Origin of the sequence: Chryseobacterium takakiae, assembly GCF_900129385.1 — a bacterium.
Classification (GTDB): domain Bacteria; phylum Bacteroidota; class Bacteroidia; order Flavobacteriales; family Weeksellaceae; genus Chryseobacterium; species Chryseobacterium takakiae.
In genome coordinates this window covers 1-80,953 of record NZ_FQVO01000017.1, presented here as the reverse complement: position 1 = coordinate 80,953, position 80,953 = coordinate 1, and the positions used below count along the sequence as shown (strand labels likewise).

Here is an 80,953-nt window from a genome sequence, read left to right as displayed (position 1 = left end):
AAAAGTAGAAATTGAGTTCGGATTGCATGCTTTAGCCCACAATTTAAGAAAGAGAGTCGCCTAATAAGCCATTTTCAATGATCGCAAAGAAAATTCCAAAATAATTTGAATAACAATAATATCAAAAAATGAAGCCGAATCGTGAAATGAGACGGCTTCTTTGTGTTTTATAAAGCAACAACGTTTTTATTAAAGAAATATTTATTTTTTTTTAGTAAGCATTTTACCATAAGAATAGAATATCATCTATGGCATAATTACTTAAATTTACCAAAGAAGATCACTCAGAATGCTCAGATAACGGATTATTTGTATCGGGCAGACGGAGTGAAAGTGAAGAGCTCTTTGGAGGGTTGCAGACAGATTATCTGGATGGTTTCCAGTATAAATTTACCTATGCCTGGGAAGATGAAACGGGAGCCACCACCAATGATGGAATCAAGCTGAGGATCATCCCGACCTCGGAAGGGTATTATGACACATTGTTGCGGTTGTATGTTTACAATTATGTAGATCATCTGGGGAATGTACGAATCGGCTATGCAGATTCAGACCATGACGGAACGATAAGAGGAAGGGATACAAGGGTCTCGAATTGTTATCCTACGGGAGACGGAGGCATGGCCTGCACCGATTCTTTCATTCCTGGAGAGATTGTTTCGAACAATACATACTATCCTTTTGGGACGCTGATTGATCACAATGCTCAGGCATTGAGTGAAAATACTTATTGATGAATCTCAACGTACCAGCAGAAAACTACCGCTCTGGCGCATTTGTCGTCCGTAAGCAGATAACAAAAACAACCGCTTTTGCGGTGAATTATTATAAAGCAACATTTTCTATCAGATAAACCTCACCGAAAATTCTGTAAATTGCCATAATTCCAAGCCGCTACAAAAATTCCCGCTGTTTCAGTTCTTAGCCGCTGATTGCCTAAAGAAACAGCTTTCACATCATGATCAGCTAATAATTTGATCTCCTTTTCAGAAAAATCACCTTCAGGGCCGATGAGGAAAGTCATCTGGTCAAGTTTAGGGATCTCGTTTAAGGCAATCCGGTGAAGATTTTCGTGGCAGTGAGCCACAAATGTATGCTCGGAACTGATCGTCTTTAAAAAATCCTGGAGTTTAATGCTGTCATTAATAACCGGAAAATGAAACCTCAGGCTTTGCTTGGATGCGGCAATTGCCTGTTTTCTCAGTTTGTCGATATTCAGGTTTTTACGTTCCGTTTTTTCAGTTTGTAAAATAGTAATTTCAGAAATTCCCATTTCTACGGCTTTTTCTGTAAAAAACTCAATACGGTCGATATTTTTCGTAGGAGCAATGGCGATGTGCAGTTGAGGATGAAAATCCGGCAGTCCGGTTTTAATTTCATCAACCGAGATCATTGCTTTTTTACCTTCAATCATCAGTTTTCCGAAAGCAAGATTTCCTTTTCCGTCGGTTATATAAATTTCTTCATCTTCCTTCATCCGAAGCACCTTTACAATGTGCTGCTGTTCTTCGTCATTGATCGTTACTCGGTTTCCTTCAATTTTTCCGTAGAATAGTTTCATACATCTTGCGTTAAAAAAGCAACTCCTGTTTTTATGGTCGTGTAAATATCCGTATCACAATTTCGGTAAGAACAAATGTATATTTCTTCGATCCAATGGTTATTAAGATAAATCAGATTTAAATATTCCTGTTTTCTTAAATTGTTTTTAATGGATAAATAATCTCCTTCTTTGGGTTCGTAGGGAAAGCTGAAAATATTTTCAGCATTTATTTTTTGTATAATTTCATCTTTTACGTCCTGGATATATCCCGTTTCGGAGCTGGACGGAAAATAATCTACGTAAAGCTCCGTAGCATCATTTTTTCCCGTAACCGTTTCTAAGATCCAATAATATTTTGAATTTTTCTTAGATTGTGTCCCTAATATTTTTTCTTCTAAAAGAATTTTCATAAATCGTATTTCGCCGTTGCACTGGTTCTCAAATCCGTAAACTCTCCTCGTTCAAACTTCAGCTGAGCTACCATCGCAATCATCGCGGCATTGTCGGTGGTGTACTCAAATTTCGGGATATAAATATTCCAGCCCAGTTTTTCATGGTTGTCCTGCATCGCTTTTCTCAAAGCTGAATTTGCAGAAACTCCGCCTGCAATGGCAACCTCATTAATATGTAAATCTTTCGCAGCCTTTTCAAGCTTGTTCATCAGGATTTCGATGATGGATTTCTGCACCGAAGCACAAAGATCATTAATATTATTTTTAATAAAATCCGGATCTTTTTTTACTTCTTTCTGAATAAAATACAATACCGAAGTTTTGATTCCGCTGAAAGAATAATCATATTGCTCCAGTTTGGGTTTATTAAATTTAAAGCTGTCCGGATTACCCTCTCTGGCAAGCTTGTCGATAATAGGCCCGGCAGGATAGTCAAGGTCGAAAGTTTTTCCGATTTTATCGAAAGCTTCACCTGCTGCGTCATCAGTTGTTTTCCCGATAATTTCCATATCAAAATAGTCTTTCACCAAAACGATCATCGTGTGTCCGCCGCTTACGGTAAGGCATAAAAAAGGAAATTTGGGCGGCATAGGATTTGCATCCTCAATGAAATGCGCTAAAATATGTGCCTGAAGGTGATTTACTTCGATCAGCGGAACGTCTAAGCTCATTGCCAAAGACTTAGCAAAGGAAGTTCCCACAAGAAGAGATCCCAAAAGGCCGGGGCCTCTGGTAAATCCTATCGCGGAAATTGCATTTTGTTGTATATTTGCTTTAGTTAGAGATTTTTCAACAACCGGAATGATATTCTGCTGGTGAGCACGTGATGCAAGCTCAGGAACAACACCACCATATTCTTTATGGATGGCCTGGTTTGCAGCAATGTTCGACAGAATAGAATTTCCCTTGATGATAGCTGCTGATGTATCGTCGCAGGACGATTCAATACCTAAAATTATAGAGTCGCTCATAATAATGGCAAAGTTAGAGAATAATAACGAGAATGAGAACAAAAAATCAGTAGCTGAAAACTTAGGTAATCAGGTACAAAAGGCCGTGGAAAACGCCGGAGAAAAAGTGAAGGGGACCGTAAAAGAAGCTTCTGAACTGGCTTCCGACGCCATTAAGCATCCGGTGGAAACGGCTGAAGAGTTCGGAAAACAGGCGGTGAAAGATGTTACCAGTTATTCATGGTGGGCGCGTTTGCTTTTGATTCTTTTCTGGCTGGGCCTCGGCCTTGTTGCTGCCATTTTTATTGCAATAAACCTACCCGTTACCAAACAATGGGCTGCCGATCAGGCGCTGCAGGTCGTAAACAGGGACTTCAAAGCCCAGATGTCAACAGAAAGCGTTGAGGTTAATTTTTTCGGAAACGTTAAGGTTAAAGGCTTAAAAATCAAAGATTACAAAGGCTACGATTTTATCCAGTCCAAAGAATTTATTGCCAATTCAAACTGGCTTTCTTTATTTAGCAACATTACCAAAAACAATTCGCTAAGTTTTAATTCCCTTACGCTAAAAAATGCCGATGTAAAAGTTATTACTTATAAAGGCGACAGCATTTCAAATTTTATCCGTTTCACGCAGTTGTTCGACAGCGGTAAAAAAAGAGATCCCAACAAACCTCCTTTTCAGCTGGATTCAAGACTGCAGATCCTTGATTCTAAAGTTTCCATTGTGAATTTAAATTCTCCGGGAGAAAAAGGAAAATGGTTAACGGCAACCCACTTTAATCTCAAAGCACCGAATGTAAAAGTTAACGGTAGAAATATTTCGGCACTGATCAACAATATGTCCTTTACGACCAAACGATGGGGCAAATCTCATTTTGTGGATACATTCTCTACAGAGCTTTCCATGACACCGGATTATCTTTCGTTAAAAGATCTGACGTTAAATACAGATCATTCGCTTTTACAGGGTGATATAAAATTTAATCTTCATGATGACGGTTCCTGGGCAGATTTTGCCGACAAAGTAAAATGGGAAATGAACCTCATCCAGGGAAGTCAGCTGAGTGGTTACGATATCAGCTATTTCGTGACCAACTGGGATAATTTCAAGCCGTTTAATATTTCCGGAAAAATGGCCGGTCCGCTGAATAATTTCAGATTGGATCATTTCCTGATCAGAAATCCGGATGTGAATATCGCAACTAAAACTATGAAAGTTGACAGATTGTTAAAAGGCAACTTTTTAATCGAAACCCCGGATCTTTCAGCAGATTTTACCTATAAAGATCTTAAAGCCATGATGCCCTCATTCATTGCTGTAAAAATGAAAAACTTCGCGGATGATTTCGGCAAACTAAAATACAATGGAACGGCAAGTGTTAATCCGAATAAGGTATATGTTGCCAACGGGAACCTCATTACCGGAATCGGGCAGGCTAAAATTACTCAGTTTTCATTAACAGAGTACAGCTCATCAATGCCAAAATACGTCGGAATTGCTGAAGTGAAAGACTTAAACACTTCTGTGATCACAAAAAATAAATCAGTAGGTTTAATTTCCGGAAGATTTGATATTAATGGGCAGAGTTTCGATGTTAACACCATGAAACTGACAACAAAGTCAAGGATTACCAGCGTTGAAATCATGAATAAAGAAATCAACAACGTCTATCTGGAAGGTCTTCTTGATCATAAAAAATACAACGGACTCATCACCGTGAATGATGAACAGGCAAAAGCCAATATCAAAGGATTAATTGATTTCAGCACGTCAAGAATTTCAATGAATGTAAATGCTGATGTGAATTACCTGAACATGAATTATTTTACCAATACTCCCGGAACCCAGATCGTAAGCGGACAGGTGAATGGTAAAATGTCAATGTCTTCCATTAACGACCTTACGTTAGATGTAGAAGCCAACAGAATTGGTTTTGCGACAGCCACACAGAAATATTATATTCCGACAGCCAAACTGAAAACATTCATGGAAAACGGAGGCCGGGTAATTGATGTGGATGCGCCGGGAGCTGTAAACGGAAAAGTATCAGGTAGATACAATCTTGGAGATCTTGCAGGAATGGTAGAAAACGGCTTAAACAAAATTCTCGTAGGTCCAGCTCCAAGAAAGATGTACAGAGGCCAGAGCTTTGCCATGGATTTTGATGTGCAGCAGGGTTTGGTAAGCTACTTCCTTCCGGATCTTAAATTACCGCAAGGTGCAAAAGTGGAAGGGCAGTACGACGGAAATTCCAATAATCTGATTTTGAATCTTGATGCGGCTTCTTTAAAATATATCATGACCAAAACCCGTGAAATTACTGATGCAGACCGGGCTATTGCAGCTGCCAATCCTGCCTATACCATTAATGAAAGAGATAATGTGACCAGGGACAGCGCAATGGTAGACAGTGTGATGGTGAGAATCAATACGGCCAATCTTGATGAACAGATTTTTGCCAGAATCAACAGACTGCAGTACAATAAAAATATCCTCAAAGATGTTACCTTAAGCGGAAGAAACGAAAACAATACCCTTCTCCATTTAGCGGCAAAATTCAAACACGGAAGTCCTGAAGATGAGCTTGATGATACAATGAAGGAATACGCCATTAATGTCAATCAGTCTACCAATGCGGGAGGAGATTTTATATTCAGATTTGAGCCTACTGAAGTTAAATTTAATGAAGTAACATGGGCTATTGATACAAGTCCTGAACTTAATCATTCCATTACCTACCGTAAAAAGGAGAAAGATTTTGACATCAGGAATCTGAGAATTTATTCTGATAATAGTTCATTACTTGTTAAGGAAGCGCAATTCAAATCAGCAAAAGATTTTTATCTGGATGCGGAGGTCAACGATTTCTCCATAGAAAAGCTTCTGGAAATGCAGCCGGGAGGAAATGCAATGAATATTAAAGGCCTCGCCAACGGTAGTGTGCAGATTCGTATGGATAAAAGCACGCTTCAGCCTTTAGTGGATATGACGATTGATGATATCATGATGAACGGAAATGATATGGGAGACATTACAATTTCTGCTACCAACGGATTTTCCCTGAATGTTTATGATGTGGATATCAGGGTGAACTCTGCGGGAGTGATAGGGAATAACAGTCTTCATGTAACCGGAACCGTCAATAACAATACCTCTTCGCCTACAATAGACCTTACAGCAGAAATGCGGGATTTTGATATTGCTTTTGCGCAGCAGTTTGTAACCACTGTTTTTGGAAATTTACGGGGAAAAGCTACCGGAGATCTTAAAATCAGCGGTAAATTCAGTAACCTGGATTACAGCGGTGATATTGCTTTAAAAGGCTTCGGGCTTAAACTTTTATTTACCGGAGTTGATTATTCTTTTGACGATACGGTAATTCCGCTTAGTAAAGGTCTGGCCATCCTGAATAATATTGGGGTTCGCGACGGAAGAACAAATTCCAGCGGAAATATTTCGGGGGCAATTCAGTTTGAAACGCTTTCTTCAATGGGAGTCAACCTGGTAATGAGAGCAGACAATCTATTGGTTCTCAATACCACTCAAAAGGATTATGATCTTTTCTGGGGAAGGGTTTACGGACAGGGAGATCTCTATGTGGATGGGCCGGTTTCGGGTCTCAGCCTTTCGACGCCGAACATGAAAGCACTGAGCGGAAGTACTTTTACTTTCAATTCAGGATCTACTTCCAATGTTGAAGAGTTTAAAATGCTGAGGTTCCTTAAAGAAGGGAAAGATGGCCTGGTAACATTAGAAGATAAGAAAAAATCCGGAGCCAATATGAATATCGATTTTGCGCTCGATGTTGATAAAGGAACTACGGTAAATGTTCTGATTGGTGATGAGGTAGGAAATATCACGGTAAAAGGTGCTGCAGAGAAACTACGCTTCCAGATGAGCAGACAGGGAAATATTGCCATGAACGGAATGTATAAAGTGGAGAACGGAACTTTTGTTTCGAAAGCCATCCTTAATAAGACCTTCCAGATTGAAAAAGGAAGCAGTATCCGCTGGGACGGTGATGCCATGAAACCCGCGCTGGATATTACAGCCAATTATGTAAGAATGGTTTCAAATGCCGGGGATTATCTCAACATGGGAAGTCTTCAGCCTATCAGTATTTTGCTGCAGGCCAATATTACACAGTCTCTTGTTGATCCTCAGGTTGAGCTTGATGTTACCGCTCTGGATGTTTCAAGCCAGGTTAAAGAAACATTAGCCGCAAAAATGAGCCAGGAAGGAGAGAAGGTATTGCAGTTCGGATCAGTATTGCTTTTAAACAGTTTTAATGTTTCCAGAACCGGCGGTGTAGATGTTGATGTGGCAGGTGTTGCTGAATCTTCGGGATATAATATTCTTTTAAAACAGTTAGGTTCTGTGCTGAATACAATGAGTAATGAATTCCAGATTGACCTTAATTATGTGAAAGGAGACCAGTATTCCAACACAGGAGACCGTGCCAATGCGGGGGTGAGTTTTGCCCTTTCTCCAAGGATAAAAGTGAAAACCGGTTTGGGAATTCCTCTTACCAAAACTGAAAATACAGAAGCCAATTATCTTTCGGGAGAAGGAACCATTGAATATGACATTTCAAAAAAGAATGACGGAAGCCTGGTGTTAAGAGGATATTCCAAACCTTCCAATATCGGTGTCATTAATGGTGCAGGCTCAAACGGTACTGCCAATCAGGCTTATGGGGGAGGTATCGTGTGGAGTAAGAGCTTTAATTCTTTATTCAAAAAGAAGAAAAAAGTAAAAAATGCACCTGATGATAAAACAGTAATAAAAACAGATTCTGTAAAATCAACTACGAAATAATTCTAAATTTATAATGATTTTTCTCATATGTGTTAATTATTGTTAATATTTGATATAATTTTTTTAGTTAAATTATTTTTTATAAATTTGTAAAAAATACATTGTTTTTTTAAGAAAATTGTAATTTAACTAATATGAACTATCAACTGGACGAAATAGACAAGAAAATTCTTGATTTCTTAGTAGAAAACACAAGAATGCCTTTTACAGAAATTGCAAAACAGATGGATGTTTCCGCTGGTACAATTCACGTAAGAGTGAAAAAGATGGAGGATGCAGGTATTATTTTGGGATCATCTCTTAACATCGATTATGGAAAATTAGACTATCATTTTACAGCTTTCATAGGAATTCTTCTTACGAAATCAAACAGAACACAGGAGGTTTTGAAAGAGTTGTCAACTATTCCTAATGTAATCGAAGCAAGCGTTATTTCCGGAAAATATAATATTTTCTGTAAAGTAAGAGCTAAAAATACGGACGATGCAAAAAGAATTATCTATCAGATCGATGATATTCAGGATGTAATGAGAACGGAGAGTATGATTTCCATGGAAGAATATTTAAGTGACAAAAACAGACTGATCAACGCGATTTCCGTATAATTGTTTTTCAAAACAAATTATATAAAAGAACTTATGAAATCTCTCATAAGTTCTTTATTTTTGTACCTATGGAAGAATACAGCTACTTTGACGAAGATCCTAAAAAAGGATGGGGCTTTATCCTCGCATTTGCAGCCCTGATGTTATTTACCCTCATGGGGTTCGGGATTGATCTTGACGAATATTTGCAGCATGAATACCTTAATATCCCAAGATGGTATTTCTTTGTAATTTTTGCCGTTGACGCTCTAATGGCGATCAGCCTGGTGCTGATGTTCTTTTACAGAAAAATAGGGATTTTTGCCTTCCCCGTACTGCTTGTTTTACACTTCTTTATGCATAATTATTACCTGTCTACGTTCCTGTATACGGATGTCACCAATCTTTTTCTCTTCACGGGTTTCGGAATGCTGGCCATTATTCCGAAATGGAAGTTTTTCAGGTAATTCTTATAAAAGATAAAGAGATTAATAATATTAGTATCCTGAGCTTATCGAAGGAAGCCCGCTTTTTCATTTATATGATCAAATGGCTTAGCCAAAACTTAAATGAAATCCGAACGGATATTCAATAAAAAAGTCCTCAGCAATGAGGACTTTTTCAATATGATCTTTATATTTAAGCTAAAATTCTTTTTACCGCTTCTTTTACCGCAGCTGAATCAATCTTATATTTTTTCATCAGCTCAGCGGGTGTCGCAGACTCTCCGAAGGTATCATTCACCGCTACGAACTCCTGTTTGGTTGGTCTTCTTCTGGCAAGCATCCCGGCAATAGATTCTCCCATTCCTCCAAGATAATTATGTTCCTCAGCTGTTACGATTTTTCCTGTTTTTTCAACTGATTTTAAGATGATTTCTTCATCAAGAGGCTTGATCGTGTGGATGTTGATTACTTCACAAGAGATGCCTTCTTTTTCAAGCTCATCTGCAGCAACTAAAGATTCCCAAACCAGGTGGCCTGTTGCAACAATGGTCACATCAGTTCCTTCCTGAAGCAAAATTCCTTTTCCGATCTCAAAAGGCATATCTTCAGGGATAAAAACCGGAACAGTTGGTCTTCCGAATCTTAAATAAACAGGACCTTCATGTTCAGCAATAGCAATGGTAGCGGCTTTGGTCTGGTTGTAATCGCAAGGGTTGATTACCGTCATTCCGGGAAGCATCTTCATCATTCCGATGTCTTCCAAAACCTGATGCGTTGCACCATCTTCCCCTAAAGTAAGACCCGCGTGAGAAGCACATATTTTAACGTTTTTATTGGAATAAGCGATAGACTGACGAATCTGGTCATACACTCTGGAAGTGGAAAAGTTTGCGAAAGTTCCCGTAAAAGGAATTTTTCCCGTAATGCTTAATCCTGCGGCAAGTCCCATCATATTCGCTTCAGCGATACCTACCTGGAAGAATCTTTCAGGAGCTTTTTCAATGAATTTCTCCATTTTCAGAGATCCGATAAGGTCTGCACAAAGTGCAACAACATTTGGGTTTTTATCTGCAAGCTCAGCCAATCCGGCTCCGAATCCTGAACGTGTATCTTTTTTTTCTGTATATGTAAATTTCATTTTTTCTAATTATTAATTAAGATTACTTATTATCAATTACTCATTACTTATAATTAATAATCAGCCGGAGCTTCTAAATAGAGTTGTTTGAAAGCCGTATCCAATTGCTCGTCATTCGGTGCTTTTCCGTGCCATGCGTGGGTTCCCATCATGTAATCTACTCCGTTGCCCATAATAGTGTGAAGGATAATAGCAACAGGTTTTCCTTTTCCTGTTTCGGTTTTTGCTTTTTCAAGAATGGCAATTACCGCTTCAAGATCGTTGCCGTTTTTCTCTTCAAGAACCGTCCAACCGAAAGCTTCAAGTTTAGCATGAAGATTTCCTAATGAAAGCACGTTGTCTGTACTTCCGTCAATTTGCTGTCCGTTATAATCAATAGTAGAAATGATATTGTCAACTTTTTTAGAAGCCGCATACATAAAAGCTTCCCAGTTTTGTCCCTCCTGCAATTCTCCGTCTCCCTGTAAAGTGTATACCAAAGAATGATCTCCGTCTAATTTCTTACCCTGAGCTGCACCTAGAGCAACGGAAAGTCCCTGTCCCAAAGAACCTGAAGCCACTCTGATCCCCGGTAGGCCTTCGTGAGTAGTAGGGTGCCCCTGCAATCTGGAATCTAATTTTCTGAAAGTTCTTAATTCATCCGCCGGAAAAAATCCGAACCTTGCCAAAGTAGAATAGAATACCGGAGAAATGTGTCCGTTCGAAAGATAGAAATGGTCTTCGTTTTTACCTTCCATCGTGAAAGGAAGTTTATAGTTCATTACCTTTCCGTAAAGGGCTGTAAAAAATTCGGTACAACCTAAGCTTCCACCTGGATGACCGGAATTCACAGCGTGAACCATTCTTAAAATGTCTCTTCTGATTTGCGTAGTAAGAGATTTCAACTCTTCGATGCTTTTACTCATTGCTTAGAATTTATATGCACACAAATCTACAATTTTTTAGTGGCTTACGGAAATGTAAAAACCCGGATTTGTGTCCGGATTTTAATCTTTTAACGTATTTTTGATGATAAGTATTTTTTAATAAAGGTCAGCCAGTTTTATATGTGGTGATCTGATAAGGTATAATTTAAAATTTTTATCGTTGCCTTGATTTTCATTTCAAAATGATAAGTAAATGCTAATAAATATGAATAAAATTAAATTATTTTCTCCTGATCAGCCAAAGTCCTATGAAAGTAAGCAGGCCATTAATGATTAACAGTTCCAGCCCGATTTTAAATTCCCCGAAAAGTTTTTCCTGATACTTGTCAATCAAGAAAGAAATCACCGGTGCAGCAATACAAACAAAAGGAACCAGTTTGTCCTGTACTTTATACTTGGTGAAAATCCCGAAAGCAAATAACCCTAAAAGGGGACCGTACGTAAATCCGGCAAGCTTAAGGATTAATCCTATCATTGAATTATCATTGATTACTTTAAAGATAATAACCATTACTAAAAATGACAAAGCAACCAAAAGGTGGATGTTTTTTCTGAATTTCTCTTTTTTACCGTCGTCCCAGTGTGTCCTCTCCCTCATCCCGAAAATATCAATGCAAAGCGATGAGGTAAGTGCCGTCATTGCACCGTCCGCACTTGGAAATAAAGCTGAAATCAAAGCAATAATAAAGATGATTGATATGAAGGGAGGCATATGATTCAGAGCGATATCAGGAAACAGCTGGTCACCCGCGCTGCTCACGCTTTCCTGCGCCCCGTAAAGATGAAGAAGCCCTCCCATATAAAGGAATAATGAAATAACGCCCAGTAAAATAAATCCTAAAGTCACCATATTTTTCTGAGAATCTTTCAGCCGGGTTACAGAAAGGCTTTTCTGCATCATTTCCTGATCAATTCCTGTCATGGTAATCGTAATAAAAGCTCCGGCCAGAATTTGTTTAATAAAGAAACTTTTCTGGTTCGGATCAAAATCGAAAATTTTTGTGTAGCCTTTTTCATTCATTGCCGTAAAGCTGTCGCCAATGCTCAATCCAAGATGGTTCAGCATATAAACCGTGCAGATGATCAACCCTAAAAGCATACAGGAAGTCTGCAGCGTATCTGTCCACACAATGGTTTTTACACCCCCTTCATACGTGTATAAAATAATCATTCCTAAGATAATAAGAGTAGTAACGATAAAAGGAACGCCCAGGCTGTCAAGAATAGAAACCTGCAGAATATTCACAACAAGGTATAATCTCGCTGTTGCACCCACCAGCCTTGAAACAATAAAAATCCACGCCCCGGATTTATAGGAAAGCTGTCCCATTCTCTGCTGAAGATAACCATAAATGGAGGTGAGTTTCAGCCTGTAATACAATGGCAGAAGGACATATGCAACAACAATGTAACCAATGAGATAGCCTAAGGTAATCTGTAAATAAGAGAACTTGTCATTTCCTACTGCTCCTGGAACACTCACAAAGGTAACTCCTGATAGAGATGTACCGATCATTCCAAAGGCAACAAGCATCCAATTACTTTTGCGGTTTCCTATGAAGAAACTTTCATTATCACTTCCTTTTCCGGTTCTGTAGGCTACCCAGAGCAGCAATGCAAAGTATATGATGATAATGGACAATAAAATGATCGGAGACATGTTCTGTTTAAATTAAAAATTTTAGCAAATATAGTTTTTTTATATTCCGCTCAAAAAAAATAAAAAACCTTCCGGATTGTCCCGAAAGGTAGTTTTTTAGAATTAAGGTTGAATTAATCTTAGCCTCGGCCTCAATCTCATTCTACGCCTGTGCCTGATTTACCAGCACATCCTGAATTTCCTCGTGTTTCTGGAAAGTAGCTTTTGCAAAAGGACACAGCGGAATAATGGTTTTCCCGTTTTTTCTTGCAAAATCTACCGCCGCCAGCAGCATTTCTTTGCCAACCCCTTTTCCGTTATAAGCTTCCTCAACTTCAGTGTGATCAATGATGAATCTTTCTTCTCCTGCCCAGGTATAGGTCATTAAACCAGCACGTTTACCGTCTATAAAGGCTTCAAAATTTCCGTTTTTTTCGTTGTTGCTATGTTTTACTTCAATCATATTATGAGAATTTGGTTAATATTTCAATATCGTTAGTCAGTATTTTATGGATGGGGCATGCATCTGCAATAGCTCTTAGTCTTTTGATCTGTTCTTCATCAAGAATAGTGCCTTCAAAAGTAATATCTCTTTTAAAAATTGCTCTTTTGGTTAAGGGAAAATTTTCAAGCTCAACTTCTACGCTGATGGTATCAATATTCCATTCTTTTCTGTCGATGTACATTCTGAGAGTAGCTGCAGTACAGCTGGCGAGCGATGTGGCAAGGATTTCAAAAGGATTGAAACCTTTGTTCCCGCCGCCTTTATCGACAGGCTCATCGGTGATGAGGGTATTTTCACCGGCGACAACTTCGGTGTAGTATTTTTCTTTGCCTAAGCTTGCTTTTACGGTTATAGCCATTATATTGTTTTATTGAATTTATAACTTAATGCTCCGGAAGGGCAGAGGTCAATTTGGTTTTTAAGTTCTTCTGCTGCCGCATTTTCAGGTTTCAGCCAGGGTCTTTCTTTAGGATTGTATACTTTAGGAAGTGTTTTTACGCAAACTCCTGCGTGAATACATTTTTTAGGCTGCCAGATAACTGTTATTTCTCCTGCTGCATATTCGTGTGTTTCCATTTCAATTCTAGTTTAAAGTTTTTTTATATTCTTCCGTCGGGAATCAATTATAATGGTTACTGAAAGCTTTTAATCTTCCTTTCGAAATCAGTTTCCGATCTGATTTTTAAAATTGAATATTTTATCTTTCAGGTCTTTCAGCATTCCAGGATCAATGACACCGGTTTCCATATCGAAATTCTCATAAAATTTCGGCAGTGAAAAAGTTTCTTTAACATCGGCCCCGAACTGCGGAAAAAATGTTTTTGCCGTATTCATTACATTTCCTCCGCCGTATCCTCCGGGAGAGGTAGACATCAGAAGCATCGGCTTGTTCTGAAAGACTTTTACGTTTATTCTTGATGCCCAGTCGAAGACATTTTTAAAAGCGGCACTGTATGATCTGTTGTGCTCCGCCAGCGAACAGATGATGGCATCACACTCTTCAATAACTTTTAAAAAATGATGAGCTTCATCCGGAAAGCCTTTCTTTTCGCGGTCTACAGAAAATACAGGCATGTCGAAGTCATTTAAATCAATCAGATTAATTTCATCACCCTGAAAATCCTTTAAGACAAATTTTACCAATTCCCTGTTAATGGATGTGGAAGAAGTGCTTCCTGCAAATGCTAATATTTTCATAGTTTATTTTTCTTCCTAAGGTTTTCTGTTTAAAATGGCTTTCGGCAACGGAACATAATCGTCTTCGTCTCCCGGAACTAATGGAAAAGCTTCGTGATTCTGGTCATTCCAGTTTACTTTTGCCTGCTCGATCCGTTCTCTGTCGGAATTTACAAAATTCCAGAATATAAAACGTTCTTCTTCGAAAGGTTCACCTCCGAAAAGATACACTGTTCCGTTTTCACTCATATCGAACTCGCAAAGCTTGGTATCTTTGGCGATCATGAGCTGTTTTGAACCGTAAGAATTTCCGTCTGTAGAAACTGTTCCGTCCAGTACATACATAGCTGCTTCACCATAAAGGTCTTTCCCGATGCTGATCTTTTGAGCCTCTTTTGTTTTAATTTCAATAAAAAACAATTTGCTGTGTACCGGAACCGGAGATTTTCTTCCGAAAGCTTCTCCTGCGATCAGTTTGTATTGTATCCCGTTTTCCTCCCAAACCGGGATTTCATCCGCTTCAGTATGGTGGAAACTAGGTTCGGATTGTTCGAGATGTTTTGGTAAGCCAACCCAGATCTGGAATCCGTGAAGTCTCTTGTCAGAATGCCGCAGATATTCCGGTGTTCTTTCCGAATGCACAACGCCTTTTCCGGCAGTCATCCAGTTAACGGCTCCGGGCTGAATTTCAATGGCACTTCCTACACTGTCTCTGTGAAAGATGGAGCCTTCCAGAAGATAGGTTAACGTGGAAAGACCAATATGCGGATGCGGTGGGACATCCAAATTTTGATAATCTTTCAATTCGGAAGGTCCCATGTGATCGATGAAAACGAAAGGTCCAACTGCTCTTTTTTCGCGGAAAGGTAAAAGTCTTCCCACCAGGAAGTTTCCTATATCAGCCGATTTTTCTTCTATAATAAGTCCGATATTTGACATGATAATTAATTTTTAAGAAGCTAAATGTATTTAAATTTTAATATGTTTTGAGTATTCACGAAATTAAATCTGATCGTATCCGTGGAATCTTTCGTCCACTACACGTTTCCATTCGGGATTTTTTCTGATGAATGACTGTATATAAGGACAAAAAGGAAGAGCCTTTTTATGATGGTCTTCGATATAGTGGAGAGTTTTTTCCACAACGGCCTCTGCAGCACCGGTTCCGGCAATAAGGAGATCGGCTTCCGTATGATTAAGAGCAATCTGGCTTCCCATCTGCCGATAATCGATGAATGCATAATTGCCATTCCATTCGATTTCAAATCGTTCTCCGGTATCTTGTAATGGAATATGTTGGAATGCTGGTTTCATAGTTTTGTTGTTAAATAAGAATAAGGCCATTGGGAAACTTATATTCTGAGTTCAGTCTATTTAAATGATAAAACAATGACGGAATTCTGTAAACAATTTCCATAAAAATAAGGAAAAATAATAAATTGATTTTGGTTTCAGGTTAAATTAATCCTCCAGATATCCAAATCTTCCGAGATTATAATCTTCAAAAGCCTGCATAATTTCATCCCTTGAATTCATCACAAAAGGACCGTGGGCATAAATCGGTTCGTTCAAAGCCATTCCGCTGATAATAAGGATGATGCTGTCCTCTTTGGCTTCAATTGTAAATGATTCACCTTCATTTTTAAACAAAATAAAATGATTCACCGGAATTTTTCCTTCATCATTGATATTGATGTTTCCTTCGATTACCAATGCTGCCGTATTAAAATCGGCCGGAAAACTAAAATCAGCTTTTCCGTCTTTTTTCAGTTTCGCATTCATCACATGAACCGAACTGAATGTTGAAGCCGGACCTTTCTGATCCTGATAGGTTCCTGCAATGATTTCGACAAACCCATTTTCACCAAGGTCAACTTTCTTCATATCACTGTTTCGTATGGCCTGGTATTTCGGGCAGCTCATTTTGTATACAGACGGAAGATTGACCCAAAGCTGCACCATCTGGAAAATTCCGCCGGTTTTGGCCCATTCTTTTTCATGATATTCTTTGTGAAGAACACCTTTAGCTGCGGTCATCCACTGTACATCACCTTCACCTATGATTCCGCCTCCGCCTGCACTGTCGTGGTGCTGTACTTGTCCCTGATAAGCTATGGTAACGGTTTCAAAGCCCCGGTGAGGATGCACGCCGACACCTCGCGGTTGATCTGTACCGTTAAAATGAAATTTTGCATTATAATCCAGCATAATGAAGGGATCCATTCTTTTCATATCTATGCCTTGTGTTCCCGGGATAAAATTATGTACTCTGAAGCCGTCACCCACAAAATGAGCGGGTTTCGGAGATATAATTTTTTCTACTTGTTTGGTTGTCATAATTGCTGGTGTTTAAAGCAAAGGTAAAACAAGTGAAAACGAGGTGCATTGATCTGTGGTAATATCAGGTTTAGTCGGTTTATCGAAAAATTTTAACTGCAAATCATTTTTGACACATAAGAGAATTTACTTTATCAGCTTTAAATAAAAAAGGAGAAAAATAAGTTTTGAAGATCAAGATTTTCATTTTATATAATATTATGTGCAAATTGGTGGTGTTTTATTCACAACGCTTTATTAATCTGCAAAATCTGTGTGATCTGAGCGAGATACTCTACAATTCATATCAAAATTATTCTTCCTTGGATTTCATATTTTTTCCATCCGAAATATGAAGCCTCCTGAAAACAAAACCTGAAATAATCGTAAGAATACCAATGGTAAGAAATGTATAGCGAAACGCATTATGAGGTTCACCATGAATAAGATCAGTATTTTCGAAAATCTTTAAAACAATCAGTCCGAAAGCAATTCCGAATCCGATGGCCAGCTGCTGATTGACGGATAAAAGTGAGTTTCCGCTGCTGGTCTGAAAATTACGAAGATCAGCAATGGAAATGGTATTCATTGAAGTAAACTGGATGGAGTTGAAAAATCCCAGTATGGCAATAATAGGTACAAACCAGTATAAAGAAGTATTAATGTCCGGAATGGCCAATAAGCAGATGAGGGTTCCTATGATAAAGGTATTGGTCATGAGCGTCTGCCGGTATCCGAATTTATCTAAGATTTTAATGACATATGATTTTCCGAAAATAGCCGTAAGAGCCATCGGTGCAATGATCCATCCGGAAGTAACGGCCGATTGCTTGTAGGCGATCTGAATCATAAGCGGTAACAACAATGGAACGGAACTGATTCCCAGTCTTGTCGCGAGGTTCCCTACGATTCCCACACGGAACGTTCTTACCTGAAATAGATTTAAAGGAAAAATAGGACTTTCGTCTCTTTTTGCATGACGGTAATAGTAATACATAAAAAGGAATCCCAAGATGAAAACGATAAGAACAGGAGTTGTATTCTGAAGGTCTCCGAAGAGCTCAAGAGAAACAGAAAGGAGGAGAGAGGCTGCTGCAAAGATCAGGAAGCCTTTCAAATCGAAATCAACACCTGCAGACTTGTAATTGGGCATAAATTTTAATCCCAAGATGATTCCCAGAATACCAATCGGGATGTTAATGAGAAAAATCCAGTGCCAGGAAAGGTAATCTACCATATAGCCTCCCACAAGCGGGCCGAGAACCGGACCGATCAATGCGGGGATAATAGCAAAGTTCATGGCTTTAAGCAATTCATTTTTGTCGAATGTTTTAATAAGCGCCAGTTTTCCAACGGGCGTCATTAGACTTCCGCCAATTCCCTGCAATACTCTTGAAATAACCAGGTGGGTAAGGTTTTGTGAAAGGGCACAGAAAAGTGAACCCAGACTGAATAATATGATGGAGGTAATAAAAACTTTTTTCGTTCCGAACCGGTCTGCCAGAAATCCGCTGGCCGGCATGAATACTGCCAACGTTAAAACATAGCTGATAATGGCATTCTGCATATTGAGAGGTGATTCCTTCAGGTCCCTTGCAATAGCCGGAAGTGAAGTGTTGAGTATAGTGGAGTCCAGCATCTGCATAAAAATTGCAGTTGCTAAGATCAGCGGTAATATTTTCTTTATCGAATTAGGTTGCGAAACGGCTTCTGACATGTTGCTGATTATTGGAATTATTCCAAATTTTATTTGGTTCAAAGAATTAAAATGGTAGTGTTTACAGCAATATTTATTCCTTTGGATTTATTTATATTAAGAAATCAGAATTACAAAGCTTTTATAACTTTAAAATCAATAAAAAAAGTCCTGCATTTTCGCAGGACTTTTGATTTTATTTTCTTGGTTTTTCAACCCCTTTCCACTCTTCACCGGCTTTTCTATACTGGCTCAGCTCAAAGGTTTTGAAATCTTTTGTTTTGTACTCAATGTTGTCTGTATTTTGCTCAAACGGCATGATGTAATAATATTCCGCATCTGTTCTGTCTGTTTTTGTTCCTTTTTTTACGGAAGGAACATATTTTGAGAATTTATAGCTCGGGAGATACTGCTTTAATCTTGCATAGAAAGCTTTATTCTCTTTTTCATCCGGAATGATGCTTACGATGTTGAAATCGTCTTTCTTTTTATCGATCCATAGATAATACGTTGTGTCTTCTCCCGTATTTCTGTTATTGGAATTGAAAGCAAAGAGTTCTTTCGGTACCAGCTCCTTGATTTTTTCAGCATCAACTTTGGTATAATATTGTCCTTTGGAAGGATCTACATACGTTTCAAGGTTGTACATCAAAACGGAATTGTTTTCAAGATTTTTATTTTTGAAATATTGATTCAAAGATAATTCTGCAGTTTCTCTCAGCTCTTTTCCTCTGTCGTCAAGCTTTTTAGTGAAATTCTGAGGGTTTACCTTCTTTACAAATTCATACAAAACCTTTGGCTTTATTTCTTTCAGGTGAGGATACGTTTTCAGCTGCTCTGCTTTTACCAGCCAATAATATTGTTGATAAAAGTCTTCTTTATCAGCATCCTTCACACTTTTATACACCATTGCAAGTTTTTTGGAGCTAAGATATTTGCCGTATTTTCCCTGTCCGAAAGCCAAAGTCATGGTTAACAAAGCAAATAAGATAGTAATGTTTCTTCTCATTTTTTTATAATTGATATTTTCGTTTTCCAAATATAATTATTTATTAGATAATATTTTTGATTAACGGTTAAATTCTGACATTATTATTAAGGTTAATTCAAAAGAAAATCCTGTATTGCTACAGGATTGATAAATTTTACAATTTTGGGCCAAAGAAAATGAATATAATTCATGATTGATCAGATCACCATTCGTATGATGTGAATGGTCAATTCCTGCGGGGTAATGGTCAATCTTAATTATTAAATTCATCTGCAAAGCAAATCCACTATTCACCTTTCACGGTCAATGGTCAATTTGGTTGAGTCAATAGTAAATTTAATTTACCAAAAAATCATTTGCGAAGCAAAATTCACTATTGACCATTCACTTCTAAGCTTCGCCGTATGACGTTTCATGCACTTTTACGGCTCTTCCGCTTGGATCGTTCATGTTTTTAAAAGCTTCATCCCATTCCAGGGCAATAGGAGTGGAGCAGGCTACGGAAGGGACTGAAGGTACGGTTGCGGCGGCTGTTTCACTTGGGAAATGTTCTTCAAAAATTGACCGGTAACGGTATTCTTCTTTATTCTGAGGAGTATTCACGGGAAATCTGAATCGTGCATGTGCCATCATTTCATCCGTTATTTCTTTTTCAGCAACAGCCTTTAATGTATCGATCCATGAATAGCCCACCCCATCCGAAAACTGCTCTTTTTGCCTCCAGGCAATGGATTCCGGAAGAATGTCTTCAAAAGCTTTTCTCAATACCCATTTTTCAATCTTTCCTTCGGCAGCATTTACCATTTTGTCTTTTGGATTAATGGTCATGGCAATATCCATAAATTCTTTATCTAAAAAAGGAACACGCCCTTCAATACCCCAGCTCATCAACGCCTTGTTGGCGCGGAGGCAGTCGTAAAGATGCAGTTTTCCTAATTTCCTTACAGTTTCATCGTGGAATTCTTTTGCATTAGGAGCTTTATGAAAATATAAATATCCACCGAATAATTCATCAGAACCTTCTCCCGAAAGAACCATTTTGATTCCCATTGATTTGATGACTCTTGCCAGTAAATACATCGGTGTAGATGCTCTTACCGTGGTAACATCATAGGTTTCCAGGTGATAAATTACATCACGGATCGCATCAAGACCTTCCTGAACGGTAAAGTTAACTTCATGGTGAACAGACCCGATGTGTTCTGCTGCTTTTTGGGCGGCCGCCAGATCAGGGGAGCCAACAAGTCCTACTGCAAAGCTATGCAGTCTTGGATACCAGGCTTCCTGCGTGTCTCCGCTTTCTACTCTCTGTCTTGCGTATTTTGCAGTAACCGCAGAAATTACGGAAGAGTCTAAACCGCCGGAAAGAAGAACTCCGTAAGGAACATCACTCATGAGTTGTCGGTGTACCGCATCTTCCAGTCCTTTTCTTAATGCATCGATGTCAGTATCATTATCTTTAACAGCATCATAATTTTCCCAGTCTCTTTTGTACCATTGCTGGAGTTCGTTTCCGTCTTTGCTGTATACCAAATGGCCCGGTAAAAAGGTTTCAATTTTTTTGCAGATGCCTTCGAGTGCTTTCAGTTCGGAAGCTACATAATAGTTTCCGTTTTTGTCCCATCCCTGGTATAGCGGGCAGATTCCCATATGGTCGCGGGCGATGAGGTAAATATCGTTTTCGGTATCGTACAGGGAAAAAGCAAAGATACCGTTTAGTTTTTCTATAAAATCTTTTCCGTACTTTTTGTACAGTGCTAAAATCACTTCACAGTCAGACTGTGTCTGAAATTCATAATCCGGAAACTCTTCTTTTAATTCTCTATGGTTATAAATTTCCCCGTTTACGGCAAGAACAACTTTTCCGTCTTTGGTAAAAAGTGGCTGCTTTCCGGAAGTAGGATCTACAATAGCGAGCCTCTCATGAGAGAAAATTGCTTTTTCATCCTGAAAGACCCCGCTCCAGTCCGGACCGCGATGACGGATTTTCTTAGACATTTCAAGAACCTGAGGTCTTAATATTTCAGTTTTTTGTTTAGCGTCAAAAAGACATACAATTCCACACATTGTTTTATCATTTAATTTTAAACAAAAGTATTGGTGTGGTTTATAATAAACAACAAAAAAAATCATTAAGTGTATATTTTTAACTTAATGATTTATTATTTAGTAAAATTTTAATTATATATAAAATTTTATATGATTTTAGTTAAATTTTTTCGTTGGTAATATCTGATAAAACATATACAAAATTAAAATTGAATATTTATTAATGTATGATAATTAATTCCAAAAATTTTTCCCATTACTTTGTGGCTCGAAATAATTTTTTTTCATCATTTGTGTTTTTACCTTCTTGCAGATCCAATTTGCGAGAAGGTTTTTTTTATTCATTCCCCAGCAGAACGCCTGAAACATTCCAGGAACTGAAGCTGTTTCCTTCGGTTGGCCCCTGAGGAATTTTAACCTGAATCGTATGTTTTCCGGCTTTAAGATCTCCGAGAGAAATAAAGTTAGGGTTTGTAACGGTTCCGGGACACCAGTTGGAACGGCTCAGGTCTGATGAAGAAAGTCCGTCTCCAAAATTTCCGGATGCCGGATTGTAAAGGCGGTAAGAACCGCAGTCTGATCTCCAGGGGATAAAAGAAAATACCATTTTTTCGTCTAATAAGATCATATTGGTTTTCGGGACAAATTCATCACCGTTTTCCCAGCCTCCGTGACCAGTGGTAATGTATCTCAACTGTGTGTTTTTCAGATCCTTTTTCAATGTAAATTCTACCTGCAAACCTTTATCCTGATTGAACATGGTAGAATAGTCCTGTCCTGCCATTTCCATAATATTAAGGGTGTTGAATAAAGGAATCACCGTATTGTTTTTATGAATATTCTGGTCGCTTTTATGAATGGTGATTTCCAGGCTTACTTTATGGCCGCCTTTATCATAGTTTCCTATAAAAGTTCCGATCCACAATTCTTTTTCACTTAAATCAGGTTTCAGTTCCGTAATGTCCTGCCGGTATGGACTGGTTGTCTGCCATGTTTTATCTTTCAGCTGAAGATTATTGAATTTGTTAATTCCGAAAGCGGTAAAGAAACGCATCATTTCTACAGCCGGATTATAATTTTCTGTTGCCGTAACGCCGAAATACTGCTTCCCGTTTCCATTTTCATAAGCAGGAAGTTTTTTTACACCATTTTCCAGTCCGTCCAGAAAAGAGTCTTTTTTATCCTGCGGAATAAAGAATACCGTTCCGGTTCTGTCGTAGGCATCGCCATTAGACTGTTGCTTCAGCTCAACGAAGATATTATCGCCTTCCATTATTTTTGGAAATTTGATTTTTTTAAGGATAATGGTTCCGTTGGCAAACCTTTTTATCTCATTGTCTGATTTTGAATCTCCGGAAAAGCTGATGGTTTCGTTTTCAAAAACTTTTAATGTGGTGAATCTGCTTTTCCAGAGCATATCTTTGTAGCCCAGCTGATCCGTGGAAGCAGCCTGGCTGCTGAGAATTTTATCTATATCTGTTTTCTTAACTTTTTTAATTGAACTGGCGGATAAAAGGGAATTTTTATTTCTTTCAATTTCCAGTACAAAACCTAAATTTTGTCCCAGCACAGAAGGTCCGCCGTTAATTTTAAGATCATGGGTATACCAGATTTCAATGGTGTTGGAGTTGATTTTGGTGATTGCTTTTTTACAGGTATAGCCCAGAATCTTTTTTGTTTCATTGGTGAATTCAAAGGTTTGTTTTGCGACCGATTCTGCATCGGAAGTAGAAATAATTTCGTCCGGTTTTAAAAAGGCATAGGAAATTATTGTATTGGAAGGCTTTTCAATTTTAGTAATCTCAAATGGAAATTCTGCTTTTTGTTCCCTGATTTTAGTATTCAGAATGAAATTTTCCTTTTCATTAGCCCAGACTAAAACTGGATTCTGATCCGGGATTACTTTTCCGTTGTAAGAACTTGTATACTGAACTTCATAGGTTTGTGAAAAAGACAGTAATGATAATACAATAAAAAAACTGAGTAAAATTCTTTGATGCATGTGGATTGATCGTTTTCACAAAGATAGATTTTAAATCTATTTCAAGAATGCTCAAATAAAAAACTACCCTGATTTCAGGGTAGTTGTATTTGTTCGTATGTCAAAAGTTTTATGAAATTCTTTCAATCAAAGCCATGTAAAATCCGTCGTAGCCTTCGCTGGGCATTACCTTTTCATCCTTGATCATTTTGAAATTCGGATTATTTTTCAGGAACTCTTCTACCTGTTCATTATTTTCGGAAGGTAAGATAGAACACGTTGCATACACCATTTTCCCTCCTTTTTTCAGCATTTTAGAATAATCCTGAATAATCTGCTGCTGTTCTTTTTTGATGCGGTCTATAAAATCCTGATCAATTTTCCATTTGCTGTCCGGATTTCTTTTTAGAACACCAAGTCCTGAACAAGGAGCATCAATCAATAAACGGTCCGCTTTATCGTGAAGCCTTTTAATTACTTTGTTATCTGTAATCAGACGGGTTTCAATATTATGGGCCCCAGCTCTTTTGGCGCGGCGTTTCAGTTCCGCCAATTTCCAGTCGAAAATATCTAAGGCGATGATTTGTCCTTTATTACCCATTAATGCTGCAAGATGCAGTGTTTTTCCGCCGGCTCCGGCACACGCGTCAACCACGCGCTGACCTTCTTTTACATCAAGGAAATACCCGATTTTTTGTGAAGAAGCGTCCTGTACTTCAAACAAACCTTCTTTAAAAGCAGTAGTAAGAAAAACATTTTTTTTCTCTTCCAGCTGAACGGCGTCCGGATAATTTCTTACCGGATAAGAGGTGATATTTTCGTCTGCAAGATCAGAAATAAGTTCTTTAGTTGTGGTTCTTAAAGAGTTGGCTCTCAATACTGTCGGTGCCTGTTCATTTAGGGCATACATCTCCTTTTCCCATTTTTCGCCCAGTTCTTTTTCAAGAGTTTCGGCAAGCCATTCCGGAATAGAATGCTCAATGGCTTTTGTCGGAACGGTCCCTTTTTTAAGTTTGGTAAGAATATCGGCAATTTTTATTCCGTCAAATTCTTCAAATTTTTTATAATTGGTTTTGCTCCACAAAAGATAGGCAATCATCAGTTTATAGACGTTGCTGGGCTTAACGCCTTCTCCCATGTAGTATTCAAGGCGCTTTTTCCAACGGATGATATTGTAGAAAATCTCAGAAACAACGGCTCTGTCCTGGCTTCCCCATTTTTTGTTTGCTTTTAGAAGTCTTTCAATTACTTTATCGGCATATTTATTTTTCTCAAAAAATGTTTCCTGTAAAGCATCGTGGATACCGATGGCTAAGTTTCTGTGAATAAGTTCCATAATGGGTGCTGCTATTTTGAATCTGCAAAAATACGAATTAAAGTTGAGAATGTCAGGCTGAAAGTTTTAAGGCCTATAAATAAGAATTAAAACAAAATTTATTATTGGTATTTGCAGTCCGGATTCTATATGTTCAGGATATATCTCATGCTTTTAGATTTTAATTAAAAACATTAAAAAATTACCTTTGCAAAAAATTAATACAATGAGTGATTCTGTACTTTGCCCGAAATGCGGCTCCGAATTTACCTATCCTAGCGATAATCTAATGGTGTGTTCCCAATGTTTTTATGAATGGAATCCAGAAGAAGTAGCTGCAGGTACACCGGATTCAGGAAAAATTTTAGATTCTAACGGCAACGAACTGCAAGACGGAGACTCGGTGGTGGTGATTAAAGATCTTCCGGTGAAAGGAGCGCCAAAGCCCGTGAAGGCAGGGACGAAAGTTAAAAACATCCGCCTCAGACCGGACAGCGATCATAATATTGACTGTAAAATTGATGGATTCGGTGCGATGGCCCTGAAATCTGAATTTGTAAAAAAGGCATAAAAAAAGGAAAGAATTGGACAGTGTAATCTTTCAAAAAACTAGATTGCAGAACTGCTAATTTTCGTTTTAGGAGGCAGAAAGAGAATTAACCAAAAATTTCCTTATGCTGTGGAAGTACAAATGTAAGAAAAAGTTTTAAACGGCCTTCTTACATTTGTACTTTTTTTATACACAATGTCACAATAAGTATTGGGAAATGTGCGCATTATAAAATAACAATGAAGTCATAAGAAGCAATGTATTTTAATTGTTAAGGAGCTTTTCCGGCTCTCGCTACTCGCTTTTTCCTTTTTAGGGCTGCGGCGGCGAAGCCGCCGCAACCCTAAAAAGGAAAAGAGCTCAAACATGCCGCTTGATCCGGGCTAAATGGAAGTCTGCCTGATCCACCAAATCAATAAAAAGAAATATGAACGGGATCTTCAATTTTTTGATCGGTGTAGATTATAATTTCTTTATTTTTCGCTTTCACTTTATTCCAGTAGTGATTTCCTGCAAAACGGCTTTCCAGGACTTCAGCTTTAATGCCGCTTTCAGAGATTTGTATTTCTTTGGGATAAAAAGAAAATTTCGGAAGCTGAAAATCGGCAATTTCATCTGTGTTAAAAATATTCACTTCACCGAAAAGTTTTGCCACATAAGGATTATAAGGACTTTTAAAGATCTCTTCAGGATTTCCTTCCTGAATGACCGCTCCGTTTTGCAGGACGATAATCCCATCTAGCCAAGGAATAATATCCTGGAGCTCATGCGTTGAAATAATCAGTGAAATATTTTGCTGCTTTACATACCGGAATAATTTTTCCCGGAGTTCAATTTTTCTCGGAAAATCAAGATTACTGAAAGGCTCATCAAGGATCAGCAGTTTCGGAAGAACGGAAAGTGCCCGTGCTATAGCCACCCGCTGCTGTTGTCCGCCGCTCAGGTATTTCGGAAGAACATTGGCGAATTCTCCAAGTCCAACTACTTCAAGAAGTTCTGTAACCGTTTCTCGCTTTTTTGCCAGATTAATATTTGAAATAAATTTTCCTACATTTTCAGCCACCGTGGCGTAAGGCATGAGATCAAAATTCTGGGCAACAAATTTCATTTTAGCTTCACCGGGAACGAGGTTTCCTTTAGGCCCAAGCAATTGTTCACCATCAAAAACAATAGTACCACTCTGCCAGTCGAGAAGTCCGTAAATCAGGCTTAGCAAAGTCGACTTTCCGCAGCCGCTTTCCCCTGCAAGCGCAATGATTTTCCCTTCGTCAAAACGCAGGTTAAAGTTCTGAAACAAAGGTTTTTCTATAGAATATGAAAAGAATAGATTATTTATTTCTAATAGCATAATACAAATGTAATGAATTGAAATCTTTCTAGGAAAGAACAATTTTTTTTATTATTTTAGCGGGAGTAACAAAATTTAAAAAATTATGAAAAGAAAACTATTTTCAGTAGTTTTTTCTGCCTTTCTGGCTTCATTTATTATTGTTTCCTGTAAAAAGGAAAAACCTGTAACAGGTGAAAGTAATGATGTGGTAACTGCTAAGGATGGTGCCCAGTTTACAGTGGATACTTTAAACAGCAAAGTAGAGTGGAAGGGATATAAAATATTTAAATCTGAAAGTACAAGCCATTTCGGGATCATTAAATTCGAAAGCGGAGATGTAACTGCAAAAGACGGTAAGCTGCAAAGCGGAAAATTTGTAGCGGATATGACTTCTCTCACTTCTGAAGATCTTAAAAAAGATGCCGCCCAAATGGAAAAACTTAACGGCCATCTCAAAAGCGGAGACTTTTTTGAAGTAGAAAAATTTCCTACAGCATCTTATGAAATAACAAAAGTTTCTCCTCTGGCAGAGGGTGATTACAATACCGTACTGGACGGGAATTTAACCATAAAAGGCATTACCAAACCAATGCAGTTCAAGGCGAACGTATCCGTTAAGGATGGTGTGGTAAGTATTGCTACGGAGCCTAAAGATATCAGCAGGAAAGAATTTGGAGTTGAGTTTCAGAGTCCTGTAGAAAACGGAGTGATTAAAGATGAGATCACACTTCAGATCAACGTGAAAGCATTGGAGAAAAAATAAGAATAATGCGATCTGTTTAGAAAAATAATGTATTTGCGTGAAAAAGTCATTGAAATCTGCTCTTAACAGGAGCGGATTTTTTTAACAATTAAGGAAAAATATTTCGCCGAAAAACCGTATTTTTGCAAAACATTCTGAAAGGGTAAAACAATGATAGAAAAGATAGAAGAGTTACTGGTTGAAGTAAACAGCTTCAATGCTACATCAAAAGAGGAGATTGAAAACTTCCGTATCAAATACAATGGAAAGAAAGGAATTCTGAATGATTTTTTTGAAAAATTCAAAGAAGTTCCTAACGACCAGAAGAAAGATTTCGGACAAAAGATCAATACTCTGAAACAGGCAGTTAATGTGAAACTGGAGGATTTGAAAAATGCTTCAGTATCTTCTGTTGTATCTGAAAAAGAAGATCTTACGAGACCTGCTTTTCCGCTGGAACTGGGATCGAGGCATCCTATTAATCTCGTGAAAAACAGAATCATCGAGATTTTTAAATCTATTGGTTTTGCTGTGGCAGACGGGCCCGAAATCGAGGACGACTGGCATAATTTTACTGCCCTGAATCTTCCGGAATACCATCCTGCCAGAGATATGCAGGACACCTTTTTTATTGAGCAGAATCCTGATATTCTTTTAAGAACACATACTTCTTCGGTACAGATCCGTTATATGGAAGAAAATCAGCCGCCTATCAGGATCCTTTCTCCGGGAAGGGTTTTCAGGAATGAGGCAGTATCCTCAAGGTCACACTGTATTTTTCATCAAATCGAAGGTTTATATATTGATGAAAATGTAAGTTTTGCAGATCTTAAACAGACAATTCAGTTCTTCACAACAGAGCTTTTCGGAAAATCAAAAATCAGATTGAGACCTTCCTATTTCCCTTTTACGGAACCAAGTGCAGAAATTGATGTATACTGGGGATTGAATTCTGAAACCGATTACAGAATTACAAAAGGAACAGGCTGGCTTGAAATTATGGGCTGCGGAATGGTTGATCCTGCTGTTTTGAAAAATGTAAATATAGACCCGGAAAAATATTCCGGTTATGCCTTCGGAATGGGTATTGAAAGAATTGTAATGCTGCTTTATCAAATGAGTGATATCAGAATGTTTTTTGAAAATGATATCAGAACACTGGAGCAGTTCAGGAGTCTTTAAGAAAATTAAATGAAATATATGAAATCCCGTAAATTATTTTATGGGATTTTTTATTATTTTTACATTTAAATTAAACAGATGGTTGAAAAAATAAGTTTTAGATTAAGGAAAATCATTCACTATTCTTTGATTTTATGTATATTACTTATACAGTTTCTGATTGCAGGTTTTTTCTACAATGAATTCATTACAAAGAAAAATTTAAAGTTTATTGAAAGTCAGCTAAAAGAAATTCATTCTCTGGAAAGGCTCACGGATAATTCTAAAAAAGAATTGTTGAGTGCACAGGTTGACTTTCAGAAATATATTGTGAATAATGATGAAAGATATCTGGATTCATACTTTAAATCGCTACATAGACTTGACAAGAATCTGGACAGTATCGACAGCTATAAAAATAAATACCCCAACTTAAAAAACATACTGATTTTAGAAAATAAAAATTCTCCAAAGGTCCAAAAGCTGAAAATCTTCATTGATTCGGTGCGTGAATATTCTACCAATTCAAGCCTCAAAGGACAGCATGTCTTTCCTGAAATCAGAAAGTATGATCTTGATTATAATTTTGATAAGTTTAATGTAGAAACAAAAACCTATTCTGATACGATAAAGAAAAAGAAATTTTTCGGACGTTTAAGAGATGCAATATCCGGAAAAGAGAATGTACGCAAGGATAGCATTGTTGTAACCATGAAACAGGGAATTAATCCCAATACAGCGCTCTTAAAATCTGAATTCGACAGTATTTTGGACGTAGTTAATAATCATTATAAGGTACAGGTTAAATATATACAGGCCAATGCCTTGCGCAAAGATAATAGTGATATCGCTTCATACGAAATATTCGGTAATCTGCTGATGTATGGAAATAGTGTCATGAATATTTATGACTATGCCATCAAGAACTCTCGGGCAGATCTCGAAAAGGAATATTACAGACAAAACTCTGTAAATAACCGCATCAGAATGAATCTTATTTTCGGAGCAATGATTCTTATGCTTATAATATCTGTTCTTATTATGATGCTTACAGGTATCGCCTTTTCTTATGAGAAGAAATTAAAGGCAGCAAATCTTCAAATTAAAGCAAATCTTGAATTTAAGAACCGGGTTTTGGGAATGTTAAGCCATGAGCTAAGGGCTCCGCTGAAAATTATCGGTATTCTTATTAACAGAATCAGTGAGAAAACGGATGACAGAGAAATCAAAGAGTACCTTAAATCTATTGGCTTTACCAGTAATACATTATTGTTACAGGCAAATCAGATTCTGGAATATACCAAAAACCAGCATGTAAAAAATAAACTCATTCCGGTCACTTTTAATCTTGACAGCCAGATCACATCTATATTAAACTCCATTGAAAATTATATAAAAACCAGAAACAATAAATTTGTGGTGAATAAAGCGATCAAGCCGGACCTGATGGTGTATTCGGACAATGCTAAAATCAGCCAGATTTTTATGAATATTTTGGGCAATGCCAATAAATTTACAGAGAACGGAGAAATAACGGTTACTGTAAAAACTGAAAGTAATGAAGAATCTGTAGTTACTTTAACGGCAGAAATTCTTGATACCGGAGTTGGAATCGCAGAGTCTGATCTGAAAAAAATATTTGAGCCTTATTATCAGGGTGTTCTATCAGATGATATCGAAAATATCGGTGCAGGTCTGGGACTGAATTTATGCAAGGAACTGATAGAGCTGTACGATGGGCAGATCTCAGTTCAAAGTGAACCCGGAAAAGGTACAAAGGTTTATTTTTCTCTTAATTTAAAAGTCAACTATGATAAATAAGGATGAAGAAAAACTATTGTTCCTATTGGCTGATGATCATATGCTCATTCGGCAGGGAATGATATTTGTACTGGATGCTTCGGGAATTAATTATAAAGCCTTTCATGCTTCAAATTTCAGGCAGATCAGAGAATGTATTAATGATAATCCCATTCATATCGCAATAATCGATGCTCATTTTCCGGAAGGAAACAGTCTGCAGATAATATCAGAAATCAAGGAAAAAAAACCGGAAATTAAAATTCTCATTTTTTCCGGAATTGATGAAAATATACATGCTCTTAAATACCTGAATGCAGGAGCAGACGGATTCCTTAGTAAACTCAGCGATGAAAAAGAAATAGAAGAGGCAATATGTTCAATAATTGAGAAAGGCGAATATATTTCTCCCGTAACAAAAGCCCTGCTGATGAATTCACTTAGTAATCGCAATCTGGTTAATCCACTGCTGTCTTTAACAGAGAGAGAACTTGAAATTGCGCGCATGTATGCTGGAGGTTACGGTAATCTCGAAATTGCAAATATGCTGGACGTGAAGCAAAACACCATCAGTACAATTAAAAAGAGAATATTTAAAAAGCTTAAAATTGAAAATATCGTTAAGCTGATTGAATTAGTTAAAAATCATTCCTAATCTGTTGTAGAAAAATATCTACAATTTTGTCGATATATATCTAATGTTTTTTGATGATTTTATATTCATAGTGCAATATCTTTGTACCATAATAATCAGCTGATATTAACCCTGTAAAACAATCTTTGATTCTGAGAACACAAATGATGAAATAAAAAAAAGAATCAAGGATTAAAAAACGCAAATGATGATTTAGTATATCTTCGGGGAAGTGGATTTGCTTATTATCAAATGCAAAAAAAGACCTCCGGAATTTTCGGAGGTCTTTCTTTATTACTGATTGGTATTCAGGATTTATTTTATAAATTTTAACGGGTATTTTACATTACTGTAACCATCTATACTTGCTTTTAAGGATCCTACCGCAAGCTCAGCTTTCAGAAGCATCGGAAGATGATTTGCATCATTGGAAACCCACATGACAACGCCTTCTTTTTCTTTAAAAACCCTTCCACTTTTTACGGATGGAATAATTTTTAAACAATTAATAGTACCAAACTTAGTCTTAAGATTTTCTGTTCCGGTAACCTTTAGCTGAAAAGGAAACATTTCATCATCAATCCATACATTCATATTTATTACCGTTCCTACCTTTAGTTCTGAAACACTTTTGCTCCTCAGATAATAAAAACAAGAAAGCATATCCTGTACTCCTCTCACGGATTTTAAAACTTTAGAACCATTGGCAGGTGTTTTTTTATCCGTAAGAACCAATGTATTATTATCATGATTAAAAGTTGTCTCAAGATGCTGACGATAACTTCCTTCTTTTACATTTCTAACATAAAAACTCGGAAGTTCAGTATTCATATTAATATAACTTTCATAAAGGTCATCAACTTTAAAAAATGCTCTCACAGCTCCTGTTGTCTGGCCGGTTCCTCTCACATACAAATGCGGAACTCCTCTGTAGGCTGTTTTTTTTGCTGTTAAATTAGCCGTTCCCGCATTGAGAAAACCGTAATGGATTCGCAGGCTAATAGATTCACCATCTGCAATATTGGTGATCTGGCTAAAACTTAATGTAAACAGAAACACCAAAATAATACTCAAAAATTTTTTCATACTCAAAATTTTACAAAAACATTGCCAAATAAAAATAACTCCGGATTTCAAAATCTATTTGATAAATCTCAGTTTTTTATTTAGACTGAATTAAATATGCTTCGCATTAAAATTAGTAAATTTGCAGCCACAAGTATAATTAAATTATCTTATTATTATGATAACGACCGATATATTGATCATAGGAGCCGGGCCTACCGGGCTTTTTGCTGTATTTGAAGCAGGTTTACTAAAAATGAAGTGCCATATCATTGATGCGCTTCCACAGCCCGGAGGACAGTTGGCCGAGCTTTATCCCAAAAAACCTATTTTCGATATTCCGGGTTATCCATCTGTAAATGCAGGAGAACTTATTGATAATTTGATGGAACAGATTAAACAGTTCCAGCCTGGATTTACCTTAGGGGAGACCGCTGTTTCCTACACAAAAGTTGATGACGAATGGTTTGAAGTAATTACCAATAAAGGAACTGTTCACCGCGCAAAAGCAATTGCCATTGCAGGAGGATTAGGAACTTTTGAGCCCAGAAAACCTGCCATTGAAAACATCGCCGATTATGAAGAAAAAGGACTTGAATATTTTGTAAAAGAGCCTGAACATTTCAGAAATAAAAAAGTAGTGATCGCAGGAGGTGGCGATTCTGCGCTGGACTGGAGTATTTTCCTTTCCAACGTGGCAAGCGAGGTAACGCTGATTCACAGAAGAAACGAATTCCGTGGCGCTTTGGATTCCGTGGAAAAAGTGCAGGATCTTAAAAATCAAGGAAAAATAAAATTAATTACCCCTGCCGAAGTTACTGCTGTTAAAGGTGACGGGAAAGTGGAAGCAATTACAGTAGCTATCGACGGGCAAGACCCATACGATATTGAAACAGATTATTTTATTCCTTTATTCGGACTGACTCCAAAATTAGGAGAGATCGGAAACTGGGGACTGAATATTGAGAAAAACGCAATTGTTGTCAACAATGCTTTAGATTACCAAACAAATATCGACGGAATTTATGCCATCGGAGACATCAACACCTATCCTGGAAAACTAAAACTTATCCTTTGCGGTTTCCACGAAGCTACCTTAATGTGTCAGAGTGTTTATAACAGGCTGAATCCGGGTAAAAAATTCGTTTTAAAGTATACAACAGTAAGTGGAGTAGACGGATTCGACGGAAGCCGAAAAGAAGCCGAAAAAGCAGTTGTGAAAAAAATTGACTAAATTTGTTGCCTGTTGGCGGTTCAATGTTAAAATAACCGCCACCAACCATTAACAAAGAATTATCAATTAAAATGAGTGATATAAATATAAAAATCACCGACCGGGAAGGCGTTACCCATGATGTGGTAGCTCCCACCGATATGTCGATGAATCTGATGGAGATTATTCGTTCGTACGAACTGGCAGAAGAAGGAACTATTGGCGTATGTGGAGGAATGGCGATGTGCGCTTCCTGTCAGGTTTACGTGGTTAATGATCCGGGACTGGAAGAAATGGGAGCTGAAGAAGATGCAATGCTTGGAGAAGCTTTCCATGTGCAGGACAACAGTAGATTGGGATGCCAATTGCATATCGTTCCCGAAATGGAAGGGCTGGAAGTGGAAATTGCTCCTTATCCTTAAAAATTTTTTAATCTAAATATAAAATTCCCGAAGATTATTCTTTGGGAATTTTTTTATCTAATTTCTTCTTTGATATCCTAAATTAGGCACTAACATCCCTTCTTCTTTTAATTCTAATCTGTCATTATTCAATCTCATTATCTCATACAAAAGAGAGACTTTATTTGAAAAATATAAAATCAGATTGTTTCCAAGAATAACCCATTTTCCTTCAAATTTGTCTAATTTATTTTTAGCAGAAAATGTGTTGTCTTCAAACTCTATAGAATTTAAAAAAATCTTATTGCTGGTTTTGATATTAATTTCAGGAAGAATAGGAAATGCAATTGTATCATCAAAGACTTTAAAGTCCCATTTCCCTTTTATTAAATTCTTTCTATCTTGTTTTTGGCTCATTAGAAAGCTACTCAGAAAGATAAAAAAGAAAGGAAATATTTTTTTCATAGCTTACATCATTTTAAACTTCATCCTTAGAAATCCATTTTCCCACCCTCGGAGCTTTATAATTTCTCATCATTTCCAGCAATTCATCAATATTATTACTGATCAGCAGCATATCGCGGTTAATTTGTTTTAAAAATCCTTTTTCCACCATATTCTGAACAAGGTTTATTAAATCATCATAAAATCCGTCAATATTAAGAATGCCGATCGGTTTTTGATGAAGGCCAAGCTGTGCCCAGGTAATCATTTCAAAGAACTCTTCCAGCGTACCGTAACCTCCCGGAAGTACGATGACACCATCGCACAATTCATTCATTTTGGTCTTTCTTTCGTGCATGGTTTCCACCAGCATTAGTTCGGTAAGCTGGTTATGGGCAATTTCTTTGGATTGTAGAAAATAGGGAAGAACACCCAACACTTTTCCGTCTCCGGCCAATGCACCATCGGCAACGGCTCCCATAAGGCCTACATTTGCGCCGCCATAAACCAATTGTATATTATTTTTCGCCAGCGTTTGTCCGAGCAGCGCTGCCTGCTCTTTATAAATATCTTCCGAACCAAAACTTGATCCGCAGAATACGGTGATGCTTTTCATTGTTAAGATTAAAATTTTCTTTTTTGAGGAGACTGTCTGTTTGAAAAGAAAGATAAGATTTCAATATTACATTTTATTATACGATAATACATGGTATTGAATTCGAGAATGACTGCCTTATGAATATTTTTCCCTTCGGATTTTGGAAATATATTCGGATTTTGAGAAATAATTTTGGTAATACTTTCAAGTTTATGAACAAATTTCTTGATTTCTTTATCTGTAAAATTATTTTGAAGATATTCTATTGTCTGTCTAATTCATTCAGAGCATTGGGAGTCCAAAAAATTTTATAACCATTTCCCATACAATTTTCTGGCCTCAGATTGGGGTTTTAATTGATCGTTATCTGCTTCGGATATTCCTTTTTCGATTGACATTTTTTCTTCTTCCGAAATAGAATCCCACCAGTCTTTCGTTTCTTCTTTTCTGAACTGAATTAATTTTTTTATAATAGAAGTGTCCTCCAATGTTGATAACCATTGAATTAATTCAAGTTTTTCACTAAGAGTCTGCGTGTTCATAATTTGTATTATTTATTCAAATTTATAACTTTTATATTGAAAATAATAATGCTTTAAAATGAAAAATATCCAAAATCAAATAATTTTGGATATTCAATATAGCAATTTTACAATGTTATTTTAAAGGAATATTTGCTAAAATATCTTTCGTAAAGCTCCAGAATTTCTGTGCAGAAGGAATATTCGCTTTCTCATCAGGCGAATGTGCCCCTCTGATCGTAGGCCCGAAGCTCACCATTTCCATATCAGGATAATTAGCTCCGATGATTCCACATTCAAGACCGGCGTGGCAGGCTACAACATGAGGTTTGTCACCGAATTTTTCAGTATAAATTTTTTCCATCAGCTTTACAATTTCCGAGCCGGGTTTTGGTTTCCATCCGGGATATGAACCACTGAATACCGTTTTCATTCCCGCAAGGTCTGCCACGGATTTTAGCTGCTCCGCTACAGAATCTTTTGATGACTCTACGGAAGATCTTGAAAGGTTTAAAATCTTTAATGCGCCTTCTTTTAATTCTACTCTTGCAACGTTGTTGGAAGATTCCACAAGATCTTTTACATCAGGACTCATTCGGTAAACACCATTGTGAAGTGACTTCAGTGTTAAAATAATTTTTCTTGAATCTTCCTCGGAAAGAGCTTTTTCCGACGTGGTTGAATTTTCAATGTTGATATGAAGATTAGGTTCTACGGTTGCGAACTCTTCAAGAATTTCTTTTTTCAATCCGTTAGATATCTCTTCGATGAATTCCTGTGCATTTCTTACGGAAACAATCGCTACCGCTTCTCTTGGAATGGCATTTCTCAGTCCGCCGCCATCTATGGAAATCAGCTGGATATTTTCTTTTTCGAGTGCTTTATAAAGAATTCTGCCCAGAATTATATTGGCATTACCGAAACCTTTGTGGATATCCATTCCGGAATGACCACCCTGAAGGCCTTTTATTTCAACTCTGATGATTTGTCCTTTTGCAACTTCCGTATTATAGTCCTGTGAAATAGTAACGTCAATGCCGCCGGCACAGCCAATATCAATTTCGTCGTCTTCTTCTGTGTCCAGGTTGAGGAGAATCTGCCCGGTCAATTGTCCAGGTTTTAAGCCTAGAGCTCCTGTCATTCCGGTTTCTTCATCGATCGTAAAAAGAGCTTCGAGATCAGGATGCGGAATATCCTTGCTTTCCAGGATTGACATGATCGTGGCGACGCCAAGTCCGTTATCAGCTCCCAGAGTGGTTCCTTTTGCTTTTACCCAATCACCGTCCACTTCCATTTTGATACCTTCTGTTTCAAAATCGAAATTTACGTCGTTGTTTTTCTGGCATACCATGTCCAGGTGTGACTGAAGAACTACCGATTTGCGGTTTTCCATTCCCGGTGTTGCCGGCTTTTTGATGATCACATTACCAACTTCATCAACAGTGGTTTCCAATCCTAAGTTTTCACCGAATTCTTTGATGAATGCAATTACTTTTTCTTCTTTTTTTGAGGGTCTCGGAACAGCATTCAATTTGGAAAAATTCTTCCAGATAATCTGCGGTTCTATAGTAGATAGCTCCATTGAAATTTATTTTTATCAAAATTACAAAATAAAAAATGCTTCCGGATGATCGGAAGCAGTATTTTTACCGGCATAGGAAGCTTTAGCATCCGCATTCACCGTAGATTGGCATTTTAACGACCGTTCCGTCCGGCTTTTCAATGGTGAGGATTCCTTCAAACAACAATGCTTCTTCACCTTTTATTTTTTTACCTTTTACGGAAATTTTATAATCATCATTTTCAATTTCCTTGCTTAGCTCTTCATCAACTTCCATATCACTTGAAGAGATCAGGTTTAAAGCGATTCTTTTACCGTCGAGTTTCATGTATGCGGTTTTCCCGGCATCATCAGCGTAAATATATTTTTCGTCCAGGAAATCTGCTTTGCTTTTGGCAAAATAGCATGAACATTCCTTGATTTCCGAAGGAAAAGGGAAGGTTTCGACAGCGATTTTCTTTGATGAAAGATCGGTAGCTGTACTATCTTTAACTATGTTAGAAGAATCTGCTGAAGCGGCATTCTGAGATCCCTGCTGTTCTTTTTTACAGGCAACTAACAGAAAAGCTGAAAAGAAAATGATAAAATATTTCATTGTTTACGGTATATTAGTTATCCTCTTGCTCTCTCAAGAAGTGTCATCATCAATAAAGAAAGGATTACAAGGCTTTCTTCTTCATCATCAATATCGATGATGCGGTCAAGCTGAAATCTTCTTCCGAAAAATGACGGCATTTTTTTTAGTTTAAAATATTCTTTTCCGTCAATGCCGGTCACAGTGTAAGACGGGTTCAGGAAGTATCCTGTAAATGCACCGATAAGCGGGATTTCACCTACCAGGTGGTCAAAAAAACGTACCCATGCACTGTCTTCCTGAATTTTGAATTTCGGCTGATCATTGGCATCCAGAACGTCATAGCTGGCTTTCCAAAAAGAACGCATTCCTTTTCTGGCCATTCTCCCGAAGTTTCTTCCGGTGGCAATTTCAGTTAAAGAATAGGACGCATTAAAATCAATCCACTGATTGGCTTTGATCCTGAAAAGTTCTTTGGATTTGCTTTCATCATTAAAAACAATAACATCTTCCTTCAGCTTAAACATTTTCTGGCGGACATACGCTACGTAGTTACCATTTCTGTCCGTGATGTTAAAATCACTGGCCAATGTTGTAATCTTAAATTTAAAATCCAGTGGATAATTTAAATTGTTAAGTACCATTTCGTTTATTTTTCAAGTTAATATTTAGTGGATCAAAGATAATATTAATTGCTTTAAAACAGGGGGTATCTTAACTTCATTTAATTTAAAAAGTAATTATTTTATGAACATTTAAGATTAATTTAGGCTAAAATCTTGAAAGCTTCTTTCACCCGTGTACCAGGTTTTCCGGTAACCTTGAAAGTCTCCTGCACCCCTGCGACAAACTTTCCGGAGACCGGGAAAGCTCCCCGCACCCTGGTAACAACTTTTCCGGTAACCGGGAAAGTTCCTTTCACCCTGCGGCAACCTTTCCGGAAAGAGAATTGCTTCGGAGCATTCTGAAAATATTCTGAATCTTTTTACTTATTTTTGTGTTATGGATTACCCTAGTAAAGTTTTGGCAAAAGCAGTGGATGAAATTTCCGGCCTCCCGGGAATAGGCAGAAAAACGGCATTGCGTTTAGCGCTGCATTTATTGAAGCAGCCGGCCTCCCGATCAGTAAGTCTGGGAAATTCTCTCATCAGTCTGGTGAATGATATCAAATACTGCAAAGAATGTCATAATTTTTCAGATTTTGAAGTGTGCGAGATCTGCAGCAATCCGAAAAGACATGACGAGCTGATTTGTATTGTGGAAGATGTACGCGACGTGATTGCGATTGAAAATACCGGGAAATATACCGGGAAATACCTGATTTTAGGAGGTAAAATTTCTCCTATGGAAGGTGTAGGACCCAGCCAGCTGAACATTCCGAGTATCGAAAAAAAAATCAGTGAAGGAAGGGTGAAAGAATTTATTTTTGCCCTGAGCGCAACGATGGAAGGCGATACTACAGCCTATTATATTTATAAAAAATTTAAAAATTTCAATATTAATTTTTCCAGCATCGCAAGAGGTATTTCTGTTGGCGACGAATTGGAATACGCCGATGAGATATCGCTGGGAAGATCAATCATCAACAGGCTTCCGTATAATGAAGAGAAGTCATAATCTTATATAAAGTATTTAGAATATGATCTCTGTAATAATTCCTATGTTTAATGCTGAAAAAACGATAATCCGGGCCCTTGATTCCGTAAGAAATCAGGATTATGATCTTGATCAGTTTGAGATCATTATCATCAACGACGGGTCTGCGGATAACAGCAAAACACTTGTAGAAAACTACAGAGATATTCATCCTGAAATGCATATTAAGATCATCAGCCAGGAAAACGGCGGGGTTTCCAAAGCCAGGAATGCAGGTTTGAAAGCAGCAACCGGCAACTATATTGCCTTTCTGGATTCTGATGATGAATGGCTTCCTGCAAAAACTCAAAAGCAGATGAGGTTCCTGGAAGATAAAACTCTGAATGTGGATTTCATTACCAGCCTCAGAAACGGCGAAAAAATATGGTTTCCCTATAAAAAAAACGCAATCAATCTTGCCAAAATTACCCTCAGGAAATTATTGTTAAGAGTGGATGGGCAGACTTCCACAGCAATATTTAAAAAGAAAGTTCTCGAGAATACCGGTTTTTTTGATGAAAATCAGCAATACTCTGAAGATGCCAATTACTGGATGAAAATTTCCAAAAACAATTCAATGTACATTCTCGGAGAAGAGCTGGTATTTACAGGCGGGGGAAAAAGATCTTTCGGAGTATCCGGACTTTCTGCCAATCTTCCGGAAATGGAAAAAGGCATACAGAAAAACCTTCACGAAATGTATCTCTCAAGAAGAATTCATTATTTTGAATATATTTTATTTTTTATATTCTCAAAATTGAAATATATTGTACGGATTTTTAAAACCAAGATATGATCTATAAAATCTTTTGGGCAATACGGGCAGTTATCTATGCTCCCTTTTTCGGAAAGTTCGGTTTCCCTTCCTATTTGGGCAGACCGATATTCCTGATGGGTACCCGAAATGTTTTTATAGGTAAAAAAGTGCGTATCTTTCCGCATCTCAGAATGGAAGTTCACCGTAAAGGAAATATACATATTGAGGATGATGTGGTGATTTCCCAGAATGTGCACATTACTTCTGCCGGAAATCTTACCATCGGGAAAAGTTCGCTGATACTGGCCAATGTTTTTATAACCAATATTGACCATGATTATCAGGAACTAAATCAACATATCGTAAAGCAGGAATACCTAGTTAATGAAACGATAATCGGAGAAAACTGCTATATCGGGATGGGTGCAGCCATCATGGCAGGAACCAAGCTGGGAAAGCAATGTATTGTGGGAGCAAACTCCGTTGTGAAGGGAGCATTTCCGGATTATTGTGTCATTGTGGGAGCACCTGCCAAAATGGTAAAAAAATATAATTTCGAAACCCAAAAATGGGAAAAAGTAAAATAACAACATGGAGAAGATTCTGATCACGGGAGGAGCCGGATTTATTGGAAGCAAGCTGTCGCTGGAACTCAAGAGAAAAGGATATGAGGTTACGGTTCTGGATAATCTTTCTTCCCAGATCCACGGACAAAATCCGGAAGATGATTCTCCGCTCTATAGGAGCATTTTAGGTAAAGTGAATTTCATTAAAGGTGATGTGGTAAATCCTGAAGACTGGGAAAGAGCAATTGACGGCCAGGAAGTAATCGTTCATCTTGCTGCCGAAACAGGAACAGGACAATCAATGTACCAGATCGAAAAGTATACGGAAGTGAATGTTTCCGGGACGGCAATAATGCTGGATCTTCTCGTGAATAACCCTCACCGTGTAAAAAAAGTAGTGATCGCCTCTTCAAGAGCAGTGTATGGCGAAGGAAAGTATCTTCATCCGGAATTAGGATTGATCTATCCCAAGCCAAGAAATATAGAAGAAATGCGCAACGGTATTTTTGAGATCATTTATCCGGACGGGCAGATGCTTCGTGCTTTGCCTACGGATGAAGAAGCGAAAATCCACCCCACTTCCATTTACGGAATTACCAAATATACCCAGGAACAGATGGTGATGACCGCCTGCTCATCAATGGGAGTGGCGCCGGTAGCGGTGCGGTTTCAGAATGTGTATGGTGAAGGACAGTCTTTATTGAATCCTTACACCGGTATTTTATCAATATTTTCATCACAGATCCTTAACGGAAATGATATCAACGTCTTTGAAGACGGAAACGAATCCCGCGATTTTATTCACGTGGATGATGCGGTGAGGGCTACCATAAAATGTATTGAGAATGATGCAGCCAACGGAGAGATTTTTAACGTTGGAACAGGTGTTTCCACTTCAGTAACTACGGTGGCGGAAAACCTCAGAAAATTTTATAATATTGATTTCCATATTAATGTATCGGGACAGTTTCGTTTAGGAGATATCAGGCATAATTTTGCAGACATCAGCAAAATAAAATCAAAACTTAATTTCCAGCCGGAAATCTCTTTTGAAGAGGGAATGTCTAAATTTACCAACTGGGTATTGCAGCAGAATATTCAGGATGTAAAATTCAAGGAATCTCTGGATGAGATGAAAGTAAAAGGACTTTTAAAATGATACATCTGCATGGCAAAAAAATACTCTTTTTATCAGTCAGTTTTTTTAATTATGAAAAAGCCATATTACGAAGGCTTTCTGAATTGGGAGCTGAGGTTGATTTTTATGATGAAAGGCCTTCTAATTCCAACTTTTCAAAAGGAATTATCCGCTTTAACAAAAGGTTCTATCACTTAAAAATAAAAGAATATTATAACCGGATTTTAAATGAAATTCAGGACAATAGTTATGATTTTTTCTTTCTGATTAAAGGAGAGGCTATTCCTGCCTTTTTTCTTGAAAAAATAAAGGAGATTAATCCTCAAATGGAAATGATCTATTATAATTTTGATCCATTGAAAGAATATCCTGATCTCATTTCAAATCTTATTTATTTTGATAAAAAATTCACCTTTGAATATCATGATTCAATAAAATATAATCTGAATTTCAGACCGCTGTTCTACCTGGATGAATATAAAAACCTGAATCTGAATTCTCAGCCGCCACAATATGATGTTGTGTTTATCGGCAGTGCGCATACAGACCGGTATATAGTGGGAGAGAAGGTTAGGGCTGTTGCGGATAGCCTCAACTTAAGATCATATTTCTATTATTATGCAATGGGACGTGTTTCTTTCCGATTGAAAAAGATAATTGATAAACATTTAAAGGAATTTGATATTTCCAAAGTAAGCTTTGAAAAATTAAATCATCAGCAGATCATTGATTTTTATAAGAAATCAAAATCGGTTCTTGATATCAATAAACCTTTTCAGCATGGTTTGACCATCAGAACGTTTGAAGTGCTGGCTTCGGGAAGAAAACTCATCACTACCAATTCCGATATCAGGAATTATCCTTTTTACAATCCAAATAATATTTTCATTATAGACAGGGAGGACATTCAACTGGATCCTGAATTTTTCAAAACAGACTTCAAAAAAATAGATCCCGATGTGTTGTATAAAATGTCCCTTGATTCCTTTATTGATTGTCTTTTTGGTGATGCACAGAATGACTACTGGAATGCTTTCAGGAATAAAGAATAAGTTTTCAAACAGATAATATCATATTACCATTGTGTATTTTGAAAAATTTTTATAGTAGCTTCGTCACTTCGAGTTTATGATAAGAAAGTGTTTAAGTCTTAATCGAAGGATGAGTTTTTCTCGGAGTAGATCTTAGTTTACTTAAACACTTTTTCTCTTGTTAATAAATGTATCAATTTCTTTTTACAAATCTAAAGGAGTGTTTTTTTGCAACAAAGTGGAAAAAAAATGTATCGAGAATGGAATCTATCTTCAAAATTATAAACTTTTCGATACGATTTTTTTTCAAAAATCTACTCAAAGTGACGAAAATGAATCAAAAATGCCAATGGGTATATTATAAAAAAAAGCAACTCGCAGGAGTTGCTTTTATTATATGAGATGTTATTTGCTTATTTGGTTGGAGCAGGAGGAGTCTGAGCCGGTGTTGTTGTCGTTGTAGTGGCAGCCGGAGCAGAAGATTGCTTAGCCGGAGCTTCTTTCGATGCCGGAACCTGCGCAGGCGCGGCAGCGGAAGGTTTACCTGTAATCACAACGCTTAAAAGGATAAGAACAATAATCGTTGCTCCTAAAGTCCATGTTGCTTTCTCCATAAAGTCGTTGGTTCTCTGTACACCAAACTGTGCAGAAGATGCTCCCCCGAAAGTACTGGAAAGACCTCCTCCTTTTGGATTTTGAGCCATAACAATGATTACCAGAAGAATGCTGGCGATCATAATAAGAACCATCAATAGTATAAATATAGAATCCATTAATTTGATATCTTTTGAATGGGCAAATTTAATCTTTTTTTACCGAATGACAAAGAAAGATAGTCTCAAATTTGATAAAAAATAAAAAACGGCAACAATGGTTGCCGTTTTTATATAAAAATAAGAAGCCTTATTTAAAATCAGAATCTTTTGCCTGATTTATTTCATAAGATTTCACCTTCATGGTCATATCCATTCCCATTTGATTTACAGAAATGGTGTAAGGCATTTTTACCCCTGCAACATCTTTGTAATCCGAGAACGTGGTAGGAACACTTACTTCTTGGCCCTGCGCTTTAACCGTTCTTGTTTCTCCGGTTTTCAGTCCTGTTTTCACACTATAATAATAGGTGGTTTCAGGTCCTTTGATTGCATAAGAATCTTCTCCTCCCACTTTTTCAATCCCGGCTAATTTATATTCAGGAGATTTTGCAAAGGCCATCTCTTCAAAAAGCTCGGTATTCTTTTGCTTTTCTGCAATCTGTTCAGGCTTCATAGGAACTTTTTGCCCCATTTGCTCAGAATATCCGGTCTTTCCGTCAAATACCTGTTTCTGAACAACCTGTCCCATAGCGGTTACCTGTGTCATTTCTTTTCCACCCTGTGCTTTTACCATTTTCATGTCGATATTCTGGCCTTGTATTGACATAGCAGCATTTACGGTATAAGAAGAAATTTTAGAAAGGTTTGCTTTTCCACCGATGGCATCAAGATATTTATCTGCTACAGAAGCTACCGTTACACTGGCATCCACTTTCTGTGCTGTTGGTTTTGCTACCGGATTGGCATCTTTATCGTAATATTTTACAGGATAACCCAGTTTTTCCAGTCCTTCAGAAATATCAGATGCTTTACCGGCAATGAAAATTCTGCTCTTAGTTGGGTAAATTGTAGAATTCACCGCACTGGAAACATCAGCAGCAGTTACTTTATCGATTGATTTCAGATAATTGGTATAGAAATCATCCGGAAGATCATAAATTTTCTGGTTCAGGGCAAATCTTGCAATGGTTGCCGGCTGTTCAAGAGACATAATGAATGATCCTTTCAGTTTTGCTTTGGCATTTTCAAGCTCTTCAGGCTTTACACTGGAAATCCCGTTAAGCTCATTCATGAATTCCTTCACTGCCTTATCTGTAACCTCATTTCTTACACTTGCGCTAGCGGAGAATTGTGGAGAATACTTGCTTGCACTCATGTTGGAATAGGCTCCGTAAGTAAATCCGTTTTTTTCACGAAGGTTCATGAAAAGTCTGGCTTCACCGCCACCGCCAAGAATATAGTTGGCCATAGTAGCAGGGAAGTAATTCGGATCCTTCATTTTTAAATTGTTGATGTTATTTACCGAAACCACAGACTGTACAGCGGTAGGTACGTCAACAACATTGATTTCTGTAGTGGCAACGTTAGATGCAGGCTCTACCGGAGTAATCGGCGTATTCGCTTTTTTCCATCCGCTGAATGCCTTTTCGATCATTGGTTTTACCTTCTCAAATTTTACATCACCTACAATTACAAGATAAGCATTATCCGGAGCATAATATTTTTTGTAAATATTCTGTACATCCGCAAGCTGTATTTTGTTGATGGTTTCTACCGTCTCAAATTCTCCTCTTGAAGTGTTCTTACCATACATTAAGGCGTTAGATACTTTTGAAGCAATCGCAGAAGCATTTTTTTCTTCAGATTTTAATCCTTCAATTGCTCTTTCTTTCGAATCTTCAATTTCTTTTGCTGAAAATTTAGGATTAATAATCGCATCAGCCATTAAGCTCAATACCTGAGGGAAATATTTTGAAAGTGAATTTGCCGAAGCTCCGTTTGAAGAGAAAGATAGATTCGCTCCAAGATAGTCAACTTTCTTGTTGAAATCATCCTTACTCATTGTAGTAGTTCCGTTTTCGAACTGTTCTGCCATAATTTCGCTTACTCCGGCTACGTTTCCTTCATAATAAGGTGGTCTGTCCATACTAAGACTAGCGTTTACTCTTGGCAGTTTGTTGTTTTCCACCACCATCACCGTAAGGCCATTTTTTAATTGGAAAGTTTTTGGCTTTGCAATATTGATCACGGGAGTTGGTCCCGGTTTCGGCATTGCATTAAGATCTATTTTCTGTGCTGAAATCGTTCCTGCGAATAAAAACGCTGCAGCTATATATGTTAATTGCTTTTTCATTTGTAAAAATTTAATTTTAATAATCAATAATAACCCGTATCAGTTTTTACTTTTTTTCAGGCACGTAATTGATGATTATTCTTTGGTTGGAATTAAGATACTTTTTAGCAGCATTCTGAAGATCCTGTCTGGTGATTGATCTGTAAATATCAATTTCTTTATTGATAAGATTAGTATTGCCCATCAAAACGTGGTTCGTTGCCAATGAAGCGGCAATTCCCTGGATGCTTGAGTTGGAGTTTACAAACTGATTTTCAAATTGATTTTGAAGTTTCTGATAATCTTCTTCAGAAATAAGAGTTGTCTGAAGCTTTTTGATTTCAGCATCAATATCGGCTTGTAAAGCTGCCTTTGTAGTCTGCCCCATAGGAATTGCGAAGAACGCAAAAATTCCGTAATCTTCAAGACCCTGGTTGAAAGCAGCTACCTGTAATGCTTTTTTATCCTGATCTACTAACTTTTTATATAAGACAGAAGATTTACCGCTGCTTAGATAGGAAGAAAGCATATCTAAAATATAAGCATCTTTTTCTTTATTACCCGGTGTTCTGTAAGCAAAAACATAAGCTGGCAGCTGGATGTTAGGATCCGTAGCGGTTACTTCTTTTTCCTGAGTGATAGGAGCATCTTTAGGGAAGTTTTTAGGATAAACCGTTCCTTTGGGAATTCCTCCGTAATATTCCTGAATCCATTTTTTAGTCTGTTCTGGTTTAATGTCTCCTGCAACCACTAAAGTAGCATTGTTCGGAACATAGTATTTCTTATAAAATGCCTGGAACTCTTCAAGTTTCGCGGAGTTCAGATCTTCCATAGAACCGATGGTTGGCCAGTTGTAAGGGTGATTGGTAAATAAATTCTTTTGAATGGTTGAAAAAAGATTTCCGTAAGGCTGGTTGTCCATTCTTAATCTTTTCTCTTCTTTTACAACTTCTCTCTGAGTATCAACGCCCACCTGGTTGATTACAGCATGACGCATTCTTTCAGCCTCCATCCAAAGACCCAGCTGTTCATTGTTGGAAGGGAATGTTTCATAATAATACGTTCTGTCGTTTGTTGTATTAGCGTTGTTTTGTCCTCCGTTTGAAGAAACTATCTTGAACCAGTCGCCTCTTTTAATATTAGGGGTTCCTTCAAATAAAAGGTGCTCGAAGAAGTGAGCAAAACCGGTTCTCCCTTTTACTTCATCCTTTGCACCCACATGGTACATTACCCCTGTTGTTACAACTGGTGCCGAATTGTCCTGGTGAAGGATTACGTGAAGACCGTTTGGTAAGTCATACTCTTCAAATTTAATTTGTTGCGCATTCAAAGCCATTCCGAAGAATGCCGCTGCTGCAACAGAAAGAAGTCGCTTTTTCATAAAATAGAAATTGTTTTGTCAATTAGTGCCAAATTTACTTTAAATGTTACAATCTTGCCAGGATAATTTTTCAGACTTTAGAATCTGTTTAAATTGGAAGGTTCATTAGCTTGATTCTGCAATTCAACCTTATTGGTATTAAAGAATTAATATTCAAAAAAAAGTATTACTATCTGAAAATAAATATTATAAGTATTTTTATTTTTGAATGTAGCAATTGATGGATATAATTTACTATAAAAATAGTTGTATAAAATTTAAAAGCTGCATTCCAAAAAGTCGTATATTTATTCAAAATACCGCCATTGCGTGGTATTATTTTATTTTATAGTATTCGGAATATGAAGTATTTTTACAATAAACAATCCTAAAATAATGAAAAGCTTTTTAGAGCAAAATGTTTCACAGGAGTCGCTTATTACCCTCTTTAGCCAGGCGCCCGTAGCCATGTGTCTGCTCACCGGTGACAATTTCAGCATCAACAGTGCCAATCCGCAGATGTTGGAAATCTGGGGTAAACAAACTTCTGTTATTGGCAAATCTTTATTTGAGATACTTCCTGAAATAATAGATCAGGGTTTCAAGGAAATTTTAGAAAATGTGTACCGTACAGGAGAAATTTTTAAAGGAAACAAATGGCCTGTATTTTTAGAAAAATACGGTAAATATGACGAATATTTTTTTACTTTTATTTTCGCTCCTGTTTATAATGATGATAAAAAAATCATCGGAATAAGCATCGTTGCAACCGAAGTTACTGATCAGATCTCTTCAGAAAGAAAGCTTAAGGAAAGTGAATACCGTTTTGAGCATCTCATCAAAAAATCTGATTATCCGATAGCCATTTACAGAACAGAAGATCTTTACATAGAATTTGCCAACGATCAGATGCTTAAAACCTGGGGTAAAAGTTCTTCTGTAGTAGGGATGAAACTTGAGGATGCGCTTCCTGAACTTGAGGGACAGCCATTTATAGGGATTCTGAAAAATATTTTTAAAACCGGAGAAACGTATGCTTCGAAGGAAGCCAGCGCAGATCTTATAGTAAATGGAAAACTTCAGACATTTTATTACGACTTTTCTTACAAACCTCTGAAAAGTCCTAATGGAGAAGTGTATGCCATCCTGAACATGGCCGTGGACATTACAGATCTGGTAATGGCAAAAAAAGAAATTCAGGAAAGGGAAAAGAAATTCCGGGACCTTGCAGATTCCATGCCTCAGTTTGTGTGGACTTGCGATACAAAAGGTGAAATTACCTATATGAATAAAAGTTGGTACCGATACACCGGCTCAACGGAAAACGAAAACCAGACCAGCCTTGTAAAAAGAATGATGAGGCCGGAAACCATAAGAAAAGTCGATGAGGCTTGGGAAGAATGTGTAAAAACCAATACCCCTTTCGTGATGGAATATGAACTTGGGGATCCTATGCAGAAAGGAAATTACAGATGGTTTCTAGGAAGAGCAATTCCCAATTTTTCCGAAAGCGGGGAAGTTAACCAATGGACAGGGACTTTTACGGATATTGACGAATTCAAGCAACTCGAAACCCAGAAAGATAATTTTCTGGGAATAGCAAGCCATGAGCTTAAAACACCGCTTACCAGCCTGAAATTATATACGCAATTCATCAAAAACAATCTTGAAAAGGCGGGCGATCCTAAAAATGCAAACGTTGCCAGAAGAATGGATTACCAGATTGATCTTTTAACGGGACTTATCAACGAATTGCTTGATGTAACCAAGATCCAGAAAGGACAAATGCAGCTCAATGAGTCTCTGTTTGATTTTGATAAACTGGTGGATGAAGTAGTGGAAGAACAGCAAATGACTTCTAGACATAAACTTTTTGTAAGCAGATCCGGCACAATCGGAGAAGTTTTTGCAGATCGTCACAGGATATCCCAGGTGATTGCCAACCTTATCAGCAACGCCATCAAATATTCTCCGGATGCTGATGAAGTACATATATCCACGAGCTTACACGGAGATCAGGCGCAATTTAATGTTAAAGATTTTGGAATCGGTATTCCTCAGGATAAACAATCGAAAGTTTTTGAACAGTATTACCGGATCAATGGATCAAAAGACTATACATTTTCAGGGCTCGGACTGGGACTTTTTATCTCGGCCGAAATTATAAGAAGGACGGGCGGAGAAATTTTTGTTTCTTCTGTAGAAGGAGAAGGGTCTGATTTTTGCTTCAGAATCCCCAAGTATAAAAATTAATTTAAGTTACCATGTCTAATGCTGCAAAAATTATGGTAGTGGATGACAGTCCCGCGATTGTTGATTCTATTGAAATGATGCTTGATTTTGAGGGATTTGAAGTTTCCAAATTTTATAAAGGTTCAGAAATGTTTAATGCACTGGACCCTTATAAGAAACCCGATGTTATTTTAATGGATATGTGGCTGTCCGGTGAAGACGGCAGAGATTTTTGCAGACTCATCAAGGCTCATGAACATTTTCAGGACATTCCCGTACTCATCATGTCGGCAAGCCGCGGGCTGGAGCAGTCTGCACTAGATGCCGGCGCAGACGAATTTATCGCCAAACCTTTCGATCTGGGAAATATGGTGGAAAGAATCAGGCATTATATAAAATAATTTAGATCAGCATGAGCGATTTCTATCAGTTTTCTCTGAAAATTTATTTAGTAAGATTAAAGAATTAATTTAACACTATTTACATTATCATCGAATTTGAATTCTCCATATAATACACTAATTTTGTGTTCCCAAAATTTTTTGCAAGCATGGAGGATTATCTGAAAGGACTGAATGAATCACAATTTGAAGCCGTTACCACATTAAATGGACCGCTAATGGTTCTCGCGGGCGCGGGTTCAGGGAAGACCCGTGTACTTACGATGCGTATTGCGCACCTCATTACAAATGGAGTAGATCCTTTTAATATTTTAGCTTTAACCTTTACCAACAAGGCAGCAAAAGAAATGAAGGAACGTATTGCCAAAGTAGTGGGGCAAAGCAATGCAAGAAGTCTCTGGATGGGAACTTTTCACTCGGTTTTTGCAAGAATCCTGAGAAACGAAGCGCACTATCTGGGATATCCTTCCAATTTTACCATTTATGATCAGCAGGATGCCCTGAATGTCATCAAAAAAGTATTGAAAGATATGAATATTGATGCCGATTTGTATAAACCCAAAAAAGTTCAGGCAAGAATTTCTACCTATAAAAATAATCTGATTACCGTAAAGGCTTATTATGCCAATCCCGAGCTTATTGAAGCGGATGAGAAGGCCAACATGAAATTCATCGGGCAGATTTATCAGCGCTATGTTGAACAGTGCTTCAAGAACGGATCTATGGATTTTGATGATTTGCTGCTGAAGACCAATGAGCTGCTTACACGTTTTCCGGAAGTGCTTGCCAAATATCAGGACCGATTCAGGTATATTCTAGTGGATGAGTATCAGGACACGAATCATTCGCAGTATCTTATTGTAAAAGCACTGGCTTCAAAATTTGAAAATATCTGCGTGGTAGGAGACGATGCGCAGTCTATTTATTCATTTCGTGGCGCAAATATCTATAATATCTTAAACTTTAAAAAAGATTATCCGGATGCCGTAACGGTTTCCCTGGAGCAGAATTACCGTTCTACACAGAATATTGTAAATGCTGCCAATGTAGTCATTGCAAAAAACCTTCAGCAGTTCAAAAAGAATGTTTTCAGTGAAAATGAAGAAGGAGATAAAATTAAAATTTATCGTTCTCTTTCCGATGCCGATGAAGCGAATTTTGTGGCCGGAAATATCTGGGAAACCAGGAACCGAGAACAGAGAAAATACAGCGATTTTGCCATATTATACCGTACCAATTCCCAGACAAGGGCATTTGAAGATGCATTAAGACGTAAAAATATTCCTTATAAAGTATATGGAGGTCTGTCATTCTATCAAAGGAAAGAAGTAAAAGACCTTATTGCTTATCTTCGTTTATTGGTAAACGAAAACGATTCGGAAGCATTGATGAGGATCATCAACTATCCTGCAAGAGGAATCGGTGAAACCACTCAGAACAAGTTGGTTGTCTTTGCCGATGCGCAGAATGTTTCGGTATCGAAAGTATTAGACAATCTTCCAATGTATTCACCACATTTAGGCTTTAACAATGGCGTTTTGAATAAGCTCAGTGATTTCTGGTCCATGATCAAAGCATTTCAGGTATTGTTGAAAACGGAAACCGCTTACAGTGTAGCGATGGAAGTGGCCAAAAGAAGCGGGCTGATTAAGTTTTTAAAAGACGATCAGACTCCGGAAGGAATTTCCCGCGTAGAAAACGTTCAGGAATTGATGAACTCTATGCAGGGATTTATTGAAGAACAGATGCAGCTGGAAGACGGAGATCCGAGTTTACCGAATTTCCTTGAAAATATTGCCCTTTCTGCAGATACCCAGGATAAAAATAATGAAGAAGATATGGTTTCTTTAATGACCATTCACCTTTCAAAAGGACTGGAATTTCCGGTGGTTCACCTGGTGGGTCTGGAAGAAAACCTGTTCCCAAGCTTTATGAGTTCGTCTACAAGAGAAGATCTTGAAGAAGAAAGACGTCTGTTCTATGTTGCCTTAACAAGAGCCGAAAAGCAGGCATTTTTCTCGTATGCTATTTCCCGTTTCCAGTGGGGGAAAATTACTGATGCGGAACCTTCAAGATTCCTGAGTGAAATTGATGATATTTATCTGGAATTTGTAAATCCGGCCATTGAAAAACGTTTTATCAATAACTCAGGAGTAAAATCTAATATTTTCGACGAGCATCCGTCCGAGATGAGAAGCTTTAAAAAAGTTGAAAAGAAAAGCATTGAAAGAAGTGACAATTCAAAACCAATTGCTGAACCCCGTAAGCTAAAACCGGTAAGCACGGCAAAAATTATCAACCCGAGCGGAGCTTCTTCACAGGATATCGAAGTGGGAGACAAGGTGAGACACGACCGGTTCGGAATCGGTGAAGTGACTTTCCTCGACGGTACCGATCCTCAGAATATCAAGGCAAAAGTGATCTTTCAACATGAAGGTGAAAAGAATCTCATCCTGAAATATGCTAAATTAACAAAGATTTAAAAACAAAAAACGGCGATTTAAATTTCTGTATTTTATTAGTCTATAAATTTTGTGGACTAATAAATATGCTTTACATTTGCTGCTTCAAATAATTAAAAGAGCAATGTATGAAGAATAAAAAAGCTATTTTTTCAGCTTCAGTATTATTTTTCCTGGGAACATTTACCTACGCACAGGAAAAAGATACGCTAAAAACAAATAATGTAGAAGAAGTTGTGATCCTGGGTTCCAGAAGCGGAGCGAGATCAAAAACGGACAGTCCTGTTCCGGTGGATGTGTTTAATATTAAAGAATCTTCGGTTATTTTACCGCAGACCAATATAGGACAAATTCTTAATGCTATCGCGCCGTCATTCACATCAACCATACAGACCAATGCAGACGGAACCGATCATTTGGACCCTGCACAGTTGAGAGGTCTTGGTCCGGATCAGGTTTTGGTTCTGGTAAACGGAAAAAGAAGACATACTTCAGCACTCGTAAATGTTAACGGATCACCGGGAAGAGGAACCGTAGGAACCGACCTTAATGCCATTCCGTCTTTTGCCATCAGCAGGATTGAAGTCTTAAGGGATGGTGCTTCCGCACAATATGGTTCCGATGCGATTGCCGGGGTGATTAACTTAGGGCTAAAAAGAGATACCGGAAAGCTGACAGGACAGTTAAGCTACGGCGGAAATCTTACGCCTGCTGCAAACGATCATACCGGAGATTTTGATGGGCAGAATATTCAGATTGACCTTAATTACGGAAATAAAATCGGGAAAAGAGGAGGTTTTTATAATATTACCTGGACGTCACAGTTCAGAAATCCTACTTTCAGAGCGGGAACGGAAAGCGGAGCCATTTTCAATGCCTACAATGCGATTGAACAGCGTGCTTTAAATAACGGTGTCAATCTTTCTTCACTGTTCAACAACATCAATAATTCGGCAAACTCACAGCAGATTATTAATACGATTCACCAGTATGCGCAGGATGTAAACTATTTTTCCCAGGCTTTTCAGAATCAGATTCAGTCGGCAACTACAATTTCTGCATTACAGGGGCTTTTGGGTGCCAATGTAACCGATCAGGAGTTGGCTTATCGCGGAATGACCAGAAAAGATTTCAATATGCAGGTAGGACAATCGAAACTGAATAACCACCAGCTTTTCGCCAATATTGAAGTTCCGTTGAATGACAACTGGAAGTTGTATACTTTTGGCGGTTACAGCTTCAGGCACGGTACATCCGGAGGTTTTTACAGAAGACCCAACCAGAGCAGAACCTTTACAGGATTATACCCGAACGGATATCTGCCGCAGATTGGAACGGATATTCAGGATCTTTCTCTTTCGGCAGGAATCAAAGGAAACTGGAAAGGCTGGAATGTTGATTTTAGCAATACGTTTGGACAAAATTCATTTAATTATGATATCAAAAATACGGGAAACACTTCTTTACGATTTAATTCTCCGAATGAGTTTGATGCAGGAGGACTGAGGTTTTCCCAAAATACCATCAATCTTGATTTTTCAAAAAAATATGATGTATGGAGCGGAATCAATATTGCTTTCGGTGCGGAACACCGTTATGAAAACTTTAAAATAACAGCGGGAGAAGAAGCCTCTTACGCCACTTACGATGTTTCCGGTAATTTATGGAACGGAAATACGACTCGCCCTACCGATTTTTTTGGAGCGGCACTTCCGGGAGGATCTCAGGTATTCAGTGGATTCAGGCCGGAAAACGCAGTCAATAAAAACCGTCAGGCGGTTGCCGGATATGCAGATGTTGAATTCAACTTTACCGATTGGCTTTTGGCTGATGCTGCGGTACGGTATGAAAATTATTCGGATTTCGGATCTACATTCAACTATAAGCTGGCTTCCAGGATCAAAGTAGATCAAAACCTGAATTTCAGGTTTGCAGGTTCTACAGGATTCAGGGCGCCCTCTATTCATCAGATTTATTATAATGTAACTTCTACATTGTTTACGAATGGACAGCTTCTGGAAGTGGGAACTTTCAGTAACGATTCCAAAGTTGCCAATTTATTGGGAATTCCTGGTCTGAAACAGGAAACCTCAAAATCTGCAAGTGTAGGATTCACGTATAGAATACCTGCTGCAAATCTGAGCTTTACGGCAGACGGATATTTTACCAGAATTGACGACAGAATTGTTCTTACCGGACAGTTCACAAGAGCGGCTGTCCCTTCCCAGGCACAGGCTGCGTTTGATGCGGCGGGTGTAAATGCCGTACAGCTTTTTACGAATGCCATAGATACCGAAACAAAAGGACTGGATGTGGTAATAAGCCACAACGCAAAATTCTCCGGTCTCAAACTGGATAATAATTTCGCGATCAACCTTAACCGGACAAAAAAAGTAGGCAACATCCACTCATCAGGTGCATTGCAGTCGGCCGGTCTAGACAATATCTATTTTTCCGAAGCTTCAAGAGTTTATCTGGAAGAAGCCGTTCCGAGAGTGAAAGCAAGTTTGTCTAATCAGCTTACGTGGGGAAATGCCATTTTCTATCTTAGAAATACCTATTTCGGTAAAGTGACAAGTCCGGATATTATCGATGCCAACGGAGATGGAATTGTTTCTCCTAATGAACATCAGGAAATTACCGACAAAATCATTACCGATGTTTCCGTAGCGTACCAGTTTACCAAGAATATCGGACTTACGGCAGGGGTGAATAATCTGCTTGATATTTATCCGACCAGAAATCTTCCCGCATCCAGTAATAATGATCAATTTGTATATTCACGTTCCACCTCACAGTTTGGGCAAAACGGAAGGTTTGTATTTACAAGGCTTAATTTTAATTTTTAAATACATTTTTTGCTGAATTAACCATGAATCCGGATATTTCCGGGTTCATTTTTTATATAACTGAACTTCAATTTGTATCTTTAAACCAATAAAAAGTTTACAATGAAAAGGATTCTGATATTTTTAATGCTCACCCTGTTTTCAATACCGTTTTTTTCGCAGGAATACCGTACCGAAAACAATATTCATTATTACGATAATAAAACAAATGCCTCTGATGCTTATATCAACGAGAGATGTGTTCTGGATGTATATATTCCTGCAAAAGTTAAAAACTTTCCCACGGTGATCTGGTTTCATGGCGGAGGAATTACAGGTGGAGAAAAAGAAATTCCTGAGGCATTAAAAAATAAAGGCATTGCCGTGATTGGTGTTAATTACAGGCTTTCACCAAAGGTAAACGCCCCGAAATATATCGAAGATGCAGCAGCGGCCACTGCGTGGGTTTTCAATAATATTAAAAAATACGGAGGTGATGAAAATAAGATTTTTATTTCCGGACATTCAGCCGGAGGTTATCTGGCAATTATGGTTGGGTTAAATAAAATGTACCTTAACAAATATGGAATCGATGCCAATAAACTTGCTGCAATCGTTCCTTTCAGCGGACAAATGATCTCACATTTTACCACAAGAAAAGAAAGAGGAATTGATGAACTGGATGCAAGAATTGATGAATACGCACCCCTGCATTTCATCAGGGCAGATGCTCCTCCTTTGATCCTCATAACCGGTGACCGGGAAAAAGAGCTGTTAGGCAGATACGAAGAAAATGCGTACATGGCACGTATGATGAAGCTGAAAGGCCATAAAGACACTACTTTATATGAACTTCAGGGATTTGATCATGGCGGGATGGCACTACCTGCTTTTCCTTTACTATTGAATGAAATCAAAAGAATAGAAAAACTGAAAAAGTAGACGTTTTTAAATTCAGAAAATTAGATAAAAGCTTTGCAAAAATGTATTCGGCAAAGCTTTTTTATGAACTAAATATGGGTAAACAGTAAAACATTTATCGCATATTCAGCGTTCGGTTTTTAATCAATCAACACATTGATTTTTTGCCATAACACATCATCAAAATCAGACAAAGCAAGATTTACATTATCCGCGGCATCGCCCATTCTGATGATGACCAGTTTTTTGCTTGGAACCACATAAATTTTCTGGTCGTTTTTTCCCAAAGCACAAAACATATCATTCGGAGCACTTGGAATCAGTTTGCCGTTAAACTGAAATTGGGTCTGCGGAAGATGATAGCTCGATTTTCCGTTGAGCCACCAAAGATATCCGTACGCTAAATTGATATTTTGGGAAGAATTGACCGCATTTTGAAAATACGCAGGATTAACGATTTGGTTGCCATTCCAATTCCCATTATTTAAAGCCATTAATCCGAAACGTGCCATGCTTCTGGTGGTGCTCCAGTACACGCTGTTGTCGCCGCTTTGAATCCAGCTTCCCGTCATCCCGATTTTGTCTCGTAGTTTTGTATTAAAATATTGTGTCCATGTTTGCCCTGTAGCAGCTGCAACAACATCCTGAAGTTTAACATACACATTGTGATAGGCCCATCGTGTTCCAGCATCAGCCTTATATTGTAAATTGGCCGGACTCACATTATCTCCCAGACTGTCATCCAGCCCGGAAGTCATGGTCAACAGGTTTCTGCAGGTAATGAGATTTTCTTTGGCTAAAGGAGCACTCGTCCAGCCGGTTCCAATGTATGCTGAAACTTTATTGTTGATATTGATGAAGCCTTCCTGCTCGGCAATTCCGGTAACGGTTGAGGTTAACGTTTTTCCGGCACTAGCCCAATACCAGGGTGTGGAAGCTGTGTGTCCCGAAAAATAATGTTCCATGACAATTCTGCCGTTTTGAAGAATCATAAAGCTTTTGGAATTTTTCTGCTGAAGGTAATTCAGCAAATCCTGAACTTTATCCTGATGCCACCCTAATGAAGAAATAGATTTGGTCTCCCAAATATCGCTTCCGGAAGGAGGGAAATACATGGCTTCTGTGGATGTGGGATTTTCAGTTGGTGCATTTTCAATTTCAGAATCGTTCTGGCTACAGGCGATCAAGGAGAAACAGGTATAAATAATAAGTAAAGGTTTTAATTTCATCTTACATGGTTTTGCATTCAGACTTTGGATGAAGGAATACCACATTAGTTAAAATTAAATCTGAAAATTATTTTTGATGCTTCATGACAAAGTTCAGCATATCATCAGTAAGCTGATCCAAGTAAGCTTTATCGGTGTTCCCAAATCCATGTATTCCGTCTTCTACAACTATCAGCTGGTTTTCTATATTAAATTTGTTGAGTTTTCGCATGAGCTTTTTAGAATGTTTTAAAGGAGCAACTTTGTCTTTATTTCCATGCAAAATTAATGTGGGAACGCCGTTTTCAGTATCATTTACTGGAGAAACGGTTTCAAGATAATCAATCGCTTTTCTTTTTTCTTTATTAATATCGTAGCCCGAAATTCCGTACACAAGCTTTTCCCGGATTTCTACAATCGGTTTAAAGAAAAGTCCGACTACCGCCACCGGAGCTTTTCCCAATCTTGTATGGAGAAGTTTATTCAGATCCGTCGGGCCAAAATTATCTACCACATAATTCACCTTCGCGGAATATGCTGAAAGTTCCTGGCTTCCGGTATATTCGCTGTCATCCGTATATGCGGCAAGCAGCGACAGATGTGCTCCGGATGAAACTCCGAAAAATCCTATATTATTTTCATCAAAATGATACTTTTCCGCATTTTTTCTTATCCATCGTACCGCATCTTTAGTGTCTTCAATAGGTATTGGGAAGTGTATTTTGTCACTTACTAATGTATATTCAATGCTGATGACTGCGAAATTTTTTTCTACCAGTTTTAATATGAAACTTTCAATGTAATTATTAGCCCTTACGATCTTATCTCCTTTTGCCCAGGCTCCGCCGTGTACATATATCACTACAGGCAATTTTCCGGATGTACTAGTTTTGGGCCTGTATATATCTAATGAAACCGGTGTTCCCTGGCTATTTGTTTTATAAATAATATTTGGGGAGAAAAGTGTCTTTTCCGGGAGCAATGTGCTGGGAGGAATTTTTGTTTCCGGCAGATCCTGGGCATAACTGATTTGGTAAATACTTAAGGAGAAAACAATAAGCAGGTTGATCATAAACCTGCTGAATAATGTATGGTTCGTGGAAAAGTTCATAGAATCTATTATTGCTGAGTTACTCGTTTTCAAACCCCTCAAAAACTTTACCAAAACGGTATTTTTTAGCAGAGCTTAAAGAACGAGTTCCTCAAAAAGCTTTTCAAAAGTCTGCTCAAGATCTTTCGATTTACCAGGATGAGGTCTTGAAGTCTGTACCACAGAACTCCTTACCGCTGTCAGCCACCGGAAGCGCTCCGGAATATCCAACTGTGCAATCGGTCCGCCGTCCTGATCTCCGTCTGCAATTTTCTGGAAACTTTTAAGATTTTGGACAACGTCATCATAATCAAGCTTGCTTCGCATTAACCTGAATTTATCCTGACACAGATGATAACCAACCCTGATATATTTTTCCTTTTTTGAAAACATAATCAGTCCGATGTTGAAAAATTCTTCTCTTTCAACCTTGGGAACCAAGCGTATAACGGCGTATTCGTAAATTTTATCCTCTTGCATTTTTGGCTTCGTTTAAAAAGATTTCAGAATGTTCCAGTCGTGTTTTCAGGAAATTAAAATAAATTTCACGGATTTCTTCAGGGCTTTCATCGGCGTCGTTCCAATGAAGCCAGTCTTCCGGAATGAGCTTTACCATGTCGCGGAAAATATTTTCATTTAAAACTTTTTTCGCGAACTGGTCTGCTTCATCCAGTTTTGTTGCCTGAGGCAGAAGAACGTGATCTTTGACGTATTTGAAAGGTGTTTTTGCAGCAGCATCAAAATTCTGCCACGAATGGTGGAAGTAAAAGGACGCGCCGTTGTCAATCACCCACAATTCTTTATGCCACATCAGAAGATTCGTATTCCTGAAAGTACGGTCGATATTGGTGATGAAAGCGTCCAGCCAGACAATTTTTGAAGCCAGCAACGGATCAATCTTGACACTAGGATCATAGGCGATAGATTCGGAAAGATAATGCAGTCCTAGATTCAGTCCTTCTGAAAATTTTAGCAAATCCTGAATTTCTTCATCCGCTTCCGTTCTCCCGAAATCCACATCAAGATTTACAAAAACCAGCTCAGGAATTTGTAACCCCAACGCTTCTGTAATTTTTCCACCTAAAAGTTCTGATATCAACATTTTAACTCCATGACCTGCACCACGGAATTTTAAAACATATTTGAAATCATCATCCGCTTCTGCCAAAGCAGGAAGGGAACCTCCTTCCCGAAGGGGCAGAATATAACGCATGACGGTGACCGTTCTTAAATCCAACATACCGCAAAAATAAGATTTTTACTTTGTGTTTATTTCTATTTGTACTATTTTTAAGTGAAATTAAATGTAATCAGATCTAAAAGTAAATTTGCTTTTGCAAACTCAAGCTAATGTGTCACTTTTTTAATTAAAATAATCCACATGATCTGTAAGAATTAAAGAGAATAAAATGAAGGTCATAAAAAAGCAGAATATTATTATTTCAAATCCCGAAACCAAAAATTTTCTTGCGGATATATTTTATCCTGAAAACATAGAAAAACTTCCGTTGGTTGTTTTTGTTCATGGCTATAAAGGATATAAAGACTGGGGAGCATGGAACTTAATGGCAGAAAAATTTGCAGAAGCAGGTTTTTTCTTCGTGAAGTTTAATTTTTCACACAACGGAACTACTATTGATGATCCTCATAATTTCGCTGATCTCGAAGCTTTCGGAAACAATAATTATTCAAAAGAACTTTCCGACCTTGGCGTTGTCATCGATTATTTCAGTACATATGATAATGTTGATGAGCAGAAAATCATTTTAATCGGGCATAGCAGAGGAGGAGGGATTTCCATTCTTAAAACCTATGAAGATGAAAGAATCAATGGACTGATCACTTTGGCAAGTGTAGATTCTCTGGACCGTTTTCCAAAAAACGAAGCTTTTGAGCAGTGGAAAAAGTCAGGTGTTTATTTTGTTACGAATGGCCGAACGAAACAGGAAATGCCTCATTATTACCAGTTTTATGAAGATTATGAAAAGGATATACACCGTTTTGATGTGGAACGAGCAACCGAAATGGCTAAAGCGCATTTTCTTATTATTCACGGAACACATGATGAAAGCGTCAATGTAAAAAATGCAGAACACCTCCATATTTTACATCCGAATTCCGAACTGTACTTAATTGAAAATGCAGACCATACTTTTGGTGCAAAAGAACCGTGGGAAAATGATAAACTCCCATTCTATCTGAATGATGCTGTTTCAAAGTGTATTGATTTTATCTCGAATAAAATGTGAAAAATATAGTGAATATGTTAAAATTTAATGTATTTAATATTTTATTTGGTTTTTTTCATAAATTAGTGACTTATAAAACCAATACATCAAATTATTATGAAAAATTCAAAATTAAAAAATGGACAGAAGCTAAGCAGAGAATCCCAAAGACATATTGTGGGAGGAGGACCGGTAACAACTTGTTCCGGTATCTGTTATGCTAACTATTTAAGTGACGGATCCGGAAGATGCATTGCCCCACCTTGTACAAATTATGGTACTGAAAGTCAAGGCCAGTGTTGCTACTAAACTTTTAGAGTATAAGAAAGGAGTGAAAATTTTCACTCCTTTTTTTATTTAATTAAATGCCTCCACGCATCATCAATTTTGTTTTCCAACAACAGTTTTTGTGCATTTTTGTGTATCTCTTCATCACTATGATAATCCCCTTCCGGCAAAATTTCTACATTAGCCAGCATTCCTAGATCATTTCCAGTAAATATTTTACTTAACTTAATTTCATCAGGAAGAAGATCAAACCCGATTCCTTTGGTTACCAATGGTTTGGGAACTTCAAAAAGATTATTTTCGTTATTTCGTGAATACCAGTTGCTTCCTAAACGTGCTACCATATCAAGCTTTGCCTGATCAAGATTTCCCTCCTCATTCAGATATTCTTCCCTGATATGAATTTTCTGTACTTCACAAATGACAAGATTCCCTGCGCCACCCTGATCTCCCAACGGTTTTACTTCCAGAACTTTACATTCAAAATTCACGGGACATTCTTCAATTAATTTAGGCTGAATAAGATCGGCGTCTTTCATCGTCAGTCCGGCTTTAATAAATTCATTCACACCATCACCATATTCGGTGGAGGCTAATGAAATCTGCTGAACGATTGGGAAATTTACGGTCCCGATCACAACTTCAGGAACCTGCAGAATATTTTCCAGTGTATGTTTTGTGGTATTATCACGCACTCTTCTCGAGGGAGAAAAAATCAGAATCGGAGGGACGGTGCTGAACATATTAAAAAAGCTGAACGGTGATAAATTGCTATTGCCGTTTGCATCAACCGTTGAAGCCAGCGCAATCGGACGTGGCGAAATGGCCGTCTGCATTACGGTCTGCAGCTGTACAGATGTTATTTCGGATGGAATAAGTGTTTTCATGTTTGCTTAATACTAAAAGTATATACTTAAAAGAGATGCTTCGACAAGCTCAGCATGACATTTCTAATACTTCCTTGATAAACATTACGTTTTAAGAGCATTTTGTAGCGGTGTCATGCTGAGCGAAGTCGAAGCATCTTTATGATTTGTTTAAATTTACAATTATTTAGCAGGAATAATTTTACCTGAAACTTCACCAAAGCCCACTCTTACGCCGTCTTTCTCAGCCCAGGCCTTCATCGTTACGGTATCATTATCATTGATGAATTTTCTTTCTTCGCCGTTGCTTAAAGTGATAGGATTCTGGCCTCTCCATGTCAGTTCGAGCATAGACCCGAAAGATTTCGGATCACTTCCTGAAATGGTTCCGCTGGCGTACATATCGCCCACCTCAACATTACATCCGTTTACCGTATGATGCGCCAATTGCTGCGTCATGTTCCAGTACATGTGTTTGTAATTACTTTCACAGATGAGATTTTGTTCTCCGTTTTCAGGCTGAATGTAGACTTCGAGGTTGATATCATAATTTTTATCGCCTTCAAATTGTAAATATTCCAGTACTTCAGGATCCTGTTTTGGAGAAGCAGTTCTGAAAGGCTCCAATGCTTCAAGCGTAACAACCCACGGAGAAACCGAAGATCCGAAATTTTTAGCCAAAAATGGTCCTAATGGAACATATTCCCATGACTGGATGTCTCTCGCCGACCAGTCGTTGAAAATTACCATTCCGAAAATAGCATCCTCTGCTTCCCGGGTAGAAATACTTTCTCCCATTTCCGTATTTTTATTGATGATGAATGCCATTTCAAGTTCAAAATCAAGCTGTTTGGAAGGCCCGAAAACAGGCTTTTCAACATCGGCAGGCTTCGTTTGTCCTTTAGGACGGTTGATTTCTGTTCCGGATACAACAATTGAAGATGCTCTTCCGTGATATCCTACAGGAAGATGTTTCCAGTTGGGCAATAAAGCATTGGCAGGATCTCTGAACATTTTACCAACATTGGTTGCATGCTCAATGCTGCTGTAGAAATCGGTATAATTCGGGATGTGTACAGGCATCATCATTTTTACTTTATCCAAATCATAGAACGCTTCTTCAATCGTTTTTTCGTCTTTAGACAAAATGGAATCTTCCTGCAGCAACTCCTGAATTTTTTGACGAACCGCATTGGTTATTGGTTTCCCCAATTCAATAAATTCGTTTAAAGTATAGGCTTCAAATATATTGTCGATCAGACCTTCAATTTCTTCAAAATATCCGTAATCATAAAGCGTTGCCAAGTCAATGACCTGATCTCCGATTCTTGTGCAGCAGCCAATATATTCTTTGTTGAAAACCGCTACACCGAACGGAATATTATGTATTGAAAAATCTGAATCTGATGAATATTCTACAAATGATTTCATAATTTAGAGTTTAGGTGGATTCTATCAAACCCGTTGCAATTTTTAATTAAAATATTTGAATTGGGTTCTGAGTTTCAGCTTTACCTTATTCAAATTTCAAATATTTATTTTTTCGATTTATTTTTTGATTTGTTAGCTGAAAGAGCTGCTTCGTCAATCCATCTGGTTTTGGTGTTGACATCAATCAGGTACAAGATATTGTCCTGCTTGGTTAAAAGTAATGTTTTGGTAAGCGGAATAGGAACTTTCTTATTTTCGAGCATGTCTGCTCTAAGAGAGATAATGTTTTTCTTTCTGATGATATCTCCAGAGAAAACATTGGAAGTACTCTTCCCGGTTGCCTTATCATCAAATATTTCTACATAGGTTGCTTTATTTCCCTTGATAATAATAAAATCCCTTTCCGTGTGGTCTGCCTCATCTTTGATGAAAACAAATTTTTTATCGTCAATATTCACGGACTCCAGATTTTGGTTGACACCCGATCTTTCTTCAAGCCGGGTAAGAATCTGATCCATGGTTCCGTACTGCGCTTTTACAGTACCTATTGCTCCTGCAAATAGAATTGCTAATAATGTTTTCCTCATAATGATGTGCTTATAAAAAAGTTTTGTCAAGACTCTTGATCCTGACAAAACTTTATATTGTTATTAAAATTAAAGATTTCCTCTTCTTTCCTGTTCTCTTTCCAATGCTTCGAACAATGCTTTAAAGTTTCCAGCTCCGAAGCTTTGTGCACCGTGTCTTTCAATGATTTCAAAGAAAAGAGTAGGGCGGTCTTCCACAGGTTTTGTAAAGATCTGCAATAAATACCCTTCTTCATCATGATCAATAAGGATGCCTAACTCCTGAAGTTTCTTAAGATCTTCATCAATATGTCCCACTCTTTCAGGAACCATATCGTAATAAGCTTCCGGTGGAGCAGAAAGGAATTCAACGCCACGTTTCTTCAATTCTGTTACGGTATGGATGATATCTTTTGTTGCTACGGCAATATGCTGTACTCCTTCTCCTTCATAAAAATCAAGATATTCTTCTACCTGGGATTTCTTTTTCCCTTCAGCGGGTTCGTTGATCGGGAATTTTGCGTATCCGTTTCCGTTTGACATTACTTTAGACATCAGGGCAGAATATTCTGTGTTGATTTGCTTGTCATCAAAAGAAAGGATATTTACAAATCCCATTACTTTTTCGTACCATTCTACGGTTGGGATCATTCTGTTCCAGTCTACATTTCCTACGCAGTGGTCAACGTAAAGCAAACCTGCTTCTTCAGGATTGTAAGCACTTTCCCATTTTTCATAACCGGGCATGAAAGGACCTGTATAATTTTTTCTTTCGATGAACATGTGTACGGTTTCTCCATACGTGTAGATTCCGGACATTTTCACTTCACCGTTTTCATCGGTTAAGGTTACTGGCTCCAGATAAGGTTTACCGCCTCTTTTGGTTGTTTCTTCGAATGCTTTGTAAGCGTCATCCACCCAAAGTGCCAAAATTTTTACCCCGTCACCATGTTTTTTCACGTGTTCGTTAATCGGGGAATCAGATTTTAATCCTGTGGTAAGCACCAATCTGATTTTTCCCTGCTGAAGAACGTATGAAGCACGATCTCTTACACCGGTTTCAGGACCGGCGTATGCTACAGACTGGAAACCGAAAGCGGTTTTATAATAATGCGCAGCCTGTTTTGCATTTCCTACATAGAACTCAATGTAATCTGTACCGTTAATCGGTAAAAAATTCTCTGCTTGAGCAATTTTTTCGGCAAATGTAAGTGTTGACATATTTCTATTTTTACTTTTATATTTATAGGACGCAAATTACGAATTTCTGACTAATACGAAAAATATTAACAAACAAACGTTAGGTAATCCTCTGAAAGCGTAATGAAAATTCCTGACATCAATTTAGAAATTAATAATTGCTAATGTTTGAACCTTTCATAAGCAGCTCTTTCCAGCATTTCCCGGTCATCGGGATGCGCAATGCTGATGAGCTCCTGAGCTCTTTGCTTTAAATTTTTACCATATAAATACGCAGTTCCGTATTCTGTAACCACCCAGTGAATATGTCCTCTTGTCGTTACCACTCCGGCGCCAGGTTTCAGATAAGGAACGATTCGGGATACTCCTTTCTTTGTTCTTGAAGTGATGGCAATGATCGGTTTTCCGTCTTCACTTAATGCGGCGCCTCTCATAAAATCCATCTGGCCTCCGATTCCGCTGTACTGCATGGTCCCGATGGAATCTGCACACACCTGTCCGGTAAGGTCAATTTCAATGGCCGAATTAATGGCCACCATTTTTTTATTTCTCATGATATTGATCGGGAAGTTTACCGTACTTACATCATCAAAAGAAAAAACCGTATTGTCATCTACGTAATCATACAGCTTTCTGGTTCCGAAACAGAAGCTGGTAATGGTTTTATTGTCGTTATATCCTTTATATTTATTGTTGATGACATCATTCTGAATAAGATCGATAACACCATCGCTCAGCATTTCGGTGTGAACGCCTAAATCTTTGTGATTATGAAGGCATTTCAAAACGGCGTCAGGAATTGTTCCGATTCCCATTTGTAGGGTAGAGCGGTCATCAATAAGCTGGGCTACATTTTTCCCGACTTCCATTTCTTCCGGACCCACTTTCGAACCGTAATCAACGGTTGGAAGTTCTTCTTCATGCCACACCAATTTGGTGATTTTGCTGATGTGGATCATCCCGTCGCCGTGGGTTCTCGGCATTAAAGGGTTTACAATTGCTACAATGATTTTTGCAGTGTCTACTGCTGCTCTGGCGACGTCTACCGAAGTTCCCAAAGTACAAAAACCGTGTTTGTCCGGTGGTGAAACCGTTATTAAAGCAACGTCAAGCGGAAGAATATTTTTTCTGAAAAGAATCGGGATTTCACTTAAAAAGACAGGAACAAAATCTCCTCTGTCTGAGTTGACAGCGTCTCTCACCGGTGAAGAAACAAATAATGAATTCACAAAAAATTTATCTTTATACTGAGGTTTGGCAATCTCAACATTTCCCTGCTGGGTTATGGAAACCATTTCCACATTTTCCAATCTGTGGGATTGTCTTGCCAGTTCATCGATCAGGTAATTCGGGGTACATGCACTTCCATGAAAAAAAACGCGGTTTCCGCTTTTGATGGTATAAATAGCTTCCTCTGCACTGATATAATTGTACATATTGATTTTTTTATAAATTTTCTCTGACTTAAAGATAATTGATATTGTTTTTATAGAGCCCAAAATTTGCCAGATTTTTATCATATTCTATCAATTATGTTAAATAAAAAAGACCGAATCATTACAAATTCGGTCCTATTATATTTTTATGAAATGCTTATTATTCCTGAGAACGGTCTTCCAGAGTTTTATCTTCTTCTTCAAGCCATGACGTTTTGTAGGATGGATCTTCCACTTTCAGAGCTTCCTCCGTAATTTTCAGCGGTCGGAAAGGATCTACCATCACAGCATATTCTTCAGTGAATTTTTTTCCGATGCTTCTTTCCATTGCTCCGGGATGCGGGCCGTGAACAATTCCTCCCGGATGAAGGGTAAAGTCCATAAGATCAATATGATTCCTGCTCATGAAATCTCCTTCCGTATAGAACAGTACTTCATCAGAATCAATATTTGAATGATTATACGGAGCAGGAATAGCCATTGGATGATAATCATACATTCTTGCACAGAATGAACAAACTACAAAGTTATGGCCTTCAAAATTCTGGTGTACCGGAGGTGGCTGGTGAATTCTTCCCGTAATCGGTTCAAAATTCTTGATATTAAATTTATAAGGATAAAAATAGCCGTCCCAGCCTACGACGTCGAAAGGATGGGTAGCGTAAATAAAATCCGTGATCTGATTTTCCTTTTTTACTTTAATTAAAAATTCTCCTTTTTCGTCTTTCGGTTCCACGAAAGTGGGAGCAACGATATCTCTTTCACAAAACGGAGAATGTTCCAGCAGCTGGCCAAACTCATTTCTGTATCTTTTCGGGGTGTAGATAGGGGAGTGGCTTTCCAATACGAAGAATACCGTATCTTCAGAGTTAAGTTCTACCTGGTAAATCGTTCCTCTCGGGATAATTAGATAATCTCCTACAGAAAATTCCAGGTTGCCAACAAAAGTTTTAAGTATTCCGCTTCCATTATGAACAAATAAAAGCTCATCGCATTCTGCGTTTTTGTAAAAATAATCCGTTGATTTCCGGGGTTTGGAAAGCCCCATTTTCAGGTCATTGTTGACCATCAGAAATTTTCTGCTGTCCAAAAAATCATCTTCAGGCATTACATTCATTCCCTTGAACATTCTTGGTGTTACATTTTTAGCAACAGCAATTTTGGGCGTCACATCTTTGGCTTCACCTATGGATTTGATTTGCGTAGGACGGTGAATATGGTATAATAAAGAAGAAATTCCATGAAAACCTTCGGTTCCGAAAAGCTGTTCATAGTAAAATTTATCTTCAGGAGATTTGAAAATCGTATGTCTTTTTTGGGGAATATTTCCCGACTGATGATATCTCATTTTACTTTTATATGTCGTTTCTCAAATGTAATACTTTTTCATGAATTGAATTTAATCAATATTAATATAAGACTTTTGTAATTAAAAAATAATTGTTAGTTTTGTCTAACAATTTTAATTTCATGAAGCGAATACTATATTCTTTGCTCTTTTTACCGATGTTGTACTTCTCCCAAAATACCAACAGTGTGGAAGTACAATCTCCCGATAATCAGGATTCGTTGAAAGTTTCACCTCCAGCCGAAAAGACACAGAATATTGATGACGTGATTATTACAGGAACAATAAAGCCTGTAAGCAGATCAAAAAGTCCGGTAGCTGTAGAAATTTACAGCCAGAAATTTTTCCAGAAAAATCCAACACTGAACATCTTTGAAGCTATTTCCATGGTGAATGGCGTTAAACCTCAGCTCAACTGTTCGGTTTGCAATACGGGAGATATTCATATTAACGGTCTGGAAGGTCCTTATACCATGATTTTAATTGACGGGATGCCGATTGTAAGCTCGCTTTCCACCGTGTACGGGCTTAGCGGAATCCCGAACAGCCTTGTGGATAGAATTGAAGTGGTGAAAGGTCCTGCTTCTTCTATTTATGGTTCCGAAGCAATGGGCGGTGTGATCAATATTATTACTAAAAATGCGCTGACTGCCCCAAAATTAAGTGTTGATCTTATGACCACCACCTGGAGCGAAAATAATGTTGATCTTTCCACAAAATTTAATTTCGGTAAAAATGTCGCTTCGCTTTTAAGCCTCAATTATTTTAATTTCGAGAAAAGATTTGATGAAAATCAAGATAATTTTACAGACGGCGCATTGCAGAATAGAATTTCAATCTTTAATAAATGGAATTTTGTAAGAAAAGAAAACCGTCAGGCAAGCTTTGCATTGCGCTATTTATATGAAGACCGTTTCGGAGGAGAAATGCAGTGGAACAAATCTTACCGCGGAAGTGATATCATTTACGGAGAAAGTATTTATACCAACCGGGTAGAAGCATTTGGGGTTTATCAATGGCCTCTGAAAGAAAATATCATTACCCAATTTTCATATAATTTTCATGATCAGAATTCTTTTTACGGGAACAATCCTTTTACGGCAACGCAAAAGGTGCTTTTTATGCAGACTTTCTGGGATAGAAAATTCGGAAATCATGATCTTACTGCAGGACTTACCTTAAAAAGAACATTTTATGATGACAATACGCCCGGAACTCTTTCTGCTGAAGGAATGAATGCTCCTATGAAGTCTCCGATATTTGGAGCATTTGTCCAGGATCAGTGGGAGGTTAACGAAAAAAATACCGTTTTGCTGGGTTATCGGATGGATTATGATAAAGTTCATCACACGGTACACTCGCCGCGTTTTGCATGGAAATTTTCTCCCAATCCCTATCATACGCTGAGGTTTAATTTTGGAACAGGATTTCGAGTTGTGAATCTTTTTACGGAAGATCACGCCGCGCTTACCGGTTCGCGCGAAGTGGTGATTCAGTCTGATTTGAAACCGGAAAGATCAGTCAACGGAAACCTGAATTACATCTGGAAAATTCCAGCAGGAAAAAGCCTGATCAACCTGGATGCGTCTGCCTTTTATACGTATTTCAGCAATAAAATTGTAGGAGATTTTGATACAGATCCTTCGAAAATCATTTATGATAACCTGAATGGCTATGGAATTTCAAGAGGTGTCTCTCTGAATGTGGATTACAGTTTCAGCTTTCCGCTGAGTGTGGGTTTGGGAGTTACCTTTCTGGATGTTTATCAGAAATTTGATGATGAAAGACAAAAGTCGCAGCAGCTCCATGCTCCGAAATGGAGCGGAACGTATGCGCTTACTTACAGATTTGCAAATAATCTTACCGTAGATTTTACCGGACAATTCTACGGACCGATGCGGTTACCGGTTTTACCGAATGATTACCGCCCGGAATATTCACCGTTTTATACATTAGCGAATATACAGATTTCTAAAAGTTTTAAATCTGGATTCGAGGTATACTGCGGCATCAAGAATCTGTTTAATTTTACCCCGAAAGATCCTTTGATGAGACCGTTTGACCCTTTCGACAGGTATGTGGATGATCCCGTAACCAATCCTAATCGTTATACTTTTGATACAACATACGGATATGCTCCGATGCAGAAAATAAGAGGCTTTTTGGGAATTAAATATATTTTGAAATAACAATTATAATTGAATATTAAAAGTTTTAACGCAAAGATTATATTAAAAATGATCATTTTTTAGAAGGCAAAGGCAAATAAATTTGCTACGCGAAGCTTGGGCCGGTCACTTAATTAAATTAATTTTTTTGGTCATTTAATGAGAAAGGAAATTGGACGTATCACGTTTAAAATAAGATTAACCGCAAAAGAAGCAAAAGAATTATTTTAAAAATCTAAAAAAAGGTTCAAATCTTTTGTCTCTTTTTGCGGCAGAAAAATAATATGAAATGAAAAGATTAACACTATTTTTATTTTTAATGATGGTGCCCTGTTTTTGTCTTTCACAGATGAAAACAGGCACTTTTGCCGATTTGGAAGTTCAGCAGAAAGAGAACCCAAAGCCAGTCATTATTCATATTTATACAAGCTGGTGCCCGATTTGTAAGATCGAATCTTTTGAATTGAATAAGGATAAAGATCTGGTAAAGCTGATTAATGAAAACTTTTACTTTATCAATTTTGAGGCGGAAAAAATGAAAGAGACCATTCGTTTTCAAGCAAAGGAATTTAAGTATTTACCGAACGGAAATTCCGGAATTCATGAGCTAGCTTTGGCTTTGTCAAAAAATAAAAGTCAGCCTGTTTATCCGCTATGGCTAATTGCAGATAAAAACGGAAATCTGATTGAATATCATGAGGGTTTGTTTACGGCTGAAAAGATGAAGAAAAGGCTTGGTGAAATTTTGGATTTCTAAATTCCTGCAGATTGCACTGATTGGTTTTTCTTAATAGTAATTTTTCATAAATTGTCATCCTGAAAGGATCTAACCATTGTTAACTATAAAGATGCTTTTTAAGACAATGATGCTAATATATTTCCCGCGGATTTCACGGATTACGCAGATTTTTTACTTCAATAATTATCGCAGAGTTGTCATCCTGAAAGGATCTAACCATTGTTAACTATAAAGATGCTTTTTAAGACAATGATGCTAATATATTTCCCGCGGATTTCACGGATTACGCAGATTTTTTACTTCAATAATTATCGCAGAGTTGTCATCCTGAAAGGATCTAACCATTGTTAATTATAAAGATGCTTTTTAAGACAATGATGCTAATATATTTCCCGCGGATTGCGCGGATTTTTGGATTTAATTATTATCTCATAATGTCATCCTGAAAGGATTTAAACAATACTTTAAGAGTAAAAGATTTTAAAGACAATAATGTCAATGTAAATTTCGTTGATTTTAGTTTTATCGTTAAGCAGTTATAGATTTTTCAGACAGTTATAATGCTGTCGACAACTTTAGCCCTGATTGAAGCTTTGTTTGAGCTCATTTTTTTGTTTTCGGCGCGGCGGCGAAGCCGCCGCGCCGAAAACAAAAAAATAGCGAGTGCGGAAAGCGGGAAACAGCTCCTAAAAATATTATTCTACAAGAAAAGTTTATTTTAAAAGCACAGCAACAATCGCCAGAATCGCCGGTAATGCCTGAACAAAAAAGATCTTTTTCGTCGCTGAAACTGCGCCGTAAATCCCGGCTACGGCAACGCACCCTAAGAAAAACAAAGCAATGTTGGTTTGCCATTTGGGATCTTCGATTAGGAAAGTCCAGAGCAATCCTGCAGCCAGAAAACCATTGTATAATCCCTGGTTGGCCGCTAATCCTTTGGTAGGTTTAAACATTTCCGGAGGTAAAGCGGATTTAAATACTTCTTTTCCCTTGGTTTCCCAGGCAAACATTTCCATCCAGAGAATATAAAGGTGTTCAAGAGCTACCGCTGCAATTAAGATGTTGGCTACAATTTCCATAATACCGTGTTTTGTCATTGTAAAACTAAAAAAATAAAGTTAAGTTTGATCATATAATTTCAGGAATGGAAACTTTCAAACAACATCTGGACAAATTTATTAGTATTAATGATGAGGAATTTGCTTCTGTTATCTCTTATTTTCAGATTTTGGAGGTAAAGAAAAAGAATGATCTGATGCGCGACGGTGAAATCTGCCGGTCTATGTTTTTTGTTGTTAAAGGCTGTTTAAGAAAGTTTTTTATTAACGAAAAAGGAATTGAACAAACGACGGAATTTGCCATCGAAAACTGGTGGATTACCGATACTTTTGCTTACGAAAGACAGATAAAATCCGATTTTTGTATTCAGGCGGTTGAAAAATCAATAATTCTCAAGATCGATTTCCAATCTCAGGAAGCATTGCTGGAAAAGCATCCTGTGATGGAACGCTATTTCAGAATGGTTTATCAAAGGGCTTATGCGGCGGCCGAAAGAAGAATCCGGTATCTTTATGAATTTTCAAGAGAAGAATTGTATCTCCATTTCAGTACCCAATATCCCTGGTTTATCCAAAGAATTCCGCAATATTTAATCGCTTCCTTTTTAGGTTTTACCCCGGAATATTTAAGTGAGATCAGGGCGAAATTACGTTCTTAAACCAGTTTAAGATTTTTAGAATCTGCAAATCGGAACTTTGTCTTAGAAATTTTAAAACAAAATATTATGAGCGCAAGATTTAACTGGACAACAGTTCACCCTGCTGCTTACAAAGCAGGAATAGGAATGGAAGAATCCCTTCAGAACAGTTTTTTGACACCTATTCAGAAAGAATTAATCAAAATCAGAGCTTCACAGGTTAACGGCTGTGCGTTTTGCCTGAATATGCACACCAAAGATGCCATCAAATATGGTGAAACACCGCAAAGGATTTTTCTGCTGAATGCATGGAAAGATGCAAAAGAATTATTTACAGAGGAAGAACAGGTTATCTTACAAATTACGGAAGAGGTTACGCTGATCAGCCGGAAAGGACTTTCTGAAGAAACGTATCAAAAAGCAAAAACAATTTTTAATGAAAGTCAGCTTGCAGATATTATTATGGCAGCCGTTGTCATTAATATGTGGAACAGAATCGCCATTTCAACGCACATGCCGATCGGGAAATAATTTCTTATTTAAATTAAAAAAAGAGCTTTTCAGATAAACGAAAAGCTCTTTTTTGTCATTATTTTTTCAATTCTTTTACAATCGCTTCACCAACACTTTTAGCAGACTGGGGATTTTGTCCCGTAATCACTCTCTGGTCATTAACCACGTGATTCTGCCATGGTTTTGATTTTTCAAATTGTGCGCCTCTTTCTTTCAGTTGATCTTCCAGAAGGAAAGGAACTACATTCGTTAATTTAACTTCAGCTTCTTCTTCATTGGTGAATGCATTGATCTTTTTGCTGTCTACCAGATATTTTCCGTTATTAAGCTTAATGTTGACCAAGCCGGCCGGACCATGACAAACTCCTGCTATAATGCCGCCATTTTCATAAATTTTTGAAGCAATGGATGCTAATTCTGTATTGTCTGCAAAATCCCACATCGCACCGTGGCCTCCTGCGTAATATATTGCTGCATAATTTTCAGGCATTACCTGAGAAGGAGTTAAAGATTGGTCGATTTTATTCTTGTATTCTTTATTTTCCCAGAATTTTTTATTTACAGGATCTTTCAGATCAAATCCGTCAACCGGAGGGGTTCCGCCTTTCGGACTTACAAAATCGATTTCATAGCCTGCCTCATGTAGAACATCCCAGGGATGGGCTACTTCTCCAAGATAGTATCCTGTTTTTTCGCCGGTATCTCCTTTTGTATCATGACTGGTCACGACAAATAAAATTTTCTTTTTCATTTGTTTGTTCTTTTTGGTTTGAGCGTTCATCATTCCTATGGCAAAAATTGAAAGGAAGATATATATTATTTTTTTCATGCTATATAATTTTGGTGATATAAATTTGCGGTTTTTCCTGAAGCTTTTCATCAACTAAATTTCCAAATGCTTTAATGTAAGCTTGCTGGTTATGATTTTCCAGGCCTTCTGTGCTTTTCCATATCTCATAGAACACAAAATGGTTTTTATCATCCATGCTCTGATGAAGGCTGTACAGCTCATTGGCTTCTTCTTTTCGTGTCTCATTTACCATATTCTGAAGAACTTCCAGAACTTCTGCTCTGTATTCTTCTTTTGCCTTAATAATGGCAGTTAAATATATTTTCATTACGCTAATTCGGGTTTTAATTCTTTTTCAAAAACAGAGGTAAGATGTTCTCTGTAAAGTTTCATATCGCGTTCCACATCTGCATTTTTCTCTACATCATGGAAGTGGAAGCTTTCCAATCTTTGAAGGGAAACAAAAGCATTCATTCTATGGAAACCGAATAAAGGTCCGTTGTCAACACTTGTTTCATTGAAAAATTCTCCGGGAAGGGTAAATGCTGTTTCGGGAGCGTTCCAGCTTGTGGTTACCATATATTTTCTTCCGCCCAGCATTCCTCCTGTTCCGTAATTAATCTTTGGATTCTCTGATGTTCTTCCGTCGCTCATATAAATTCCTTTGGCATGTCCGGCTGTAAAAACTTCATCAATATATTTCTTTAATCCGTTCGGAAGCTGGAACCACCAGATCGGAGTGTGGTAAATAATATAATCTGCCCATACAAACTTTTCAACTTCTTCATTTTTGTCATAGCCTTCGCTTACGTGGGTGATTTTTACTTCTACACTATCAAATTTTTTTAATACTTCAAATGTATTTTCGGCAATGGTCTGATTATATTTTCCTCCCGAATGACCAAAATTCTGCCCCCCGTTGATGATTAATACTTTTTTCATGTTTTTACTGTTAAATTTTACGAGACAAAGGTATTATGGGTTTTCCTATAATTAAAATAATAAAATTTATAGTTAAATATCATTTAAATAATAATTAATTTAAAATACTGGTAATCATTATGTTATTTTATGAATAGATACAGTTTATCATATCTATTGATCAGTAAAATATCATTATAGTAATTATTTGTCTAATTTTGCATCATAAAAGTAATACCTATGGTTAATTTGGAATGGTACAGAACTTTTAAGGCAATCTATAAAACAGGAACCCTTACAGAAGCGGCAGATACGTTATTTATTTCTCAGCCCGGGGTAAGTCTTCATCTCAGTTCTTTGGAAGCCTATGTAGGATACAAACTGTTCGACAGAACCGGAAGGAGAATGATTCCTACAGAAAGAGGAAAAGTGTTGTTTAATGCGATTTCAGAACCGTTGTCGAAACTCGAAGAAGTGGAGAAAAACTTTCAGAAATCTACAGAGAAGCTCACGCCCACCATCAGTGTCGGCATGTGTTTTGAGACGTTCCAGACTACATTGGAGCAATATGTTGCGAGTTTGCCGTTCAATCTCATCATTAGTTTCGGGGAATATCGGGAAATGCTTGATCAGTTGGACAAAGGAATTTTAGATTTGATCATTACTCCTAAAAAAGGCATTTCTCCGAATATCGAACATGAAGCATTTTCTTCGGAACAGATTATCCTTGTGGGTGGAAAGGATGTAGACATCCATGAATTTGAAGAGGTTTTAAGCGAGAAAGGAATTGAACATGCCGAAGAATGGCTGAAAAATGAGAAATGGTACGGTACAGCAGGAGATATGGAACATCTTTTTCAATTCTGGATTCTTAATTTTGGTCACAAGCCGAATTTCCGTCCTAATTACATCGTCCCGAATCTTAATTCCATCATACGCTGCCTGAAAGGCGGTTCCGGACTGGCCGTGGTTCCGGACTTCCTCTGTAAAAAGGAAATTGAAGATGGTGAGATACAGTTAATCTGGGAAGGGGAAAAGCCGCTGAAAAATACGCTGTATTTCGGCTGTCGTAAGAAGACAAATTATCAGAATGAAATTGCTCATATTAAAGGATTGTTCAGAAAAGTGATGGAAAAGGAAAATTAATGTGTAATAAATATAAATAGACAATTAACAATTATGGAAAAGAAAATATATGCAGGACAGCCTGTAATTACCTTAAATAATGGAGTGGATATTCCGGCTTTAGGTTTCGGGGTTTGGCAGATGGAAGACCTGAAAGAATGTGAAAATGCAGTTATGAAGGCCATTCAAACAGGATACAGAATGATTGATACCGCAGCAATTTATCAGAATGAAACCGCTGTTGGAGACGCCATTAAAAATAGCGGAGTAAACAGAGACGAATTATTCATCACTTCGAAACTTTGGGTTCAGGATACTTCGTATGAGAAGGCAAAAAGTGCTTTCCAAAGAACGTTGGACAGGTTACAGCTGGATTATCTGGATATGTATCTGATCCACTGGCCGTATGCCGATTTCTTAGGAGCCTGGAAAGCAATGGAAGAATTATATCAGGAAGGAAAGATCAAAGCAATTGGAGTGTGTAACTTTACGATTGAGAAATTAGAAGAATTAAAAGCACACGCAAACGTCTTTCCGGTGATCAACCAGATTGAGCTGCATCCTATTTTCCAGCAAAAGGAACTTCAGGTATACAACAAGGAAAATAATATCGTTACGCAGCCCTGGAGTCCGCTCGGAAACGGAAATGCCGGTCTTTTAGACAATTCCGAATTAAAAGCTATTGGCGAAAAATATGGTAAAACCGTAGCGCAGGTTATATTAAGATGGCACCTTCAGGAAGGTTTCTGTGTGATCCCGAAATCGGTGACGCCTTCAAGAATCGAAGAAAACTTTACTGTTTTTGATTTTGAATTAACAGAAGATGAGATGAATGTTGTCCGCTCTTTAGATACCGGCAAAAGATTATTTTTTGATCCTAAAGATCCTGAATGGGAACAGAAAATGCTGAATGCTGTTGCAGATATTTAAGCAATACATCAATTAAAATAAAGGAAGTAATAAATTTTTATTACTTCTTTTTTTTATTAAAAATATCATTTAAATTAGCATTATACTTAAAAACTAAAAATTATGGATTCAAATGTAAACGAACAGATTACAGATGCTGTCACTCAGGCAAATGTAAAAGTTGTAGGAGAAGCTCCTGCAATAGCATTGGGAAATGTGTATCAATCAATGGCACATTCTACCGGATTGATGTTTCAAAATGCAGTGAATGCCCAAAATCAGCAGAACATATTGGCACAGGCAGCCACAAATCAGGGGGTTATGCAGATTTATAGTCTTGATACTGTTTCAGATGCGATTGCCATTGCAAAGATATTAAATAATAATGGCGCTAATCCTTAAGCTTAACAAATGATAAAGAAGATTGAGAAATCTTAATTGGATTGGAATAAGAAGCTAAATTCGTTGTATTTTTGCTGACTTAAAGTATAGTCATGAAAAAAATAATTATATCGTTTGTGTTGTTATCATTTGTTTCCTGCAACGGCAATGATGAAGAACAGGATGTTAACAATAAAGCTTCAATTATCGGAGAATGGTACATTGAAAAAGCTGAAATATACCGGTCTTTAAATCAGCAGATCCAGACTTCTTTTTCCACGGATTGCGAGAAGAAAAGTACTTACGAATTTACTTCTGATCATCTTCTTTCGATTATTTATGCTCAAAATAATAATACCTGTGTAAAAACCGATGCCGGAGCAAAGAAGTATACATTCGATAAAGGAAATGGTAAATTCTGGTTCGAAAATGAAGAAAACTATCCGTATTTCGTGACGCAGCTTAACGAAACGGATATGATAGTTGAAGACCGGACTCAGGATTTTGACGGGGATGGTACCAAAGATGTGCTAAGACGCTTTTATAAAAGAATTAAGTAAAATAAAAACTCCTTTCAATCCGAAAGGAGTTTTGTTTATATTCAATATAATTATTTCTTAAGATCGAGCCCTCCGAAGTTTCCGGAACTCATCATCAGGTAAACACCGTGGGTTTTATCTAAAGTATCCCAATACGCATGAAGTTCTTCAGCATTCGTGAAAACTTTAAGATTTTCATTTTTAAACTTTTCTCTAATAAGATCCGGAGAAATAGGTTCCATCCGTTTAATTTTTAATGCATCTTCAGAATAGAAAACTACTGCTTCGTCCAAATCGTCCATTGCATGATCATATTGTTCCAGAAAAACAGGATTTAAACTCGAATACGTATGAAGTTCCAAGAAACCGTATTTTTTTTCTTTTTTAAATTGCTCGCAGAATGCTTTTACTGCCGCTTTTACTTTGCTTGGAGCGTGCGCAAAATCTTTGTACAATATTCCTTGATCTTCCCTTTCTACTTTCTCAAGACGTTTTGAAGCCCCTTTGAAACTCATAATCGCCTCATAAAAATCTTCATCCATAATGCCTAATGTATGGCAGATGTGTCTTGCTCCCTCAAGGTTTAATAAATTATGAGCCCCGAAAACGGAAAGCGGAACATCTCCCATTTCTGTTTTCAGATGGACTTTTCCGTGGGTGATTTCGTATTCAGGAGTTTTGTAGGGGATCTTTCTGAAATAATTTTCTGCATTTTCCACCACTTTTACCACTTCAGGATCTTCTTCGTTATATACAAGAATTCCACCCGGTGTAATGCTTGCGACAAACTTCCTGAACTGATCCACATAATCATCAAAAGTTTTAAACACATTGATATGATCCCAGGCAATTCCGCTCATTAAAGCAATATTCGGCTGGTAAAGAAGAAACTTTGAACGCAGATCAATAGGCGAGGAGAGGTATTCGTCGCCTTCAAGTACCATAAAATCATTTTCACGGGTTAATTTTACCATACAGTCGAATCCTTCCAACTGAGCTCCTACCATATAATCTACATCTTTCTGATGGAAATTCAGGACATGGAGAATCATTGAAGTGATGGTTGTTTTTCCGTGAGAACCTGCGATGACAACTCTTGTTTTGTTTTTTGACTGCTCATAAAGAAATTCGGGATAAGAGTATATTTTTAATCCTAATTCTTTGGCTTTTGCAAGTTCAGGATTATCCTGATGAGCATGCATGCCTAGAATAACCGCATCCAGGTCAGATGTTATTTTTTCAGAAAACCAGCCTAGTTCTTCGGGTAGAATTCCCTTTTTTTCAAGTCTTGTCCGGGAAGGTTCAAAAATAGCGTCATCAGATCCCGTAACCTGATATCCTTTATCCTTTAATGCAATAGCAAGATTGTGCATGGCACTTCCGCCGATAGCGATGAAATGAGTCTTCAAAATGTGTTACTGTTTTTTAACATTAGCATTAATAATCTCTTGGAAAACACGGGTGATGTTTGCCCAGTTGGTTGTATAATTCGGCATTATTGCACTGGCGTCTGTCTTGCTGCCGGAATTAGGACCTCTTTTTATGTTAATAGAAGTTGATATAAAATCATAGATCTTTTTATGATCTTCTTCTATTCTTCTGAAATTATTTTGTGAAAGTGTTTTTTCCAGCCTATATAAATCTTCGTTGGAAATTTTAAAATTCTGCTTCACCTTTTTACCCTGACCTTCAAAAGAGTAAAAGGCATTGTTTCCTTTAATCAGAAGATTTTCGTAAATCGGTGCAAAGCCTCCGCTTTTAGAATAGCTGATGTCGAAATCCGAATACATCTTCTGGCTGTTGCATGAAACCAATACCATGATTGCGAATAAGATTCCCAGTATACTTTTCATAATGTTCTTACTTTAATGTTATGAATCTCTTTGTTCTGACTTTTTAGCTTTTAATTCTTCATCATAATTGTGCAGTAAATTGAAATCTTCCGTCTGTTCAATAGCGGTCATGATTTTATGTAAGATTTCGTGGGCATTTTCTTTGTCATAATCAATATCCAATGGCGGCTTGAATTCCATGGTGGGTTTTACTCCTGTTACCTTTACACGAAGCCCTTTTTTATCAAAAGCCCTTCTGAAGCCATTTATCTTGATAGGAATAACAATCGGACGCTGATTTTTTACCAGTTTTGCCGTTCCTCTTCTTCCTTGTGCAAAAGCAGAAGTCGTTCCCTGCGGAAAAGTGGCAACCCAACCGTTATCAAGGGCTTTCATGATATTATCCACTTCACTCATATCAACCATTCGGTTTACATTCTTTCCTTCAGCTCTCCAGGTTCTTTTTACCGTTACGGCACCGGCAATCTTAAATATTTTCGGAAGAATTCCTTTATTCATGGTTTCTTCTGCAGCAACGTAATAAAAATCGATTTTTGGATTCAGCAGATAAATAGGATTTTTTATGGTATTCAGATAACCGTTGTTTACAGAGCAAAAGGCATGATACATGGCTGCAACATCCGCAAAATAGGTTTGATGATTAGACACAAACAAAACATTGGAATCCGGAAGATCCACAAGATTTTCGGTCCCCGTAATTTTAAGTTTATTAAATCCGTTGAATCTTCTGTACGATACAATTCCCAGTATGAAAATAATTAACCTTTTTAAAAAATAAGGAGTTCCGAACGCATCGGTGAAAATATTTTTCTTCGCCATCTTTCAATTATACACAGTGGTGCAAAGTTACATTTTTTTCAGCAACTGGCTGAATTCGCTTAATATCATCGCTGTTGCGCCCCAGATGATATACCCGTTGAAATTAATCACAGGCACTTCACTTCCCCCGGCTGTAGGAAGAGCCATGATCTCCGGCTCATCAGGAAGACCCAGAAAGCTGGTAATCGGAAACTCTATAACTTCCACTGCCTCGCTCTGCTGTAATACAAATTCAGGATTTTTCTTTGTGTAGGATATATAAGGATATACGTAAAAATTACTTGGCGGAATATAGATGGGTGACATTTCGCGGATGATCCTTACATAATGTTTTTCAATGCCGATTTCCTCTGATGTTTCACGAATTGCGGTCTCTGCAAAATCCCTGTCCATTTCCTCGCGTTTTCCACCTGGTAATGAAATTTGTCCGCTGTGCCTGTCGTGCTCATTTACAGTTCTTTGAATCAGGGGAAAATGCCATTCATCATTTTTAAGATATAAGATGATATTTACGGCAGCAAATTTGGGGTTTTTCGTTAAAACTTCTTCATAGGTGAAAACCGGACGATAAGGTGGTGAGAAAACGCCATGAGCATGCTCTCCAGGTAATTCTGTGCTTTTGATTTTTTTTAATAAATCTTTTCCAAAACTCATACTCAAATTTAATAATATATTTTGAAGAAAGGAAGCACTACACTACTTTTTATAACATCAAATAATAAAGTTCTCACCAAATTATATACACATTTTAATATTATACATAATTATACAATAGTATTATCCTCCATATTCAACTCTCACCAAACTCTCTTACCCTCCAATCTTCTCATTTTTCAATTTGAATCAGGAGCTTATTCCGGCTTTCCGCACTCGCTATTTTAATGTTTTTAGTCGCGGCGGCGGAGCCGCCGCGACTAAAAACATTAAAATGAGCTCAGACAGTTGCTTCAATCCGGGCTAGGGTGGAAGTGACAAGAGAGAGGTAAGAAGTGAGAGGTGAGAAGTAAGAAGTAAGAAGTAAGAAGTAAGAAGTGAGAGGTGAAGTAAGAGGTAAGACGTGAGAAGTAAGAAGAAAGAGGTGGGACATCTGGAGTTTACATTTCTTTGTTAAGGGTTTAGTATTCAAGATTCAAGATTCAAAATTCAAGATTCAAAAATTCAAATTCAAAGTTCAGGATTTAAATAACACGCACAAAAAACAATACCTTTGCCTATTGCCTATTGCCTATTGCCTATTGCCTATTGCCTATTGCCTATTGCCTATTGCCTATTGCCTGTTACTTATTACCCATTCCCCATTTTTCACCAACTTCTCCCTTCTCCCTTCTCACCTCTCACTTCTCACTCCCTTAAAAATTATTCCCCCATGCTACCAGCGAGTTAAGCTCAAATATTACGGAAAAGTAAATTTTATGTTAAATAGATTTGGATTGTAAAGGAAAGACGTGTTATCTTTG

General features: G+C 37.6%; 79 protein-coding genes. 31 read left to right on the top strand and 48 right to left on the bottom strand.

From position 1 onward, the window contains the following. Window positions 1-353 precede the first annotated feature (353 nt). On the top strand, window positions 354-734 hold the full coding sequence (locus BUA76_RS17320) for a hypothetical protein (protein WP_072886036.1): 381 nt from the start codon (window positions 354-356) through the stop codon (window positions 732-734). A 122-nt stretch (window positions 735-856) separates the two neighbouring features. Here the strand turns inward: BUA76_RS17320 and BUA76_RS17315 are convergent, their stop codons facing one another. Genes BUA76_RS17315 through tsaD form a run of 3 tightly spaced genes read right to left on the bottom strand, consistent with a single transcriptional unit; the run spans window position 857 to window position 2,966 of the window. Then, on the bottom strand, window positions 857-1,561 hold the full coding sequence (locus BUA76_RS17315) for an RsmE family RNA methyltransferase (protein WP_072886035.1): 705 nt from the start codon (window positions 1,559-1,561) through the stop codon (window positions 857-859). Further along, window positions 1,558-1,953, bottom strand: coding sequence for a hypothetical protein (locus tag BUA76_RS17310; protein ID WP_072886034.1), 396 nt, complete (start codon window positions 1,951-1,953; stop codon window positions 1,558-1,560). Before BUA76_RS17310 ends, BUA76_RS17315 begins: the two co-directional genes overlap by 4 nt. Next, window positions 1,950-2,966: a tRNA (adenosine(37)-N6)-threonylcarbamoyltransferase complex transferase subunit TsaD gene (gene tsaD, locus BUA76_RS17305; RefSeq protein WP_072886033.1), complete on the bottom strand. Its 1,017-nt coding sequence runs from the start codon at window positions 2,964-2,966 to the stop codon at window positions 1,950-1,952. Before tsaD ends, BUA76_RS17310 begins: the two co-directional genes overlap by 4 nt. Window positions 2,967-2,970: 4 nt before the next feature. On the opposite strand from tsaD, the gene BUA76_RS17300 reads away from it, so the two are divergent. The 3 genes from BUA76_RS17300 (at window position 2,971) to BUA76_RS17290 (ending at window position 8,818) form a co-directional block, all read left to right on the top strand. Further along, entirely contained in the window at window positions 2,971-7,767 is a 4,797-nt protein-coding gene (locus BUA76_RS17300) for a translocation/assembly module TamB domain-containing protein (RefSeq protein WP_072886032.1), read from the top strand. Between the two features lie 134 nt (window positions 7,768-7,901). Next, entirely contained in the window at window positions 7,902-8,372 is a 471-nt protein-coding gene (locus BUA76_RS17295) for an Lrp/AsnC family transcriptional regulator (RefSeq protein WP_029298841.1), read from the top strand. A gap of 68 nt (window positions 8,373-8,440) precedes the next feature. Beyond that, window positions 8,441-8,818, top strand: coding sequence for a hypothetical protein (locus BUA76_RS17290; protein WP_072886031.1), 378 nt, complete (start codon window positions 8,441-8,443; stop codon window positions 8,816-8,818). 172 nt (window positions 8,819-8,990) lie between these two features. On the opposite strand, the gene BUA76_RS17285 is transcribed toward BUA76_RS17290, so the two are convergent. The 15 genes from BUA76_RS17285 to BUA76_RS17215 form a co-directional block, all read right to left on the bottom strand. Then, window positions 8,991-9,935: a transketolase family protein gene (locus BUA76_RS17285; protein WP_072886030.1), complete on the bottom strand. Its 945-nt coding sequence runs from the start codon at window positions 9,933-9,935 to the stop codon at window positions 8,991-8,993. Window positions 9,936-9,988: 53 nt separating this feature from the next. Further along, window positions 9,989-10,840, bottom strand: coding sequence for a transketolase (locus BUA76_RS17280; protein WP_072886029.1), 852 nt, complete (start codon window positions 10,838-10,840; stop codon window positions 9,989-9,991). Window positions 10,841-11,081: 241 nt separating this feature from the next. Further along, entirely contained in the window at window positions 11,082-12,521 is a 1,440-nt protein-coding gene (locus BUA76_RS17275) for a sodium:solute symporter (protein WP_072886028.1), read from the bottom strand. A 142-nt stretch (window positions 12,522-12,663) separates the two neighbouring features. Further along, entirely contained in the window at window positions 12,664-12,963 is a 300-nt protein-coding gene (locus BUA76_RS17270; RefSeq protein ID WP_178337360.1) for a GNAT family N-acetyltransferase, read from the bottom strand. A 1-nt stretch (window position 12,964) separates the two neighbouring features. Continuing rightward, on the bottom strand, window positions 12,965-13,363 hold the full coding sequence (locus tag BUA76_RS17265; RefSeq protein WP_072886027.1) for an OsmC family protein: 399 nt from the start codon (window positions 13,361-13,363) through the stop codon (window positions 12,965-12,967). Beyond that, complete coding sequence (locus BUA76_RS17260; RefSeq protein WP_072886026.1) at window positions 13,363-13,581, bottom strand: (4Fe-4S)-binding protein; 219 nt, start codon at window positions 13,579-13,581, stop codon at window positions 13,363-13,365. The genes BUA76_RS17265 and BUA76_RS17260 overlap by 1 nt, the downstream gene beginning before the upstream one ends. Window positions 13,582-13,668: 87 nt before the next feature. Further along, window positions 13,669-14,202 (bottom strand): NADPH-dependent FMN reductase, encoded by a 534-nt coding sequence (locus BUA76_RS17255; RefSeq protein ID WP_072886025.1) that lies wholly within the window; start codon window positions 14,200-14,202, stop codon window positions 13,669-13,671. Between the two features lie 15 nt (window positions 14,203-14,217). Beyond that, the gene (locus tag BUA76_RS17250; RefSeq protein ID WP_072886024.1) at window positions 14,218-15,120 is read right to left on the bottom strand and encodes a pirin family protein; all 903 of its coding nucleotides are present in this window, start codon (window positions 15,118-15,120) and stop codon (window positions 14,218-14,220) included. Window positions 15,121-15,183: 63 nt separating this feature from the next. Then, window positions 15,184-15,495, bottom strand: coding sequence for a GNAT family N-acetyltransferase (locus tag BUA76_RS17245; protein ID WP_072886041.1), 312 nt, complete (start codon window positions 15,493-15,495; stop codon window positions 15,184-15,186). A gap of 147 nt (window positions 15,496-15,642) precedes the next feature. Beyond that, on the bottom strand, window positions 15,643-16,518 hold the full coding sequence (locus BUA76_RS17240; RefSeq protein WP_072886023.1) for a pirin family protein: 876 nt from the start codon (window positions 16,516-16,518) through the stop codon (window positions 15,643-15,645). A 292-nt stretch (window positions 16,519-16,810) separates the two neighbouring features. Next, window positions 16,811-18,214, bottom strand: a complete 1,404-nt coding sequence (locus tag BUA76_RS17235) for an MFS transporter (RefSeq protein WP_072886022.1) — start codon at window positions 18,212-18,214, stop codon at window positions 16,811-16,813. A gap of 175 nt (window positions 18,215-18,389) precedes the next feature. Continuing rightward, entirely contained in the window at window positions 18,390-19,202 is an 813-nt protein-coding gene (locus BUA76_RS17230) for a hypothetical protein (RefSeq protein WP_072886021.1), read from the bottom strand. Window positions 19,203-19,574: 372 nt separating this feature from the next. Further along, window positions 19,575-21,251: an asparagine synthase B gene (gene asnB, locus BUA76_RS17225; RefSeq protein WP_072886020.1), complete on the bottom strand. Its 1,677-nt coding sequence runs from the start codon at window positions 21,249-21,251 to the stop codon at window positions 19,575-19,577. Between the two features lie 319 nt (window positions 21,252-21,570). Beyond that, window positions 21,571-23,235: a GLPGLI family protein gene (locus BUA76_RS17220; protein ID WP_072886019.1), complete on the bottom strand. Its 1,665-nt coding sequence runs from the start codon at window positions 23,233-23,235 to the stop codon at window positions 21,571-21,573. Between the two features lie 109 nt (window positions 23,236-23,344). Continuing rightward, window positions 23,345-24,550: an RsmB/NOP family class I SAM-dependent RNA methyltransferase gene (locus BUA76_RS17215; RefSeq protein ID WP_072886018.1), complete on the bottom strand. Its 1,206-nt coding sequence runs from the start codon at window positions 24,548-24,550 to the stop codon at window positions 23,345-23,347. Between the two features lie 205 nt (window positions 24,551-24,755). Here BUA76_RS17215 and BUA76_RS17210 point away from each other — a divergent pair, with 205 nt between their 5' ends. Continuing rightward, a complete protein-coding gene (locus BUA76_RS17210; RefSeq protein WP_072886017.1) occupies window positions 24,756-25,100 on the top strand; it encodes a zinc ribbon domain-containing protein YjdM in 345 nt (114 codons plus the stop codon). A gap of 391 nt (window positions 25,101-25,491) precedes the next feature. On the opposite strand, the gene BUA76_RS17205 is transcribed toward BUA76_RS17210, so the two are convergent. Next, window positions 25,492-26,427: a sulfate/molybdate ABC transporter ATP-binding protein gene (locus tag BUA76_RS17205; protein ID WP_072886016.1), complete on the bottom strand. Its 936-nt coding sequence runs from the start codon at window positions 26,425-26,427 to the stop codon at window positions 25,492-25,494. A gap of 85 nt (window positions 26,428-26,512) precedes the next feature. Here BUA76_RS17205 and BUA76_RS17200 point away from each other — a divergent pair, with 85 nt between their 5' ends. The 4 genes from BUA76_RS17200 to BUA76_RS17185 all read left to right on the top strand — a co-directional run bounded on the left by BUA76_RS17200 (window position 26,513) and on the right by BUA76_RS17185 (window position 30,767). Beyond that, window positions 26,513-27,172 carry a YceI family protein gene (locus BUA76_RS17200; RefSeq protein WP_072886015.1) on the top strand — a complete coding sequence of 220 codons (660 nt, stop codon included), beginning with the start codon at window positions 26,513-26,515 and terminating at the stop codon, window positions 27,170-27,172. 150 nt (window positions 27,173-27,322) lie between these two features. Next, window positions 27,323-28,333, top strand: a complete 1,011-nt coding sequence (locus BUA76_RS17195; RefSeq protein WP_072886014.1) for a phenylalanine--tRNA ligase subunit alpha — start codon at window positions 27,323-27,325, stop codon at window positions 28,331-28,333. Window positions 28,334-28,411: 78 nt separating this feature from the next. Next, a complete protein-coding gene (locus BUA76_RS17190) occupies window positions 28,412-30,133 on the top strand; it encodes a sensor histidine kinase (RefSeq protein WP_072886013.1) in 1,722 nt (573 codons plus the stop codon). Then, window positions 30,123-30,767: a response regulator transcription factor gene (locus BUA76_RS17185; protein WP_072886012.1), complete on the top strand. Its 645-nt coding sequence runs from the start codon at window positions 30,123-30,125 to the stop codon at window positions 30,765-30,767. Before BUA76_RS17190 ends, BUA76_RS17185 begins: the two co-directional genes overlap by 11 nt. A 294-nt stretch (window positions 30,768-31,061) precedes the next feature. Here BUA76_RS17185 and BUA76_RS17180 read toward each other — a convergent pair whose 3' ends face one another. Next, window positions 31,062-31,832: a DUF3108 domain-containing protein gene (locus BUA76_RS17180; protein WP_072886011.1), complete on the bottom strand. Its 771-nt coding sequence runs from the start codon at window positions 31,830-31,832 to the stop codon at window positions 31,062-31,064. Window positions 31,833-31,989: 157 nt separating this feature from the next. On the opposite strand from BUA76_RS17180, the gene BUA76_RS17175 reads away from it, so the two are divergent. Both BUA76_RS17175 and BUA76_RS17170 read left to right on the top strand, forming a co-directional pair. After that, window positions 31,990-33,045: an NAD(P)/FAD-dependent oxidoreductase gene (locus BUA76_RS17175; RefSeq protein WP_072886010.1), complete on the top strand. Its 1,056-nt coding sequence runs from the start codon at window positions 31,990-31,992 to the stop codon at window positions 33,043-33,045. 71 nt (window positions 33,046-33,116) lie between these two features. Next, window positions 33,117-33,446, top strand: coding sequence for a 2Fe-2S iron-sulfur cluster-binding family protein (locus BUA76_RS17170; RefSeq protein ID WP_072886009.1), 330 nt, complete (start codon window positions 33,117-33,119; stop codon window positions 33,444-33,446). A 57-nt stretch (window positions 33,447-33,503) separates the two neighbouring features. On the opposite strand, the gene BUA76_RS17165 is transcribed toward BUA76_RS17170, so the two are convergent. From BUA76_RS17165 to BUA76_RS19320, 7 genes are all read right to left on the bottom strand, one after another. After that, window positions 33,504-33,890, bottom strand: coding sequence for a lipocalin-like domain-containing protein (locus BUA76_RS17165; RefSeq protein ID WP_143149939.1), 387 nt, complete (start codon window positions 33,888-33,890; stop codon window positions 33,504-33,506). Window positions 33,891-33,903: 13 nt separating this feature from the next. Beyond that, a complete protein-coding gene (locus tag BUA76_RS17160; protein ID WP_072886007.1) occupies window positions 33,904-34,485 on the bottom strand; it encodes an LOG family protein in 582 nt (193 codons plus the stop codon). Between the two features lie 290 nt (window positions 34,486-34,775). Next, a complete protein-coding gene (locus BUA76_RS17150; RefSeq protein WP_072886006.1) occupies window positions 34,776-35,009 on the bottom strand; it encodes a hypothetical protein in 234 nt (77 codons plus the stop codon). Window positions 35,010-35,124: 115 nt separating this feature from the next. After that, window positions 35,125-36,570, bottom strand: coding sequence for an aminoacyl-histidine dipeptidase (locus tag BUA76_RS17145; protein ID WP_072886005.1), 1,446 nt, complete (start codon window positions 36,568-36,570; stop codon window positions 35,125-35,127). Window positions 36,571-36,652: 82 nt separating this feature from the next. After that, window positions 36,653-37,144: a hypothetical protein gene (locus BUA76_RS17140; RefSeq protein WP_072886004.1), complete on the bottom strand. Its 492-nt coding sequence runs from the start codon at window positions 37,142-37,144 to the stop codon at window positions 36,653-36,655. Window positions 37,145-37,161: 17 nt separating this feature from the next. After that, complete coding sequence (locus BUA76_RS17135; protein WP_072886003.1) at window positions 37,162-37,767, bottom strand: LURP-one-related family protein; 606 nt, start codon at window positions 37,765-37,767, stop codon at window positions 37,162-37,164. 122 nt (window positions 37,768-37,889) lie between these two features. Beyond that, entirely contained in the window at window positions 37,890-38,045 is a 156-nt protein-coding gene (locus BUA76_RS19320) for a hypothetical protein (RefSeq protein WP_178337359.1), read from the bottom strand. An 80-nt stretch (window positions 38,046-38,125) separates the two neighbouring features. Here BUA76_RS19320 and recR point away from each other — a divergent pair, with 80 nt between their 5' ends. Genes recR through BUA76_RS17110 form a run of 5 tightly spaced genes read left to right on the top strand, consistent with a single transcriptional unit; the run spans window position 38,126 to window position 42,271 of the window. Continuing rightward, window positions 38,126-38,740 carry a recombination mediator RecR gene (gene recR / locus BUA76_RS17130; protein WP_072886002.1) on the top strand — a complete coding sequence of 205 codons (615 nt, stop codon included), beginning with the start codon at window positions 38,126-38,128 and terminating at the stop codon, window positions 38,738-38,740. A gap of 22 nt (window positions 38,741-38,762) precedes the next feature. Continuing rightward, the gene (locus BUA76_RS17125) at window positions 38,763-39,554 is read left to right on the top strand and encodes a glycosyltransferase family 2 protein (RefSeq protein ID WP_072886001.1); all 792 of its coding nucleotides are present in this window, start codon (window positions 38,763-38,765) and stop codon (window positions 39,552-39,554) included. Continuing rightward, a complete protein-coding gene (locus BUA76_RS17120) occupies window positions 39,551-40,102 on the top strand; it encodes an acyltransferase (RefSeq protein WP_072886000.1) in 552 nt (183 codons plus the stop codon). Before BUA76_RS17125 ends, BUA76_RS17120 begins: the two co-directional genes overlap by 4 nt. A 4-nt stretch (window positions 40,103-40,106) precedes the next feature. Next, on the top strand, window positions 40,107-41,240 hold the full coding sequence (locus BUA76_RS17115; protein WP_072885999.1) for an NAD-dependent epimerase/dehydratase family protein: 1,134 nt from the start codon (window positions 40,107-40,109) through the stop codon (window positions 41,238-41,240). Next, a complete protein-coding gene (locus BUA76_RS17110) occupies window positions 41,237-42,271 on the top strand; it encodes a WaaS/CpsH family glycosyltransferase (protein WP_072885998.1) in 1,035 nt (344 codons plus the stop codon). Before BUA76_RS17115 ends, BUA76_RS17110 begins: the two co-directional genes overlap by 4 nt. Before the next feature lie 392 nt (window positions 42,272-42,663). Here BUA76_RS17110 and secG read toward each other — a convergent pair whose 3' ends face one another. The 3 genes from secG to BUA76_RS17090 form a co-directional block, all read right to left on the bottom strand. After that, on the bottom strand, window positions 42,664-43,023 hold the full coding sequence (gene secG / locus BUA76_RS17100) for a preprotein translocase subunit SecG (RefSeq protein WP_072885996.1): 360 nt from the start codon (window positions 43,021-43,023) through the stop codon (window positions 42,664-42,666). Window positions 43,024-43,153: 130 nt separating this feature from the next. Next, window positions 43,154-45,199: a M16 family metallopeptidase gene (locus tag BUA76_RS17095; RefSeq protein ID WP_072885995.1), complete on the bottom strand. Its 2,046-nt coding sequence runs from the start codon at window positions 45,197-45,199 to the stop codon at window positions 43,154-43,156. A 46-nt stretch (window positions 45,200-45,245) separates the two neighbouring features. Further along, window positions 45,246-46,559 (bottom strand): M16 family metallopeptidase, encoded by a 1,314-nt coding sequence (locus tag BUA76_RS17090; RefSeq protein WP_072885994.1) that lies wholly within the window; start codon window positions 46,557-46,559, stop codon window positions 45,246-45,248. 375 nt (window positions 46,560-46,934) lie between these two features. Here BUA76_RS17090 and BUA76_RS17085 point away from each other — a divergent pair, with 375 nt between their 5' ends. The 5 genes from BUA76_RS17085 to BUA76_RS17065 all read left to right on the top strand — a co-directional run bounded on the left by BUA76_RS17085 (window position 46,935) and on the right by BUA76_RS17065 (window position 55,403). Beyond that, a complete protein-coding gene (locus BUA76_RS17085) occupies window positions 46,935-48,791 on the top strand; it encodes a PAS domain-containing protein (protein ID WP_072885993.1) in 1,857 nt (618 codons plus the stop codon). An 11-nt stretch (window positions 48,792-48,802) separates the two neighbouring features. Further along, window positions 48,803-49,171: a response regulator transcription factor gene (locus BUA76_RS17080; protein WP_072885992.1), complete on the top strand. Its 369-nt coding sequence runs from the start codon at window positions 48,803-48,805 to the stop codon at window positions 49,169-49,171. Window positions 49,172-49,320: 149 nt separating this feature from the next. After that, complete coding sequence (locus BUA76_RS17075) at window positions 49,321-51,654, top strand: ATP-dependent helicase (RefSeq protein WP_072885991.1); 2,334 nt, start codon at window positions 49,321-49,323, stop codon at window positions 51,652-51,654. A 107-nt stretch (window positions 51,655-51,761) separates the two neighbouring features. Beyond that, a complete protein-coding gene (locus BUA76_RS17070) occupies window positions 51,762-54,482 on the top strand; it encodes a TonB-dependent receptor plug domain-containing protein (RefSeq protein WP_072885990.1) in 2,721 nt (906 codons plus the stop codon). A 102-nt stretch (window positions 54,483-54,584) separates the two neighbouring features. Beyond that, complete coding sequence (locus BUA76_RS17065; protein ID WP_072885989.1) at window positions 54,585-55,403, top strand: alpha/beta hydrolase; 819 nt, start codon at window positions 54,585-54,587, stop codon at window positions 55,401-55,403. A gap of 119 nt (window positions 55,404-55,522) precedes the next feature. Here BUA76_RS17065 and BUA76_RS17060 read toward each other — a convergent pair whose 3' ends face one another. From BUA76_RS17060 to BUA76_RS17045, 4 genes are all read right to left on the bottom strand, one after another. Further along, on the bottom strand, window positions 55,523-56,611 hold the full coding sequence (locus BUA76_RS17060; RefSeq protein ID WP_072886040.1) for a serine hydrolase domain-containing protein: 1,089 nt from the start codon (window positions 56,609-56,611) through the stop codon (window positions 55,523-55,525). Window positions 56,612-56,678: 67 nt separating this feature from the next. Continuing rightward, the gene (locus BUA76_RS17055; protein ID WP_072885988.1) at window positions 56,679-57,701 is read right to left on the bottom strand and encodes an alpha/beta hydrolase; all 1,023 of its coding nucleotides are present in this window, start codon (window positions 57,699-57,701) and stop codon (window positions 56,679-56,681) included. A 75-nt stretch (window positions 57,702-57,776) separates the two neighbouring features. Next, a complete protein-coding gene (locus tag BUA76_RS17050; protein ID WP_072885987.1) occupies window positions 57,777-58,160 on the bottom strand; it encodes a DUF3037 domain-containing protein in 384 nt (127 codons plus the stop codon). Next, window positions 58,147-58,920 carry a HipA family kinase gene (locus BUA76_RS17045; RefSeq protein WP_072885986.1) on the bottom strand — a complete coding sequence of 258 codons (774 nt, stop codon included), beginning with the start codon at window positions 58,918-58,920 and terminating at the stop codon, window positions 58,147-58,149. Before BUA76_RS17045 ends, BUA76_RS17050 begins: the two co-directional genes overlap by 14 nt. A gap of 169 nt (window positions 58,921-59,089) precedes the next feature. Here BUA76_RS17045 and BUA76_RS17040 point away from each other — a divergent pair, with 169 nt between their 5' ends. Next, the gene (locus BUA76_RS17040) at window positions 59,090-59,929 is read left to right on the top strand and encodes an alpha/beta hydrolase family protein (RefSeq protein ID WP_072885985.1); all 840 of its coding nucleotides are present in this window, start codon (window positions 59,090-59,092) and stop codon (window positions 59,927-59,929) included. 96 nt (window positions 59,930-60,025) lie between these two features. After that, complete coding sequence (locus tag BUA76_RS19125; protein WP_143149938.1) at window positions 60,026-60,217, top strand: hypothetical protein; 192 nt, start codon at window positions 60,026-60,028, stop codon at window positions 60,215-60,217. Between the two features lie 44 nt (window positions 60,218-60,261). On the opposite strand, the gene BUA76_RS17035 is transcribed toward BUA76_RS19125, so the two are convergent. The 6 genes from BUA76_RS17035 to BUA76_RS17010 form a co-directional block, all read right to left on the bottom strand. Next, on the bottom strand, window positions 60,262-61,083 hold the full coding sequence (locus BUA76_RS17035; protein ID WP_072885984.1) for a flavin reductase family protein: 822 nt from the start codon (window positions 61,081-61,083) through the stop codon (window positions 60,262-60,264). A 162-nt stretch (window positions 61,084-61,245) separates the two neighbouring features. Then, window positions 61,246-62,493 (bottom strand): fumarylacetoacetase, encoded by a 1,248-nt coding sequence (gene fahA / locus BUA76_RS17030; protein WP_072885983.1) that lies wholly within the window; start codon window positions 62,491-62,493, stop codon window positions 61,246-61,248. 104 nt (window positions 62,494-62,597) lie between these two features. After that, window positions 62,598-63,080: a hypothetical protein gene (locus tag BUA76_RS17025; RefSeq protein WP_072885982.1), complete on the bottom strand. Its 483-nt coding sequence runs from the start codon at window positions 63,078-63,080 to the stop codon at window positions 62,598-62,600. 69 nt (window positions 63,081-63,149) lie between these two features. Continuing rightward, a complete protein-coding gene (gene hppD, locus BUA76_RS17020) occupies window positions 63,150-64,280 on the bottom strand; it encodes a 4-hydroxyphenylpyruvate dioxygenase (protein ID WP_072885981.1) in 1,131 nt (376 codons plus the stop codon). Between the two features lie 140 nt (window positions 64,281-64,420). Continuing rightward, a complete protein-coding gene (locus tag BUA76_RS17015; RefSeq protein WP_072886039.1) occupies window positions 64,421-65,695 on the bottom strand; it encodes an acetyl-CoA hydrolase/transferase family protein in 1,275 nt (424 codons plus the stop codon). A 160-nt stretch (window positions 65,696-65,855) separates the two neighbouring features. Then, window positions 65,856-67,043 (bottom strand): homogentisate 1,2-dioxygenase, encoded by a 1,188-nt coding sequence (locus tag BUA76_RS17010; RefSeq protein WP_072885980.1) that lies wholly within the window; start codon window positions 67,041-67,043, stop codon window positions 65,856-65,858. Between the two features lie 122 nt (window positions 67,044-67,165). Here BUA76_RS17010 and BUA76_RS17005 point away from each other — a divergent pair, with 122 nt between their 5' ends. Both BUA76_RS17005 and BUA76_RS17000 read left to right on the top strand, forming a co-directional pair. Then, the gene (locus tag BUA76_RS17005) at window positions 67,166-69,232 is read left to right on the top strand and encodes a TonB-dependent receptor plug domain-containing protein (protein ID WP_072885979.1); all 2,067 of its coding nucleotides are present in this window, start codon (window positions 67,166-67,168) and stop codon (window positions 69,230-69,232) included. Window positions 69,233-69,500: 268 nt separating this feature from the next. Further along, window positions 69,501-69,968 (top strand): thioredoxin family protein, encoded by a 468-nt coding sequence (locus tag BUA76_RS17000; RefSeq protein ID WP_072885978.1) that lies wholly within the window; start codon window positions 69,501-69,503, stop codon window positions 69,966-69,968. Between the two features lie 695 nt (window positions 69,969-70,663). On the opposite strand, the gene BUA76_RS16995 is transcribed toward BUA76_RS17000, so the two are convergent. Beyond that, window positions 70,664-71,029, bottom strand: a complete 366-nt coding sequence (locus BUA76_RS16995; RefSeq protein ID WP_072886038.1) for a DUF1304 domain-containing protein — start codon at window positions 71,027-71,029, stop codon at window positions 70,664-70,666. Window positions 71,030-71,094: 65 nt separating this feature from the next. Between BUA76_RS16995 and BUA76_RS16990 the strand changes: the two genes are divergently transcribed. After that, window positions 71,095-71,667 carry a Crp/Fnr family transcriptional regulator gene (locus tag BUA76_RS16990; RefSeq protein ID WP_072885977.1) on the top strand — a complete coding sequence of 191 codons (573 nt, stop codon included), beginning with the start codon at window positions 71,095-71,097 and terminating at the stop codon, window positions 71,665-71,667. A gap of 66 nt (window positions 71,668-71,733) precedes the next feature. After that, window positions 71,734-72,177 carry a carboxymuconolactone decarboxylase family protein gene (locus BUA76_RS16985; RefSeq protein ID WP_072885976.1) on the top strand — a complete coding sequence of 148 codons (444 nt, stop codon included), beginning with the start codon at window positions 71,734-71,736 and terminating at the stop codon, window positions 72,175-72,177. 58 nt (window positions 72,178-72,235) lie between these two features. On the opposite strand, the gene BUA76_RS16980 is transcribed toward BUA76_RS16985, so the two are convergent. Genes BUA76_RS16980 through BUA76_RS16970 form a run of 3 tightly spaced genes read right to left on the bottom strand, consistent with a single transcriptional unit; the run spans window position 72,236 to window position 73,891 of the window. Further along, window positions 72,236-72,988, bottom strand: coding sequence for a type 1 glutamine amidotransferase domain-containing protein (locus BUA76_RS16980; protein ID WP_178337358.1), 753 nt, complete (start codon window positions 72,986-72,988; stop codon window positions 72,236-72,238). 1 nt (window position 72,989) lies between these two features. Continuing rightward, entirely contained in the window at window positions 72,990-73,277 is a 288-nt protein-coding gene (locus tag BUA76_RS16975) for a putative quinol monooxygenase (protein ID WP_072885975.1), read from the bottom strand. Further along, a complete protein-coding gene (locus BUA76_RS16970; protein ID WP_072885974.1) occupies window positions 73,277-73,891 on the bottom strand; it encodes an NAD(P)H-dependent oxidoreductase in 615 nt (204 codons plus the stop codon). The genes BUA76_RS16975 and BUA76_RS16970 overlap by 1 nt, the downstream gene beginning before the upstream one ends. Window positions 73,892-74,110: 219 nt before the next feature. Here BUA76_RS16970 and BUA76_RS16965 point away from each other — a divergent pair, with 219 nt between their 5' ends. The 4 genes from BUA76_RS16965 to BUA76_RS16950 all read left to right on the top strand — a co-directional run bounded on the left by BUA76_RS16965 (window position 74,111) and on the right by BUA76_RS16950 (window position 76,845). Then, on the top strand, window positions 74,111-75,016 hold the full coding sequence (locus BUA76_RS16965; RefSeq protein ID WP_072885973.1) for a LysR family transcriptional regulator: 906 nt from the start codon (window positions 74,111-74,113) through the stop codon (window positions 75,014-75,016). Between the two features lie 33 nt (window positions 75,017-75,049). Further along, window positions 75,050-75,925 carry an aldo/keto reductase gene (locus BUA76_RS16960; RefSeq protein ID WP_072885972.1) on the top strand — a complete coding sequence of 292 codons (876 nt, stop codon included), beginning with the start codon at window positions 75,050-75,052 and terminating at the stop codon, window positions 75,923-75,925. A 102-nt stretch (window positions 75,926-76,027) separates the two neighbouring features. Continuing rightward, window positions 76,028-76,306, top strand: coding sequence for a RebB family R body protein (locus tag BUA76_RS16955; RefSeq protein ID WP_072885971.1), 279 nt, complete (start codon window positions 76,028-76,030; stop codon window positions 76,304-76,306). A gap of 92 nt (window positions 76,307-76,398) precedes the next feature. Then, window positions 76,399-76,845, top strand: coding sequence for a lipocalin family protein (locus tag BUA76_RS16950; protein WP_072885970.1), 447 nt, complete (start codon window positions 76,399-76,401; stop codon window positions 76,843-76,845). 50 nt (window positions 76,846-76,895) lie between these two features. On the opposite strand, the gene BUA76_RS16945 is transcribed toward BUA76_RS16950, so the two are convergent. Genes BUA76_RS16945 through BUA76_RS16930 form a run of 4 tightly spaced genes read right to left on the bottom strand, consistent with a single transcriptional unit; the run spans window position 76,896 to window position 80,150 of the window. Next, entirely contained in the window at window positions 76,896-78,233 is a 1,338-nt protein-coding gene (locus BUA76_RS16945; RefSeq protein ID WP_072885969.1) for a UDP-N-acetylmuramate--L-alanine ligase, read from the bottom strand. A gap of 6 nt (window positions 78,234-78,239) precedes the next feature. Next, window positions 78,240-78,677 carry a hypothetical protein gene (locus tag BUA76_RS16940; RefSeq protein WP_072885968.1) on the bottom strand — a complete coding sequence of 146 codons (438 nt, stop codon included), beginning with the start codon at window positions 78,675-78,677 and terminating at the stop codon, window positions 78,240-78,242. Between the two features lie 18 nt (window positions 78,678-78,695). After that, window positions 78,696-79,496, bottom strand: a complete 801-nt coding sequence (locus tag BUA76_RS16935; protein ID WP_072885967.1) for a lysophospholipid acyltransferase family protein — start codon at window positions 79,494-79,496, stop codon at window positions 78,696-78,698. A gap of 27 nt (window positions 79,497-79,523) precedes the next feature. Continuing rightward, a complete protein-coding gene (locus tag BUA76_RS16930; protein WP_072885966.1) occupies window positions 79,524-80,150 on the bottom strand; it encodes an NUDIX hydrolase in 627 nt (208 codons plus the stop codon). Window positions 80,151-80,953 lie beyond the last annotated feature (803 nt).

Bases quoted from the DNA above. Each gene is read 5' to 3' on its own strand.
- BUA76_RS17240 (WP_072886023.1), bottom strand. From the start codon at position 16,518: ATGACAACCAAACAAGTAGAAAAAATTATATCTCCGAAACCCGCTCAT.
- BUA76_RS17045 (WP_072885986.1), bottom strand. From the start codon at position 58,920: ATGTTGGATTTAAGAACGGTCACCGTCATGCGTTATATTCTGCCCCTT.
- BUA76_RS17180 (WP_072886011.1), bottom strand. From the start codon at position 31,832: ATGAAAAAATTTTTGAGTATTATTTTGGTGTTTCTGTTTACATTAAGT.
- BUA76_RS17260 (WP_072886026.1), bottom strand. From the start codon at position 13,581: ATGGAAACACACGAATATGCAGCAGGAGAAATAACAGTTATCTGGCAG.
- BUA76_RS16960 (WP_072885972.1), top strand. From the start codon at position 75,050: ATGGAAAAGAAAATATATGCAGGACAGCCTGTAATTACCTTAAATAAT.
- BUA76_RS17050 (WP_072885987.1), bottom strand. From the start codon at position 58,160: ATGCAAGAGGATAAAATTTACGAATACGCCGTTATACGCTTGGTTCCC.
- BUA76_RS16985 (WP_072885976.1), top strand. From the start codon at position 71,734: ATGAGCGCAAGATTTAACTGGACAACAGTTCACCCTGCTGCTTACAAA.
- BUA76_RS17315 (WP_072886035.1), bottom strand. From the start codon at position 1,561: ATGAAACTATTCTACGGAAAAATTGAAGGAAACCGAGTAACGATCAAT.
- BUA76_RS17070 (WP_072885990.1), top strand. From the start codon at position 51,762: ATGAAGAATAAAAAAGCTATTTTTTCAGCTTCAGTATTATTTTTCCTG.
- BUA76_RS17215 (WP_072886018.1), bottom strand. From the start codon at position 24,550: ATGGAACTTATTCACAGAAACTTAGCCATCGGTATCCACGATGCTTTA.
- BUA76_RS17140 (WP_072886004.1), bottom strand. From the start codon at position 37,144: ATGAAATATTTTATCATTTTCTTTTCAGCTTTTCTGTTAGTTGCCTGT.
- BUA76_RS16940 (WP_072885968.1), bottom strand. From the start codon at position 78,677: ATGAAAAGTATACTGGGAATCTTATTCGCAATCATGGTATTGGTTTCA.
- BUA76_RS17090 (WP_072885994.1), bottom strand. From the start codon at position 46,559: ATGAAAAAGCGACTTCTTTCTGTTGCAGCAGCGGCATTCTTCGGAATG.
- fahA (WP_072885983.1), bottom strand. From the start codon at position 62,493: ATGAAATCATTTGTAGAATATTCATCAGATTCAGATTTTTCAATACAT.
- BUA76_RS17085 (WP_072885993.1), top strand. From the start codon at position 46,935: ATGAAAAGCTTTTTAGAGCAAAATGTTTCACAGGAGTCGCTTATTACC.
- BUA76_RS16980 (WP_178337358.1), bottom strand. From the start codon at position 72,988: ATGAAAAAAATAATATATATCTTCCTTTCAATTTTTGCCATAGGAATG.
- asnB (WP_072886020.1), bottom strand. From the start codon at position 21,251: ATGTGTGGAATTGTATGTCTTTTTGACGCTAAACAAAAAACTGAAATA.
- BUA76_RS17290 (WP_072886031.1), top strand. From the start codon at position 8,441: ATGGAAGAATACAGCTACTTTGACGAAGATCCTAAAAAAGGATGGGGC.
- recR (WP_072886002.1), top strand. From the start codon at position 38,126: ATGGATTACCCTAGTAAAGTTTTGGCAAAAGCAGTGGATGAAATTTCC.
- BUA76_RS17065 (WP_072885989.1), top strand. From the start codon at position 54,585: ATGAAAAGGATTCTGATATTTTTAATGCTCACCCTGTTTTCAATACCG.
- BUA76_RS17230 (WP_072886021.1), bottom strand. From the start codon at position 19,202: ATGAGAAGAAACATTACTATCTTATTTGCTTTGTTAACCATGACTTTG.
- BUA76_RS17150 (WP_072886006.1), bottom strand. From the start codon at position 35,009: ATGAACACGCAGACTCTTAGTGAAAAACTTGAATTAATTCAATGGTTA.
- BUA76_RS17200 (WP_072886015.1), top strand. From the start codon at position 26,513: ATGAAAAGAAAACTATTTTCAGTAGTTTTTTCTGCCTTTCTGGCTTCA.
- BUA76_RS17115 (WP_072885999.1), top strand. From the start codon at position 40,107: ATGGAGAAGATTCTGATCACGGGAGGAGCCGGATTTATTGGAAGCAAG.
- BUA76_RS17280 (WP_072886029.1), bottom strand. From the start codon at position 10,840: ATGAGTAAAAGCATCGAAGAGTTGAAATCTCTTACTACGCAAATCAGA.
- BUA76_RS17300 (WP_072886032.1), top strand. From the start codon at position 2,971: ATGGCAAAGTTAGAGAATAATAACGAGAATGAGAACAAAAAATCAGTA.
- BUA76_RS17295 (WP_029298841.1), top strand. From the start codon at position 7,902: ATGAACTATCAACTGGACGAAATAGACAAGAAAATTCTTGATTTCTTA.
- BUA76_RS17255 (WP_072886025.1), bottom strand. From the start codon at position 14,202: ATGAAAATATTAGCATTTGCAGGAAGCACTTCTTCCACATCCATTAAC.
- BUA76_RS17210 (WP_072886017.1), top strand. From the start codon at position 24,756: ATGAGTGATTCTGTACTTTGCCCGAAATGCGGCTCCGAATTTACCTAT.
- BUA76_RS17135 (WP_072886003.1), bottom strand. From the start codon at position 37,767: ATGGTACTTAACAATTTAAATTATCCACTGGATTTTAAATTTAAGATT.
- BUA76_RS16965 (WP_072885973.1), top strand. From the start codon at position 74,111: ATGGTTAATTTGGAATGGTACAGAACTTTTAAGGCAATCTATAAAACA.
- hppD (WP_072885981.1), bottom strand. From the start codon at position 64,280: ATGTCAACACTTACATTTGCCGAAAAAATTGCTCAAGCAGAGAATTTT.
- BUA76_RS17035 (WP_072885984.1), bottom strand. From the start codon at position 61,083: ATGAAAACACTTATTCCATCCGAAATAACATCTGTACAGCTGCAGACC.
- BUA76_RS17075 (WP_072885991.1), top strand. From the start codon at position 49,321: ATGGAGGATTATCTGAAAGGACTGAATGAATCACAATTTGAAGCCGTT.
- BUA76_RS16955 (WP_072885971.1), top strand. From the start codon at position 76,028: ATGGATTCAAATGTAAACGAACAGATTACAGATGCTGTCACTCAGGCA.
- tsaD (WP_072886033.1), bottom strand. From the start codon at position 2,966: ATGAGCGACTCTATAATTTTAGGTATTGAATCGTCCTGCGACGATACA.
- BUA76_RS16970 (WP_072885974.1), bottom strand. From the start codon at position 73,891: ATGAAAAAAGTATTAATCATCAACGGGGGGCAGAATTTTGGTCATTCG.
- BUA76_RS17080 (WP_072885992.1), top strand. From the start codon at position 48,803: ATGTCTAATGCTGCAAAAATTATGGTAGTGGATGACAGTCCCGCGATT.
- BUA76_RS17160 (WP_072886007.1), bottom strand. From the start codon at position 34,485: ATGAAAAGCATCACCGTATTCTGCGGATCAAGTTTTGGTTCGGAAGAT.
- BUA76_RS17125 (WP_072886001.1), top strand. From the start codon at position 38,763: ATGATCTCTGTAATAATTCCTATGTTTAATGCTGAAAAAACGATAATC.
- BUA76_RS17170 (WP_072886009.1), top strand. From the start codon at position 33,117: ATGAGTGATATAAATATAAAAATCACCGACCGGGAAGGCGTTACCCAT.
- BUA76_RS16935 (WP_072885967.1), bottom strand. From the start codon at position 79,496: ATGGCGAAGAAAAATATTTTCACCGATGCGTTCGGAACTCCTTATTTT.
- BUA76_RS17055 (WP_072885988.1), bottom strand. From the start codon at position 57,701: ATGAACTTTTCCACGAACCATACATTATTCAGCAGGTTTATGATCAAC.
- BUA76_RS16950 (WP_072885970.1), top strand. From the start codon at position 76,399: ATGAAAAAAATAATTATATCGTTTGTGTTGTTATCATTTGTTTCCTGC.
- BUA76_RS17250 (WP_072886024.1), bottom strand. From the start codon at position 15,120: ATGTCAAATATCGGACTTATTATAGAAGAAAAATCGGCTGATATAGGA.
- BUA76_RS17010 (WP_072885980.1), bottom strand. From the start codon at position 67,043: ATGAGATATCATCAGTCGGGAAATATTCCCCAAAAAAGACATACGATT.
- BUA76_RS17110 (WP_072885998.1), top strand. From the start codon at position 41,237: ATGATACATCTGCATGGCAAAAAAATACTCTTTTTATCAGTCAGTTTT.
- BUA76_RS17205 (WP_072886016.1), bottom strand. From the start codon at position 26,427: ATGCTATTAGAAATAAATAATCTATTCTTTTCATATTCTATAGAAAAA.
- BUA76_RS17235 (WP_072886022.1), bottom strand. From the start codon at position 18,214: ATGTCAGAAGCCGTTTCGCAACCTAATTCGATAAAGAAAATATTACCG.
- BUA76_RS16995 (WP_072886038.1), bottom strand. From the start codon at position 71,029: ATGGAAATTGTAGCCAACATCTTAATTGCAGCGGTAGCTCTTGAACAC.
- BUA76_RS17185 (WP_072886012.1), top strand. From the start codon at position 30,123: ATGATAAATAAGGATGAAGAAAAACTATTGTTCCTATTGGCTGATGAT.
- BUA76_RS17040 (WP_072885985.1), top strand. From the start codon at position 59,090: ATGAAGGTCATAAAAAAGCAGAATATTATTATTTCAAATCCCGAAACC.
- BUA76_RS17120 (WP_072886000.1), top strand. From the start codon at position 39,551: ATGATCTATAAAATCTTTTGGGCAATACGGGCAGTTATCTATGCTCCC.
- BUA76_RS17015 (WP_072886039.1), bottom strand. From the start codon at position 65,695: ATGTACAATTATATCAGTGCAGAGGAAGCTATTTATACCATCAAAAGC.
- BUA76_RS17145 (WP_072886005.1), bottom strand. From the start codon at position 36,570: ATGGAGCTATCTACTATAGAACCGCAGATTATCTGGAAGAATTTTTCC.
- BUA76_RS17190 (WP_072886013.1), top strand. From the start codon at position 28,412: ATGGTTGAAAAAATAAGTTTTAGATTAAGGAAAATCATTCACTATTCT.
- BUA76_RS17095 (WP_072885995.1), bottom strand. From the start codon at position 45,199: ATGAAAAAGCAATTAACATATATAGCTGCAGCGTTTTTATTCGCAGGA.
- BUA76_RS17265 (WP_072886027.1), bottom strand. From the start codon at position 13,363: ATGGCTATAACCGTAAAAGCAAGCTTAGGCAAAGAAAAATACTACACC.
- BUA76_RS17245 (WP_072886041.1), bottom strand. From the start codon at position 15,495: ATGAAACCAGCATTCCAACATATTCCATTACAAGATACCGGAGAACGA.
- BUA76_RS17275 (WP_072886028.1), bottom strand. From the start codon at position 12,521: ATGTCTCCGATCATTTTATTGTCCATTATCATCATATACTTTGCATTG.
- BUA76_RS17005 (WP_072885979.1), top strand. From the start codon at position 67,166: ATGAAGCGAATACTATATTCTTTGCTCTTTTTACCGATGTTGTACTTC.
- BUA76_RS17025 (WP_072885982.1), bottom strand. From the start codon at position 63,080: ATGAGGAAAACATTATTAGCAATTCTATTTGCAGGAGCAATAGGTACT.
- BUA76_RS16990 (WP_072885977.1), top strand. From the start codon at position 71,095: ATGGAAACTTTCAAACAACATCTGGACAAATTTATTAGTATTAATGAT.
- BUA76_RS16975 (WP_072885975.1), bottom strand. From the start codon at position 73,277: ATGAAAATATATTTAACTGCCATTATTAAGGCAAAAGAAGAATACAGA.
- BUA76_RS17195 (WP_072886014.1), top strand. From the start codon at position 27,323: ATGATAGAAAAGATAGAAGAGTTACTGGTTGAAGTAAACAGCTTCAAT.
- BUA76_RS17220 (WP_072886019.1), bottom strand. From the start codon at position 23,235: ATGCATCAAAGAATTTTACTCAGTTTTTTTATTGTATTATCATTACTG.
- BUA76_RS17285 (WP_072886030.1), bottom strand. From the start codon at position 9,935: ATGAAATTTACATATACAGAAAAAAAAGATACACGTTCAGGATTCGGA.
- BUA76_RS19125 (WP_143149938.1), top strand. From the start codon at position 60,026: ATGAAAAATTCAAAATTAAAAAATGGACAGAAGCTAAGCAGAGAATCC.
- BUA76_RS17270 (WP_178337360.1), bottom strand. From the start codon at position 12,963: ATGATTGAAGTAAAACATAGCAACAACGAAAAAAACGGAAATTTTGAA.
- secG (WP_072885996.1), bottom strand. From the start codon at position 43,023: ATGGATTCTATATTTATACTATTGATGGTTCTTATTATGATCGCCAGC.
- BUA76_RS16930 (WP_072885966.1), bottom strand. From the start codon at position 80,150: ATGAGTTTTGGAAAAGATTTATTAAAAAAAATCAAAAGCACAGAATTA.
- BUA76_RS17165 (WP_143149939.1), bottom strand. From the start codon at position 33,890: ATGAAAAAAATATTTCCTTTCTTTTTTATCTTTCTGAGTAGCTTTCTA.
- BUA76_RS17060 (WP_072886040.1), bottom strand. From the start codon at position 56,611: ATGAAATTAAAACCTTTACTTATTATTTATACCTGTTTCTCCTTGATC.
- BUA76_RS17310 (WP_072886034.1), bottom strand. From the start codon at position 1,953: ATGAAAATTCTTTTAGAAGAAAAAATATTAGGGACACAATCTAAGAAA.
- BUA76_RS17000 (WP_072885978.1), top strand. From the start codon at position 69,501: ATGAAAAGATTAACACTATTTTTATTTTTAATGATGGTGCCCTGTTTT.
- BUA76_RS17175 (WP_072886010.1), top strand. From the start codon at position 31,990: ATGATAACGACCGATATATTGATCATAGGAGCCGGGCCTACCGGGCTT.